The 115343-nt window shown below is 59.8% G+C and carries 98 protein-coding genes and 2 pseudogenes (2 of these 100 running past the window's edge); 45 read left to right on the top strand and 55 right to left on the bottom strand.

Going from position 1 to position 115343, the window contains the following annotated elements; genetic code table 11:
* The 9 genes from AB7M33_RS23875 to AB7M33_RS23835 all read right to left on the bottom strand — a co-directional run.
* Positions 1-57: the 5' end (the start) of a LysR family transcriptional regulator gene (locus AB7M33_RS23875; RefSeq protein ID WP_085272897.1), read on the bottom strand. The gene continues 795 nt to the left of window position 1, outside the view; only the first 57 of its 852 coding nucleotides appear in the window; its start codon is at positions 55-57; its stop codon lies beyond the left edge, outside the window.
* A 37-nt stretch (positions 58-94) separates the two neighbouring features.
* Positions 95-715, bottom strand: coding sequence for a TetR/AcrR family transcriptional regulator (locus AB7M33_RS23870; protein ID WP_265967649.1), 621 nt, complete (start codon positions 713-715; stop codon positions 95-97).
* A 2-nt stretch (positions 716-717) separates the two neighbouring features.
* On the bottom strand, positions 718-1542 hold the full coding sequence (locus tag AB7M33_RS23865; protein WP_454243794.1) for an HpcH/HpaI aldolase/citrate lyase family protein: 825 nt from the start codon (positions 1540-1542) through the stop codon (positions 718-720).
* The gene (locus tag AB7M33_RS23860; RefSeq protein WP_454243793.1) at positions 1539-2381 is read right to left on the bottom strand and encodes an FAS1-like dehydratase domain-containing protein; all 843 of its coding nucleotides are present in this window, start codon (positions 2379-2381) and stop codon (positions 1539-1541) included. The genes AB7M33_RS23865 and AB7M33_RS23860 overlap by 4 nt, the downstream gene beginning before the upstream one ends.
* A gap of 40 nt (positions 2382-2421) precedes the next feature.
* Positions 2422-3624 carry a CaiB/BaiF CoA transferase family protein gene (locus tag AB7M33_RS23855; RefSeq protein ID WP_027593334.1) on the bottom strand — a complete coding sequence of 401 codons (1203 nt, stop codon included), beginning with the start codon at positions 3622-3624 and terminating at the stop codon, positions 2422-2424.
* A gap of 63 nt (positions 3625-3687) precedes the next feature.
* Entirely contained in the window at positions 3688-4851 is a 1164-nt protein-coding gene (locus tag AB7M33_RS23850; RefSeq protein WP_274885283.1) for an acyl-CoA dehydrogenase family protein, read from the bottom strand.
* Between the two features lie 69 nt (positions 4852-4920).
* Positions 4921-5517, bottom strand: a complete 597-nt coding sequence (locus AB7M33_RS23845; RefSeq protein ID WP_085272893.1) for a thiamine pyrophosphate-dependent enzyme — start codon at positions 5515-5517, stop codon at positions 4921-4923.
* Positions 5505-6035: a thiamine pyrophosphate-binding protein gene (locus tag AB7M33_RS23840; RefSeq protein WP_027593331.1), complete on the bottom strand. Its 531-nt coding sequence runs from the start codon at positions 6033-6035 to the stop codon at positions 5505-5507. The genes AB7M33_RS23845 and AB7M33_RS23840 overlap by 13 nt, the downstream gene beginning before the upstream one ends.
* Positions 6036-6236: 201 nt before the next feature.
* Positions 6237-7604, bottom strand: a complete 1368-nt coding sequence (locus AB7M33_RS23835) for an MFS family transporter (RefSeq protein ID WP_099454219.1) — start codon at positions 7602-7604, stop codon at positions 6237-6239.
* Between the two features lie 190 nt (positions 7605-7794).
* Between AB7M33_RS23835 and AB7M33_RS23830 the strand changes: the two genes are divergently transcribed.
* Positions 7795-8718, top strand: coding sequence for a LysR family transcriptional regulator (locus AB7M33_RS23830; protein WP_027593329.1), 924 nt, complete (start codon positions 7795-7797; stop codon positions 8716-8718).
* On the opposite strand, the gene AB7M33_RS23825 is transcribed toward AB7M33_RS23830, so the two are convergent.
* Positions 8715-9914 carry an MFS transporter gene (locus AB7M33_RS23825; RefSeq protein ID WP_085272892.1) on the bottom strand — a complete coding sequence of 400 codons (1200 nt, stop codon included), beginning with the start codon at positions 9912-9914 and terminating at the stop codon, positions 8715-8717. The two genes, AB7M33_RS23830 and AB7M33_RS23825, sit on opposite strands and share 4 nt — an antisense overlap.
* A gap of 92 nt (positions 9915-10006) precedes the next feature.
* A complete protein-coding gene (locus AB7M33_RS23820) occupies positions 10007-10942 on the bottom strand; it encodes a LysR family transcriptional regulator (protein ID WP_454243792.1) in 936 nt (311 codons plus the stop codon).
* Between the two features lie 106 nt (positions 10943-11048).
* Here AB7M33_RS23820 and AB7M33_RS23815 point away from each other — a divergent pair, with 106 nt between their 5' ends.
* Positions 11049-11321 (top strand): PepSY domain-containing protein, encoded by a 273-nt coding sequence (locus tag AB7M33_RS23815; protein ID WP_027593326.1) that lies wholly within the window; start codon positions 11049-11051, stop codon positions 11319-11321.
* A 7-nt stretch (positions 11322-11328) separates the two neighbouring features.
* On the opposite strand, the gene AB7M33_RS23810 is transcribed toward AB7M33_RS23815, so the two are convergent.
* Positions 11329-12252 carry a LysR family transcriptional regulator gene (locus AB7M33_RS23810; RefSeq protein WP_454243791.1) on the bottom strand — a complete coding sequence of 308 codons (924 nt, stop codon included), beginning with the start codon at positions 12250-12252 and terminating at the stop codon, positions 11329-11331.
* A gap of 102 nt (positions 12253-12354) precedes the next feature.
* Here AB7M33_RS23810 and AB7M33_RS23805 point away from each other — a divergent pair, with 102 nt between their 5' ends.
* Positions 12355-13107, top strand: coding sequence for an SDR family NAD(P)-dependent oxidoreductase (locus AB7M33_RS23805; protein WP_454243790.1), 753 nt, complete (start codon positions 12355-12357; stop codon positions 13105-13107).
* Between the two features lie 50 nt (positions 13108-13157).
* On the opposite strand, the gene AB7M33_RS23800 is transcribed toward AB7M33_RS23805, so the two are convergent.
* The gene (locus AB7M33_RS23800) at positions 13158-15704 is read right to left on the bottom strand and encodes an HWE histidine kinase domain-containing protein (RefSeq protein ID WP_454243789.1); all 2547 of its coding nucleotides are present in this window, start codon (positions 15702-15704) and stop codon (positions 13158-13160) included.
* A 232-nt stretch (positions 15705-15936) separates the two neighbouring features.
* On the opposite strand from AB7M33_RS23800, the gene AB7M33_RS23795 reads away from it, so the two are divergent.
* Positions 15937-16881 carry a GlxA family transcriptional regulator gene (locus AB7M33_RS23795; RefSeq protein WP_238214006.1) on the top strand — a complete coding sequence of 315 codons (945 nt, stop codon included), beginning with the start codon at positions 15937-15939 and terminating at the stop codon, positions 16879-16881.
* A 43-nt stretch (positions 16882-16924) separates the two neighbouring features.
* Here AB7M33_RS23795 and AB7M33_RS23790 read toward each other — a convergent pair whose 3' ends face one another.
* The 5 genes from AB7M33_RS23790 to AB7M33_RS23770 all read right to left on the bottom strand — a co-directional run bounded on the left by AB7M33_RS23790 (position 16925) and on the right by AB7M33_RS23770 (position 23032).
* Positions 16925-18298 carry an amino acid permease gene (locus AB7M33_RS23790; protein WP_454243788.1) on the bottom strand — a complete coding sequence of 458 codons (1374 nt, stop codon included), beginning with the start codon at positions 18296-18298 and terminating at the stop codon, positions 16925-16927.
* 625 nt (positions 18299-18923) lie between these two features.
* Positions 18924-20312, bottom strand: a complete 1389-nt coding sequence (locus tag AB7M33_RS23785; RefSeq protein WP_454243787.1) for a tripartite tricarboxylate transporter permease — start codon at positions 20310-20312, stop codon at positions 18924-18926.
* Positions 20309-20785: a hypothetical protein gene (locus AB7M33_RS23780; RefSeq protein WP_454243786.1), complete on the bottom strand. Its 477-nt coding sequence runs from the start codon at positions 20783-20785 to the stop codon at positions 20309-20311. The genes AB7M33_RS23785 and AB7M33_RS23780 overlap by 4 nt, the downstream gene beginning before the upstream one ends.
* Positions 20786-20843: 58 nt before the next feature.
* Positions 20844-21746 (bottom strand): hydroxymethylglutaryl-CoA lyase, encoded by a 903-nt coding sequence (locus AB7M33_RS23775; RefSeq protein ID WP_265967636.1) that lies wholly within the window; start codon positions 21744-21746, stop codon positions 20844-20846.
* Entirely contained in the window at positions 21746-23032 is a 1287-nt protein-coding gene (locus AB7M33_RS23770) for a hydroxymethylglutaryl-CoA reductase, degradative (protein WP_454243785.1), read from the bottom strand. The genes AB7M33_RS23775 and AB7M33_RS23770 overlap by 1 nt, the downstream gene beginning before the upstream one ends.
* A 138-nt stretch (positions 23033-23170) precedes the next feature.
* Between AB7M33_RS23770 and AB7M33_RS23765 the strand changes: the two genes are divergently transcribed.
* The 3 genes and pseudogenes from AB7M33_RS23765 (at position 23171) to AB7M33_RS23755 (ending at position 25691) form a co-directional block, all read left to right on the top strand.
* Positions 23171-24550, top strand: coding sequence for an aminotransferase-like domain-containing protein (locus tag AB7M33_RS23765; protein WP_454243784.1), 1380 nt, complete (start codon positions 23171-23173; stop codon positions 24548-24550).
* Positions 24551-24635: 85 nt separating this feature from the next.
* A pseudogene (locus AB7M33_RS23760) lies at positions 24636-25059 on the top strand (PA0061/PA0062 family lipoprotein).
* A 14-nt stretch (positions 25060-25073) separates the two neighbouring features.
* Positions 25074-25691: a dTMP kinase gene (locus tag AB7M33_RS23755; RefSeq protein WP_454243783.1), complete on the top strand. Its 618-nt coding sequence runs from the start codon at positions 25074-25076 to the stop codon at positions 25689-25691.
* Positions 25692-25729: 38 nt separating this feature from the next.
* Here the strand turns inward: AB7M33_RS23755 and AB7M33_RS23750 are convergent, their stop codons facing one another.
* Positions 25730-26626 carry a LysR family transcriptional regulator gene (locus tag AB7M33_RS23750; RefSeq protein ID WP_420832896.1) on the bottom strand — a complete coding sequence of 299 codons (897 nt, stop codon included), beginning with the start codon at positions 26624-26626 and terminating at the stop codon, positions 25730-25732.
* Positions 26627-26763: 137 nt separating this feature from the next.
* Between AB7M33_RS23750 and AB7M33_RS23745 the strand changes: the two genes are divergently transcribed.
* Positions 26764-28104 (top strand): MFS transporter, encoded by a 1341-nt coding sequence (locus AB7M33_RS23745; protein ID WP_454243782.1) that lies wholly within the window; start codon positions 26764-26766, stop codon positions 28102-28104.
* Between the two features lie 167 nt (positions 28105-28271).
* On the top strand, positions 28272-29519 hold the full coding sequence (locus AB7M33_RS23740) for an OprD family porin (RefSeq protein WP_454243781.1): 1248 nt from the start codon (positions 28272-28274) through the stop codon (positions 29517-29519).
* Between the two features lie 42 nt (positions 29520-29561).
* Here the strand turns inward: AB7M33_RS23740 and AB7M33_RS23735 are convergent, their stop codons facing one another.
* From AB7M33_RS23735 to mdlC, 3 genes are read right to left on the bottom strand one after another with little or no spacing between them, the layout of a single operon-like run.
* Positions 29562-30641 carry an enolase C-terminal domain-like protein gene (locus tag AB7M33_RS23735; RefSeq protein WP_454243780.1) on the bottom strand — a complete coding sequence of 360 codons (1080 nt, stop codon included), beginning with the start codon at positions 30639-30641 and terminating at the stop codon, positions 29562-29564.
* The gene (locus AB7M33_RS23730) at positions 30638-31822 is read right to left on the bottom strand and encodes an alpha-hydroxy-acid oxidizing protein (protein ID WP_454243779.1); all 1185 of its coding nucleotides are present in this window, start codon (positions 31820-31822) and stop codon (positions 30638-30640) included. The genes AB7M33_RS23735 and AB7M33_RS23730 overlap by 4 nt, the downstream gene beginning before the upstream one ends.
* A 10-nt stretch (positions 31823-31832) precedes the next feature.
* Positions 31833-33419, bottom strand: a complete 1587-nt coding sequence (gene mdlC / locus AB7M33_RS23725; protein WP_454243778.1) for a benzoylformate decarboxylase — start codon at positions 33417-33419, stop codon at positions 31833-31835.
* Positions 33420-33568: 149 nt separating this feature from the next.
* Between mdlC and AB7M33_RS23720 the strand changes: the two genes are divergently transcribed.
* The 4 genes from AB7M33_RS23720 to AB7M33_RS23705 all read left to right on the top strand — a co-directional run bounded on the left by AB7M33_RS23720 (position 33569) and on the right by AB7M33_RS23705 (position 40389).
* Positions 33569-34270, top strand: a complete 702-nt coding sequence (locus AB7M33_RS23720) for a response regulator transcription factor (RefSeq protein ID WP_454243777.1) — start codon at positions 33569-33571, stop codon at positions 34268-34270.
* A gap of 100 nt (positions 34271-34370) precedes the next feature.
* Entirely contained in the window at positions 34371-35858 is a 1488-nt protein-coding gene (gene iaaH, locus AB7M33_RS23715; protein WP_454243776.1) for an indoleacetamide hydrolase, read from the top strand.
* Between the two features lie 8 nt (positions 35859-35866).
* A complete protein-coding gene (gene mdlD, locus AB7M33_RS23710) occupies positions 35867-37177 on the top strand; it encodes an NAD(P)-dependent benzaldehyde dehydrogenase MdlD (protein ID WP_454243775.1) in 1311 nt (436 codons plus the stop codon).
* 362 nt (positions 37178-37539) lie between these two features.
* The gene (locus AB7M33_RS23705; protein WP_454243774.1) at positions 37540-40389 is read left to right on the top strand and encodes an HD domain-containing phosphohydrolase; all 2850 of its coding nucleotides are present in this window, start codon (positions 37540-37542) and stop codon (positions 40387-40389) included.
* Positions 40390-40479: 90 nt separating this feature from the next.
* On the opposite strand, the gene AB7M33_RS23700 is transcribed toward AB7M33_RS23705, so the two are convergent.
* The 9 genes from AB7M33_RS23700 to AB7M33_RS23660 all read right to left on the bottom strand — a co-directional run bounded on the left by AB7M33_RS23700 (position 40480) and on the right by AB7M33_RS23660 (position 48736).
* Entirely contained in the window at positions 40480-40908 is a 429-nt protein-coding gene (locus AB7M33_RS23700) for an MrpH family fimbial adhesin (RefSeq protein WP_454244253.1), read from the bottom strand.
* Between the two features lie 417 nt (positions 40909-41325).
* Complete coding sequence (locus AB7M33_RS23695; RefSeq protein WP_454243773.1) at positions 41326-42372, bottom strand: fimbrial protein; 1047 nt, start codon at positions 42370-42372, stop codon at positions 41326-41328.
* A complete protein-coding gene (locus AB7M33_RS23690) occupies positions 42369-42851 on the bottom strand; it encodes a fimbrial protein (RefSeq protein ID WP_454243772.1) in 483 nt (160 codons plus the stop codon). Before AB7M33_RS23690 ends, AB7M33_RS23695 begins: the two co-directional genes overlap by 4 nt.
* Positions 42852-42861: 10 nt before the next feature.
* Positions 42862-43380, bottom strand: coding sequence for a fimbrial protein (locus tag AB7M33_RS23685; RefSeq protein ID WP_454243771.1), 519 nt, complete (start codon positions 43378-43380; stop codon positions 42862-42864).
* Positions 43381-43466: 86 nt separating this feature from the next.
* Positions 43467-44225, bottom strand: a complete 759-nt coding sequence (locus AB7M33_RS23680) for a fimbria/pilus periplasmic chaperone (protein ID WP_454243770.1) — start codon at positions 44223-44225, stop codon at positions 43467-43469.
* 22 nt (positions 44226-44247) lie between these two features.
* The gene (locus AB7M33_RS23675; protein ID WP_454243769.1) at positions 44248-46737 is read right to left on the bottom strand and encodes an outer membrane usher protein; all 2490 of its coding nucleotides are present in this window, start codon (positions 46735-46737) and stop codon (positions 44248-44250) included.
* A gap of 43 nt (positions 46738-46780) precedes the next feature.
* The gene (locus AB7M33_RS23670; RefSeq protein WP_454243768.1) at positions 46781-47308 is read right to left on the bottom strand and encodes a fimbrial protein; all 528 of its coding nucleotides are present in this window, start codon (positions 47306-47308) and stop codon (positions 46781-46783) included.
* 71 nt (positions 47309-47379) lie between these two features.
* Positions 47380-47934 (bottom strand): fimbrial protein, encoded by a 555-nt coding sequence (locus tag AB7M33_RS23665; protein ID WP_265967613.1) that lies wholly within the window; start codon positions 47932-47934, stop codon positions 47380-47382.
* 175 nt (positions 47935-48109) lie between these two features.
* Positions 48110-48736 (bottom strand): response regulator transcription factor, encoded by a 627-nt coding sequence (locus tag AB7M33_RS23660; protein ID WP_265967612.1) that lies wholly within the window; start codon positions 48734-48736, stop codon positions 48110-48112.
* A gap of 199 nt (positions 48737-48935) precedes the next feature.
* On the opposite strand from AB7M33_RS23660, the gene AB7M33_RS23655 reads away from it, so the two are divergent.
* Together AB7M33_RS23655 and AB7M33_RS23650 are read left to right on the top strand one after the other, a co-directional pair.
* A complete protein-coding gene (locus AB7M33_RS23655) occupies positions 48936-50120 on the top strand; it encodes an EAL domain-containing response regulator (RefSeq protein WP_454243767.1) in 1185 nt (394 codons plus the stop codon).
* Between the two features lie 96 nt (positions 50121-50216).
* The gene (locus tag AB7M33_RS23650) at positions 50217-53858 is read left to right on the top strand and encodes a transporter substrate-binding domain-containing protein (protein ID WP_454243766.1); all 3642 of its coding nucleotides are present in this window, start codon (positions 50217-50219) and stop codon (positions 53856-53858) included.
* An 82-nt stretch (positions 53859-53940) separates the two neighbouring features.
* Here AB7M33_RS23650 and AB7M33_RS23645 read toward each other — a convergent pair whose 3' ends face one another.
* On the bottom strand, positions 53941-54582 hold the full coding sequence (locus AB7M33_RS23645) for a 3-oxoacid CoA-transferase subunit B (RefSeq protein WP_027593312.1): 642 nt from the start codon (positions 54580-54582) through the stop codon (positions 53941-53943).
* Between the two features lie 8 nt (positions 54583-54590).
* Positions 54591-55286: a 3-oxoacid CoA-transferase subunit A gene (locus tag AB7M33_RS23640; protein WP_027593311.1), complete on the bottom strand. Its 696-nt coding sequence runs from the start codon at positions 55284-55286 to the stop codon at positions 54591-54593.
* A gap of 107 nt (positions 55287-55393) precedes the next feature.
* On the opposite strand from AB7M33_RS23640, the gene AB7M33_RS23635 reads away from it, so the two are divergent.
* Together AB7M33_RS23635 and AB7M33_RS23630 are read left to right on the top strand one after the other, a co-directional pair.
* Positions 55394-56095, top strand: a complete 702-nt coding sequence (locus tag AB7M33_RS23635; RefSeq protein ID WP_454244252.1) for a cation:dicarboxylate symporter family transporter — start codon at positions 55394-55396, stop codon at positions 56093-56095.
* 257 nt (positions 56096-56352) lie between these two features.
* A complete protein-coding gene (locus AB7M33_RS23630) occupies positions 56353-58422 on the top strand; it encodes a PAS domain-containing protein (RefSeq protein WP_454243765.1) in 2070 nt (689 codons plus the stop codon).
* A gap of 48 nt (positions 58423-58470) precedes the next feature.
* Here AB7M33_RS23630 and AB7M33_RS23625 read toward each other — a convergent pair.
* Positions 58471-59420 (bottom strand): annotated as a pseudogene (locus tag AB7M33_RS23625) (AraC family transcriptional regulator N-terminal domain-containing protein).
* 192 nt (positions 59421-59612) lie between these two features.
* On the opposite strand from AB7M33_RS23625, the gene AB7M33_RS23620 reads away from it, so the two are divergent.
* Together AB7M33_RS23620 and arfB are read left to right on the top strand one after the other, a co-directional pair.
* Positions 59613-60806, top strand: coding sequence for an MFS transporter (locus AB7M33_RS23620; protein WP_454243764.1), 1194 nt, complete (start codon positions 59613-59615; stop codon positions 60804-60806).
* Positions 60807-60833: 27 nt separating this feature from the next.
* The gene (arfB, locus tag AB7M33_RS23615; RefSeq protein WP_085272877.1) at positions 60834-61247 is read left to right on the top strand and encodes an alternative ribosome rescue aminoacyl-tRNA hydrolase ArfB; all 414 of its coding nucleotides are present in this window, start codon (positions 60834-60836) and stop codon (positions 61245-61247) included.
* A gap of 24 nt (positions 61248-61271) precedes the next feature.
* On the opposite strand, the gene AB7M33_RS23610 is transcribed toward arfB, so the two are convergent.
* From AB7M33_RS23610 to AB7M33_RS23600, 3 genes are read right to left on the bottom strand one after another with little or no spacing between them, the layout of a single operon-like run.
* Positions 61272-62582: an MFS transporter gene (locus AB7M33_RS23610; RefSeq protein ID WP_454243763.1), complete on the bottom strand. Its 1311-nt coding sequence runs from the start codon at positions 62580-62582 to the stop codon at positions 61272-61274.
* A gap of 37 nt (positions 62583-62619) precedes the next feature.
* Positions 62620-63399, bottom strand: coding sequence for an SDR family NAD(P)-dependent oxidoreductase (locus AB7M33_RS23605; RefSeq protein WP_412764916.1), 780 nt, complete (start codon positions 63397-63399; stop codon positions 62620-62622).
* Entirely contained in the window at positions 63396-64289 is an 894-nt protein-coding gene (locus AB7M33_RS23600; RefSeq protein WP_225935634.1) for a sugar phosphate isomerase/epimerase family protein, read from the bottom strand. The genes AB7M33_RS23605 and AB7M33_RS23600 overlap by 4 nt, the downstream gene beginning before the upstream one ends.
* Positions 64290-64414: 125 nt before the next feature.
* Here AB7M33_RS23600 and AB7M33_RS23595 point away from each other — a divergent pair, with 125 nt between their 5' ends.
* Positions 64415-65335, top strand: a complete 921-nt coding sequence (locus AB7M33_RS23595; protein ID WP_454243762.1) for a LysR substrate-binding domain-containing protein — start codon at positions 64415-64417, stop codon at positions 65333-65335.
* A gap of 108 nt (positions 65336-65443) precedes the next feature.
* Here AB7M33_RS23595 and AB7M33_RS23590 read toward each other — a convergent pair whose 3' ends face one another.
* Positions 65444-66520: a Rieske 2Fe-2S domain-containing protein gene (locus AB7M33_RS23590; protein WP_454243761.1), complete on the bottom strand. Its 1077-nt coding sequence runs from the start codon at positions 66518-66520 to the stop codon at positions 65444-65446.
* Positions 66521-66556: 36 nt separating this feature from the next.
* Positions 66557-67510, bottom strand: a complete 954-nt coding sequence (locus AB7M33_RS23585; protein WP_412764918.1) for a PDR/VanB family oxidoreductase — start codon at positions 67508-67510, stop codon at positions 66557-66559.
* A 285-nt stretch (positions 67511-67795) separates the two neighbouring features.
* Here AB7M33_RS23585 and AB7M33_RS23580 point away from each other — a divergent pair, with 285 nt between their 5' ends.
* From AB7M33_RS23580 to AB7M33_RS23525, 12 genes are all read left to right on the top strand, one after another.
* Positions 67796-68266: a MarR family winged helix-turn-helix transcriptional regulator gene (locus AB7M33_RS23580; RefSeq protein ID WP_099454190.1), complete on the top strand. Its 471-nt coding sequence runs from the start codon at positions 67796-67798 to the stop codon at positions 68264-68266.
* Positions 68267-68636: 370 nt separating this feature from the next.
* On the top strand, positions 68637-70316 hold the full coding sequence (locus AB7M33_RS23575) for a DUF1302 domain-containing protein (protein ID WP_412764919.1): 1680 nt from the start codon (positions 68637-68639) through the stop codon (positions 70314-70316).
* Positions 70317-70328: 12 nt separating this feature from the next.
* Entirely contained in the window at positions 70329-71693 is a 1365-nt protein-coding gene (locus AB7M33_RS23570; protein ID WP_454243760.1) for a DUF1329 domain-containing protein, read from the top strand.
* A gap of 58 nt (positions 71694-71751) precedes the next feature.
* The gene (locus AB7M33_RS23565; protein ID WP_454243759.1) at positions 71752-72840 is read left to right on the top strand and encodes a BNR domain-containing protein; all 1089 of its coding nucleotides are present in this window, start codon (positions 71752-71754) and stop codon (positions 72838-72840) included.
* Between the two features lie 4 nt (positions 72841-72844).
* On the top strand, positions 72845-75310 hold the full coding sequence (locus tag AB7M33_RS23560; RefSeq protein WP_454243758.1) for an efflux RND transporter permease subunit: 2466 nt from the start codon (positions 72845-72847) through the stop codon (positions 75308-75310).
* A gap of 112 nt (positions 75311-75422) precedes the next feature.
* Complete coding sequence (locus AB7M33_RS23555) at positions 75423-76628, top strand: MFS transporter (protein WP_454243757.1); 1206 nt, start codon at positions 75423-75425, stop codon at positions 76626-76628.
* A gap of 46 nt (positions 76629-76674) precedes the next feature.
* Positions 76675-77247 carry a cupin domain-containing protein gene (locus AB7M33_RS23550; RefSeq protein WP_454243756.1) on the top strand — a complete coding sequence of 191 codons (573 nt, stop codon included), beginning with the start codon at positions 76675-76677 and terminating at the stop codon, positions 77245-77247.
* On the top strand, positions 77244-78236 hold the full coding sequence (locus AB7M33_RS23545) for a fumarylacetoacetate hydrolase family protein (RefSeq protein WP_238214152.1): 993 nt from the start codon (positions 77244-77246) through the stop codon (positions 78234-78236). Before AB7M33_RS23550 ends, AB7M33_RS23545 begins: the two co-directional genes overlap by 4 nt.
* Entirely contained in the window at positions 78227-79207 is a 981-nt protein-coding gene (locus AB7M33_RS23540; RefSeq protein WP_454243755.1) for an NAD-dependent epimerase/dehydratase family protein, read from the top strand. The genes AB7M33_RS23545 and AB7M33_RS23540 overlap by 10 nt, the downstream gene beginning before the upstream one ends.
* An 11-nt stretch (positions 79208-79218) precedes the next feature.
* Positions 79219-80007 (top strand): cyclase family protein, encoded by a 789-nt coding sequence (locus AB7M33_RS23535; protein ID WP_027593289.1) that lies wholly within the window; start codon positions 79219-79221, stop codon positions 80005-80007.
* Between the two features lie 18 nt (positions 80008-80025).
* On the top strand, positions 80026-81663 hold the full coding sequence (locus AB7M33_RS23530) for an arylsulfatase (protein WP_099429317.1): 1638 nt from the start codon (positions 80026-80028) through the stop codon (positions 81661-81663).
* The gene (locus tag AB7M33_RS23525; RefSeq protein WP_454243754.1) at positions 81660-82667 is read left to right on the top strand and encodes a formylglycine-generating enzyme family protein; all 1008 of its coding nucleotides are present in this window, start codon (positions 81660-81662) and stop codon (positions 82665-82667) included. The genes AB7M33_RS23530 and AB7M33_RS23525 overlap by 4 nt, the downstream gene beginning before the upstream one ends.
* Positions 82668-82791: 124 nt before the next feature.
* Here AB7M33_RS23525 and AB7M33_RS23520 read toward each other — a convergent pair whose 3' ends face one another.
* From AB7M33_RS23520 to AB7M33_RS23510, 3 genes are all read right to left on the bottom strand, one after another.
* Positions 82792-83727, bottom strand: a complete 936-nt coding sequence (locus AB7M33_RS23520) for a VOC family protein (RefSeq protein ID WP_274885314.1) — start codon at positions 83725-83727, stop codon at positions 82792-82794.
* A gap of 22 nt (positions 83728-83749) precedes the next feature.
* The gene (locus AB7M33_RS23515; protein ID WP_027593286.1) at positions 83750-84907 is read right to left on the bottom strand and encodes an alpha/beta hydrolase family protein; all 1158 of its coding nucleotides are present in this window, start codon (positions 84905-84907) and stop codon (positions 83750-83752) included.
* 353 nt (positions 84908-85260) lie between these two features.
* Entirely contained in the window at positions 85261-86184 is a 924-nt protein-coding gene (locus tag AB7M33_RS23510) for a LysR family transcriptional regulator (protein ID WP_027593285.1), read from the bottom strand.
* A 218-nt stretch (positions 86185-86402) separates the two neighbouring features.
* Here AB7M33_RS23510 and AB7M33_RS23505 point away from each other — a divergent pair, with 218 nt between their 5' ends.
* The 8 genes from AB7M33_RS23505 to AB7M33_RS23470 all read left to right on the top strand — a co-directional run bounded on the left by AB7M33_RS23505 (position 86403) and on the right by AB7M33_RS23470 (position 97062).
* Positions 86403-87530, top strand: coding sequence for an FAD-dependent oxidoreductase (locus tag AB7M33_RS23505; RefSeq protein WP_454243753.1), 1128 nt, complete (start codon positions 86403-86405; stop codon positions 87528-87530).
* A gap of 64 nt (positions 87531-87594) precedes the next feature.
* Entirely contained in the window at positions 87595-87984 is a 390-nt protein-coding gene (locus tag AB7M33_RS23500) for a Rieske (2Fe-2S) protein (RefSeq protein WP_027593283.1), read from the top strand.
* Entirely contained in the window at positions 87966-88889 is a 924-nt protein-coding gene (locus AB7M33_RS23495; protein WP_454243752.1) for a LysR family transcriptional regulator, read from the top strand. The genes AB7M33_RS23500 and AB7M33_RS23495 overlap by 19 nt, the downstream gene beginning before the upstream one ends.
* A 108-nt stretch (positions 88890-88997) precedes the next feature.
* Positions 88998-90380, top strand: a complete 1383-nt coding sequence (locus AB7M33_RS23490; RefSeq protein ID WP_454243751.1) for an amidohydrolase family protein — start codon at positions 88998-89000, stop codon at positions 90378-90380.
* Positions 90373-90810 carry a GlcG/HbpS family heme-binding protein gene (locus tag AB7M33_RS23485; protein WP_454243750.1) on the top strand — a complete coding sequence of 146 codons (438 nt, stop codon included), beginning with the start codon at positions 90373-90375 and terminating at the stop codon, positions 90808-90810. Before AB7M33_RS23490 ends, AB7M33_RS23485 begins: the two co-directional genes overlap by 8 nt.
* 259 nt (positions 90811-91069) lie before the next feature.
* Positions 91070-91900: a hypothetical protein gene (locus AB7M33_RS23480; protein WP_454243749.1), complete on the top strand. Its 831-nt coding sequence runs from the start codon at positions 91070-91072 to the stop codon at positions 91898-91900.
* A gap of 117 nt (positions 91901-92017) precedes the next feature.
* Complete coding sequence (locus AB7M33_RS23475) at positions 92018-94000, top strand: ATP-binding protein (protein ID WP_454243748.1); 1983 nt, start codon at positions 92018-92020, stop codon at positions 93998-94000.
* Positions 94001-94341: 341 nt separating this feature from the next.
* On the top strand, positions 94342-97062 hold the full coding sequence (locus tag AB7M33_RS23470) for a hypothetical protein (protein WP_454243747.1): 2721 nt from the start codon (positions 94342-94344) through the stop codon (positions 97060-97062).
* Positions 97063-97454: 392 nt separating this feature from the next.
* Here AB7M33_RS23470 and AB7M33_RS23465 read toward each other — a convergent pair whose 3' ends face one another.
* The 4 genes from AB7M33_RS23465 to AB7M33_RS23450 all read right to left on the bottom strand — a co-directional run bounded on the left by AB7M33_RS23465 (position 97455) and on the right by AB7M33_RS23450 (position 101826).
* Positions 97455-98279 (bottom strand): hypothetical protein, encoded by an 825-nt coding sequence (locus AB7M33_RS23465; RefSeq protein WP_454243746.1) that lies wholly within the window; start codon positions 98277-98279, stop codon positions 97455-97457.
* A gap of 9 nt (positions 98280-98288) precedes the next feature.
* Positions 98289-98600: a hypothetical protein gene (locus AB7M33_RS23460; protein WP_454243745.1), complete on the bottom strand. Its 312-nt coding sequence runs from the start codon at positions 98598-98600 to the stop codon at positions 98289-98291.
* A 21-nt stretch (positions 98601-98621) separates the two neighbouring features.
* Entirely contained in the window at positions 98622-99557 is a 936-nt protein-coding gene (locus AB7M33_RS23455; protein ID WP_454243744.1) for a hypothetical protein, read from the bottom strand.
* A gap of 100 nt (positions 99558-99657) precedes the next feature.
* Positions 99658-101826 (bottom strand): KAP family P-loop NTPase fold protein, encoded by a 2169-nt coding sequence (locus AB7M33_RS23450; protein WP_454243743.1) that lies wholly within the window; start codon positions 101824-101826, stop codon positions 99658-99660.
* A 704-nt stretch (positions 101827-102530) separates the two neighbouring features.
* Here AB7M33_RS23450 and AB7M33_RS23445 point away from each other — a divergent pair.
* Complete coding sequence (locus AB7M33_RS23445; protein ID WP_454243742.1) at positions 102531-102965, top strand: hypothetical protein; 435 nt, start codon at positions 102531-102533, stop codon at positions 102963-102965.
* A gap of 185 nt (positions 102966-103150) precedes the next feature.
* Here AB7M33_RS23445 and AB7M33_RS23440 read toward each other — a convergent pair whose 3' ends face one another.
* Together AB7M33_RS23440 and AB7M33_RS23435 are read right to left on the bottom strand one after the other, a co-directional pair.
* Positions 103151-103855 (bottom strand): hypothetical protein, encoded by a 705-nt coding sequence (locus tag AB7M33_RS23440; RefSeq protein ID WP_454243741.1) that lies wholly within the window; start codon positions 103853-103855, stop codon positions 103151-103153.
* The gene (locus tag AB7M33_RS23435; RefSeq protein ID WP_454243740.1) at positions 103810-104109 is read right to left on the bottom strand and encodes a hypothetical protein; all 300 of its coding nucleotides are present in this window, start codon (positions 104107-104109) and stop codon (positions 103810-103812) included. The genes AB7M33_RS23440 and AB7M33_RS23435 overlap by 46 nt, the downstream gene beginning before the upstream one ends.
* A 586-nt stretch (positions 104110-104695) precedes the next feature.
* Here AB7M33_RS23435 and rfaD point away from each other — a divergent pair.
* On the top strand, positions 104696-105727 hold the full coding sequence (gene rfaD / locus AB7M33_RS23430) for an ADP-glyceromanno-heptose 6-epimerase (RefSeq protein WP_454243739.1): 1032 nt from the start codon (positions 104696-104698) through the stop codon (positions 105725-105727).
* An 82-nt stretch (positions 105728-105809) separates the two neighbouring features.
* Here the strand turns inward: rfaD and AB7M33_RS23425 are convergent, their stop codons facing one another.
* The 7 genes from AB7M33_RS23425 to paaY all read right to left on the bottom strand — a co-directional run bounded on the left by AB7M33_RS23425 (position 105810) and on the right by paaY (position 113064).
* Complete coding sequence (locus AB7M33_RS23425) at positions 105810-108200, bottom strand: TonB-dependent siderophore receptor (protein WP_454244251.1); 2391 nt, start codon at positions 108198-108200, stop codon at positions 105810-105812.
* 60 nt (positions 108201-108260) lie between these two features.
* Positions 108261-109019, bottom strand: a complete 759-nt coding sequence (locus AB7M33_RS23420; RefSeq protein ID WP_454243738.1) for a FecR family protein — start codon at positions 109017-109019, stop codon at positions 108261-108263.
* Between the two features lie 140 nt (positions 109020-109159).
* The gene (locus AB7M33_RS23415) at positions 109160-109681 is read right to left on the bottom strand and encodes an RNA polymerase sigma factor (protein WP_033694012.1); all 522 of its coding nucleotides are present in this window, start codon (positions 109679-109681) and stop codon (positions 109160-109162) included.
* An 88-nt stretch (positions 109682-109769) separates the two neighbouring features.
* Positions 109770-110984: a type II toxin-antitoxin system HipA family toxin gene (locus tag AB7M33_RS23410; protein ID WP_454243737.1), complete on the bottom strand. Its 1215-nt coding sequence runs from the start codon at positions 110982-110984 to the stop codon at positions 109770-109772.
* Positions 110984-111328, bottom strand: coding sequence for a transcriptional regulator (locus tag AB7M33_RS23405; protein WP_454243736.1), 345 nt, complete (start codon positions 111326-111328; stop codon positions 110984-110986). The genes AB7M33_RS23410 and AB7M33_RS23405 overlap by 1 nt, the downstream gene beginning before the upstream one ends.
* 135 nt (positions 111329-111463) lie before the next feature.
* The gene (gene paaX, locus AB7M33_RS23400) at positions 111464-112387 is read right to left on the bottom strand and encodes a phenylacetic acid degradation operon negative regulatory protein PaaX (RefSeq protein WP_186681513.1); all 924 of its coding nucleotides are present in this window, start codon (positions 112385-112387) and stop codon (positions 111464-111466) included.
* Positions 112388-112464: 77 nt separating this feature from the next.
* Positions 112465-113064, bottom strand: coding sequence for a phenylacetic acid degradation protein PaaY (gene paaY / locus AB7M33_RS23395; RefSeq protein ID WP_454243735.1), 600 nt, complete (start codon positions 113062-113064; stop codon positions 112465-112467).
* A 355-nt stretch (positions 113065-113419) separates the two neighbouring features.
* Here paaY and paaF point away from each other — a divergent pair, with 355 nt between their 5' ends.
* The 3 genes in view from paaF to paaH are tightly spaced (at most 35 nt apart) and all read left to right on the top strand, a layout consistent with a single transcriptional unit that may run on beyond the window.
* Positions 113420-114193 carry a 2,3-dehydroadipyl-CoA hydratase PaaF gene (gene paaF, locus AB7M33_RS23390; protein ID WP_027593250.1) on the top strand — a complete coding sequence of 258 codons (774 nt, stop codon included), beginning with the start codon at positions 113420-113422 and terminating at the stop codon, positions 114191-114193.
* A gap of 35 nt (positions 114194-114228) precedes the next feature.
* Positions 114229-115020, top strand: coding sequence for a 2-(1,2-epoxy-1,2-dihydrophenyl)acetyl-CoA isomerase PaaG (gene paaG / locus AB7M33_RS23385; protein ID WP_454243734.1), 792 nt, complete (start codon positions 114229-114231; stop codon positions 115018-115020).
* Between the two features lie 2 nt (positions 115021-115022).
* A protein-coding gene (gene paaH / locus AB7M33_RS23380; protein WP_454243733.1) for a 3-hydroxyacyl-CoA dehydrogenase PaaH crosses the window boundary here: on the top strand, positions 115023-115343 show its 5' end (the start). The gene runs 1197 nt beyond the window's last position; 321 of the gene's 1518 nt are visible here — the first part of the coding sequence; the start codon lies at positions 115023-115025; the stop codon falls past the right edge of the window.

Below are 115343 nucleotides of genomic sequence, written 5' to 3'. Positions count from 1 at the left end.
CAGCGAGCCGGCGCTGATAAATGCAGAAAAATGACGCAGGTCTTCCCAATCGAACATGACAGGCCTCTGGTGTGAGGCCCGATGATACGCGGTTTCAGGCGGCTCCCGTCAGCCGGGCGGCGCGTGCCGGTCGTTTCGCAGGCGGGCATGCTGACAGCAGCGCATGGCTCATCTGTATCACCCAGGCCTCGATTTTCGCGTCATCCACCGGCATTGGCCGACGGCGCATACCTTCGGCGGTGTCTATCAGGGCCAGAATCGCCTCGGCTGCGCTGGCGATATCCCCCACCGTGAAACGCCCCTGTTGCTGGCCGTGTTCGATGATCTGGCACAAAGGCGCTCGTGAACGATTGAGCGCCTGCTCCAGCCACCCTCGTTGGCCAGGCTCGACATGGCGTGATTCGTGGCGCAGCAACAACGCCTCAAAGGGGTGCGATGCCTGGCGCGCGAGTTGAAACCGCAGGTAGCCGCGCAGGTCGCGGGTGTAGGGCCCTCGGCGCCAGGCTTCGAGGCGCTGGGCGAGAATGTCCAGCAATACATCGAGCAGCAGGTCCTGTTTGCTCGCAACGTGGTGGTAAAGGCTGCCCGGCTGCAGGCCAGCCCGGGCCGCGAGCTGGCGCATGCTCATGGCGCCATAGCCGACTTCTGCCATCAAGCCCTGTGCCACAGTGAGCAGAGGGCTGGGGCAATGTTGCACGTGACGGGCGTCGGGCATGGCTATTCACCCTTGCCTGCGGCGTGCACAAGGGCACGGGCGCGCAGGATCACCGGCGCATCCACCATCTGCCCATCCAGGGTGAACACGCCGGCACCGCCTTCGGCCGCAGCCAACACGCGGTGCGCCCATTCCAATTCGTCGGGCGAAGGTTGCAGGGCGCGATGAATCACGCTGACCTGGCTGGGGTGAATGCACAAGGCCCCGCCAAAGCCCATGTCGCGAGCGAACTGTACGTGCCGCTGCAGGCCAGCGACGTCCTGAATGGCCGGGTGCACGCCATCGAGCGGCGGCGCAAGGCCGGCAGCGCGGCTGTGCAGCAAGACGGCATAGCGCGCATGCCCGAGCACCTGTTCGGCGGCTTCGCTGGCCGTGCGCAGGTTCAGGTCCTGGCCCAGGTCGAGGCTGCCAAAGGACAAGCGTTCGACGCCCTCACAGGCCGCCAGCAAGGGCAGGGCGACCAGCCCACGTGCGCTCTCGATAATTGGCCAGACCGGCTTGCCGGTAGCACGCGCACGCTGCACCTGCTCGACCGTTTCGGCCTTGGGCAGCAGGATGCCACTGACACCGGCGTGACGCTGGCACAGCGCAAGGTCAGCTGCGTGCGCCCAATGCTGCGGGGCGTTGACCCGCACCAGCACGCAGGCCTCGGGCTGCTCGGCCAGAAATGCCTGCAGGTTGTCCCGCGCCCGCGCCTTCGCCGCTTCTTCAACGGCGTCTTCCAAATCCACAATCACCCGATCAGCGCCGCTGGCCAGCGCCTTGGCGATACGTTCCGGGCGGCTGGCCGGGACAAACAGGGCAGAGCGCACGATGGCCTGGCTCATTGGCTGGCCTCCAGGCTGAATTCGACTTCTGCGGTTTGCGCCATGCCCGCTTCGGCGGTTGCCCAAAGCTGCGCCTTGCCGCGTTCGAGCAGGCGCCCACCCACCTCGAAGGTGTTCGGCGAAATCAACGGCCGCAAGCCGCGGAAGCTGAATCGGCGTATCTGGGCGGCGGGGTTGGCACGGGCAAAGGCGCGCAGATTGAGCGTGGCAATCAAGGGCCCGTGCACCACCAGCCCCGGGTAGCCTTCGGTTTCGGTGACATAGGGCCAGTCATAGTGGATACGATGGCCATTGAAGGTGACGGCCGAGTAGCGGAACAACAGGGTTGCGTCGGGCGTCACGGTCTCCTGCCAAGCGCCGGCGGGTGCCGGCTCGGTACCGCCAAGCTTGGGTGGGGTAGGCTCGCGGTAGACGATGTCCTGTTCTTCGATCAGCGCTTCATGGCCATCCTGGACATACACGTGCCTGACGGTGACAAACAGCAGCGACCCGGTGCGGCCGTGTTTTTCTTCGACGTTGAGAATCGTCGAGTGGCGTGCTACCTGCGCTTCCACCTGTAAAGGGCTGATGAAGGTCAGGCGGCTGCCGGCCCACATCCGGTTGCGGTTGTCTGCTGGCGGCAAGAAACCGCCGCGCGCGGGGTGGCCATCGGCGCCCAGCCCGGTGGCCTCGACGGGGTCCTGGAAGAACGCCCAGTGCCAGAGCAGGGGCAGGGGTTCTCCCGCCGAGGGTGCGGGCTCGCTGAGGGTCGCCGCGAGGCGCTTGACCAGGTTGTGGGTGATGCGATCGTGGCTGGTTTCGCTACGGCCAATCCAGCGGCTGAGGTCGTGTGTTGTCATTGTCGTGGTCCTCGATCATTTAACGCTGTGCCTGAAGGGGTCAGATGACCCCATCGCGGCGCAGTTCCTGTATACGTTCGGCAGACAGCCCAAGCTGGGCGAGGATGCATTCGCTGTGCTCCCCCAAGGCTGGCACTGGGTCCATGCGTGGGCGGTAGGCATTGCTGCTGGCCGGGGGCAGCAGGCTGGGTATGCTGCCGTTTGCCGTGGCTACCTGGCGCCAACGGTCGCGGGCTTGTAACTGCGGGTGCTGCCACACCCCCTGCATGTCGTTGACCCGTGCGTTGGCAATGCTGGCGCTATCAAGGCGCGCAACCACCGTGTCCAAGTCCAGGGCGGCGAACGCCTCGATGATCAGTGCACGCAAAGCCTCACGGTTGGCCACCCGCAGGTAGTTGGCAGAGAACCGCGCATCGTCGGCCAGCGCGGGTTGCAGCAGCACCTGCTCACAGAACAGGCGCCATTCGCGCTCGTTCTGCAAACCGAGCATCACAGTATTGCCATCGCCGGTGGGGAAGGGGCCGTACGGGTAGATGGTCGCGTGCGCCGCGCCGGCGCGTGGCGGCGGAGTCGCGCCTTCGTAGGCGTAGTACAGCGGGTAGTTCATCCACTCCACCAGGCTTTCCAGCATCGACACCTCCACATGGCTGCCTTCGCCGGTGCGGCCACGCAGCAGCAGGGCCGACAACACGCCGGTGTAGGCGTACATGCCGGCCGCGATGTCGGCAATCGAGTTGCCCGCCTTGGCCATCTGCTCGTCACCCGGGCCGCCGGTTACCGATAAAAAGCCGCCTTCGCTCTGAATCAGCAAGTCGTAGGCCTTTTTCTGTTCAAAAGGGCCGCCCGCGCCGTAGCCCGAAATGTCGCAGACGATCAGCGTGGGGAACCGCGCATGCAGCGCCTCGAACGACAGCCCCAGGCGCGCAGCGGCGCCCGGCGCCAGGTTTTGAACCAACACGTCGGCCTGCTCCAGAAGCTGGTCGAGAATGTCGCCGGCGATGTCCTGCTTAAGGTCCAGAGCAAGGCTTTCTTTCGAGCGGTTGGTCCAGACGAAGTGCGAAGCCAGGCCGTTGACCCGTTGGTCGTAGCCCCGCGCAAAGTCACCTACCCCCGGCCGTTCGACCTTGATCACGCGGGCGCCAAGGTCCGCCAGTTGGCGGGTGCAGAAGGGCGCAGCAATGGCATGTTCGAGGCTGATGACGGTGATGCCGTCTAGCGGGCGGATTGCCGTAGGCTGGCTCATGATGGTTATCCCTCTTGTCATGGCAGGGCCCCTTGGCGCCTTGGCGACCAGGGGCGGCATCGGTCAGAACGAGCGTGGCAGTTCCAGCAGGTGCTCGGCGACGTACGACAGGATCAGGTTGGTCGAGATCGGGGCCACCTGGTACAGGCGCGTCTCACGGAACTTGCGCTCGACGTCGTATTCGTTGGCAAAGCCGAAACCGCCGTGGGTTTGCAGGCAGGCGTTGGCGGCTTCCCAACTGGCCTTCGCCGCCAGGTACTTGGCCATATTGGCCGCGGCGCCGGCGTTCTTGCCGCTGTCGTATTCGGCACAGGCACGCCAGCGCATCAGGTCGGCGGCCTCGATCTCGATGTGCGCCTCGGCGATCGGGAACTGCACGCCTTGGTTCTGCCCAATCGGGCGGCCGAACACCACGCGGTCGCGGGCGTACTGGCTGGACTTTTCGATGAACCAGCGGCCATCGCCGATGCACTCGGCGGCGATCAGCGTGCGCTCGGCGTTGAGGCCGTCGAGGATGTAGCGGAAGCCTTTGCCTTCTTCGCCAATCAGGCTACTGGCAGGGATTTCCAGGTTGTCGAAGAACAGCTCGTTGGTCTCATGGTTGACCATGTTGGCGATCGGCTGCACGGTCAGGCCGTTGCCGATGGCTTCGCGCAGGTCGACGAGGAAAATCGACATGCCTTCGGATTTTTTCTTCACCTCTGCCAGCGGTGTGGTACGGGCCAGCAGGATCATCAGGTCGGAGTGCTGGATGCGCGAAATCCAGACCTTCTGGCCGTTGATGACGTACTTGTCGCCCTTGCGCACGGCCGTGGTCTTGATCTTGGTGGTGTCGGTGCCGGTGGTGGGCTCGGTGACCCCCATCGACTGCAGGCGCAGTTCGCCACTGGCGAGTTTTGGCAGGTAATAGCCTTTTTGTTCTTCGCTGCCGTTACGCAGCAGTGTGAACATGTTGTACATCTGGCCGTGAATGGTGCCGGAGTTACCCCCGCAACGGTTGACTTCCTCAAGAATCACCGAGGCCTCGGCCAGGCCCAGGCCGGAGCCACCGTACTCTTCCGGAATCATCGCCGAAAGCCAGCCCGCATCGGTCATGGCCTTGACGAAGGCCTCCGGAAAGCCCTTTTCTTCGTCGATCTTGCGCCAGTATTCGGCAGGGAAATCACCACACAGGGCGCGCACGCCCTCGCGGATGGCGTTGAGTGCTTCGTTGTCGTAGTCGCTCATTATTGTTCTCCAGGCGGCGCAGGCTGGCAGCCTTGTCGTGGCTCGGCTGCCAACCTGCGCCTGACACAGTCAAAGAGGCTGGAAGCCCAGGGCAGCGCGGAAGCGGTTCTTGATGTAGTGGCCGTCACGCGGCGGCAGCACGCGCGGTGGGTTCTCGGCCTTGATCTTGACGGTAGCCAGCTTCACACCTTCGCGGCTGGCGAAGCGTTCGCGCAGGTCATGCACGCCTTCCATGTCGCGAATCTCGCGGGTCCAGCTGAAGCCGCAGGTCTGGGCAACCTGGTCGAGCTTGATGCCGAAACCGGCGTGGCTGACCTGCATGCCGGTCTCGCCGAAGTGGCCGTTGTCCAGCACCACAATGGTCAAATTGGCAGGCTTCTGCAGGGCGACAGTCGCCAGCGCGCCGAAGCCCATCAGCAACTCGCCGTCACCAGTGATGACCACCACCGACTTGTCGGGTTGCGCGTTGGCCAGGCCCAGGCCTACGGTGATGGCGCTGCCCATGGCCGCCCAGAGGTAATAGTTGCCATCGTGGTCACCGGCAGCCATGACGTCGTAAGACGCCGAACCCAGGCCGGTCACGACCAGTACATCCTGGCGATCAGCGAGCAGGGTACGCACCACCTCACGGCGGCACAGCGTGTGGTTGGCGCTTACTTGACCCATTTCTTTTCTCCGATCAGGCGCTGGCCGAGCAGCAAGGCAGTGGCGGAATCACCATTGAAGGCCATGGTGGCGGCGCCATGCAGCAGTGGCGCGACGTCTTCTGGCACATCGGCACGCCAGGTCATGACCTTCATCAGTTGCAGCGAGGCCTCGGTGGCCTGGCCCATGGGGTTTTGCCAAGCGTTGAACTCGGCCCAGTCACCGCGCATGGTCACCACCATCAGCAGGGGGAAACCCGCGCAGTTCTGCAGGGCCAGGGTGTTGATGCAGTTACCGACGCCGCTGGACTGCATCAACAGTGCACCGCGTTCACCGCCTAGCCAGGCGCCGGCCAGATAACCAATGCCTTCTTCTTCGGTGGTGAGGACGACGGCCTTGATATCAGGGTCCTGGTACGACATGCGGATCGCGGCCGAATGGCCGGCGTCCGGAACGAACACGACATGCTTGACGTCGTGGGCCTTGAGGACGCGGAAAACGTCTTCTTGCCAGCTTTGTTCAGCTTCTTGCGATGACATGGTTGTCTCCAGTGCTGCTCTTGTTTTGCCTCATCATGCAGGCAAGGCGGGGTGCCGACGACTACCGTTTTTCTCTTTGAGATATGCCGGCGTGGCATAGCTCATGGAGTGGCCGGCCAAGCGAAACGAAGCGGCCCTGGTGGCTTTCTTGAGGAAGCCATCAGGGCCGCGCGGGTCAATAAAGGGGCAATGTTGGCGAGGTCAGGCCTTGGCGGTCTGCACCTTGCTGGCCGGCATGCCGGTATTCTCCTCGACCCTGCCATCGCCACTGATGTACCCATGCCGCGTCAGGTTGGGCATCAGCATCGATGCGATGAAGGTCACGCACAGGACGGCGGCCACGTAGAAAAAGAAGTAGTCCTCGACCCCTTCGGCCCTGAACGACAGCGCGACATATTCAGCCGTCCCGCCAAACGCCGCGTTACCGATGGCATACGGGAACCCGACCCCCAGCGCACGCACTGCGGGGGGGAACAATTCGGCTTTGACGATGCCTGCGATCGGGGTGTAGAGCGAGGCGATGACCAGCCCGCCGAAGACCAGCGCAAAGGCCATGAAGGGGTTGTGGGTATGCTTGATGGCGAACAGCAGCGGGATCACCAGCAACACGCCCAGGCTCGAGAACATCAGCATGTGCGTCCTGATCCCGAGCCGGTCAGCCATCAGGCCGAACAGCGGCTGGCAAAGCATGAAGCCAATCAGCGCCGAGGTCATGATGAAACTCACCGTGGCCGCGTCGAAGCCTGCCGATATCACCAGAAACTTCTGCATGTAGGTGGTGAAGGTATAGAAGTACAGCGACCCACCGATGGTAAAGGCGATCACCAGCCCGACGGCACGCTTGTGCTTGAACATGCCGCGCAACGACCCGGCACCCTCGCGGTGCATGTCCTTTTTCGAGGCGGTTTCGTGCATTGAGCGGCGCAGGTACACGACAACCACGGCGCTGATGGCGCCAATGAAAAACGGAATGCGCCAGCCCCATTCACGCAACTGCTCATCGCTGAGCGTCTGCTGCAGGATGACTACGGTGAACAGGGCCAGCAATTGCCCGGCGATGATCGTGAAGTACTGGAACGAGCCATAGAAACAACGCCGGCCTGGTGTCGCGATTTCGCTGATGTAGGTTGCGCCGGTGCCGTATTCGGCACCCACCGAGAGCCCCTGTATCAGCCGTGCAACGACTAGCATGATCGGTGCGGCGATACCTACCGTTTCATAGGTCGGCATCACCGCGATCAGCAGTGACCCGGCGCACATCATGAACACCGAGATGATCATCGAGACTTTGCGCCCACGGGTGTCGGCCAGCCAGCCGAAAATCCACCCACCCAGGGGCCGCATGAAGAAACCGACGGCGAACACACCCGCGGTGGCCAGCAACTGCGTGGTGGTATCGCCTTTGGGGAAGAACGACGCCGCGAAGTAGATTGCCGTATAGGCGTAGATGAAAAAGTCATACCACTCGACCAGGTTGCCGGAGCAGGCCCCCATGATCGCTCTGACACGATTGGGTTGGCGGGCGGGGGCATCTTCAACGAGGGTGGTGCTGGAGCGGGGAGTTGGCATGGTAGTCAGCCTCTGGTCTTATTCTTGTAGCGGGCGTCCGATCGGTGATCGACCCTGTTTTCACGCTACTCCAGAGTGGGCCCGCCAATAAGGGGACTAGCTGACTAACTGATATGCTGAAATTCTATAGCTGCTGACAGATGTGCTGTTTAGACTGCCAGTTACCTTCTGCCTCGACACGGGCCTGCCGATGGACGTCGTTCAACTCAAAACCCTGATCCATGTTGCCGAGCTTGGCAGCCTCAGCAAGGCGTCCGACCGGCTGCACATTGCACAGCCCGCCTTGAGCCGGCAGATCCGGCAATTGGAGAAGGAGCTTGGGGTCTACCTGTTCGAGCGCCATGGCCGCGGCATGATCATCACCGACGCCGGCAGCGAAGTGCTGCAGCACGCCACGCGGATCATGGATGAACTGGAGGCCATTCGCAGTTCGGTAGTGGGCGGGCATGCATCGTTTCGCGGGGCCGTGGCGATCGGCACCACACCGACCATCGCGGAGATCGTCACCGTGCCCCTGGTGACCCGGATCCGCGAAGCCCACCCGGACTTGTCGATCCGTTTCTCGTCGGCCTTCAGCGGTTACCTGGTGGACTGGATTCAGCGTGGCGAACTGGAGCTGGCGATCTCTTATGACCTGGAGCCGCTGCACACTTTGCGCATCGTGCCGGTAATGATGGAGAACCTGGTATTGGTCGGGCCGCCCAGCGCAGGCTTGGCGTGGGACAACCCGGTCAACTTCGCAACCCTGGCCCAGCAGCAGTTGGTGCTGCCCAGCCCGCGTCATGGCTTGCGCAAGATCATGGACCACTGCGCCGCGGACGTCGGCTTCAAGATTGCCGCCAATGTCGAGGCCGATTCGTTCGGGGCGATGATCGACCTGGTGCGTCATGGCTTCGGCTTGACCGCGCTGCCCTTGGCCTCGATCTACACCCACCTGCAGAATGGCACCTTGTGTGCAGCGCCACTGATCGAGCCGACTCCGATGCGCAAGCTGGTCATGGTGTCGCCTGCGGACAGGCATGTCAGCCCAGCCACGCGCTATGTGGGTGAAACCTTCGTCGAGCTTGCTTCAGAGCTGGTAGCGCAGGGCATCTGGGCGGGGCACATGCTTTAAGCGCTGGGTGCCTGACGCTGCAGCCGCGCCACGGCGGGCACACACAGCAACGCCAACAGCGCCACTCCTGCGGCCACATAGCCCAGCGTCGACACCCCGAATGTTGGGATGACCAGCCCACCCAACAGCGCGCCCAAGCCAATACCGGCATTGGCGGCAGACACGTTGGTGGTGCCAGCCAGAGCCTGAGAGTGCGCCACCGAATGCATCACGCGCACCTGGCAGATGGGGTAGAGCGCCGTATTGGCGATGCCCCACAGTGCCAGTGCGCCCCAGAGCGTTACAGGCGCAGCGGCCAGTGGGCTGAAGGCCGCCATACCCATCGCCAGCAACACAAGAAACAGCGCAGTGGCCTTGATCGGCGAATGCCTGACAGCTCGCCCCCCCAGCCAGTTGCCCAGCAAACCAATGGCACCGAAGCCCATCAGCCACCAGCCGACATCCGCAGTTGCAACACCTGCGGTACGCTCGAGCATGTCGGCCAGGTAGGTGTAGGCAATGAACATGGCGGTGAACACCATGATCGACAGCGCCACATTGGCGAGGAAGTTCGGTTCACGGAAGATCCGCGCCTGGTGGCGCAAGTCGACCCTGGGCAGGCGCGCAACCACTGGCATCCAGGTGAGCACGGCAAAGGCCATGGCCGCCGATGCAGCAGACAATATCCAGAAAGCGCCGCGCCAGCCTATGGCGTCAGCCGCCAACGTCCCTAATGGAATGCCCAGCAACAGCGCAGCTGAGATGCCGAGGTAGACCCGCGCGACGGCCTGCCCTTGGCGATCGGGGCTGACCATGCTGGCGGCCGTTTCGCTGGCTGTACCCCAAAAGACAGGCAGTGCCAGGGCGGGCAGGAAACGCGCCACTGCCAAGACCCCGATGTTTGGCGCAAGGGCCGCCAACGCATTGGACGCCGCGAACAAGGCGAGGATGGCTGCGAACAGCTTGCGCCTGTCCAGGTGGGCAAGTGCCGCCGTCAACGGCGGGCCCGCCAGCATGACGGTGAAGGCAAACAGCGTGATCAACTGCCCGGCAGTCGAAATCGAGACATCAAGGTCGCGTGCCAGCCCGGGCAGCAGGCCGACCATCAAGAACTCGGTAGTGACAATCAAAAAGGCGGAGGCGGCGAGGACCAAAGTCCCCAAGGTCGCGCGTCGGTCGGTCGCCAAGCCCACGGGTGGGCGTTCAACAGCAGTCATGCAGGCAGTTCCTCAATCAGGGGCTGCCATTGTATTGATTCTTAAAAAGCCTATTACGGGCAATATTTCAGATGGCACGCGAATTATATTCACTAATCGCAGGGCGCGAGGCGGTGGCCGTCTGTTCGCAGCGCGTTCAGCAGCACATCCAGCAACGCCCTGACGCGGGGGAGGGCCTCGCGTTTTTTGAGCCACACTACGTTCATCGGCAGCCCATCTGTTGCCAAGTGCGGCAACACTTCAATCAACGCGCCACTTTCCAGCTGTTGATTGACCAGCCAGGTGGGCACCTGAGTGACCCCCAAACCCTGCACGACTGCCTGTACCACCCCTTCGCCATCGCCGATGGCAAGCCGCGCCGGCATGAAGCGCCGCTCCATTTCACCCGGTTGCATACCGGTCATGTGCCAGGGGCTGCCCACCCCGTCGGGCTGCCCGTAAACCACACAGTCATGGGCTTGCAGGTCCGCCTCATCGAGCGGTGTGCCACGGACTTGCAAGTAGCCCGGTGAGGCACAGAAGATGAACCGTTGAGCACCGATGAACTGGTGCCCCAGGTCCTCCGGCCAAACGTCCGGGCCGCCGATACGTACCACGATATCGATACCCTGCTCGGTCGGGTTGACGAAGCTGTCGGTAAAGGACACGTGTGGCTGCAACTGGGGATGGCGTTTGAGGTAGTCGAGAATGACCGGCAAGACGTGCAGCCGCCCATACGCTGCGGGCAGGTCGATGCGCACCCGGCCCCGTGGCTCGAAGTAGTCTTCATGCAGGGCCAATTCCGATGCTTCGAGGTCGGCCAGCACGCGTGAGCAGGTCTTGTAGAACGTTTGCCCCGCATCGGTCAGGGCAAGCCGACGCGTCGTGCGCTCGAACAGGCGTAAGCCCAGGCGAGCTTCCAGCCGCGCGACACCTTTGCTGACAGCCGAGCTGGTCAGGTTCAGGCGCTGCGCCGCCGCGGCAAAACTGCCGAGGTCTGCCACGCAGACAAAAACGTCAATGCCCTTCAAACGTTCGGAGGAGTGCACCGTCAACCCTTTGTGTAATGAACGTGGCTGCAAGCGTAACGATGATTGAACCGAAACGACAGCGCCCAGGTCGCATCCTTTAACTCAGGCAAAAAGGATGTTGACGATGAAAACCATGACGCGCGTATTGACGGGGTTGGCACTGGTTGGCGCACTGGGCGCTAGTGCCGCGTGGGCTGACCAACCAGGTGCCGACTGGAAGGTGAACAAAGACCAGGCCGAGACGGTGCTTAAAGGCGCCGGCTACACCCAGATCACCAAGATCGAAGCAGATGACGGCCACTGGGAAGGCGAGGGCATCAAGGCCGATGGCAAACAGTACGAATTCCACGTTGACCCCCACTCCGGCAACATCACCAAGGATGAACTGGATAATTGAGCCACCGTCAGGTCACGTTTGGCGTCAGCCATTGTGACCCGGCCAGCCGCTCGATGAAAAAATCAGCCAAGGCCTGGACCTTTCTCGGCCGGCTTCGGGCTGAAGGTGTGACGAAATACAAGCCGCCTTGGGTCATGCTCCACGTTGGTAGCAGGTGCTCAAGGCGGCCGTCCGCCAAGTATTCGGAGGCGATGAAATCCGGTAATTCGGCGATCGCCAAGCCCTCCAGCAAGGGCGCCACCAACGCATCCGAATTGGTCACACGCAGGGGCCCCCGCGGCACGACGTCTTGTTCGGTGCCGTCACTGTGGGTGAACCGCCAAACCTGTCTGCGGGCGCGGTAGGCGTAGCTCATGCAGGCATGGTCAACCAGGTCGCGCGGGTGCTCAGGGCGTCCATGACGCGCAAGGTATGACGGCGCGGCTACCAGGTATTGCGTGACCGCACAGATACGTCTGGCCACCAAGGACGAATCCGGCAGTGCTGCAATGCGCAGTGCTGCATCGAACCCCTCGGCAACCAGATCGACTGTCGAATCTGACAAGTGAAGGTCGAGTTCCAACTGGGGGTACCTGGCCATCAACGCGGGCAGCAGCGGCGCTACCCAGCGCAAGCCGAATGACATAGGCACCGCCAGGCGCACCAAGCCCCGTGGCTGCACCGACATCTCCTGGGCGGCGCTTTCCATCTCTTCTGCCTGGCGGTACAACGCGCTGGCCTGTTCGACCATGCGCTGGCCGAACTCGGTGACGCAAAGCTGGCGTGACGTGCGATTGAACAGACGACCGCCCAAGCGTGCCTCCAGACGCGCCACCGCACGCGATACCGTCGGTACCGACACGCCCATGGCGCGCGCCGCCGCTGCGTAGGAACCTTCTTCCGCCACTTTGGCGAACATTGCCAGCCCTTCGAAATCGGGGATTCTTGCCATTTCAATTCTGCAATGATGAGTTTCAAATGATTCTATTTTGAAAATAACGGTGCGTCGATAAGCTTCTCCCACAGCCAATCACTACCCCTCGGGAGAAACACCATGAGCAACAAACTTGAAGGCAAGATCGCACTGGTAACCGGCGGCACCACCGGTATCGGCCTGGCCACCGCCAAACGTTTTGCAGAGGAGGGCGCCCATGTGTACATCACCGGCCGCCGCCAGAGCGAGCTGGACAAGGCCGTAGCGCTGGTCGGTAACGCCACCGGCATCGCCGTCGATTCGACCCGGCTTGACCAGTTGGACGCTCTGTATGCCCAAATCGGCCAGCAACAGGGGCGTCTGGATGTGCTGTTCGCCAACGCGGGTGGCGGCTCGATGCTCCCTTTGGGAGACATCACCGAAGCCCACTACGACGATACGTTCGACCGCAACGTCAAAGGTGTGCTGTTCACAGTGCAGAAAGCGTTGCCGTTGCTGGCGCCGAACGCCTCCATCATTCTTACGGGCTCTACCGCCGGTAGCTCCGGGACTGCGGCATTCAGCGTGTACTCGGCGTCCAAGGCCGCTGTTCGAGCATTCGCACGCAGCTGGATCCTCGACCTGAGGGACCGCGGGGTCAGGGTCAACACTCTCAGCCCAGGTGCCACGCGAACGCCAGGCCTGGTTGACCTGGCGGGCCCCGATGCAGAGCAACAGCAGGGGTTGCTCGACTACCTGGCCTCCCAGGTGCCACTGGGGCGTGTGGGTGAGCCTGTGGAAATCGCCAATGCCGCCGTCTTCCTGGCGAGCGATGACTCAAGTTTCGTCAATGGCGCCGAGCTGTTTGTCGATGGCGGTCAGGCTCAGATCTAGAGTGTGAGCCTGGGCAGGGTAGGCAGCGGACGATCGTGTGCTCCCGCTGCCTACTGGCCGCTGTCGATCAGGCTTTCCAGGTTCGACAGAATCGTCAGGGCATCGTAGGGCTTGCGCACAACAGGGACGTGCTTCAAATGCGCAGGAATGCTAATGCTGTCGCCATAGCCGGTGGCGAACAGGAACGGGATGTTTTTGCGCGTGAGTTCTTCGGCGACGGCAATCGACGTGCCCGTCCCCAGGTTGATATCCAGCACCGCGACATCCGGCCTGCGGCTGGCGAGCAGCTTCATCGTCTCGGCTTCGGAGCTTGCGGTAATCACGTCTTCGACCAGCGCATCGGCCAGAATCTGTTCGAGGCCTACTGCAATAACCAGCTGGTCCTCGAGAATCAGCACGCAGGATTTGACCAGGCCCGAGCCGCTGACATGAGGCGCAGCCGGTGGCGCCATTGGCGCAACGGCATCGACCGTTTCGACCTGGGTCAGGTGTTTGGCAGGGATCTTGAAATACCCCTGCAGCCCTTCTGGCCTGTATTCGAGCGTGCTGGTGCCGCCGAGGTCGAAGGGGATGCTGCGTTCGATCAGCACCGAACCGAAACCACTTCGGCTGGGTGGGCGAACCGTTGGCCCACCGCTTTCGCACCACGTGATGTCGCACGCCCCACTCACATCGACCTGCCAACTCACGGCCAGCTTGCCACCTGCCCGAGACAGCGCGCCGTACTTGGCGGCGTTGGTCGCCAGTTCGTGGAGCACCAAGGCCAGCACCGAGTAGGCGCGGGCATCAAGCAGCAGGCTGGGGCCGTTCAGCTCGATGACATCGGCCGAGGTGCGGTAGGGCGACAGCTCGGCGTCCAGAAGCGTGGAGAAGCGCCCACCGCCATCCCCTCGCACGACCTGGTCATGTGCAAGGGAAAGCGCCTGGATGCGACCCTTGAGCGTTGCCACGTAGCTGTTGAGGGTCTGATTTTCGGCGGTGGGGTGGGCCACCAGCGCACCGATCAGCGAAAGAATGTTCTTCACCCGGTGGTTGAGCTCTTCGTTGAGCATCCGTTGGCGGACGTCCGCCTTGGAGCGCTCGTCGGCCATGAGCTCACTGTTATGCAGCACCACCTCGACTATCGCGGCGCGGATGGCCTCGCCAAACTGGCGGTCTTGCTCGGACCAAGGCTGTGAGTGGTGGTGAACGGTCTGTTTCCACACCGCGAAGCTCTTGCGTGGCGTCAGGCGTTCACCTAACGGGCCGCTGTCGTAGGTTTTGTTGGGGTCGCCGGCCCAATCCAGGGTCTCGATCACCTCTTTGCGAAACAGCATCAGGTAATCCCGGGGCTGCTGAGACATCGGAATGACCAACACGCCCGAAACGTCGACGGCGTAATCCTGGGCAGGTGGGTGCGCCATCGAGAGGCAGTTCGAAGCCCAGGTACGGCCCTCGGCGACACCTTCGGCGAATCTCAACAAGCTGGGCAACGCCACGTTTGGCGGTGTCAGTGCCTCAGCGGTCCAGCGGCCTTGTAGCGACATGCCGATGCCGTCGCAGGGGATGAGCGCCTTGAAGTCCGTCATGCGAGCACGCAGCAGTTCCCCGAAGTCGGCGGTGCGGTGTGCATCACGCAGCAGGTTGTCGAGCACTTCGCGTGCGTAGGCGGCGGCCTCCAGGCTTTGTTTGGCGCGCAGGGTCTGGATATGCAGCGAGAAGAATTCGCCGAACATTTCTGCCGCGACGCGTTGGCCCATGGACAGCGTGCGGGGTGCGTAATGGTGGCAGGCAATCAGCCCCCAAAGCGCGCCGTCGACGATGATCGAAATGGACATCGAGGCGCCCACACCCATATTGCTCAGGTACTCGCAGTGAATGGGCGAGACGCTGCGCAGGTGTGCGTAGGACAGGTCGAGCGGCTCGCCATTCAGGTCCAGCACAGGCGTGATGGGCACGGTCTTGAACAGGGCATCGGAAATGATGCGGACCGGATTGCGCAGGTACAGGGCGCGCGCCTGCTGCGGAATGTCGGACGCGGGGAAGTACTGCCCCAAAAAGCTTTCCAGGCCGCTGCGCTTGGCCTCGGCAATCACCTTGCCAGCGCCGTCAACGCCAAGCTGGTAGATCATCACCCGGTCGTAACCCAGCAGTGCTCGCACACGTCGGGCGGTGTCGGCAAACAGCTTCTCGGAGCGGTCGATCTCGCGCAGTTGGGCGATGACGGTGCGGACCAGCTCCATCGGCTCGGCGATGCTTGCACCGCAGGGCTCGAACTCGAGGATGGCGGTGCCTTTGTAAATATGCGCGGCAATATCGAACGCCTGTCCGGACGGCAGGCTCACGGCAAACGACAGTGCCGGGCGAGTGCCCTCTTTGACCCGTGACAGTGCGTTGCGAAGGGTATGCGCAGACTCGGTGCCGATAATTGCTTCGAGGCGTTGACCGTTGATGTCCCCGGCAACGCCCAGCATGCCTGGGGTATTGGCCGAGTGACGCAGGACCACGCTTGCTGACGCATTGCAGGCCAACAGGCAACCATGCGGCTGGATGCTGCCCGGAATCTGGATGGGTTCGCGATCGCAGTTGGTCAGATTGACGGGAGGTTGCAAAGTCATAGGCGGCCCCTGCCGGTTTACCAGACACCGGCTGCCTGTATGACCGCCGAACAGTTTCAGGCAAACGAAGTGTTTACGGTCACATTCAGCGTTTGATTCTAGCGGGCGCGCTACGCTTCGTCATCAGGGGCGCCAGAGCGCCAGCGCAGGGCGGGGTTTTCGCGTCAGATTGCCCACGACTTGAATAACGCATAGAGTGCTGATTCAGGACATGGCGTTAAGGAGCACAGCAATGCATCGAGTCGGCTATCTGATCACGGAGGGCTTCCAGGTCATGTCCCTGGCAACGCAGACCGTGTTCGAGTTCGCCAACCTTGTGGCGGGCGAAGAGGTCTACAGGATTCAGAACTATTCAATCGGCGGGGGGACTGTGCGCTCTTCTTTAGGGATGCACATCGATACGCTGCCCTTGGGGGCGCCGGGCCTCGCTGACAGCTGGATGGTCACCGGAACACTCACCCCGTTGACGCCGCCTTCTGAAGACGTGCTGAAAAGCGTGCGGGGGTTTGTCGACGGCGCGCGTCGCACTGCTGGGTTGTGCACCGGTACATTCGTGCTCGCCCAAGCGGGTGTACTGGAGGGCCGTCGCGCCACCACGCACTGGGCCTACGCCAAAGCCTTGCAACGGATGCACCCGCAAATCAAGGTCGAGGACGACAGTATCTTCATCGTCGACGGCCCTGTGTGGACCTCGGCGGGGATGACCGCGGCGTTGGACATGGCGCTGGCGATGGTGGAAAAGGACTTGGGAGCTGAGCTTGCCCGTTCTATTGCGCACAAGTTGGTGATGCATCAACGCCGCTCTGGTGGCCAGTCGCAGCATTCGGAATTGCTGTCGCTGGCGCCCAAGTCAGACCGCATCCAGAGCGCGCTGGACTATGCGCGCAAGCACCTTAACCGCCCGCTCAGTGTTGAGGAACTGGCGGATGTGGTGCACCTGAGCCCCCGGCAATTCACCCGTGTGTTTACTGCGGAGACGGGGCAATCACCGGCCAAGGCGGTGGAAAGCCTGCGCCTGGAGGCCGCCCGGTTGATGATCGAGCAAAGCCGCCACAGCCTGGATACGGTGGCGAGGGAAACGGGGTTCAGGGATCGCCGCCATATGCGTGAGGTGTTCATGCGCGGCTTTGGTGTGCCGCCACAGGCCGTGCGCAGGGATGCACGGCGGGTTGTGTAGTGCCTGTCCCAGCCCTATGGGCTGGGATCAGGCTGACCATCAGCTACCTACATAGCCAACTCGTCTTCCCCGCCAGCCGATTACGCATCACCCAGTACGCCCCCAGCACAACCAGTGAGGTCACCGAGGTGAACCAGAACTGGAACCGCGAAGCCGGGTCGAACGCTTGGGTGATAATCACCGCCAGCAGTGCGAACAGCGCAACGATGTTGGCGTAAGGGAAGAACCATGCCCGGAACGCCGTAGGGTCGACCGCTTCATGCCGGGTTTTCCAGCGCATGGCGAAGTGGGCGACGATGATGAAGATCCACACGATCATCACGAACGTGCCGCTGCTCTTGGCCAGGGTCATGAACAGGTCGCCGCCGCTGACAAAGTGCACGGTCAGGATCAACAGGCAGATGCTCAGGCTCAGCAGCAGCGCATTGAGCGGTACCCCTTTGGACGTGGTGCGAGAGAACAGCTTCGGCGCATGCCCACGCTGGCTCAGCGAGAACAGCATGCGCGAGTTGGAGAACATGAAGGAGTTCATCACCGACATGAACGAGATGAACAACACGATCTTCATGGCCACTGCGGCGCCACTGAACCCAGCCAGGCTGAACAACGACACATACGGGGACGCCAGGTTCTCCGTGTCTGTCCACGGCAGGCAGAGGATCAGGATCGACACCGAACCGACATAGAACAACATCACCCGCAGAATGACGCTCTTGATGGCCCGGATGACGTTCTTGCGAGGGTTCTCTGATTCGCCGGCGGCAACGGCAGCGATTTCACTCCCGCCCAGCGAGAAGATCACCACCACCACACCCGCCATGACCGGCGACAGGCCATTGGGCATGAAACCATCGTGCGCGGTCAGGTTGACCCAGCCAGGGGAAGGGATGTTGCTGTGCAGGCCGAGCAGAATCGAGAGCCCCAGCACCATAAAGATCAGAATGGTGGCGACCTTCATCGCGGCCAGCCAGTACTCCACTTCAGCGAAAGATTTGACCGAGTAGGCGTTGCTCGCCATCAACGTCACCAGCATGATGAACGCGCCCGCCCAGATGGGCAGCCAAGGCAGAAAATCGTTGAGGATGGCGCCCAGCAGCACCGCCTCCAAGGTGATGGTCAGCATCGACTTGAGCCAGTACAGCCAGCCGACGGTAAACCCTGCCCATTCGCCGAGGTAGCTGTTGGCATAGGTTGAAAACGAGCCTGCATCCGGGTTGCGGCAGGCCATCTCGCCGAGCATGAACATCACCAGGGTGACCACAATGCCGCCGATAAAGTACGACAGGATCGCGGCAGGCCCTGCCGAGGCAATCAACTTGCCCGACCCCATGAACAGCCCCGCGCCGATCACCCCGCCCAGCGCAATCATGGTGATGTGCCGTTGTTTCAGGCTTTGCTTCAGACTGTTGGATTGCATTTCCTTGTCCTCTCTTATTATCTGGGAGGCGTCGGCAATGATGCTGCAGTGCAAGGTTTGCCACTGCAGACATTGTCGCCCCACCCACAGGCATCGTCGTGCGCCTGCGTCCACGCCCTGCAGCCTTTTATTCAGGCAATAGCTGTCAGGCTGGCCACCATGGGCAAAGCGGCCGTGCATCTCAAGCGAATTCTGCGCACAACATCCTGCGTTTTTTTCCTATGGGCGAAATGATGGGCAAGAATGGGTGCGATTTGTTGGTTGGGGAATTGGGTGAAATGGGTTGGGGAAATGGTGGAGGCCCGCGATCGCCTGCCTTGGGTTTTGAGGTTGGGCGTAGATCCAGCGCCGCCCGCGCGGCGCATCGCGAGCAACGCTCGCTCCTACGTTTGTTTCGGGCCAATTATTCCTGTGGCATAGGCGCGCGGGCCCTTGGCGACTGACACGATATCGAGTGGGACCAAGAAGGCGGTCGCGCGCAAACATCACAGGCCTGACTGGCCCGAAACAAACGTAGGAGCGAGCGTTGCTCGCGATGCGCCGCGCGGGCGGCGCTCGATCTGGTAGGCGCTGAATAGGTTGTGGCGAACACCCCTGCTGATCGTATGCGGCAAAACCGGCAGGCTTATACCCCCAACAGGGCAATCATCGCCGGCACGGTCAACACCGCGGTGTAGTACCCCATGAACTGCACGCCGATGTTGAAACCGAGAAAGCGTGAGAGAAAACCACCCAGCAGGCCAATGGTGACAATCACCAGCAACCCCAACAGGCCGCCTTCCCAGATACCAATCACCAGGATCAGGCCAACAAAGGTCGCGATCACCGCTTCGTGGCTGATCTTGCGCGACACATAGGCAGCAGCTCGGTGCGCGTAATTCATGGTGAAGGGGTAGGCGATCAGGATCGCGACCACCACCGCCAGCATGCCGTAGCCCAGAAACTCCCAGGTACTGAGCAACGAATGCAGGTTATGCACCTCACCGCTTGCGGCATCGACGCTGAAGCGGGGCGGGGCGTTGAACAGCGGTGCGGCAGGGCCGGCAGCGACCGGGCTCAGCGGCAGGCCGAAGGCGATTAGCGGAATCAAGGCTTCGGCCAGGTAAGTCGATTCGGTGACGCCGTTGCGCGCGGTGATGACCGTGGTCAGGCGATGGTAGACGTGCTTGACCCGTGAACCGACGGCCTCGCCCATGATTACGGTCATCGCCACCGGGCTGAACACGAACGTGGCGCTGGAGACAACGGCAGTGATCGCCGTCCACAGGGTTTGCTTGCTGTCCAGCACGCGCAGCGGATTGGGGAAGAACCCGCCCCAGCGCTTCACATCGGGCGACAACGAGAACGTGCGCACCTGCTGGCGGCGCATGCTGGCGCGTTCGGCGGGCGCGAGCAGGCAGAACAGCGCCGCAATCAACGGGCCGATAGCGATGCCGAGGAAGTAACTGACGCTGAGCTTGACGCCGTACTGCGCGGTCAGGCTTTGCAGGCCGACAATCACCATGACGAACGGGATCAAGGTCAGCACCGCTGCCAGGCGGCCCTTGGAGAACCAGGCGATGGCCACTGCCGCCAGCAGGAAGACCCAAGGCGCGGCCTGTTTGATCATGTCGCCGAACGGCGCCAGCATCACGGCGAACAGCACTGCCATTGGTACCGCGATCAACGCTGCGATTACAGCGCCGGAAATCATCTTGCGCAGGGCAATGTGCGGCACGCCCAGGTTGCGCAGGAAGTTGGCTTCGCGCATCAGTGGCGTTGCCATGGTATCGCCGGGGATACCCAACAGCGCGGTCGGTACCGCGTGGGTCATGTGCTTGGCCACGGCACCGGCCAGGAAGAACGTCAGCACACCGGCCGCCGGCACGCCCAGCAGCACCACCAGCAGGGTCAAGGGGGCGAGGGTAGTGGTTTCGTCGCTGCCGGAAATCAGGCCGATGCCGGCAAAGATCACCGCACCGAGGATGCCCATGCCCAGGGCTATGAGGAACTGATCCATCACCAAGGCGATCATGGCTGGCCTCCGTGAGCAGTGGCGGCCTGTACAGGGGCGGCAGCGGGGGCGCTCTGGTCGTTCTGCAGCGCAGGCAGGCCTTTTTCGTACTCGGCGAAAAGGTCGTACAGGTCCATTTCTTTCAGCTCTGCAAGGGTCGCCGCAGGCAAGTCGGCGAGGCTGCCCAGCGGGCCGAACTCGTTCTGCAATTCGACCAGGATCTTGGCCCGCCAGGCTGGGTCGGCCAGGTGCTCGACGACATTGCGCTTGGGCTTGAACAGCGCGGCACTGATGCCGCCACCGACCAGGCAGCCGACAATGCCGATCAGCATTGCGTAGGCCCGTGCCATTTGCGCCGAGGCCACCCAACCCACCAGCAGCTGTTGCGCGGTAAAGAACGCGCCGAGGCTGACCACGGCGCCAATGGCGATGGCGTAGACCAGGTGGCGACCGTCTACGGTGTCGCCCCAGACTTCGTACAGTTCGGACTTCATGAAGAATCTCCCACTGCCCTTGCGGGCTTTTATTGTTATGAACGTGAAGAGAGGACGTTTAAGCCATTGTGCGCTGGGCGAGCAGGGCGCGCGCTACCCTGGAGGCCGTTGGCCGGCCAAGCTGGGCACCGATGAACTCACCTGCTTCGATCACCGCATCCAGGTCGACACCGTGGCGCACGCCCAGGCCATCGAGCAGGTACAGCAGGTCCTCGGTGGCGACATTGCCGGTGGCACCTGGCGAATACGGGCAACCACCCAGGCCGCCCACCGAGCTGTCGAACACCCGCACACCCGCCTCCAACGCGGCATGGATATTGGCGATTGCCATGCCGTAGGTGTCATGAAAGTGCCCGGCCAGTGCGCTCACCGGTACGACCTGGCGGCAGGCCTGGATCAGTGCCCGGGTCGCCGCCGGTGTACCCGCGCCGATGGTGTCGCCCAGGCTGATCTCGTAACAGCCCATGCCGAACAGTGAGGCGCTGACCGCGGCCACGGCCTGCGGCTTGACCGGGCCGCTGAACGGGCACCCCATGACGCATGAAACATAACCGCGCACGCTAACACCGGCCTCGCGAGCGCGCACCAAGACCTGCTGGTATTGGCGCAGGCTTTGGTCTATCGAGCAGTTGAGGTTGCGCTGTGAGAATGCCTCGGAAGCCGCCGCAAACACGGCGACCTCGCGACAGCCCGCCGCTATGGCCGCTTCCAGCCCTCTGAGGTTGGGTACCAGTGCCGTCCAGGCCACACCTGGGCGCACCGGCAACGCCTTGAACACTTCATCGGAGCCGGCCATCTGCGGCACCCAGCGAGGCGAGACAAAGGCGCCGGCCTCCAAGGTTTGCAGCCCGGCGTCGGCCAACCGCTGCAGCAGTTGCACGCGAATCCGCGGCGAAAGCGTCAGCCTTTCATTCTGCAGGCCGTCCCGCGCGCCCACCTCGACCAGCCGTACCGCCTCCATTACTGCGCCCGCTTGTGCTTGAGCAGTTCTGCGGCTTTGTCAGCACGCACATCGCGGGCCTCGACCATCTGCTTGACCAGCCAGTTCAGCTCGTCGCCGCGGGCACCCGCCGACAGCGCAATGTTGCGCGCGTGCAAGGCCATATGGCCGCGCTGGATGCCTTCGGTCGACAGCGCCCGTAGCGCGCCGAGGTTCTGTGCAAGGCCGACGGCAACCGCGATTTCGGCCAGCTCCTGGGCGGTTCTAACCCCCAAGATGCGCAGTGACAGCTGCGCCAGGGGGTGCGTCTTGGTGGCGCCGCCGACCAGGCCGACCGGCATGGGCATCTCCAGGGTGCCGACCAGATGGCCCTGGCTGTCCTTCTCCCAGGTGGTCAGCGAACCGTAGTGCCCATTGCGGCATGCATAGGCATGGGCGCCGGCCTCGACCGCACGCCAGTCATTGCCGGTGGCGACGATCAACGGGTCGATGCCATTCATGATGCCCTTGTTGTGGGTGGCGGCGCGGTACGGGTCGACCACGGCAAAGTTGTAGGCATCGAGGATGCCTTCGATGACCTCTTCACCTGTGTAGGCGCCGGTACTTAGCAGTTCTGGGGCAATACGCACCTGCGCGCGGGCCAGGCGCAGGTCGGCCAGGTTGGAGAGGATACGCAGGCGGACCTTGCCGCCGGTAATTTCTTCCAGCAAGGGCGCCACGGCCTCGGCCATGGTGTTGACCGTGTTGGCGCCCATGGCATCGCGTACGTCGACGATCAGGTGGGCCACCAGCATCGGCCCGCGCGGGCTCTGGGCGAAGGTATGCACCTCGATGTCACGGCAACCGCCCCCCAGGCTGTTGAGCAGCTGGTCCTTGCGGTTGGCCAGTTCGATGATTTCGTCTTTGTGGCGCAACAGGCTCAAGCGTGCATTGAAGGGGTCGGCGACCTCGACGATCTGTACCTGGGCGCGCATCAGCGGCAGCGAACTCGACGTCTTGAAGCCGCCGGCCTCGCGTGCCAGCTTGGCCATGAACGACGCCGCAGCAACCACCGAGGGTTCTTCCACCACCAACGGCACGATCACGTCGCGGCCGTTGATCTGGAAGTTGCTGGCCACCGCGTAGGGCAGCTCGAAGGTGCCGATCACGTTCTCGATCATGCCGTCGGCGATGTCCAACGGCAACGCGCCGGCGTCTCGCAGCAGGGCGACGTCTGCCTGGGGCAGTTCGAGTGCGTCCTGCAAGTGGCTGAGGCGTTCAGCGGGTGACATGGCGCGGAACATGGGCAGGCGGGAGTCGATGCTCATGGGGAGGAGTCTCTTGCAGTTATTGTTGTGAGTTGGCGCCACCGTAGTCCGATCTGTCTGGTGAAAGAAGGTACAGTTTGGCCAGACAGTACCTAAGCTGTACCCTTTGTTCACACAAGGCATTCGGGACACCTGGCGATGGCGCGGCAGACACTCGCAGAGCAACTGGCAGCATCCTTGGCCGAGCAGATCGGCAATGGCACGTACCGCATTGGCGAGCGCCTGCCGTCACTGCGCGAGTGCATGCGTTTGTTCGGCCATTCGAAAAACACCGTGATCAATGCCTATGAGTCTCTGGCCTCGCAAGGCCTGGTCGAGGCGCGCCACGGGCAAGGTTTTTTCGTCAAGCAGGGCGCGCCACGCAGCCACGAGCCAGAGGAGCCACTGCCCTACACCCGGGCGATGGACACCATTTGGCTAATGCGTCAGCAGTTCGTCCGCGAGCCTGGCCATTCGCCATTGGGCGAGGGCTTCCCGCCGGTGGAGTGGTTGATGGACATGCGCCTGGACAAGTTCACCCGGCAAATCATGCGCACCGGCGTCACCACGCTGTTTCGTTATGGCAACCGCCTGGGCAACGCCAGCTTGCGTCAACACCTGGTGCAAAAGCTGGCCAGCTATGCAATCACCGCCAGCCCCAGGCAAATCGTCACCACCCACGGCGCCAACCATGCGCTGGACCTGATCATTCGCCGCTTCATCGCCCCAGGCGACAGCGTGTTGGTGGAAGACCCTGGCTACTACCCGCTGTTTGGCAAGCTGCAGTTGCAAGGCGCACGCATGCTCTCAGTACCTCGGCTGGCAGATGGGCCGGACATCGAGGTGCTGGAGCAGCACCTGCGCCTGCATAAACCCAAGCTGTTCTTCATTCAGTCTGTCGGCCACAACCCGACGGGGTCTGATATTTCACCCAGCAAGGCGCATCGGTTGGTGCAATTGGCTGAAGAACACAACTTCATGCTGGTGGACGATGATGCAATGGCCGATTTCAAACCGGCCGCGGCAATCAAGGTGTCGGCATTGGACCAATTGCAGCGCTCACTGTATGTCGGCAGCTTCTCCAAGTCGGTGTCTGCGGCCTTGAGAGTGGGCTTTATCGCCGGCAGCAAAGAGGTGATCGATGAACTGGGCGACCTGAAGATGCTGCTGCACACCAGCACCTCGGAGCTGTGCGAGCGCACGGTCGACGTCATCCTCACCGAAGGGCACTTCCTGCGCCACGTGATCCGCCTTCAAGAGCGTTTGAAAGCCGCTACCAGCGCGGGCTTGCAGATGCTCGACGGGATCGGCGCCGAGGTATTCGCGCGGCCCGAGCAAAGCCTGTACCTGTGGGCCAGGTTTGCCCATGTCGACGACGCCAGGGAGTTGACCCGGCAATTACTGCCCAAGGGCTTCATGATTGCCCCGGGGCATATCTTTGCGCCGGAGCAGGCGCAGGTTAACCCTTGGACGCGCTTGAACGTGGCCTATTTGAATGATGCGTTGCTCAAGGCGGTGTTGGGGCGTGAGGCAGGCTAGGGTGCCCTGTCAGCGCAGCCAACGGCGTAGCGCGTATTGCCGTAAACTGGCTATCAAGGGTTTACCTGTGCAGGAGGCCTTCATCATGCGCAGATTCATGCTGTTGCTCGCTATCACAGCAATCGCAGGTTGCCAGGCGCCCATGCCGGCCGCCAACCCGCAGATGGCCTGGGTCGATTTCTCGGTGCCGTTTCCCAACGACAGGGTGCTGATGGCCGAACGTCTCGACAATCAGCGCCTGCGCGACGGTCGCTTTTTCCAGGTAAGCCCTGGCAGCCATGAGCTGATTGTCCGTTTCGACTTCGAGGCCAGCGGTGGCTCAGGCATGAGCATGATGGGGGGCAGCACCGTTCGCGAATGCTACCTGACCCTCAACTACCCGCACTTCAAGGCGGGGCCAGCGCTACGTGCTGGAGGCACGCTCAATGGCCTTGACGCCGGAGGCGCGGTTGTACGATGCCCAGGGGCAGAAGGTTGCAGAGGTGAGCGAGTTCTATTGTCTTATGTGAGTGAAACCTGCCGTATGAATCGTCCGCTGTTCGTTTCTCTGGATGGGCCCAAAGGCACCGGCAAGACCACCTTGCTGGAGGCCATTACGAAAGTATTGAGGGCAGGCAACAACAAGGTAATCCGGCTTTGCGAGCGCAATAACGACCCCAACAGGGGTGAAACCATGGCCTTGGTCAACCAACTTGCCAGAAACCCCTGCCGGGAACTGGAATTGGGGGTTTGTGAGCGCTTGGCCGATAGCCGAAGCTGGATCTCACAGCATGTGCTGCCCAAGCAGCCGCCTGGCAGCATCATCCTGATCGATCGCTGGTACCCCTCCGATGCCGCGTTTCGGCGGACAGTGCCGTTTGCGGAGATTCTGCGGTTGAACATCGAGCGAAACGTGCGCGTGCCAGACCTGCATGTCGGCGTGGTCACCGACCCTGAGGTTTCATGGGCGAGGGCTGCGGCGCGCTCGCGTGGGTTGGGGAGCACGGTGATGTTCAACCTGGGGGAGCAGGTGGCCAGTACCGAGGCATTCGAGCGGGCGGTGGCGGAGCAGGGGTGGGTGTTGTGCCGGAATGAAAGGACGGTGGAAGAGGCGACGATGCAGGTGGTTTCGCAGATTTACAGGGTGCTGGGATGCCCGTAAAGCGGCATGGGTTGAAGATTTTGGAGCAGCGCTCACCTTCACAGGCATGAAATCGTATCTTTCAGGAATTGGCAGAACCAAAGCTGCGCTGTGCTATCACCACTGTGTTCATGCCAGTGCAGGCTGACTTCGAACCTTGGAACGGTAAATGGCAGTTCCAAGGTCTTGAGCCTGTTGCGCTCGATGTACATCTTCGCGACCCGCTCGGGCAGTGTCACCAACAGGTCACTGGTTGAAATGATTTCTGGCAGCACGCTGAAATGCGGGACCCGCAGGCTCACAGTGCGCTCGACGCCTGCTTCCCTCAAGCGATCTTCCACGAAATGGTGACCCGTCCCCGCGGATACCACTACATGCCGCTCCTCGAGAAACTGCTCCATGGACAGCGTGTCCCCCACGCGCGGATGGTCCAACCGGGCCATGCAAACGTACCGCTCCTCGAACATGAGTTCGCACTTCGCCTGAACCGGCAGGTAGCTTCGATTGCACACCGCAGCGTCGATTTTTCCGGTTTTAAGCCACTCATCCAACCGCTCGATCTCGATCTGGATGACTTCCAGCTCCACCAGCGGTGCTTTGGCCTGCAACCCACGCAGCACATGCGGAAGGAAAAACACCTCACCCAAGTCTGACAGGGCCAAACGGAATCGTCGCGTTGATTGGTCGGGCTCGAATTTCTTCGTGAGCGCTACTGCACGCTCGATGTCCGCAAGCGAGGGCCTGAACGAGCCATAGAGCTGAGACGCTAGAACGGTGGGTTGCATCCCATCCCGGGTGCGTTTGAACAGGGGGTCGCCCCATTGATCACGGAGCCGCCCTAGCGCATAGCTCACAGACGGCTGCGTGACATGCAGGCGTTCTGCCGCTCCGCTGACGCTGCCCGTTTCATAGATGGTGACAAAGACCCTGACGAGATTGAGATCGATCATATTCAAATAGAGGTGGCTTATTTTGTTTTCAAAAATATATCTATTTGATCTATCAGGCAACACTCCATAACGTGGCGCTTGGACGAAGCGTCGAGGTTTATCTGCCGATTCGATCCCTGAAAACAACAACAAGAGTACATGCCATGCAACGCATCAGTGCAGTCGGTATCCTCGATACCGCAAAGCTAAGCCGCTTTCATTTTCTCCTGGTTTTTTGGTGCTCCTTTATCATGCTGTTCGATGGCTACGACCTGGTCATCTACGGCTCTGTGCTGCCTCACCTGATGACAGAATGGAACCTGACGCCTTCGCAAGCGGGGATGCTGGGCTCTAGCTCTATGCTCGGGATGATGGTCGGCGCGGTGCTGCTAGGCACCACTGCTGATCGTTTAGGCCGGCGCCCCATCATCTTGTTCTGTGTCGCGCTCTTCAGCGTCGCGGCATTTGTGAACGCCTTTGCTGTCGATGCCGTCACCTTTGCGATCTGCCGTTTTCTGACCGGGGTAGGGCTGGGCGGTGTAGTGCCCAACCTGGTGACCATCTTGAAAGAAATGGCCCCCACCCAGTACCGCAATCGCCTGATCAACCTCATGCTCAGCTTCTTCGCAGTGGGCGGCCTACTGTCGGCGCTGGCGGGTATCTATTTGATTCCGATGATGGGTTGGCACTCCCCGTTCTACGTTGCCGGGCTGTCTTTGCTCTGCCTGCCACTGTTGTACAAGACGCTGCCCGAATCGGTTGCCTACCTTGTTCACAAAAACCGTCAAGAAGAGGTCGGGTTGCTTCTGCAGCGCATCAACCCCGCCCACCGTCACAGCAGTGGTATCCACTATGAAGTCGAGTCGGTCGCCAACACGGCAGGCACCTCGATGGCCTCGCTTTTCAGTGATGCTCGTGCTTTCGCAACGATGATGGTGTGGGTCGCGTTCGGCATGTGCATGCTGATGGTTTATGGGCTTAATACCTGGTTACCGAAACTGATGAACAGTGGCGGTTATCCGCTGGGTTCCAGCATTACATTCCTTTTGATCATGAACATTGGAGCGCTGATCGGGCAGCTCGCCAGTGGCTTTGTCGCTGACCGCTGGGGCTGCAAGCCGACGCTGCTGCTGTTCTTTGCAGTGTCCGCGATCTCGATCTCATTGTTGGGCATTCGTCCTGGGCCGATGACGTTGTATGCGCTGCTGCTGGTGGCCGGTGGCGCGACGGTTGGATGTTTGTCTGTCGTGCACACCCTCGCAGCGGATATCTACCCCGCCAATGCACGTTCGACCGGGGTGAGCATGGCCGCCGCCGTGGGCCGTTGCGGCGCGGTGGCAGGGCCTCTTCTTGGGGGCTACCTCTACAGCTTGAGCCTGCCATTCGAGCAGAACTTCCTGCTGTTCGGGCTGCCCGGTGTAGTGGCCGTGATCGCCGTGATGATGATCGCCCAACGGCACGCCAACCGGGTGTCGGTGGACACCCCACTGAAACAAAACGCTTAACACCTCCGTTTCACCCCGTTCTGGTTTAAAGCTCGCCTGCGAACGGGTTTTGGCGCGACGTTACCGTCGCGCCTTTTTATTCAACAACTTGCCCAGCGCTGTATTGACGGCTTGGGTGACTGCGCCCTGAAGAAATGCACACACAATAATAATTCGGAGTGGGTTAAATGAAGCAGATTGGTCGGATAGGCTGGGCTATGACGGGCTTGGCGTCAGTGTTTGCCGTGCCGGGTCATGCGGATGTGTTAAAGGACAGCCATCTCACCTTGGGGCTTCGTAATTTTTATTACGACCGGGATTTCAAACAAACCGATGCCCCCAAGTCCAGAGTGGGTAGTTGGAGCCAGGACTTCGACGCGCAATTCAAGTCTGGTTATTCAGAGGGCCCTGTACAGTTCGGGCTGGACGCCTATGGCCAGTATGCGTTCAGGCTCGATGGTGGTGGCGGGCGCGGGCCAGACACCGTACTCCCTTACGATGACAGCAAGGGGCGACCGGTGCAGGACTACGGCCGTGCAAGCCTGGCTGCAAAGATGAAGTTCTCGAACACGCAGGTACGTGTCGGGGAACATCGCCCGATGTTGCCAGTGGCGTATTACGACGACTCCCGCCAGCTCATCACCACCTATGAAGGTGCGACCGTCGAGTCCAAGGAGTGGGCGAAGCTCACCCTCAACGCGGGGCGTTTCTGGAAGACGGCGACCCGCGAGTCGTCTGATCGCGAAGATATCTACTTGTTTGGTGATACGCCCGCACAGAGCAGTGATGGGTTGAACTTCGCCGGTGCGCGCTACGATTTCACCCCCGCCTTCAATACCACCTACTACTTTGCGCAACTCGAGGATATTTACCAGCAGCATTATGCGGCTGCCGCGTACACCTGGGCGATGGGTGGTGGCTATACGCTGAAGTCTGATATTCGCTACTACAACACGCAGGATGAGGGTGCGAAGCGCTCAGGGGACTTGGACAACCGGTCTATCGGTTTCATGACGGCGCTGAACAAGGGCGGCCACACCTTTACTGCAGCCTACCAGCGTATGAGTGGTGATGACGCCTTCCCGTTGCTCAACGGCTATGCGCCTCAGCCGTTCCTGGTGAACTGGTCGACGATCGCGTTCTACAAGGCGCAGGAGCGCTCCTGGCAAGCACGCTACGACTACAACTTTGCGGCCATGGGCCTGCCGGGGTTGAAACTCATGACGCGTTACTTGCGCGGTACGCAAATCGACCGGGGGCCTGGGCTGTCGGATAACGTCGAAAGCGAGACCAACGTTGTCATGTCCTATGTCATTCAAAGTGGGCCACTGAGCGGCCTTGCATTTGAAGGCCGTAACATCAAGGTCAAAACGCGCTACGGCGCGGACTTTGATGAGAACCGTCTGATCACCAGCTACACCTGGACATTCTGGTAACCGGTAAAGGGCTCGCCTGCGCGAGCCCGATGCAGGTTTAGCTCACACCAGATATTGGGCAATCTGTTGTTCACGCCAGATGATGCCGGTACCCGGTAGATCCGGGATGACGGCATTACCGTTTGCAAAGGTGAGGGTAGGCTCGATGACGCTGCCGGCGAGATCCAGACGCTCCAACCAGTGCGCCGTCGGTGTCGCCGCCAGCAGGTGTGCACTGATTTCCTGGAACAGGTGGCTGGACATGGGGATGCTGAACTGTTGCGCCAGCGCGCTGGCGCGCAGCCAACCGGTTACGCCGCCGATCTTCATCACATCAGGCATGGCCAGCCGGCACGCACCCGCAGACAAGGCTTTGAACATTTCCTCTGGGCCAAGCCAGTTCTCGCCCATTTGCACGGGTACATCCAGAAGGTTCTGGATGCGCTGGTGCCCGGCATAATCATGCTGCAGCGTCGGCTCCTCGATCCAGGCGACGCCCTCAGCTTGCAACGCTTGGCTGCGCTTGATCGCCGCCGGCACATCCAGGCTCTGGTTGTAGTCCACCATGATGCCGAAGCCATCGCCGACGGCTTCGCGAATACTGCGCACCACTGCCAAGTCACCCTCGAGGGTGGCGTAACCGATTTTGGTCTTCACGGCACGGAAGCCCGCTTCTGCTGCAGTCACAGCCCTTTCAGTGGCGAGCTTCACACCATCCAGGCTGTGGCTGTCATAGCTCTGGATCGGGCGTGCGCTGGCGCCGAGCAATTGCACCAAAGGCATTTCATGGACTTTGCCCAATGCATCCCAGGCGGCCATGTCGATGCCCGCCGCCGCCATGCGGATCAAGCCGGTATAGCCTGCAAGGCAGAAACGTTTGGCCAGCATCGCTTCAAGGCTGACGGGCGCCAGGGGCTGGTTGACGATCAGTTGGGCCATGTCATCCAGAAGCTGCTTGAGGGATTTCAAGGCCACCGGTGTGTAAGCAAAGAGGTAGGCGTGGCCGACCACACCGGCATCGGTGCTGAGATCGATGAGTACCAGGGGCGCGGTTCCGACAGTGCCGACCGCCGTGTGCACCGGATAGGCGAGTGGGACGTTGACTGCCCGCGTGCGCAACTGGGTAATCAATACTTCGCTCATGCGAGAGTTCCTTTACCAAGGGTTCGATTGATCGAGGAGGCTTCGACGCCCCCGTCGTTGAGGAGATACGCCGGAGACAGCGAGGCGACATCGGGGCATCCGATCTGAGCGAGGGTGCGATCGATATCCGTTTTGATGAGGGCTAACACCTCTTTAACACCGGTCTCTCCGCGGGCGGCCAGCCCATAGAGCGTTGCCCGGCCAAGGAGTACCGCTTCGGCGCCGAGGGCGAGTGCCTTCACGATGTCTGAGCCTCGGCGGAAGCCGCTGTCGATAAGCACCGGCTTGCCGATCTTCGCTACCGAGTCGGCGAGCACCTCCATCGGCGAAATCGCGCAGTCCAATTGGCGACCCCCGTGGTTGGAGAGAATCACGCCATCGGCACCGTGCGCGATGCAGCGATCTGCGTCTTCGGCGCTGAGCAGGCCTTTGACGAGCAGTTTGTGTGGCCACAGGTCCCGTAGCCATTTCAATGCTCGCCAGTCAAAACTGGCATCCATCTGCCGACTCATCAGGGCAGCTTGCATCTCCAGGCTGGAGGCCTGGCTGCTAGCAAAATTCGCAAGCTGCGGCATGCCGTGTCGTAACAGATCGAATGACCAGCGTGGATGCAGGCAACCCTCGAGCATGACCTTGGGGGTGTAGCGCATGGGCATTTTGAAACGGTTATGCAGGTCGCGCTCCCGGTAGCCGTTGACCGCAACGTCCGTGGTCAGTACCAGCGTCGTGTAGCCAGCGTGCAGGGCCTTGAGCACCATTGCCTGAGCAATCTCCCTGTGGATCACGTAGAGCTGAAACCACAGCTCTCCATCACAATGACGGGCGAGGTCCTCGATCGAGAGGTTGGACGCCGTCGACAGCACGAAAGGGATCCCAGCGTGGGTTGCCGCTCTGGCCAGGGCGAGGTCACCCTGTGGCCATAGCGCGCCGTTCAAGCCGGTAGGCCCGATCAACAACGGCATCGATTGGCGCTTGCCCAGCACCTGCGCCTGGAGATTACGTTGGCTTACGTCCACCAAGCGCTTGGGCTTGAAGCGCCATTGCTGGAAGACGTCGCGGTTGTGTTTAACGCCGTATTCGTCTTCCGCTCCGCCTTCAAGATAGTCGTACACCATTTTGGGCAAGCGTTTTTGCGCCAGTTTTCGATAGTCCTCGACGCTGAACAGGTTTTGCTGACTCATCGTCCGACCCTCACTGCACAGGGCTGACGGTGCTGACTTCGATCAGTACAGGCCCTTTGGCGGCCAGCGCTTCCTGCAAGGCGCCTGTGAGCTGCTCCAGGTTTTCGGCCTTCAACGCGTGCACGCCGTAACCCTTCGCGAGTGCGCCAAAGTCGATGTTCGGAACGTCCAAGCCAGGGACATGCTCAGCTTCGAGTACGCCGGCAAACCATCGCAGGGCACCGTAGGTGCCGTTGTTCATGATCACGAAGATGGCTGGAATGTTGTACTGAGCGGCAGTCCACAACGCACTGATGCTGTAGTTGGCCGAACCATCGCCAATGACGGCAATGACTTGCCGATCCGGCTCAGCCAACTGAACACCGATTGCTGCTGGAAGGGCGAAACCCAGCCCGCCCGCGGCGCAAAAGTAGTAGCTGCCGGGGTGACGCATGTTCAAGCGCTGCCACATCTGAGCGGTGGTCGAGGTGGACTCGTTCAGGTAAATCGCATCTACCGGGGCCATCTCATTAAGCGTGTCGAACACGGTTTCAGGGCGGAGTCGCCCCGCGTCCTGGCTGAGCTTCTCAGGTTCAGGATTGGCGCATGGCATTGGGCGGTCGCTGTCGCTCACGAGAATGGCAAGCGCAGAGGCCATCGCGCCAATGTCGGCAACGATTGCATCACCCATCGGTGCACGCGCGGCTTCAAGCGGGTCACAGGTCACAGAAATCAACCGGGTGCCAGGTTTGAGGTATTGCCCTGGGTCGTATTGGTGGTAGCGGAATACCGGAGCGCCAAGCACCAACACCACGTCATGGCCTTCCAGCAGCTGAGAAATCGCTGCGATCCCGGCAGGCATGAGCCCCCGGAAACACGGGTGTCGGGTCGGGAAGGGGCAGCGCGGGGCGGACGGCGCCACCCATACCGGGGCTTTGAGGCGTTCGGCCAGTGTCACGCAGTGCGCATTCGCATTCGCTGCATCGACATCTGGGCCCAGGACGATCGCGGGGTTGGACGCGCTATCGAGGACTTCCACCAATGCTTCAAGGTCCTGGTCATTGAGCCTGACTGCCGAGCTGACGCTGCGATCGAACAGGTGATGGGACTGAGGGTCAGCGTCCTTGTCCCAGTCATCGTATGGCACAGACAGGTAGACAGGGCCGCGAGGCGCCATGCTCGCCATGTGGATGGCCCGGCTCATCGCATGCGGGACTTCTGCAGCGCTCGCGGGCTCGTAGCTCCATTTGACCAGCGGGCGCGGCAGGTTGGGGGCATCGACGTTGGTCAGAAGCGCTTCGACACCGATCATGGCGCGCGTTTGCTGGCCCGCCGTCACGATAAGGGGAGAGTGCGAGTTCCAGGCATTGCTGAGTGCGCCCATGGCGTTGCCGGTGCCGGCAGCTGAGTGCAGGTTGATGAACGCAGGCTTTCGCGTTGCCTGCGCGTAACCATCGGCAATCCCCACCACGCAGGCTTCCTGAAGCGCCAGGATGTATCGAAAGTCTTCCGGGAAATCTTTCAGAAACGGCAATTCATTCGAACCAGGGTTGCCGAAGACGGTGTCGATGCCCTGGCGGCGCAGAAGCTCATACGTGGTGCTATGTACCGAAGCCATGATGATTGTCTCTTACCAAATGATGAGAGCCACGATAGAATCGAGGCATAAATAGATCAAATAGATAGATTAAACATTTATCTATAGAGACGGATTATATTGCTGTGAGTGTGGTCTTGAGCCGCTGCGCAGCGTTTAGGGAGGTTTGCATGGCGACCTTGCTGCGAGGCATTAACGTAGATCGCGTTGCCGAACTCGTTTGGCTACTGGCTGAGTCACAGGGGCGGCCCGACATCCGGGCAAGGTCGCTTCAGGCAGTGGCGGCGCTTCTGGAGGCGGAGCATGTGGCATCGTTCGTATGGGATCAGCACGAGCATCGCTCCACCCAGCCCGTTGCTTTCAACATCGATGGGCACCACCTGCAGGCGTATGAGCAGCACTTCCATCGCGTGGATGTGGTGACCCCGGTGATGCGCAAGGTAAGGCAGGCTGCCCGCGTCGATTGCCACGTGCCACGTGCCACGCTTGTAGCCAGCGAGTTCTACAACGACTTCCTTCGGCCGGCGGACATGGAGCACGGTCTTAACGTGTTTTTCTTCGATGGCAACCAGGACGTGGCCGATTTGAGGATCTGGAGGGGGCGAGGGCGAGTGCCATTCAGTGAGCGAGAGGAGCAACTGCTTCTGACCCTTGAGCCGTACTTTCTCAAAGCATTTTGCACCGTACCCAAACAGCGTCAGGCCTTGTCGCTCAGAGAGGCTGAGGTAGTCAGGCTGGTGGCCGGAGGCGCCAGTGATAAAGAGGTCGCCCGAGCACTCGGCATCAGCTTTACCACGGTGCGTACTCATCTCAAGAACGCGATGGCCAAGCTTGACTGTCGGAACCGGACGCAGTTGGCCCGCTGTGTGTGAACCCGTGCTGGCAATCCTCAAATTTGAGGAGACCCTTTGTCGCAGGGCCACATTAACGTGTCTGGCGACAGCATCGTCAGCGCGGCCAAGAGAACAAGAAATGGATCAGCATGAAGGCAACACCGTGGAGCAGGCCAGTGAGTCGGGTACCCCTCAAAAGGCATTGTGGGAGCTGACACTCACCGAGGCGTCGGCACGTATTCGAGAGGGTAAGGTCAGCAGTCGCAAGCTGGTTGAGGCGTTTCTTGCTCGGATCGCCGATTACCCTCAGCTAAACGCTTTCATCAGCGTCGACCCCGCTGCCGCGCTGGATCAGGCGGATGCGTATGACCGATATCTGGGGGAGGGTGGAGTGCCGCTTCCGCTGGGCGGCCTGCCGATTGCCGTGAAAGACAGCATTCACGTAATCGGTTTTGCCAACACGGCCGGAACGCCCGCGCTGGCCAATTATTACCCCACGCGCAACGCCGACATTGTCGATGCCTTGCTCAAGGCAGGCGCCATTGTGGTTGGAAAGACCAACATGCACGAGTTGGCTTTCGGCACATCAGGCTACAACACCGCGTTCCACAGCCCAGGGGTCGTGGGCGTGCGCAACGCGTTTGACCCCACACGCATCGCCGGGGGCTCCTCTTCTGGCAGCGGTAGCGCTGTCGGCGCTCGCCTGGTGCCTGCGGCGCTGGGTACTGATACGGGGGGGTCTGTCAGGCAACCCAGCGCGCTGAATGGTTGCGTGGGGTTCCGGCCTACCGTGGGGCGCTATTCAACAGAGGGTGTCACACCTGTTTCACCGACGCGAGACACCCCCGGCCCCATGGCGCGCTCCGTTGAAGATGTCATCACTCTGGATACGATCATCACGGGGGCGCAGCCCATCGCTGCACCTGCAGCCTCGTCCATACGGCTGGGTGTGCTCAAAGAGTTCTGGGCGGATCTCAGTGAGCCTGTGCAGGCGCTCGCCCTCGCGGCGTTGAGCAAGCTGGAGCAGAGCGGTGTTCAGCTAGTGCGGCTGTCAGATCCTGAGATCTTTGCGTTGAACAGTGCTGTCAGCATGCCCTTGGCGCTGCACGAATGCAGGCCTGCACTGACCGATTACCTGTCGGTGAACGAGACCGGTGTGTCGTTCGACGGGCTGGTCGCTGCGATTAGCAGCCCGGATGTTCGAAGCATCTTCGAACAGCACATCGTGCCTGGTCAGCTGGGTAATGTGAACGGTCAGCCCGTGGACCTTGAGGGCGCTTATACGGCCGCCATCAAGCACAGCCGGCCCACGCTCATCGGGCGTTTCGACACCCTGTTCAAAGCGCATCAGCTAGATGCGCTTATCCACCCCACAACGCCAGATTTGGCCATCAAGAGTGAACCGGATGCGGCTCGCTTCGACGCGTTCGCACGCATGATCAGAAACGCCGACCCCGCCAGCAATGCCGGCATGCCCGGTATCAGTCTGCCCATCGGCCTCTCCGAGAAAGAGGGCCTGCCTGTAGGGATCGAGATCGATGGGCTGCCGGGTACTGACGCGCGCTTGCTGAGTATCGCGTTACTCATTGAAAGCATTGTTGAACCTGTAACCCCCTATCGAGAGTGATTCTGCCTATGAATTATCCATCTCCACCGATGATCGACGCGCTGTTTGCGGCTCAGAAGGCTTTTTTCGCCACACGGGCCACGGCTGATATCGGCGTGCGCAAGCAAGCGCTCGAAAAGCTGCGCGGCGCTGTAATCAACAACACAGAAGCGCTCTATACGGCACTTGCTGAAGACTTGGGGAAGACCCGGGAGGTCGTTGACCTGGCGGAAATCGGAGAGGTGTTGCACGAAATCGATTTTGCGCTGGCTAACCTCGATGCCTGGGCCGTCCCCGAGCGGGTACCTACGCCAGACATCATCGCGCCCTCCGAGTGCTACATCGTTCAGGAACCCTATGGTGTCACTTACATCATTGGCCCGTTCAACTATCCGGTTAACCTGACGCTGACCCCGCTGATCGGCGCGATCGTGGGTGGCAACACCTGCATGATCAAACCGTCCGAAACCACACCCGCCACCTCGATTGTCATCGAAAAAATCATTTCAGAGGCGTTTGCACCTGAGTACGTCACGGTGGTGCAGGGTGGCCGCGTCGAAAACTGCCACCTGCTGAGCCTGCCCTTCGACTTCATCTTCTTTACCGGCAGCCCCACTGTCGGCAAGGTCGTCATGAAGGCGGCGGCGGAGCACCTTACGCCGGTTGTCCTTGAACTCGGTGGCAAGTGCCCGTTGATTGTTCTGCCTGATGCCGATCTCGACCAAACTGTGGATCAGTTGATGTTCGGCAAATTCATCAACAGCGGCCAAACGTGCATCGCGCCTGATTACCTTTACGTCCACCGAAGCGTCAAAGAAGCACTGTTGCAGCGGTTGGTGGCGCGGGTGAAAAGTGAGCTTCCCCACGTCAATTCCACGGGCAAGATCGTGACGGCTCGCCAAGTGGAGCGTTTGGTCGCCTTGGTGGCGGAAACACGCGGCACGGTATTGGTCGGGGCCCAAGCCGAGGTGGACAAGCGCGTGTTTAGCGCGACCGTGGTGGATAGCGTGAAATGGGATGATCCGCTGATGGCCGAAGAGCTGTTCGGACCGATCCTGCCAGTGCTGGAGTTCGATGACATCAACGGGGCTGTCGACCTGATAAACAAACACCATCCCAAGCCCCTGGCGGTCTACGTTTTCAGTAAGGACGTTGTTCAGGCCAAGGGGGTCATCGACCGAATCCAATCGGGAGACGCACAGGTGAACGGGGTCATGCTGCATGCCTTTTCGCCCTATCTACCGTTTGGCGGTATCGGTGCGTCCGGGATGGGGGACTACCACGGGCACTACAGCTACCTGACCTTTACACACAAGAAGTCGGTGCGAATCGTGCCGTAACTTGCAGCGAAGCGCGCTTCGGCGCGCTTTGTCATATTCGTTGAACTCGCTGAGTGACCCTTAACGCGCGTGAGGCGATATCCATAGGAGTACAAATGTGCTCCATGCCCCGTTTTCTACCTATAACGTCAGACAGGGGCCAGGGTGCTACCCGGCCGGGTACGGTCTATGCTCGAACCGTGAATCACGCATTGCCCTTCTACAGCCAGCCTGTTCGTCCTGGCTGATTACACTGTTCGCATCGCCACACATGGAGTACCCGGGATGGGCTGCATGTTGATCGCTCGTGCTGCTCTGAAGCCAGGCGGCCTATGGCTTGCGCTTATTGCTACAGCGCCTTCGGGCGGCAGAGGGCCGCAGGCATGAGCAATCCAGGGCGCGGCTATTCCTTGCAATGGCTGGTGGCGCTGGCGATTGTGCTGGGCATGTCGCTGCTGGGCGCGGGCCTTGCCTGGCAGGGCTATCGCGGAATCCAGCAGACGCTGGTCGCCGCCGCCGGCGACACCGCTCGGCAGTTCGGCAAGACCATCGATGAACGCGCCCGGCGCTTGGTCGACCCCGTGCAGAGCAGCATCCGCCTGCTGGCCTTCAACCCGACGGCCAGCACCCTCGCGCAGCGCCTGGAGCGGTTACCGCAGCTGGTCGAAAGCCTCAACGCCAACAAGATGCTGAGCGCCGCTTATATGGGCTACCCCAATGGCGAGTTCTTGCTGGTGCGCAGGCTCAAGGACCCGCAACTGCTCCAGCGTTACGCCGCACCTGCAGGAACCGCGTTTCTGGTGCAGAGCGTCAGCAAGGGCGACGACGGCACGCTGCTGGGGGAGTGGCGGTTCTACGACCCGGCGCTGGCGCTACTCAAGTCCGAGGCCAAGCCGAATTACCGCTATGATCCCCGCGTACGCCCCTGGTTCGTCGAAGCATCCGGGCAATCCACCACTGTCTTTACCCACCCCTACGTGTTCTTCACCACCCGCGAGATCGGCATGACCATGGCCCAGCGCAGCGTCGACGGCGGCTCGGTGGTCGGCATGGACGTCTCGGTCGACGACCTGGCCAGCGAAACCCGCGACATGCGCATGACCGCAGGCACCGAGATCGCCGTGGTAGACGGGAAGGGCAGTGTGGTGGCGTACCCGGACCTGGCGCGGGTCATCGTGCATGAAGGGGAGGCCGTGCGCCTGTCCCGTATCACCGAGCTGGGCATCCCGAGCCTGGCACAGCTCTACGCGCACTTGCCCCAGGGCAGCCAGCCTGAAGCGTTCCAGGTGGACGGGGAAACCTGGTACGGCATGCTCGAGCAACTGACGACCCTGGCCGGGCAAGACTTGCAGGTGCTGATTGCCGTGCCGGCCCACGAACTGCTGGCCGACGCACGCAAGGTGCTGGTCGAGCAGCTGCTCTGGGCCGCAGTGCTGATGGGGGTGTTGCTGCCGCTCGGTGGCTTGCTGGGCCGGCGAATCGGCCGGCCGCTGCGCCTTCTGGCCGATCAGGTGCGTGGCCTGGCCAGCTTCGATTTCAGCCGTGAGGTGGGGGTTGAGTCGCAGGTGACCGAGGTGCGGGAGTTGAGCCGGGTGCTTGGTCGCATGTCCGGGACTATCCGCAACTTCCAGGCGATCACCCTGACGCTCAGCCGTGAAAGCCAGTTGGAACACATGCTCGACGGGGTGCTCACCCCACTGGTGGATGCTGCCGGGGCCAGCGCTGGCGCGGTGTACCTGTTCGATGCCGAGCGCGACGTGTTGCGCCTGGCCGCCGCCTGCCGAGGCGAGGGCTACCCAGAGGCGTTGCCGATTGGCGAGCACGCCCCTGATAAGCTGGCGAACGCCGTGACACAGGCCCTGGCACTACAGGGCCGCGGTCACGCGGTGGTGCTCAATGATCGTGGTCATGCGTTGCTCGGCATCCTGGTGCTGCAGCTGGCGAGTGAGCGGGCGCTTGATGGAATGGGTGAACCGTTCCGACGCTTTGTCGAGGAACTGTCCGGCGCTGCTGCCGTGGCAATCGAGACCCGTCAGCTGGTCGAGGACCAGCAGCGCCTGCTCGACGCCATGATCAAGCTGCTGGCCGATGCCATCGATGCCAAGAGTGCCTACACCGGAGGCCACTGCGAACGCGTGCCGCAACTGGCGCAGATGCTGTTGGACAAGGCCGTGGCGGCCGACAGCGGCCCCTACGCCGGTTTCACCATGAGCGAGGCCGAGCGTTATGAATTTCGTGTAGCGGCCTGGCTGCATGACTGCGGCAAGGTCACCAGCCCCGAATATGTGGTGGACAAGGCTACCAAGCTGGAGACCCTGTACAACCGCATCCATGAGGTGCGCATGCGCTTCGAGGTGCTCTGGCGCGACGCCGAGCTGGTGTACTGGCAAGGCGTGGCCAGCGGCGCGGATCGGCAGGTGCTGCAACGTACGCTTGAGCAGAGCAAGGTTGAACTGCAGGAGGCGTTCGCCTTCGTCGCCAAGGCCAATATTGGCGGCGAGTGCATGCAGGACGAAGACGTCGAGCGTTTGCGCCGCATCGGCGAGCGGCGCTGGCAGCGCCATTTTGACAACCGCCTGGGCATCTCCCGCGACGAAGAGGCGCGCTTTGCCGGTGCGCCGCCTGTGCAACTGCCGGTGGACGAACCGCTACTGGCCGACCGCAGCGAACACCGGGTGCCCTGGGGGCCGCGCAAACCACCGGTGACCAAAGGCGACCCGCGCAATGTCTGGGGTTTCGACATGCGCCTGCCGGCCAATGCCAGCGACCATGGCGAGCTGTACAACCTGTCGATCCGCCGCGGCACGCTGAACGACGAGGAGCGCTTCAAGATCAACGAACACATCGTGCAGACCATCATCATGCTCAGTTCGCTGCCGTTTCCGCGTCAGATGCGGCGTGTGCCCGATATCGCCGGCAACCATCATGAAAAAATGGACGGCAGCGGGTATCCGCGACGATTGGGCAAGGCAGACCTGGGCATCGCCGAACGGGTGATGGCGATCGCCGATATCTTCGAGGCACTGACGGCGGCGGATCGGCCGTACAAGGCGCCGAAGACCCTGTCCGAATCGGTGAAGATTCTGGTGTTCATGGCACGGGACAACCATGTGGATGGTGAACTGCTGCGCTTGTTCCTGAGCAGTGGCGTGTATCGGGAATATGGCGAGCGGTTCTTGCGGGCAGAGCAGATGGATGAGGTGGATGTAGGGTATTGGCTAGGGCAGATCTAGGGGGCGTTTTCAAAGACATTTTTCCGAGGGCGCAGTAGCGCTCAGCCTTTGAGGCTGGGCAATGGCGTTGAGTGGGGTTTTATAAAGCGCCTACGGTGGCGAAATGGTAATCACCGTGGAACCGGAGAACGCACCCGGAGCGACAGTCCCACGGGTGACCAGGGTCGATTCAATGTTCAGTGAGCGGGCCAGACCATTTGTAAGTGCCACGTTGATCCCTGTCGTGGCGTCCTCGCCATTGACTGTAATCTTCGAGTACAGGCTGTTGTCGGCTCTGAGGCGTACGCCATTAGTGTTTGTGCTGGAGGTGGCGACGGTGACGCTCGCCGGACCCCGACACTGCAGTCTGAGCGTTGTCGAAGCTTTCGCCCCGTCAAGTTTAGCGTCGGATAGCGTTCTATGGTTGATCCTAGTGTCGCCCGTGAAGTCACATTGCAGCGTCGGTGCTTTTACACGGGTGCAGGGGCCCCAAAGATTAACAGCTGAGCCAACGCTTGACGTTGTGTGCGCGTAGGTCATAGAAATACAGAGATTATCGCTGGCTGATTCTGCGGGTACCAGAATCGACGCAGTAAGCGGCATTTGGAACCCTCTGCTTTTGAGGTCAGATAGTAACTCTCCCATATTAGTGTCTTGGCTTGGGCGTGCGGGCACTGTCCACGAGGCGTAGGTTCCTGCGTGGTCAGCCATCCAGCTTTTACGGCTCGCTATTATCCCGATCGTACATCCCGTGACTTGGCTATTGGTCGTACCACAGATACTTCTGGCTAATGGTGAACCCCAATTGTCTACAACGAAGTGATACCGTACGCCGGCAGCTTCATAGGTGCTGCTGGTTGTAGTAATGGTTAAGGCGTGCGCGGGTATCGCTGTAAAGCACACTAATAAAGTGAGTGGCAAGTCGCGCACCGCAGTAGTGAAGAACTTTTCCATGGTTTACTCGTAGCTAAGTGAAAAGGTCAGGGATGCTTCAAAGTCACCTAGCCCCAGGGTGCGATTGGCTAGCACCTCGGGTGCTCCTCTCAGATAGGCATTGAAGTTGAGCACGTTGTAGCCGCTGGTCAGTTCGCCCATGGGGTGGTTCTTATTCAACGGTAGGGCAGCACCGTCCGTCGTCTCCAAACCCACCATCAGGCCTTGCACAGTGGCGCTTTGCAGCAGCAGCAACCCCGGAGGTTCGCTGCTTTCATTACCGCTGAAGGCGATGCTGACCATATGTTTGCCGACGTCCAAGTCGCAGTTTTTCAGGCGCAGCTCGATGGGCCGGCCCAGGGTTCTGCCATTGAGGTAAAGGTCTTTATCGATCACGCTTTTGAAGTCCAGTTTGATCAATCCATCTCTTTCATCCAGCACGCAAGGCTCGTTCACCAGCGTGCCGGAGAAGTACAGGTTGTCTTCTGCTGCCTGTACCGCTGGCAACCACAGGCTGGCGGTGACCCAGGCGGTCAGGGTAATGGCCCATTTGCCCATGGAACCTCCTAGTAGAGTTCGGCCATCAATAGCGCCGACGCGGTAAAGTCGGTGCTGGGTAACTCCGCGCCGGTAAGCTTCACCGCGCACGGCCTCCAGCATGGGTGGAGTCGATGCATTCACATCGATATCTCGGGGCTGGTTGGGAATCAGTGCCTTGCCGCCGAGCAGTACCTTGATGCCCAAGTCGGTTACCGAGGTCTTGAGCGCGGCAGGATCGAAATGGGCGTTATCTCCTTGGAGGGTCAAGCGCATGTGCCACGTGATGCCGGCAGCGGCTGCCCCCGGGCAATCGATCTGATAGGGAATCGCCTGACGGTAGCGTTCGCCATCGATGCGGTTGACGGCAATATTGCGCTCGAAGCGCACGTCGATACGTCCGCCCTTGTCGCTGACGGTGCAACCGGGCGGCGCCAGCAGGTTGCCGGTGAACTGCAGGTTGTCTGCGCCAACACACAGTAGGGGCAGGGTGGCAATCGACAGTAGTGCCAAGGTGCGGTGCAAGGTGTTCATCGATAATCCACCACCAGGGTTGCGCTGGCATTCAATTTGCCCGCTTGAACCTCACTGTTTTCGCGCTTGACCAGAACGGCTTGCAGCACCGGCTGTTTGCGGGTGTCGAAGTCAGCCCAGGTGTTGAGCGCAAGCGGCGCACCGTCTTTTTTCAGGGCGATGCCGAGGTTGTCGTAACCGCGTACCACCAACAGTTCAGGATCGAAAGCCGGGGTGCCGCGTACCTGAATACGTAACTCATTGGTTGCCGAGCGGCTGCAGTCGAGCGAGTAGTCCAGGGTGATGGTCTTGTACGTGCCATCGATGCCGGCGGTCTGCACATCGCCAAAGGGGCCAGTGATGGGCGCGTTTTTATTGATCACGCACGGGATCGCCGCATAGACGACGCCCTCGATCGTTACCACCATCTGCTCTTCAGCGTGGCTTATGGGTGCACAGCCCAACAGCATGGCCAGCAATACAGTACGTGCGACGGTCATTGCTGGGCCCTCAGTCATACGCCAGGTTCACATTGAGGCTGGCGCGGAAGGCGCCAGGGCGCAAAGGGGCCGCTGTGCGCTCAGGGCGAAGGTAGTACGTCAGTTGGTTGTCACCCGGTGAGACGAACCACGCCGGCGCGGTACGGCCCAGGCGTACATCGTTGCCCTGGACATCGAGCAGGCGCAGGCCAAAACCCTCGGCGCCGATCACCCTGATCAGTGCGGGCGTATCGGCATCGGCGACGGCGTTGAAGGCCAGCGCGGCCACCGGTTCGATGGCGCTCCAGACCAGAGTGCCTTGCTGCTCATCCTGGCGGCCGCCGTTGACGCGTACACAGCCTTGCAGTTTGAGATGCAGGGCTACAGGCGCACCCTGATCGCCAATGCGCAACAGGTGGGCAGTGCTCAAATCACCCACAGACAAGGTCTGATAGGCCGAGCTGGGGTCCAGGTAGCAGGCGCTTTCTAGCAAGGTACCGGTGACCTGGAACTCGGCCGTCTGCGCAAGGTTGCCGGCGGCATGAGTCAAGACACTGGCCGTACAGAGCCAGGCAGCAAGACAGATAGGGAGTCCAGGCTTCATGATTTGCCCTCACTGGAATAGGTCGTCGGGTGTCAGCGTTTGCTGGCTACGGGGCTGGCGCTACAGGTGTCTGCTGCGCAGCTGAACTGCAGTTGCGGGCGGCCGCCAAAGTCGTTGACGTAAGTCAGCACTGGCTTGTCGCCCAGCGCCTTGCTGCTTACGCCCAGGTCGAGCTGGCCCCTGGGGGCGATCATCAGGGGTTTGAAGTCGATCGCGCTGGCTGCCTTGAGGTTGGGTGTGGCATCGATCAGGGTGACGTAGTAGGGCGTCGGGTTGTTCACCTGATAGCGGCCGTTCTGGCGCGTCAGGGTCAGTTTTTCCTGCCAGGGGGCTTCGTTGACACCGGCCCTTGGGGCGATCGCCGCCGGTCGATAGAACAGCTTCACCCGCGTTTGCAGGGCAATTTGCAAGGTGTTGGGCTGATCGCTGCGTGGCGGAATCTCGCGCAGGTTGAAGTAGAACAACGATTCGCGGTCCTGGGGCAGCAGGCCCAGTTCAGGCAGGCCTTGGATTTTTACCTGGCTGTTACCCCCGGCTTCCAGGCGCTGGATGGGGGGCACCACCACCAGAGGGCTGGTGATTTTCTCGGCCTGTTCGTTCTCGATCCACGCTTGTGCCAGGTAGGGCAATTGGGTGTTCTGATTGCTGACGCTGAGGCTGACCGATTTTTCGCCGCCGGTAAAAATGACGCGTGTACGGTCCAGCGACACTGCCGCCAGGCTGGTTTGCGCCGCGCAGGTGCCCAACAGCGCGAGCAGGGTCAGGGTGTTGCGTTTCAAGCAGGTGTTCATAGATGTACCTATTGCAGATAGATTAAGCGGCAGAGTCGTCCGCGTCGCTGACGGGCTGGCACAGCAGCTCCAGTTGCCGTTCAGGCGATACCACCGGGTCGGGCAGGGTGAAATGGCAGCGTGCGCTGCCGTCCCAATGCAGCGACATGGTTTCGCCCGGCTTCATGCCGCTCAGGTAAGTCGATCCTTCTTCGCCCACAATGCCGGTCTCCTGGCCGCGGCTGTTGCGTGCGCTGGCGCCAAAGGGCGGCGCGCGGTGATTGGCCATGCGAATCATGACCATGGCCTTGTGGCCGGCGATGACATCGAAACGGCGGTAGCCAATTGCGCCTTCGGTCAGGGTTGCCTGGGTAATTGACTGGGTGGCTTCGACATCGTCGGCCAAGTCGTCCAGCACGATGCTGGCCTGATTGCGGTAGTAGCTGTTGACGTCGGTCACCACCGCCTTGCCGAAACGGTTGGTGCGGGTTATGCCGCCGTTGCCGCGCACCGGTACGTCGGCAACCCCCTGGGTATCGACCAGCAGCCGCGTGCCGCCCATGATGTTGCTGCGATGCAGGGCCGCACCTTCGCCGGTCAGCGTGGCGCCGCCTTGCAGGGACAGCCCGGCCGAGCTGTACTCACCGGCCTGGTAGCTGGCGCTGGCCACTAGCTGAGCCGCATCCCCGTCATGGGACAGAAAACCGCTGGCCATTTCGCCGCTGGAAGACTTACCCGCGCTGAGCATGTAGTGGTTGCGTGCATCGATACGGTCGTAATAGCTCAGGCTATGGGCGGTGTCGCCGCGGTTGACCGACGAGCTGTAGCTGAACGAGCCGGTGCTGTCCCAGGGGATGTTGACCGACAGGTAGGCCCCGTCATCGGAGGTGCCGTTGCCCTTGTTCTGGTAAGCCGTCAGCGACAGGCTGAGGTTCTTCAAGCCACCGACATCGAAATAGCGCGACAACGACAGGCTATAGCGGTCACTCGCCTGGCTGTTCCAGTAAGTCTGGTGGTTGTAGTTGAAGTACACGCTGAGCGCCGAATCGCGAAATTGCTTGCTCACTGTGGCGGTGTACAGCTCCTTGCTCTGGTTCAACGGCCGGCTGCTCCGCCGGGTCTCGATGAATTCGTTCATGCTCATGTAGTTCTCTTCAGAGAACCGGTAGCCGGCAAAGGTGATCTGGCTGTCGTACTCGTCGAAGCGCTTGGAATAGCTGGCACGGTAGGACTTGCCGCTGAGTGTGTCGCGCTCCGCAAGCGTGGCCCGCGATTGGGTGACGTCGAACGAGAGCGCCCCGAATGCCATCAGGTCACGGCCCACACCCACGGCGAGCGATCCATAATCCTTGGCGCCGAGGCTGCCGCCATACAGCGACCAGCCGTTGCTCACACCCCAGGAAAACTCACCCGTGGCGAACGCGGGGCCATCAAGCTGATGTTCCCAGTCAGACGGCTTGCCGGTGGCCAACTTGTAGCGCACCGTGCCTGGGCGAGTCAGATAGGGGATGCTGGCGGTGTCCATCTGGAACTCCTGAACGCTGCCATCCTGTTCTTCGACGCGCACGTCCAGCTGGCCAGAGACCGCATCGTTGAGGTCCTGAATGCGAAACGCCCCTGGTGGCACCTGAGTGTCATAGAGCACACGGCCTTGCTGGCGAATAACTACGCGCGCGTTGGTGCGGGCCACACCGCTGACCTCCGGGGCATAACCCCGGAGGTTGGGGGGTAGCATGTTGTCGTTGCTGCTGAGATTGACGCCGGTGTAGCGAAAACTGCCGAACAGGTTGGAGTTCAGGTAGTCTTCGCCGACGATCAGGTTCGAGCGCAGCGAGGGCACGGCGCGTAGCGCATAGAAGCGGCTCCAGGCGAACTGATTTTGTGACGGCTGGTCGTCACTGCGTTGCATCTGGGTCTGCCAGTCGCCACGCAAGCGCCAGGCGCCCAGGTTGAGCCCGGCGGTTCCGTTGCCGCTTAGGGTGTCGCTGCGGCCTTTGCCGTGCGTACGCTCGGTGGTCTGAGCGTTCAAGTTGTAATCGAACAGCACCCCGGAAATACCTTCGTCCCAGCGCGACGGTGGGTCCCAGTTCGGTGCGGTGTATTCCAGCTGATCCTGGGGAATGCTCACGTACAGCGCCGAAGTGCCCAAGTTGCCACGGGCCTGCAGGCCGCGAACGCTGGCCAGGTCCAGACAGGCGCCACCGTGCCACCAGATCAGGGACTTGATAACCTGCTCTTTCAAGCCCAGCTCATTGACCAACGCCGGCGAAAGACAGGCGACGCTGCTTTTCGGATCGTCTTCGGCCGGGAGATAGTCGACGGCAAACTCCGTCAATGTATCGCGGTTCACGTGCACCATCAGGCTGTATTGGCCGGGCATGATGAAGTTGGCCGAAGCAAACACCCCAAGATCAAGGTTTTCGCGATCCTTGAGGTCCAGTACATCGGTGTTGAATTGGAATTCTTCGGCTGCACTTGCCCACGCCGCGATACAGCACAACGCCGTGGTAGCCAATACCTTACGGTGATCCACGTGACTAAATCCTTGAGCGGAAACTGCGCTAATGCAGTGCAGTTCAGAAGTGCTGAATGTTCAGCTTGAGGGTGGCGTGATAATCGCCTGCTTCCAGTGCATGTCCGCTACCGACGAGCGTCAAAGAATAATTGAGCAGCAACTGGTCGGCAGATATAGGGCTGTGCTCGAGTAACATGCCGGGCGATACCAACTTGCCTTGGTCATCTTTTATTTGCAGCGCAATACCTTTTGCGACGCCCTCAATGGCGAAGTATTTACCATACGCTTGGCCGTCGAATGTCAGCCTGAAACGCTGGGACGTATCAGTATCGTTAGATTTTTCCGATGCAATACAGTCGGTAACATAGACGGTCAAGAACTGCTGCGAAGACGGATCACCGTTGAGCAATCCATTCAGTGCCATGGGTTTGAACGCAACTGTCTGACGGTCGCTTCCCACACGGATGGAGCAGGCGCTGTCGACGATGCTCCCGGCCATTTGTACTCGCCCCTTGAGTGCATCAGCCGCGCAGACGGGTGGGCCAAGGGGTAAAAGGACCAGTAGCAGCAGTGTGGTTGAGCGAATCATCTAAACCTCCGCAAGCTTCCCCGCAGCACGCAGTGAGCGCGTACTGCGGGGCACTTCAGTGACGAATGACGTTACTGATAAGCGAGGGTGAAGTTGGCGAATGTCTCGAAGTTGCCTGGTACGATTTCGGCCGCGGTGGCTGCGCCGCCACCCTGTGCGGCAACCATGTCACCCTGCAGGTAGGCTTGGAATTCCAGGTAGGTGTCGCCATTGGACAGCGTCTGCGCAGGCGAAGCGTCGCCCAGCTTGATCAGCTCGCCGGTGTGGCTGGCGATGGCCAGGCTGGCGCCTTGGGCAGTCCCTTTGATTGCCAGCAGGTCTGGGTTGGAAGCAGGCGAACCGGTGAAGGTTGCAGTGGCCGACTTGAGGGCGCCCAGTTCACAGCCGCGCAGTTCGATCTTGAAGGTTTTCGGGCTGGATTTACCGCCGTTTTTCAGGGAAACGTTGGAGATTTCATCCATCGGGACAGTTTGGTAGGCCGAGTCTTGAGCGATGGAGCACGGTGCATCGATAATCGCGCCCTTGAAGGTAATGACACCGTGGCCCTCATCCTTGGCAAAACTGACTGCCGAAGTGGCTGCCAAGGTCGCCGCCATAATTGCGCCAGCCAACGTACTAACTTTCATGTACTACTCCTAGTTTTACATTGAAGTGATTGAAGAAGACTCAATCGAACACTCTCGCTGCTCGGGTATCTGTGTACCGTTGAGCTGGAGTAAGCCTAGGGGCGGGGAGGGAAGAAGTGAGTAGGACGTTGCCGACGAAGGCGTAGGAAAATTCCTACACGCCTTTAAAGACCGTTCACGGCGTCAATGCATTGCGCTTGGCAAACTCAGCCAGGTCAACCAGCGACGCAGCGCCCAGCTTTTGTAGCAGCCGTGTTTTGTAGGTGCTCACGGTTTTATTGCTCAGAAACAGCATGTCGCCAATCTGTTTGTTGGAGTAGCCCTGCGCCAAGTATTGCAAGACCGTCACTTCCCGGTCGGTCAGTGAACGAATCTGCTCCAACTCCGAAAGTTGCTCTGCAGGGTTGACACTGTCAAACGTCAGCGAAGGAAAGAACGTATAGCCGGCATCCACCGATTTGATCGCGGTGATCAAGCTGCCCAAGTCTTCTTCCTTGTTGACGAAACCGCGCGCACCTAACTGAATACAGCGTCGGCATACCGAATCGGCGGGCTGCGAAGTCAGGATGAGTACCTTGCTACGTACATTCAGCATTTTGATCTTGGAAATAACGGTAAACCCGTCCAATTTGGGAATACCAATATCGAGAATGACCACCTGCGGGTTGAGTTCGCGTACAAGCTGAACCGCATCCAGGCCATTGTCCGCTTCGCCCACCACACGCATGCCGTGCTTTTCCAGCAGCACCCGGACGGCAAGTCGAATGACTGGATGATCGTCAACTATCAGAACGCTGTGCATAGTGTGATTTTACCTTGAGAACGCGCTTGTTACAGAACGGTATCGATTAGCCACTAACAGGTTAACACCATTGGCTGTGTAGGACAGAGCTGTAGTTGCTTAGGAAATTTCCGATGGATGAGAGGAAATTTCCCATGGAGGTGTTGGCGGTGCGCCTCGCAGACTGTGCTTCCTTCAATGGCGTGCGTGTAGACCTGCGATGCAAGACTTGACTGTTCTGGTGCTGGAGGATGAACCCTTTCAACGCCTGGTCACCGTGACAGCACTGCAAAAAGTGTTGCCGGGGCCCATTCTGCAAGCGGCGGACGGCCATGAGGCCGTGGCTGTGCTGTCCAACTGCGACGCAGTGGACATTGTGCTGTGTGATTTGAAAATGGCCGGCATGGACGGCCTGGCGTTTCTTCGCCAAGCCAGTTGCAGCGGCAAGATTGGTGCAGTGGTGCTCTGCAGCGAGCTGGACCCGGCGCTGCGGCAGGCCACGGTCGCCATGATCCAGTGCCTGGGCCTGACTTTTTTAGGCGATCTGGGCAAGCCATTCAACCTGGACGGTTTCAGCCAGGTGGTCAAACGCTACCGGGAACATTGCAGCGCCGTCCCCAGGTTGTTATCGCCTGCCGAGCTCCCGACCCTGGGTGACGTGCAACAGGGCCTGGACAATGGTGAGTTCGAGGCGTACTACCAACCCAAAGTTACCCTCCAAGGCCAGTCACTGGTTGGCGCAGAAGTGCTTGCACGCTGGACCCACCCTCAGTGGGGTGTGCTGGCGCCCGCTCATTTTTTACCGGTGATGGAAGAGCACAACCTGATCAACCGCCTGTTCTGGCAGCTGTTCGAGCAGGGCCTTGCCTTTCAGCGAAGGCTGGCAGCCCAGGGGCAGGGGATCAACCTGGCGTTCAACCTGCACCCGGCACAGTTGGCCTGTGCCGCGCTGACCGAGCGCATCACCTTGCTGATCAGGCGTTCGCAAGTGCCTGCGGCCAGCGTGATGTTTGAAATCACCGAGTCTGGCCTGATCAGTGCACCCGCCAGAAGCCTGGAGAACCTCGTGCGGCTGCGGATGCTCGGCTGTGGTTTGGCGATGGACGATTTTGGTGCCGGATATTCTTCGCTGGATCGGCTCAGCGATCTGCCATTCAGTGAGATCAAGCTTGACCGGGCGTTCGTGCGCAAGATGCAAAACCAGCCCAAAAGCGCTGCGATCATCAGCTGCTCGGTGGCGCTGGCTCAGGCGTTAGGTATCTCGCTGGTCATCGAAGGTGTAGAGACCGTCGAGCAACAGGCCCGGCTGATTGAGTTGGGCGCCACCCTTGCTCAGGGTTTTCTGTTTGCCCGGCCGATGCCGGAAAGTCACTTTATCGACTTCTGCACGCAGCAGAAGTTGTGAGCCTGGCCTGCATGAACGAGCGACTGTTCCGGCTTTGAACTATTATTGCGCCGCTCCTGGCGGCGATCCCCAGGCATTTTCGGTTGTTTATCTCGTATGCTTCTACGTTCCCTCTGCCTTTCCATCGGCCTGCTGTTGAGCAGTGCGCCGCTGCTGGCCGCCTCCTTACCGCTGGCCCCGCAGGTGCTGGCTAGCCAACTGCGTATCGACCGTCACGACATGGCGATTTCGACCGAGGACTGGCATTGGCTGCGGCACAAGGCCGAGCTCAAGGTTGGCGTGTCTGCAACCGAAGCCGCGCCGTTTTCGGTCAACGCCCAAGACAACCTGTACGAGGGCATCAGCGCCGACGCAACCGCATTGGTCGCGCAGCTGTTGGGTTTGCAGGTGAAAGTCGTGCCCTTTGCCAGTGAGCAGGACGCGCTCAAAGCAGTGCAGGCCGGTAGCGTCGACGTGATCAGTATGCATGGCAGCACTGCGCCGCGGCCGGACCTGCTACTGAGCATTCCTTACGCCCAGGACCGGCTGGCGGTGTTCAAGCGCAGTGCCGAACCCCGGCATTCCCCGGTCGACCTTGCCGGCTTGCGTGTAGCGATTACCCACGAACACAGCGCTGAGCTCAAGCAACACTACCCGAGGGCGGATTTCCGGGTGTACGCCGACCACGATAAGGCGATTGCCGCTGCTGCGTTCGGGCAGGCCGATGTTTATCTGGACGACCTGTACAGCGCCTACTACCTGATCAATCGTTCATTTTATAACTTCGTCCGTTTCGAGCGGTTTTCCGACGTACGCGGAGGCGACTACAGCTATGCCCTGCAGGTCGACAACACGCGTTTGCAGCGGCTGCTCAATGTGGCCCTTACCTCCATCGGCGAAGCTCAGTTGCGCAATTTGGCCAAGCGATGGGTAGGCAATAGTTACATCCCCAGTGACGCGCCGATCGACCTCACCGTAGAGCAGGCACGCTGGATCCAGCGGCATCCGGTGATACGCCTGGTGATCAATGATGACCTGGCGCCCGGCGCGTATTTTGATGCGAGCGGGGTGTTTTCCGGCGGGATCGCCGATATCCTCGAAGTGGTCACCCTCAGTACCGGCCTGCATTTTGAAGTGGTTTCACGCAGTGGCGGCTTCCCGCAGATCATCGACGCCGTGCAAAAGGGCAAGGCAGACCTGGCGTTGATGACGGCAAGTTCCGAGCGCGAAGAGTACCTGCGCTTTTCCCGGCCACTGCTCAACAGCCCGTTTGTGTTGCTGAGCAGCACTGATCAACAAGGCAAGCTGGGCAACCTGGTCGACAAGCGTGTTGCGGTGCCCACAGGCCATGTGGCCATCGAGCAACTGCGCAAGCGTTACCCCGAAGCCCGTGTGGTGGAGGCGGGGGGCTCGCTGGACTCGATGAACCTGCTCTACGAGGGCGAAGCCGATGCCGCCATGGTGTCGTTGCCTGCGGCGCGCTATTACATCGAGCGTTTGTTTCGCGACAAACTGGCCATCAACGAGATACTCGATGTTGGCCCGGCGACGGTCAATTTCGCCATGCGCCGCAGTGATGTGGAGCTGCAGTCGATCATCGACACTGTCTTGCAGAGCATTGCACCGGACGAGCTCAATGCGATTTCCAACCGCTGGCGTTCGCCACCGGGTATGAGCGGTCAGACCTGGGTCGATTATGAGCGCCTGATCACTGAAATTGTCGCCGCTGCAGCGCTGTTGCTGTTGCTTTCGCTGGTATGGGTGTTTTACCTGCGCAGGCAGATCAAGGCCCGGCTCAAGGCCGAGCGGATGCTCAACGATCAGTTGCAGTTTGTCGAAACCCTGACCGACTGCATGCCGCCGCCGCTTTACGTCCGTGATACCAAGGGGCGGATGCTGTCGTGCAACCGTAGCTACCTCAAAAGCGTTGGCCTGAGTGCCGAAGCGGTGCTGAATAAAACCGTCCGTCAATTACCTAAGGAGAACTTCGAGAGCCTCCCGGACTTTCACCGCAACTACTTTCAGGCCATGCGCGAAGGGCGGACGATTGAGTCGGTACATGCCGTGCAGCTCCAGGGCAGGGAGGCGTGGATCAACCATTGGGTGCAACCCTTCCAGGACTCCAAAGGTGAAATCAAGGGCGTGATCTGTGGTTGGCTGGACATCACAGAACACCGCCAGCTGGTAGCGCAGCTGCAAGAAGCGAAGGCGCTTTCAGACGACGCCAGCCGCGCCAAGACCAGCTTCCTGGCCACCATGAGTCATGAAATCCGCACGCCCATGAACGCCGTGATCGGCATCCTTGAGCTTGCGCTCAAACGCGCCGAAAGCCAGCCGATCGACCGTGCCAGCATTGAAATCGCTCACACCTCGGCCAAGAGCCTGTTGGAGCTGATCGGCGATATCCTCGACATCGCCCGCATCGAGTCGGGGCGCCTAAGCCTGTCGCCCAAGCGTGCAAACTTGCGTGAGCTGGTTGAATCGGTAGCCAGGGTGTTCGAGGGGCTGGCCAGGCAAAAACGCCTGAACCTGATCCTCGACATTGATTCGAGCATCAACTGCGATGTGCTGGTCGATGCACTTCGCTTCAAGCAGATCCTCTCCAACCTGATCAGCAATGCCATCAAGTTCACCGAAGAAGGCTCGATCAAGGTCAGTATTGCCGGGCTGCAAGTCAATGCCAGCCTGCTCAATGTCCACCTCAGCGTCGAAGACACCGGCGTGGGCATCAGCCTGGCCGATCAGCAGCGCCTGTTCACGCCCTTTGTCCAGGCGCAACGCAATGTGCAACAGACTGAAGGGACCGGCCTGGGCCTGGTGATCTGTCGGTCGTTGTGCGAAATGATGGGGGGCAGGGTGGTGCTGACCAGCACCCTGGGGCGCGGCACCCGGGTGGATGTCGAAATGCGCCTGCAGGTCCTTGAGTACATCGCCACGCGGCACGTACCTGGGCTGATCCCGGCAAGGCCTCGGCAGCGATTGCAAGTGCTGATAGTGGATGATCATCGGATCAACCGCCAGGTGCTGCACGAGCAACTTAATTTTCTAGGCCATGACGTCAGTGAGGCTGAAAATGGCCAGGTGGCTTACGAGCGTTGGCGTGATCAGCCCTTCGATATCATCATCACCGACTGCCATATGCCGGTGATGAGCGGCGTCGACCTTGCTCGGGCGATCCGTAAGGCGGAACAGGCGCGAGGCGGGGAGGCGTCGGTGATCATCGGCCTGACAGCCGATGCCCAGCCCGAAGAGATCGAATTGTGTATTCAAGCCGGCATGAACGAGTGCCTGATCAAGCCGCTGGGGTTGGATGACCTCGATGCGCGCCTGCTGGCACTTGGGCCAGAGGCGGCATTCGATACTGTTGTGCTAGAGCATTGCCCGCCAGCGCCACTGCTTGCACCCACTGAGTCGAAAAAGCTGCTTGATCTCGGGCCGTTGGAGCTGTTGATTAGCAGTGAGCCGGTGAAGTTTCGCCAGATACTGGACGAACTGATCCATAACAATCGTAAAGACTGCAAGACCTTGCACACCTTGCTAGGTGAACGGGATACCGACCGGTTGCGAGAGTACGCGCATCGAATCAAAGGTGCCGCGAGGGTGGTCAAGGGGGAGCAATTAGTCGAATGCTGTCAGCGCTTAGAGGTTGTGTGCGCGGACCCGCAGGTGACTTTCGGGCAGATGGCGGACGCCGTAGGCAAGATTGAAACTGCTATCGATGAACTGGAACAGGCGCTGTTGGCGTTTCAGACGTCCTGACGGCCCAAGCAGATCCGCCTTGGCGGCGATGCGACCTTTTAGGCCCATTCGCCGGCAGGCGGATACCTAAGCTTTGCGCGGGTTACTTGATCAGCGGTACGCCACTGAGCTTCTGCAACTCGTCGAAGTCGATGTCGGCGCAGATCTCGACCACTTTCAGCCCGTCGGACGTCACGTCCAGCACGGCCAGGTCGGTGTAGATGCGGCTGACGCACCCAATGCCAGTCAGCGGATAGGTGCACTCGGGCACGATCTTGCTTTCGCCGGACTTGGTCAGGTGGTCCATCATCACGAACACCTGGCGGGCGCCGGTGGCCAGGTCCATCGCGCCGCCTACGGCCGGGATCGAGCCTTCGGCGCCGGTGTGCCAGTTGGCCAGGTCACCTTTGGCCGACACTTGGAAGGCGCCCAGTACGGCGATGTCCAGGTGGCCGCCACGCATCATCGAGAACGAGTCGGCGTGGTGGAAGAAGGCACCCCCGGTGAGCAGGGTCACGTGCTGCTTGCCGGCGTTGATCAGGTCATCGTCTTCTTCGCCCGGCGCGGGGCTTGGGCCCATGCCCAGCAGGCCGTTCTCGCTGTGCAGGAACACTTCCTTGTCGCCCAGGTAGTTGGCCACCATGGTCGGTGCGCCGATGCCCAGGTTGACGTAGGCGCCTTCCTGAATGTCTGCGGCCACGCGCTGGGCCATCTCGGTGCGGGAGAGCTTTTTGGTGATGGTCATGGCAGGCCTCAGACAGCGTTGGCGATCGAAGAAGCGGCAGCGCCGGTGACGGCGACCACGCGCTGGACGAAGATACCCGGGGTGATGATGTGTTCCGGGTCCAGTTCACCGAGTTCGACAATCTGGTCGACCTGGGCAATGGCGGTTTTAGCGGCCATGGCCATGATCGGGCCGAAGTTGCGAGCGGCCTTGCGGTAAACCAGGTTGCCCCAACGGTCACCCTTGTGCGCCTTGATCAGCGCGAAGTCAGCGTGCAGCGGCATTTCCAGGACGTACTGGCGGCCGTCGATCTCACGGGTTTCTTTGCCTTCGGCCAGGAGGGTGCCGTAGCCGGTCGGCGAGAAGAACGCACCGATGCCCGAGCCCGCGGCGCGGATACGCTCGGCCAGGTTGCCTTGTGGTACCACTTCGAGTTCGATCTTGCCGGCCCGGAACAGTTCGTCGAAGACATAGGAGTCGGACTGGCGCGGGAACGAGCAGACCACCTTGCGCACGCTGCCCGCCTTGAGCAGCGCGGCCAGGCCGACCTCACCGTTGCCGGCGTTGTTGCTGATGATGGTCAGGTCGCGGGTACCGGTTGCGATCAGAGCATCAATCAGCTCAGACGGCATACCGGCAGTGCCGAAGCCACCGACCATGATGGTCGAACCGTCGGTGATGCCTTCCACCGCGCTGGCGATGGACTCAAACGTTTTATTGATCAAAGCGAGCTCCTGGTTTTTCCTGGAGTAGGGATTGTCGACCTGGCCGGCGCGCTTCGAAGCGACTGGGCCAGTCAGCGCCTAGGAAATGTTTGCTGACTGCCGATAGCGTGCCGCAAGATTGGGCACAAGTAGAGAGATGGGAGCGGATTTTGTGCGATTATCGAACTGTTGTGCGGTGTGCGGGTATTGTTGATGGGCATCTCAGCCCAGGTTTTTCTTTGAATCGTGCGGGCGTCATTGCGCAAATTACAGGTCGTTTTCTCTACCCGCGAGATACTCGAACAGCTTGGCCGCCTCAGGCGATAGCTGGGTCTCACCTGCAACCCCTACATACAGCGTTCGCATGGTCCGTTCGCTACTGCTGCGTCAGTCAAGCGCTGCCGCGACTCATGACCAAGCTTGAGAAGCTTGGCTGCGAGAAGTCCACGGTGGGCCTGGTGGTGCCGTCAGGCTATTGCTTCAACCTGGACGGTAGCTGCATCAACATGACGGTGCTGGCCATCTTTATCGCCCAAGCCCTGGATATCGATGTATCGCTCTATCACCAGATAACGCTGCTGCTCATCCTGCTGCTGACTTCCAAGGGTGCAGCGAGCGTGACCGGGGGCGCGTTTATCACGCTGGCTGCGACGCTTGGCTCCATCGACGTCATTCCCGCTGCCGGCCTGGTGTTGGTGCTGGGCGTCTACCGGTTCATCTTTGAAGGCGGTGCACTGATCAATGTGATTGGTAACGGTGTCGCCGCACTGTTTGTGGCTCGCTGGGAAGGTGTTCTCGATCAAGAACAACTCAAACGCGAGCTGGGCTAGGTTTACGTGCTGGCCTTCCTGATGCCTGCCACGCACAGGTAGCGGGCGTGCTGGCGCGTGACTTTTGAGGTATGAGGCAAGCATGCCTCAGCCGTTCCGGTGTAAGCGCTAAATGAGATATTCCGCGTAGAGTACAAATGTACTCCGCGCGAGTGCGCTTCCAAAAGGCGAAGCGCTGTGCTCGCTATCGCTCGGCATCACGCTTTAGAATCGCCTCCAGTGGAAAGTCGCTCATAAGCGTAAGAAAGAGGCAATTTATGGATCGCGAAGGCGCCGGCTCTTCAGGAGACTTGGATGCTCCCGCATCACCCCATCAGGAGTCCGCGTTTCCGACGAGCGTTTTGGAGCGCCTGCAGTTGGCGCTCGATGCTGGCGCGATCGTTGGAACGTGGGTGTGGAACATCCTTGATAACCAAGTGACTGCGGATGAGCGATTCTCGCGATCTTTTGGACTTCCAGCAGATAAATGCATGGCGGGTATCCCGATTGAGGAAGCCTTCGCCTCTATTCATCCTGACGATCGTGAACGTGTCTCTGCCGATATCGAAGAGGCGATGACCCGCGGGGGGGCCTACCGGTGTGAATACCGCGTCAGACAGCATGATGGCAACTACCGTTGGATTGAGGCTAATGGTAGAGCTGAGCTTGACGATGAAGGTCGCGCTGTTCGGTTCCCTGGCGTTCTCATGGACATTGAGTCACGCCGCTCAGCAGAGGCTGAGCGCGACAGGATGTCAGCGTTGCTTCGTACCTTCACTGCTGCTGTTCCGGGTGTTGTCTACGCAAAAGATTTAGCGGGGCGGCTGATCGTTGCCAACGATGGTGTCACCCAACTGGTTGGCAAGCCACCGGAGCTCTACCTGGGCAAAACCGACTTGGAGTTTTTGGAAGACAAAGCCCAGGCACGCCAGATAATGGAAACCGATCGGCACATCATGCAGGGCGGGCAGGCCGTTCAGATCGAAGAGCGTGTCGACATGCCGGATGGCACAGCCACCTACTGGCTTTCGGTCAAAGCGCCACTGTGCGATGAAGCAGGCGAGGTCATGGGGCTGATCGGCTCATCCATTGATGTAACTGCGCGAAGAAATGCCGAGGCGGAGCTGCTTGAGCTCAACCGCACCTTGGAAGCGAGGGTTGAAGAAGCTGTGGCCGAGCGAGAAGCGGCGCAAGCAGCGCTGCGTCAATCGCAAAAAATGGAAGCGGTCGGTCAATTGACCGGAGGCATCGCACACGACTTCAACAATCTGCTGGCGGGCATCACGGGGAGCCTTGATTTGATCAAGCTCCGCTTGAAGCAGGGACGCATAGCTGATGTAGAGCGCTACCTGACAGTGGCCCACGGTGCGGCGCATAGGGCGGCCTCACTCACTCACCGGCTGCTAGCGTTCTCTCGCCGCCAGACACTGATGCCTGTTCATACCAATGTGAACACGCTCATCAGCGATATGGAGGAGCTAATAAGTCGGACAGTAGGGCCAGCCATTCAACTCAAGGTGGAGCTCCATGCGGCATCGAGTACCTGCCTGGTAGACCCGGCCCAAGTGGAGAACGCGCTGCTGAACTTGTGCATCAACGCGCGTGACGCGTTGAAAGGCGGAGGGTCAATCGCCATCAAGACCTACAACGAGGAGCTGGTGCAAGGGGCCGAGCTGGATCCGGAATTGGAGCCTGGAACCTACTTCACAATCTGTGTCGCCGACGACGGTCTCGGCATGAGTACCGAAACGCTCACTCGAGTATTTGAGCCGTTCTTCACGACCAAACCCGTAGGGGCGGGCACCGGGCTTGGGCTGTCCATGATTTATGGCTTTGCCAAACAATCGGGCGGGCAGGTCAGGATCGAGTCGGAAGAGGGGCGAGGAACCCGGGTATTCCTTCAATTACCCAGCCTTGCAGCCAGCGTCGAAGCTGCACCTCGCGCAGAGTCCTTGCCTGAATCGCCAATGGCCTTGCCAGGCGAGACGGTACTGGTCGTCGATGATGAGCCCTCCGTCCGCATGTTTGTGAGTGAAGCGCTGGGGAACTGCGGCTATATCGTCATTGAGGCCGCCGACAGTCTAGCGGGCCTTCAATTACTGCGTTCGGATACCCGCATCGATTTGCTGGTGACCGACATTGGCCTACCAGGAGGCATTGACGGCAGGCAGATGGCCGATGCCGGCCGCTGTACTCGGTCGGGGCTTCCGGTCTTGTTCATGACGGGGTATGCGCAGCCGCACGTTTTGGACAATGCCCAGCTAGAGCCCAACACGGCTGTGCTGACGAAACCGTTCACGCTTGAAGCGTTGACGTTGAACGTTAATGCTTTGCTCAAGGGTTGCTAATCGGTACTTGTAGTATCGCAGCTTGGGCGGCTTATCCAGCGTCGAGGGTCACGCCACGATTGGTGTGGAGGTAGCTGTTCTCTCCGCACTTTGGCGCAGTTCTGCGATATCACGTTTGGGCGGCATGCCGAACTGGCGCCCGTACTCTCGGCTGAACTGCGAGGGGCTCTCGTAGCCGACCTTGAAGGCAGCGGTGGCAGCATCCAGGTCTTCGTTGAGCATCAACCGTTTCGCCTCGTTCAACCTCAGCCATTTCTGGTACTGCAGCGGGCTCATGGCGGTGAGCTGACGGAAATGCTGATGGAAGGTGGAGAGCCCCATCTGCACCTGGGAGGCCAGCTCGTCCACTCGCAAAGGCGCGGCGTAGTTCAGCTTCATCCAATCGATGGCTTTGGCAATTCGATGGCCCTTGCTGCCTACGGAAGCGATATAGCGCAGCAGAGGGGCCTGGTTACTCAACAGCAAACGATAGTGGATCTCTCGTTGAATCAGGGGCCAGAGCACCGGTATCGCATCCGGCTCCTCTAGCAGCTGAATCAGACGGGCGAAGCTCTCCAACAATTTCGGGCTCAGTTCACCCACGCCAGCGCTGGTATGGAAGGACTGACCGTTCACAGGAAGACGACCATCGTGCGCGATCAGCTCCGCCAGCGTGCGCAGGTCGAGCTTGAATACCAGGCCGAGACAGGGCGCTGCATCGCTGGCCATCGTTACCGCTGAGTTGGCGGGTATGTTCAGCGAGGTGACCAGGAAGCGAGTCGTATCGTAGGGGAACACGTCGCTGCCGATGACCATTTCCTTGGCGCCCTGCACGACCAGCACGATGCTCGGCTCGACGATGCAGGTGATCGGGGGGGGGCTGGGGCGTTACGTCGGTAGACGCTCAGGTCTGCAATGCTTGTCGCGAAATCGCCCGCAGTGGGCGCGTGCGCGCCGATAACCCTGCACAGCGTGGCCATTGGGTTCGTGCTTGAAGGCGTTAATGCGTTGGTGGCCATGGCGTGGGTTCCGATCATCGTATGGCAAAACATTACTTTCATGTCACTTCACCTGTCCATGTCCGGTGAGCAGGGGCTGGACATTTAGGCAAGAAAACTACCCGTTTGCTCTACTGGTGTGCTGGTTTAAGCGAGGAATATTGGCGGCAGTTGAGGCCCGTGCACTTTGAAATTGATACAACGAGAACCGCTATGAACAGCCCAGCAATACCCCTTCAACACTCAAGCCGTCACGTCTGGGGCGCTGTCCTGGCGATGTCACTATGTGCTTTTGCCCTGGTGGCTTCAGAGTTCCTGCCGGTGAGCTTGCTCACGCCGATCGCGTCCGATTTGTCACTGACTGAAGGCCAAGCCGGGCAGGCCATTTCCATCTCGGGTTTCTTTGCTGTCATCACCAGCCTGTTGCTGGCAGCCGTGACCCAGGGGATCGACCGCAAGCCGGTGCTGTTGGCCACTACTGCGCTCATGCTGGTTTCCGGCACGATGGTGGCGTTTGCCCCGAACTACCTGACATTGATGGTAGGGCGCGCCGTGCTTGGGATTGCCATTGGCGGTTACTGGTCGATGTCCACTGCAGTGATGATGCGCATCGCGCCAGTGGCACTTATTGCGCGGGCTATTGCCGTGATGCAGGGCGGTACTGCGTTGGCCACGGCAATCGCGGCGCCCGTTGGGAGCTACCTGGGCGGCTTGATTGGCTGGAGAGGGGCGTTCTTTTGCGTCGTGCCGTTGGCTGCATTGGCGTTGATCTGGCAGGCCTTCACGCTGCCGGCTATGCCGAGCCAGCGCACTCAGGTATCGGCCTTCGGCCCCCTGCGCTTGCTGGGGGACTGGAAGATCGCCCTTGGCATGAGTGCAGTAGCATTCCTCTTCATGGGACAGTTCACACTCTTCACGTATCTGCGGCCTTTCCTGGAGAAGGTCACGCTTGTCGACCTGCCCACGCTCTCGCTCCTGCTGTTGGTCATTGGTGTCACAGGTCTGCTAGGCACCCTGTTGGTGGGCGCGCTTGTTAACCGAAACCTGAACAGGATTTTGGTGGGAATACCGCTGATCATGAGCGCTATCGCATTCGCCGTGATCGCATTGGGTACCTGGGTGGTTCCAGTCGCGTTTTTGCTCGGCCTTTGGGGGCTGATCGCCACGTGTGCGCCCGTGGGGTGGTTCACCTGGTTGGCCAAGGCGCTGCCGCACAATGCAGAAGCCGGTGGTGGCTTGATGGTTGCGGTGATTCAGTTGGCGATCACAGCTGGTGCCACAGTGGGCGGTTTGCTGTACGACGGGGCCGGTTACCGGGCTACCTTTATGGCCAGTGGCGTATTCTTGCTCATCGCAGCCACGCTGAGTGTTATCACAAACGCTATGGGAGATCGGCGCAGGCGGTGATAATGGGGGCAACTACAAGGGCCAGTCATGCTAACCATCTCCAATAACGTGCATCTGCCGGATGCCGAAATCGAACTGACATACATCCGCGCGCAAGGCGCGGGTGGGCAGAATGTCAACAAGGTGTCCAGCGCTGTGCACCTGCGCTTCGACATACGTGCCTCATCGTTGCCCGAGTTCTACAAGGAGCGGCTGCTGGCGCTGCGTGACAGCCGCATCACCGGTGACGGCGTGTTGATCATCAAGGGCCAGCAGTATCGCACCCAGGAGCAGAACCGTGCTGACGCACTGGCGCGTCTTGCCGAGTTGATCATCAGTGCCGGCAAGACCGAGAAGAAACGCCGCCCCACCAAGCCGACCCTCGGCTCGAAGACCCGCCGCCTCGAAGGAAAAGCCAGGCGGAGTACGGTCAAGGCGGGTCGGGGTAGGGTGGACTTCTAGTGCGAGTAGGCCAGCACCTCTGGGTCAATGCTGTGATTGCGCCTGCAGGTTGTGAGTTGGAGCCGAAGCGGCGAGGGCAGCAGGCCTGGATGACAGGGCTGCGATTGCCGCTATCAAGGCGAGGCCACCAATGAAGCACGCGACCGGGACCCAATCGCTACCGTTGGACATGAGTGCGTAGCACAGGCTAGGTGAGAAACCGGCAACGATGAAGCTCAGCTGGGTGGCTAAGCCGACACCGGTATAGCGCACACGGATGCTGAACATCTCTGCATAGAACGAAGGCCACAGGGCATTAGGGGCGCTGTAAAGCAAAGATTTGAGTACAACAGTGCTGAAGATGATCAGACCAATGCTTCCAGTGGTGATTGACCACAGGAAGAAGAATACCCCTGCACTGCAAGCGAATGCGCCCACCATGAAGATTGTCTTGCGCCCAATTCGGTCACCCAGCAGCCCGAACAAGGGCTGACACACCAACGCTACCGCCTGACTGGCTGCAATCGCAGTCAGCATTGAGGGCCGATCGATCCCTTGGTTATTGGTTGCCCAGGAGAGGCCAAATATCATCACAAGGGAGGAAACCGAACAGATCAATGCGCAGCAAAATACAGTAAAGAATGCGCGACGTTCGTTGCGCATGAGGTCGACGACAGGCGGAAGGTCACTGGCAGGTTTGCTTGCTTTGAACTCGGGACTTTCTTCAACGCCGCGACGGATAATCCACGTGATCACGACCATTACTGCGCTGAGCAAGAACGGAATGCGCCATCCCCAGCTCAGAAGCTGCTCTTCACTCAACATGGAGAGCGGGATGAACACTGAGGTGGCGAGGATCGACCCCATGGAGGCGCCATTGATCAACCAGCTTGTGTAGAACCCTTTACTTTTACCCGGAGCATGCTCCATGGTCAGCAAGCTGGCCCCCACCTGTTCTCCACCTGCAGAAAACCCTTGAAGCAAACGGCATAAAACCAACAGCGCTGGTGCCCACGCACCCACTGTCGCGTAAGTTGGCAGAAGGCCGATGGTGAACGTAGCGAGACCCATCAGCAGCAGCGTCATCATCAATACTTGCTTTCGGCCCCACTTGTCGCCCAGGTGACCGCAAACCAATGCGCCGATTGGGCGCGCTATGTAGCCAACGCCGAAGGTGGCAAGCGCAGCAAGCGTACCCGCCATAGGATCATTGGAGGGGAAGAAGAGGGTGCTAAAAACCAAGGCTGCGGCAGAGCCGTAAATGAAGAAGTCGTAGTACTCGACGACGCTACCCAGGAAGCTGCCGAATGCAGCTCTGCGGGCCATGCGCCGGTGGTTTGTGGCATCTGAATGCATGGTGACACCTTTCTTGTAATTGTTTTTTCAAGAGAACTCAGCGGCTGCCAAATGGTGCCAGCTGGCTACCGCCGCAGACATGAATGACTTCGGCGGTTACGAATCCGGCGTCCCCAGAAGCCAAATAAGAAGTAGTTCCAGCAATATCCTCTGGCGTGGCCAGACGCTTCAGTGGTGTATTGCTGATAGACCCCTGCGCCATTCGCTCAAAGCTCTCTGCATCACGTCCATCCAGTGTGAATGCGGAGGGTAAGAGGCCTGGCGCAATGGCATTCACGGTGACGTTGTAGTCGGCTAATTCTCGAGCCATCGATCGTGTCAGGCCCACCAAGCCAGCCTTGCACGCCACATAGGCAGGAGGGCCGCCCGCTACCCAGCATCGCGACACCATGTTGATTACTCGACCACTTGCTTGTCGCTGCCAGTAAGGGGCGACGTGCTGGCAAATCAACGCCGGAGCGCGGAGGTTTACAGCCATCATGTGATCCCACTTCGCGACGTCGAAGTCGTAGATAGAACCTCGGTGGTTAACGGCAGCGTTGTTGACCACAACGTCGATGCGACCAAACTGCTGACCCACCTGCTCGACCATTTCACGGATCGACGCGGGGATGCCTAGATCAGCCTGGACTGCAACGGCACATTGGTCGGGCGCCAGTTGAAGCTGTTTCAAGAAGCCCTGAGTCGCTTCCAAGTCGATATCAACGGCCGCAATGTGCATTCCATCTTTGGCTAAGCGAATGCAGATTGCCCGCCCCAGTTCTCCAGCGGCGCCGGTGACGAGTGCAACGCGGCGATTTTCATGTGTTGTATTCATGGGCACGGTACCTCAGGGCTTGTTTCGCAAGCGACGGTGGTCATATTCATGTAGCGACGCACAAGATCCCGGTTCCGGGACAGCTTCGATACGTCGGTGTGGCTCGAGTCAAAATCCTCAATTGAGATCCAGTCGTCGAAACCGTTTTTTCGGAGCGTTTTCAGCATGGATTGAAGCGGTAGCACCCCCTCATCCGGCGGGCACCATTCCCAGCGCCAGCCCTCGCCAGGGGCCTGCGGAACGTACGCCACATTTTTAACTTGCACGTGAGCGAGGTAATCGCCCATCAGATCCAGCGACAGCTGCACGTCCTCTCGCCCCTCAATTGCGAGGTTGCCAAGGTCGTAAATGATGCCCAGCTGCTGCGCCGGGTAGTGCTCAGCGATTCGCATCGCAAGCGAAGGGCTAGAGCAGATGGTTCGTTGGTGGACTTCAAGCGCGAGCTGAATACCTGCTTTTTCGGCGAGCGGGACAATGTCATCGAGGAAGCGGCGCATAGTCGAATAGCCGGCGGCATAACGCTGATTCTCGTAGCCAGGGCCCCAGAGTCGAAGTCGGGCTTGACCTGCTTGAGCGGCCAGGTCGATGAGGAGACGCGCATTTTCAATGTCCCCGACAGCCAGGTAAGGGCTTAGCCCAAAAATCTCGAGGCCGTGCGACTGGCAGTGACGGTAAATGCGATCAATAGCCTGATGAGTGGGAGGCACGGTACAGCGGTTATTGCTTCGCGCGTCCCATGGGCGCCCAGCATCCAGGTTATCGACATTTGCCACCCGCCATTCCACACCTTGGTAGCCTTCCCGCGCTAAGTGCTCGACAAGGTGTTCGGGGGAAAGCGTAGGCAGCGAAGCGCTGGAGACGCCTAAACGCGGCGTTTTTTGTTGTGTCATATACAGCACCTTAATCACACCCCGAGGTGGTGGGGTGGCTGGATGCTAAATCAAACAGCTGGTTCATTAAATTGATATAAAAGCCACCTTTGGTTAACCTGTGGGTTGATAAACAGAGGTGTTGAATGAAGCCATCACCCATCAGTCTTCGTCATTTCAGGGTGTTCCTCGCAGTCGTTAGCTCTGGCAGCCTTGTGACGGCTGCCAAGCTTCTTCACATCACGCTGTCGGCGGTATCCAAAAGCATCAAGGAGCTTGAGCAGGAACTGGACGCCCAGTTGCTGGTGCGTGGGCGAAAAGGGGTACAACTGACGCAAGCGGGCGAGGCGTTCAGCAAGCATGCCACTCAGACCATGGCCAACTTCCGGCTGGCCATGGAGGAAGTGAAAGATGTGCCCCAAGCACCTCAGGTTTTGAAAGTGGGTGCGTTACCGACTGCTGCTGGTTACATGCTTGCACCTGTCGTAGAGCAGATGCGGCAACGATATCCCCATATTCAGGTGCAGGTCGCTTCCGGTATTTACGATTACCTGGTGGGCAAGCTGAGAACGCGTGAACTCGACTTGATCGTGGGCCGCTTGATCGGACGGGACATGGTAGGTGTGGTGTTTGAAGCACTCTACGAAGAGGATCTGGTGCTTGTGGTACGCAGTGGCCACCCATTGACCCGGCAGCGTCATCTTGGTTTGGAAGATCTGCGCCCCTACACGCTCGTCGTTTCGCCGCACGGGACCTTGGTGCGCATCAGCGTCGACAATTTTCTGTTATCCAAGGGCGGGGTTGAGGGATTTCAAATACAGGAATCTCTGAGCGAGACATTCTCGCGAGTGTATGTGCAAGATTTCGATGGGGTGTGGTTTGTTCAGCGGGGGGTGGTCGATCTGGATATACGCATGGGGTTAGTTCAGCAATTGCCGTTCAGCAGCACACTGCTTCGTGCTCCGATAGGATTGACGTCTCCGACAGACCGGCCATTATCAGAGGCGGCCACCGTTTTTGCCGAGCTACTGAGGCAATGGTGTGCTCAAGTGCAACCCCAAAACTGAGTGACTGGATGGGCCTCAATATCGACTGACCTGCAGCAGGTGGTGATGGGGGACGATCCCGGTCGCCCCCGTAGCCTGATACCCGCACGATATAAATGCACTGGGCATTCAGCGGGTGGCGTGACAAAGCCTTTCTATGATCCGGCGGGCCCTGTTGGCACCGACGTCAACATGAATATCAATCATCTGCCGTTCACCGAATCGACACAGGTTCTTGTATTGAGATTCGATAACAACTTTGTCCTCATCAAATGTCATTATGGTTTGCTCAACTACTTTCGCTTTGACTTCTTCGTGATTGCTTTCCGGGTTGGTGGCGATGGTCCAGAAGTAATGGCTAGTGGTTTCGGTTTCCGGGGTCACGCCGTGGAAGCCGCGCATGTGGAAGCCGCCCCGCTGCGGATTGTCCAGGGGCTCGGTTCCGGCATCTACAGCGCCGGTCCAAATACGCAAGTGGCTGATATGAAACTCAATTTCCTGCCAGCGATCGACAGTGCCCTTGAATGGGTAGGCGGCGACATAGGTCGGAGGCGGGACGGAGTCAGGCATGTGTCGAACAACGCGAACCGAATGGTCGTCGCTTTCTACCGTCATCTGGGCATTCATGTGAACGCTGGCGTTGCCGCCAATGGTGCGTAGGTGGACATAGCCCAAATGGCTCAGATCCATCAAGTTGTCGTGTATGAGCTGATAGGGCGCGTCGTAGTGATACACGTCACCCTCAAAAAGATAATGCCCATTCGTGTGAACATCGTAGGCAGGAGGTTCATCGATAGGCTCTGGGTGTTCGGGGCTGCCAAACCAGATCCAAACGATCTGGTCTTTTTCAACCACGTGAAAGGCTGCCACTTTTGCTTTGCTAGGTATTTTTTCCTGGCCGGGGACCTCAATGCATTTACCGGCTTCATTGAACAAGAGACCGTGATAGCCGCAGCGAAGTCCGCTGGCTTCAAGTGTTCCATCAGACAGCGGTAGTGCCCTGTGACAGCATCGGTCTTCGAGTGCCGCCACCTTGCCATCCGCGGTGCGGAACATCACGACTGATGTGTTCAGCAAGGTTCGGCCCAAGGGACGATCCTTGAGTTCCCAGCCCAACGCAGCCACATACCATTGATTGAGCGGGAATGTGGAAGGCTTGGCGGGTGCAATATCCTGGGCGAGTGACTGAAGGGGAGAGGCAGTCATAGGAGTCTCCGTTGCAGTGAATGTGTTGGTTAGAGATCAGAGGTCAAGTACGAGTCGAGGTGACTTTGCCCGGGAGCAGCACGGCGTGAAGCAATCATTCCTGGCGTGTTCATCGGCGGTCATGAATTGATCCCTGTGATCCGGGATACCCTCCAGCACGCGTGTCACGCATGTCCCACACACGCCTTGTTCGCAGGATGTTTGAACTTCAATTCCAGCGTCGTCCAACACCTCGAATACGCTGCGGTCGACTGGAATTTCAAAGGTTCTACCGCTCCTGGCGAGCACTACCTCGAAGGGCGTGTTCGAACCCTGGTCACTGATCTGGCCCGCAAAGAACTCCCGATGCATGCGCGCTTGCGGCCAGCCGGCAGCCTCGCCGGTTTCCAGAATGTGGTTCATGAAGCCGGTGGGGCCGCACACATACAGATGGCAACCTTGATCGACCCTATCGAGAATGGCGGCGGCATTCAGTTTTTGCTGCTGCACGCCGCTGTCATCATGGAAAGTGATGCGGTCCGCGAACGGCGCATGAGCAAGTGCGTTAACGAATGCTGCACGGTCGCTGGAGCGGAAGCAGTAATGAAGCTCGAACTCCAGGCTGCGATGCGAAAGCTCATAAGCCATGGCCAGGATTGGGGTAATACCAATGCCCCCGGCAAACAGCAGGTGGCGCTTTGCGCGGTGGTCGAGCTGGAACAGATTGCGTGGCGCACTGATCGTCAGCGTTTGACCTTGCTCTACAGCTGAGTGCATTGCCTGCGAGCCACCGCGGGAGCTAGGCTCCCTCAGAACACTGATGAGATAGCGATTACGCTCTCGTGGATCATTGCACAGCGAGTACTGGCGAATGAACCCGCCTGGTACATGAACGTCGATGTGGGCACCGGCTTCAAATGGCGGAAGTGATCCGCCATCCAAGGGGCTCAATTCAAAGCTGCAAACACCTTCTGCTTCGATTGCCTTGCGGCTGACGTTGACTTCAAACATGACTCATCCCTCCACATTCAAGTGGCTATTGAAAAATCACAGGTAAAAGATCGACCGGGAGGAGGTCAGCCTGGCGCGAATGGCGGCAGCTCTGGCTTGCAGCCAGGGACGCGGGAAGTGACTCGGTGACGGGTGTTCATGGCACTACCTGATAATTATTTTTGTGAGGTGCTGTGACGGCATATCATGCTGGGCTGGCCCCAGCTATCGGTTGAGTAAATCCTCGGATCAATTGGTTGCGGTGTCAACTAATTTTCTTCAAGGCCAATTTAAGGTGTGCTCTCGATGTCCTCAGCCCCCCAGCTAGACCTCGCCCGCTATGTGCCCGCGCTGCTGAATTTTCTGTCGAACAAACTCTCCTCAGGGGCTTCGCAGTGCTATCGAAAACACTTCGGGATTGGCGTTGTGGAGTGGAGGATGCTGTCCATGCTGGCAGTGGAAAGCGGGATAACGGCGAATCGTATCTGCCAGGTGATCGGCCTCGACAAAAGTGCTGTTAGCCGCTCTCTACAGGCGCTGGAGGTGGCAGGGCGAGTTCGTACGGAAGTAGATCCTGCTGACGGAAGGCGCTACACCGTTTCGCTTACCGAGAGCGGTGTGCAGTTGTACAACCGGGTCTTGATGGTTGCGCTTGAACGAGAGCGTCGCTTGCTGAGTGGCCTCTCGTCAGCCGAAGTCGATACCTTGATTAACTTGCTTGGACGCTTGAACAGCCAGGTCTCTCACGTCAACGACTACGATCCAGAGAACCCCTGAGCGTGATGACCATGATCTTCATCCGTTCGACGACCAAGCTGCACCTGAGATAACACTACCGGCTACCGGCGCCCCTTCCGGTATCAACCTTCCAGGCTGCCTTCGCACCTTTGCGCGGGCATACCCCCCCCTCGGACCATCGCAACCGCACTATTCAATGCTTGGCCACAAGTATCGCGATTGCCGATAGGTCACATCCCAACAAGCGATTAGTCAGAGCCCTGCACTGAGGTCAACCTGTCCCCGTCGTCTGGTCTATCCCGCCAGCTGACTTCACCTCGGCAGGTCGATCGCATCGATCCCGTTCGCCTCGTCCGGCCGTGGTGGAAAAGAAAATTGCCAACAAAAACAATAAAAGAGGGTTCGTTCGATGGCTATTCGCTCCATCGCCGCAGCGCGGCGTGCGCCTTTCACTCTGACGCTCGCCACTGCCTTGGTCTGCGGTCTTCCATGTGCCCAGGCGTTTGAAGTGCAGACCGACAACCCTGACCTCAGTCTGCGGTGGGACAACACGCTCAAGTACAGCTCTGCCTGGCGCCTGAAGGACCAAAGCAGCAAGCTCAGCAGCGGCTCGGTGGCGTTGAACCAGGACGATGGCGACCGCAACTTTGACAAGGGCCTGATCTCCAACCGCCTGGATGTACTCTCTGAACTGGACATTGGCTACCGCGAATACGGCGCGCGAATCAGTGGCGCGGGCTGGTTCGATACCGAATACCAGAAAGACAACGACAACAATGACCCGACGCGGGCCAACCAGCGTTCGGTTGCCTACGACGAATTCACCGACGATACCCGCCACTTGCACGGCGGCGACGGCGAGCTACTGGATGCCTTTGTCTACTGGAACGGTGATCTGGCCGACCGCGCGCTCTCGGTACGTCTGGGCCGCCACGGGCTGATCTGGGGTGAAAGCCTGTTCTTCGGCGCCAACGGTATCGCTGGCGGTATGGCACCGGTAGACGTGGTCAAGGCAGTGTCGGTACCCAACACCCAGTTCAAGGAAATCACCCGGCCGGTCAGCCAGCTGTCGACCACCTATCAACTGACCGATGCATTGTCAGTCGGCGCTTACTACCAGTTCGAATGGGAAGAAACCCGTTTGCCGGGGGCTGGCAGCTATTTTTCGGTGAGCGACACCATTGGCGAAGGTAACGAGCGACTGATTGTCGGCGCACCGTTCCCGCCATTTCTGGGCGGCAACCCCGGCAGCCCGGCAGCCTTTTTCCACGGCAACGACAAAGAAGCCAAGAGCTCGGGGCAGGGCGGCCTGCAGTTGCGCTACACCGCCGACACCGTTGAGTACGGCCTTTACGCCATCCAGTACCACGACAAATCCCCCAAGCTGTACTTGAAGCCAAGCGCTACCGGACCGAACTTCGCCACTGGCCAGATCGGCGAATACTACTGGGTCTATCCCGAAGAGATCCGTGCACTGGGCGCAAGCTTTGCCACCACGCTGAATGAGTACAGCTTCGCCGGTGAAGCCTCCATGCGCTGGAATATGCCGCTGGTTTCCAACGGCCAGACCGTTACGCCGGGCATGATTGCCGACAATGACGACCATCCGCTTTATGCCGTGGGCCGCACGGCGCACCTGAACCTCAACATGCTGGCGTCGCTGGGCCCCTCGTTCATCGCCAATGAGGCAAGCCTGGTCGGCGAAATCGCTTGGAACCGCTTGCTCAGTGTCACCAAGAACCGTGCTGCGCTTGACCCGAGCGCTACCGACGACGGCGTTGGCATCAAGCTGGTGTACAGCCCGACATATCGGCAGATTTTCCCTGGCATCGACCTCAGTGTGCCAGTGGGCGTCAGCTATTTCCCCATGGGCAAATCGGCGGTGATCAGCAGCTTCGGCCCGGACCGCGGTGGCGATTTCAACATCGGCCTGAGTGCCACCTACCTGGACCGAGTCACCTTCGGCCTGACCTACACCCACTACTACGGCCCAGAGGACACCAACCTCAACGCCGCCAGCCAGTTTACGTTCAAACAATCACTGAAAGACCGGGACTACCTGGCCTTCTCGGTCAAAACAACATTCTGAGGGGACGCGTGCATGAACATTCCTTTCTCACTCAAGCACTTTTGTGTGGCCCTGCTCGGCGCTGCCGCGCTCAGTTTGCAACCCGTGCAAGCCGCTGGCCCGGATGATCTGGGCAAGCAACTGACGCCGCTGGGCGCTGAGCGCGCCGGTAACGCCGACGGCAGCATTCCGGCCTGGGACGGCGGCTACACCAAGGTGGACCCCGCGTTCAAAGAGGGTGGCAAGCGCGGCGATCCGTTTGCCGCTGACAAACCGCTGTTCAGCATCACTAGCAAGAACATGGACCAGTACGCGGCCAAACTCAGCGATGGCACCAAAGCCATGTTCAAGCGTTACCCGGACACCTATCGCATCGACGTTTATCCAACCCGGCGCAGCGCTGCAGCTCCGCAATGGGTGTACGACAACACCCTGAACAATGCCAAGCACGCCAAGCTGGTGCAAAGCAGTGCAGGCCTTGTGCCCGAAGGTGCCTACGGCGGTATTCCGTTCCCGATCCCGAAAGACGGCACAGAGGCGATGTGGAACCACATCCTCAACTGGCGCGGCACGTCACTGGCGATGGATTTCCGGCATTACCTGATCACCGCCGATGGTGCTCAAGTGCTCACCACTGACGGCAAAGCGGTGCAGGAGATGCCGTATTACTACAAGGATGGTAACGCCGCCAGCTTCGACGGTGACTATTGGCTGTTCCGCCTGCTCAACGTTGGCCCGCCATTGCGGGCAGGCGAACAAATCATGGGACGTACCAACCTCAATGGCGACAAGTCTGAGGCCCACGTCTACCTGACCGGCCAACGACGAGTGCGCAAGCTGCCCAACGCCTGCTGCGACACCCCTACGCCGGCGACTGCAGGCGTGATGTCGTTCGATGAGCTGAGTGTGTTCCAAGGTCGGCTGGACCGCTTCAACTGGAAGTTGGTGGGCAAGCAAGAGATGTACATCCCCTACAACACCAACAAGGTCCAGGCTGCCGGCAAGCCTGAAGACCTGTTCGACAAACATCACCTGAACCCCGACCAAGTGCGCTGGGAGCTCCATCGTGTGTGGGTGGTAGACGCAAAACTTGCACCCGGCAAGCGTCACCAGTTGCCCAAAGGGCGGTACTACCTCGACGAGGACACATGGCAAGCCATGCTCGGTGATCGCTGGGACGCCAATGGCCAGTTGGCCAAGACCCTGTGGTCGCTGCCTGCGGTGATGCCAGACCTACCGGCGGTGGCCCAGTTGTCTTCGGGCTTCTACGACCTGGTGTCCGGTGCCTGGTTCATCCAGAACGTTTACACCGGCAAAGCTCAGCAGTACGCCTCGGTCGAACGTTACAAACCTGCTGAATTCTCACCTGCCGCAATGGCCGGGCGCGGCGTGCGCTGACGATGTTCAGGGGAGGGTGCATAGCGCCTTCCCCTCCTGCGACAGAATCGAGGTAGATATGAACACACTGCGTCAGTTGAGTGGCCTGTTGTTGGCCCTCCTTATGCCTTTTGCGCCTTATTGCCTGGCTCAAGGGCTGGTGGTCGGCGACGTACTACAGAGCCCGGCGGCCAAGGTTGCCAACCCTCAGCGCGGGGTTTTCACTGCCCTGGCCTTGGCGGGCCAGCGCCTGGTGGCGGTAGGTGAACGCGGTCTGATCCTGCTATCCGATGACAACGGCGAGCATTGGCGTCAAGCCAGCGTGCCGGTGTCGGTGGGGCTCACCGCAGTGCAGTTTGCCGATGCCAATGTCGGCTGGGCCGTGGGCCATGGCGGTGTGGTACTGGGGACCGGCGACGGTGGCGAAAGCTGGCGACTTCAGCTCGATGGCCTGCGTGCAGCGCAGCTTGAATTGCAGGCAGCGCAAAGCGCGCTGTCGACCCAGGCGGATGACGAAGTGGCGCAAGTACGCGTTCAAACCGCCGAACGCCTGCTTGCTGAAGGGCCCGACAAACCACTCCTGGCGCTGTCAGCCCGTGACACCAAGCATGTGCTGGTGGTCGGTGCCTACGGCCTGGCTTTGCGCAGCGACGACGGCGGCGCTAGCTGGCATTCAGCGATGGGCCAGATCGATAACCCAATGGGCCTGCACCTGTATGCCGTGGCGTACCAAGGTAATGACTTGGTGCTGGCCGGCGAGCAGGGCTACTTAGCGCGGGCGCTGGACGGTGAACACTTCGAACAGATAAGCAGCCCCTATGCCGGCACGCTGTTCACCTTGGCAACGCGCGGCGACGGTGCACTGCTCATTGGCGGGCTCAAAGGCCACGCGTTTGTCCTGGCGCCCGGTGCCGAGCGCGCCGAAGCGTTGCCGACCCTGGCGCCGGTGTCCTTCAGTGATGCCCGTGTTCTAAACGATGGTCGCGTGTTACTAGCCAATCAAGCGGGCGGATTGTTTGCAAGCGCTCCCTCGGGATTCACCCCGGTCTCCGAATCATTGCGCAAACCGGTCTCAGGCATCGTCCAGGCTGCCGATGGCAGCCTCGTTGCCGCGGGGTTCTCCGGGCTTTCGCGCCTGCCACAGCCCACCGTTTCCGCTTCGGAGTGAGTCAATGAATTCCGCTCGCCAAACCCTGTCATCCGCGTCCGATAACTTCGATCCTCGCTCTGGATCGCTGATCGAACGCGCACTGTTCAATCACCGCCATTGGGTGCTGTTGCTGTGCTTGCTGACCACCGTGCTGCTCGGCTGGCAGTCGGGCCGTTTGGAGCTCAATGCCAGCTTCGAGAAGATGATCCCCACCGGGCACCCCTACATCGCCAACTACCTGGACAACCAGAAGGAGTTGTCCGGCATCGGCAATGCGGTGCGTATCGCCGTCACCAACCGCCACGGTGATATCTACGACGCCGATTACCTGCGTACCCTGCAGGCGCTGAGCGACCAGATCTACCTGTTGCCGGGTGTTGACCGCGCCTACATGAAGTCGCTATGGACGCCTGCCACCCGTTGGGTTTCGGTGACCGAAGAGGGCCTGGACGGCGGCCCGGTGATTCCTGATGAATACGATGGCAGCCCGTCATCGCTGGGCGAACTGCGGCGCAACGTGCAATTGTCCAACGAGATCGGTCAATTGGTAGCCTTCGACCAGCGCTCCAGCATCATCTACGTGCCGCTGATGGCGCGCACACCCGATGGCAAGCCGTTGGACTACCGGGTGTTGTCCGATCAGTTGGAGACCCTGCGGGCGAAGTACCAGAGCGACAGCGTCGATATCCACATCACCGGTTTCGCCAAGAAAGTCGGTGACCTGATCGAAGGCCTGGAGCAGATCCTGCTGTTCTTCGCTGTTGCCATTCTGATCACCACGGTGGTGCTCTACGGCTACACGCGTTGTGTGCGCAGTACCTTGCTGGTGGTGTTCTGCTCGCTGGTGGCGGTGGTCTGGCAGCTTGGCCTGCTGCCCCTACTGGGCTACGAACTGGACCCCTATTCGGTGCTGGTGCCGTTCCTGGTGTTCGCCATTGGCATGAGCCACGGCGCGCAGAAAATGAACGGCATCATGCAGGACATCGGTCGCGGTATGCACCGCGTGGTGGCTGCGCGTTTCACCTTCCGCCGACTGTTCCTCGCAGGCCTCACTGCGCTGCTGTGCGATGCCGTGGGCTTTGCCGTTTTGATGCTTATCCAGATCCAGGTGATCCAGGACCTGGCGATCATCGCCAGCATCGGTGTGGCCGTGCTGATCTTCACCAACCTGATCCTGCTACCGGTGCTGCTCTCCTATGTCGGCGTCAGTCCTCGCGCTGCTGCGTTGAGCCTTAGAAGCGAGCGGGCCGAGGAGGGGGGCCAGGTGCGTCATGCATTCTGGCGCTTCCTTGACCTGTTCACCCGCAAGCCCTGGGCCGCCGTCTGCGTGGTTGTCAGCCTGGTGATGGCAGTGCTCGGCTTTCTGGTCAGCCTGAACTTGGCCATCGGCGATCTTGACGCCGGGGCCCCGGAGTTGCGCGCTGACTCGCGCTACAACCTGGACGATGCCTTCATGACCCGCAGTTACGGGGCCAGCAGCGATCTTTTCGCGATCATGGTGCGTACACCAAACAGCGCCTGTGCACGCTACGACATCCTGCGCAAGGTCGATGAGTTGGACTGGCAACTGCGCAGCCTGCCGGGCGTGGACTCGACCAACTCGCTGGCGCTGCTCAACCGTCGGATGCTGGTAGGTCTCTCCGAAGGCAGCCCAAAGTGGTACGAACTGCAGAACAACCAGGCGATGCTCAACATGATCACCGCCAGCGCGCCGCGCGGCCTGTACAACGAGTCGTGCAACTTGCTCACGCTCTATGTCTACCTCTCCGACCACAAGGCGCAAACGCTGACCCGGCTGGTGGAGCACGTCGAAGCCTTCGCCGCTGCCAACGACACCGACGAAGTCAAATTCCAGTTGGCTGCCGGTAACGCCGGGATCGAGGCCGCTACCAACATCGTGGTCAAGGAAGCCAATCGCGAGATGCTGTTCTGGGTCTACGGCGCGGTGATCTTGCTGTGTCTGATCACCTTCCGCTCCTGGCGCGCCACCCTCTGTGCGGTGATTCCGCTGATGCTTACCTCCATTCTCTGCGAGGCGTTGATGGTCTGGCTGGGCATCGGCGTCAAGGTCGCCACCTTGCCGGTGATCGCCTTGGGCGTGGGCATTGGCGTCGACTACGCGCTGTATGTGATGAGCATCATTCTTGGCCACCTGCGCCAGGGCGCCAGCCTTTCCGAAGCCTATTACCGCGCGCTGGTCTCCACCGGCAAGGTGGTGATGCTCACTGGCGTGACCCTGGCCATCGGCGTCGGCACCTGGATCTTCTCGCCCATCAAGTTCCAGGCCGACATGGGCGTGCTATTGGCCTTCATGTTCGTCTGGAACATGGTCGGCGCACTGCTGCTGTTGCCAGCGCTCGCCTATTTCCTGCTACCAGCGACCCGCCGCAGCGATGCAGTCGTCGGCGCCGAGCCAGTCGCCGATATGCAGCCCGGCAAGGCAGCCGCCACTGGTCGCCCGTTGTTGCTGGATACCGCCACCCGCTGACCTTCGCCCCAACAACAAGAGCACATGGGTATGACACCACTGATCGAGACTTTGCAAACCCTCTGGCTCGCACTGCCGCGCGTCCTACAGACGGCCATGGAGGCGCACTGCAATGAGCACTGATCGCCAGGCGGGTTTGCCGCAATCCTTGTTGCTACTGTTTGGCAGCTGTTTGCCGGTGCTGGGCGCGGTGCTGCTGGCACCTGTACTGCCGCGCATGCAGGCGCATTTTGCCGATACACCCGGCGCCGAAGTGCTGGTGCCTATCAGCCTGACCATTCCGGCGTTAGTGATCGCGCTGCTGGCGCCGTTTGCCGGTGTCATCGCCGACCGTCTGGGGCGCAAGCCGCTGTTGCTGGCCTCGATGATGCTTTACAGCCTCTGCGGGCTGCTGCCGCTGTGGCTTGAGTCGCTGCTGGGTATCGTCATCAGCCGTGCAGGCCTGGGCCTGGCGGAGGCTGGCATCATGACCTGCTGCACGACGCTGATGGGTGACTACTACCAGGGCGGGCGGCGCGAGCGCCTGTTCGCCCTGCAGATGGTCGCCACTTCGCTTTCGGCGGCAGTGTTCATCGCCTTGGGCGGCGCACTTGGGCAAAACGACTGGCGTCTGCCTTTCGTGCTGTACGGCGCCGGCCTGTTGCTCCTGCCTCTGATGGCAATGCTGCTCTGGGAGCCGAAGGTCGCTGAAACCGCGGCGTTGTCTGGCAAGGCTGAAGACTTCCCGTGGCGCAGGCTCTTGCCGTTGTACCTGCTCACCGTACTGGCGGGCATCAGCCTATTCATCGTGCCGGTGCAAGCTGGCTTCCTGCTCACCCTGCTGCACGTCGATTCGCCCCAGCAGATCGGCATGACCATGGGCGCCAACCAGCTCGGCGTGCTGGCCGGTGCACTGAGCTTCCGCCTGCTCAACGGCCAGCGCCGGCAACATCTGCTGCTGCTGGCTTTCGCCACAGCCGGGGGCGGTGGGCTGCTGATGGCCACCACCGACAACCCAGCGCTGGTGGTGGTTGCGGTGCTGATCAATGGCCTGGGCATCGGATTGATGCTGCCGACCCTGATCACCGGGGTGATGAGGCAGGTCGATTTCATCCAGCGCGGCCGCGCCACCGGAGGCTTCACCGCAGCCCTATTTGCCGGCGAGTTCATCAGCCCCCTGGTGGTGCTGGGCCTCAATGGCGGCGTGGTCGCCCAATTGCCTGGCGCCCTGACCGTGGTGGCTGTCGCCCAGTTGCTGCTGGCGCTCGCCTGCGTGGTGCTGGCGAAGTGTTTCCGTTCGCGCGGCGCTGGCGCTACCACCACGCCTGATCACATCTAGAGGTAGCCATGCCCCTCGTGACGGCAATTGATTGAAAGGAGTTTTCATGCAAGCACTTCCCCCATTCCAGCGCGTGGTCACCGGCCACGACAACGAGGGCCGCGCCGTGGTCACCCTGGCAGGCCCTACGCCCAACAACTTCCCGCTCAAGGCGGTGCCCGGCACCCTGTTCTATGAGGTCTGGAACAGCAGCGTCAGCCCGGCGCTGCTGGACAATGGCGCAGACCCAACCGACAAGCCCCTGCAGCTTTCCCCCGGCGCCCAGGGCAGTGTTATCCGTGTGGTGGATATCCCGCCGGACAGCGTGCAGAACCAAGTTAGCGCCGAGGAGGCCGCCGCGGCCTTCGCCGAGATCGGCCAAGCCCATGCAGGCACTGGCAAGGCCGACTCCAGGCACAAGCTCATGCACCGCACCGAAACCCTCGACTACGGCCTCGTCACCGAGGGTGAGGTGTGGCTGGTGCTCGACGGCGAGGAAGTCCACCTCAAACGCGGCGACATCGTGGTCCAGCGCGGCACCAACCATGCCTGGAGCAACCGCACCGAGAACATGGCGCGGATGGTCTTCATCCTGCTTGACGGCCGCTACGCCCCCGAACTCAAGGAGATGCTGCAATGAAGCTTGCCACACTCGACGACGGCAGCCGCGACGGCCGCCTGCTACTGGTTTCCTGTGACTTGAGCCGTGCGGTGGACGCCGCCGATATCGCCCCCACGTTGCAAGCGGCCGTGGATGACTGGCCGAACGTGGAGGCCGACTTGCGCGGCCGCTATGATGCCCTTAACAAAGGTGAACTCGCCGGTGCCTTCGACTTCGAACCCAACCGCGTGATGGCGCCGCTGCCGCGTGCATGGCAATGGCTGGACGGCTCTTGCTTCCTCAGCCACGGCGAGCTGATGCAGCGCGCGTTCAACCTTGCGCCCATCGAAGGCGTAGAGTCCACGCCGCTGATGTACCAGGGCGCCGGTGACGACTTCCTTGGCCCGCAGCAAGACATTGCACTGCCCAGCGAGGCCCACGGCATCGACTTCGAAGGCGAGTTCGCTGTGCTGGTGGACGAGGTGCCCATGGGCTGCACGGCCGAACAGGCACTGAAGCATATTCGCCTGGTACTGCAGGTCAACGACGTCAGCCTGCGGGCGTTGGCACCACGGGAGATGAAGACCGGCTTCGGCTTCGTTCAGGCCAAATCCTCCTCCAGCTTCGCCCCGGTGGCCGTTACCCCAGACGAGTTGGGAGGTGCCTGGCGCGACGGTCGCGTGCACCTGCCGCTGAACGTGGAGTGGAACGGCCAGTGGTTTGGCCACCCGCATGGCGGCGCCATGCACTTCGGCTTCCACCAGTTGATCGCCCATGCCGCACTGACCCGTCGCCTTGGCGCCGGCAGCGTGATTGGCTCTGGCACCGTTTCCAATGCCGACCGCAGCGTGGGGTCGGCGTGTATTTCCGAGTGCCGCGCCATTGAAATGATCGAACACGGTGCGCCGCGCACCGGCTTCCTGCAATTCGGTCACCGCATTCGCATGGAGGCGCGCAACACGGATGGTTCGCCGTTGTTCGGTGCCATCGACCAGCAGGTAGTCCAGGCAGCCCCGCCATGCGCGTGATGATTACCGGAGCTGCCGGTTTCCTTGGACGCTTGCTGGTGCAACGACTGCTGGACAAGGGCCAACTGCGCGGCCAGCCGTTGGAAGCGCTGGTGTTACTGGATCAGCAACTGGAGGGTTTTCCTTCCGACCCGCGCCTGCGCTTGCTCGCCGGCAGCATCGCAGAACCGACCCTGTTACGCCGCGCCCTGGCCGATGGCGTGGATGTCGTGTTCCATCTGGTGAGCGTCCCCGGCGGCGCAGCCGAGGAGCACTATGCATTGGGCCGGCAGGTGAATCTGCTGGCGACCCTGGAACTGCTCGACCAGTTGCGCAACGCTGCGCGGCCACCGGTGCTGGTCTACGCCAGCAGCGTGGCCGTGTACGGTGCGCAACTACCGGCACGCATGGACGAGCAGTGGATGCCGCGTCCGGCGCTGTCTTATGGCGCGCACAAGGTCATGGTGGAAACCCAGCTCAATGACCTCGCCCGCCGTGGCGAGGTAGATGGCCGCGCATTGCGGCTACCGGGCATCGTCGCAAGGCCCCGCGAGCCGAATGGCTTGCGTTCGGCCTTCATGAGCGACCTGATGCACGCCCTTGCCGCGGGAGAAAACTATTGCTGCCCGGTATCGCCGAATGCCACCGCCTGGTGGATGTCGGCGCGTTGCTGCGTCGACAACCTGCTGCATGCCGCCGAACTGCAAAACCCCGGCCCTCAGCGGGTGTGGCAGTTGCCAGTGCTGCACCTGGCCATGGACCAAGTGGTCGAGGCTCTGGCCGAGGCTTTCGGCGACGACCGTCGGGCCTTGGTGAGCTACCAGCCGAATGCGGACCTGGAGGCGTTGTTCGGCCGCTATCCGCCTTTGCGTACCCCGCAATCGCGAGCCCTGGGATTTCATCACGATGGCTCTGCCCAAACCCTGGTGCGTAACGCCCTTAGCCTGAGCCAACGCCCGCGCCATGCGCGCGCGTCATTACAAACCCTTTGAGACCTGCTGCCATGACCCTTGCCCGTAAACGCCGCCTCGTCGATCTCTCGGTAACACTGGACAACAACCCCTACACCGACCCGCCGCCGCTGCTGCCCAAGATCGACTACATGGACCACCAGCAGGGTTGGCCAGAAATGGCCGCGATGTTCCCTGGTCTGTCCCTGGACCAGATGCCGGGGCACGAGTCGTGGGCAGCAGAGCGCCTATCGATCACCACCCACAGCGGCACCCACATGGATGCGCCTTGGCACTACGCCTCTACCACCGACGGCGGCAAGCCGGCGTTCGGTATCGATGAACTGCCGCTGGAGTGGTGCCTGCAAGCGGGAGTGAAGCTGGACTTTCGCCACCTGCCCGATGGCCATGTGGTGACTGGCGCCGAGGTGCACGCTGAGCTTTCGCGTATCGGCCATGAGCTGCAACCGCTGGACATCGTGCTGGTGAACACCCGTGCCGGCAGCCTGTTCGGCGAGCCGGGGTATCTGGAAGCAGGCGTCGGCATGGGCCGTGAAGCCACCCTCTACCTGCTGGAGCGCGGCGTGCGAGTCGTGGGTACCGACGCTTGGAGCTGGGACGCACCCTTCAAGTACACCCGCGAACGCTTCGCCGAGAGTGGCGATGCGTCGATCATCTGGGAAGGCCACAAGGCTGGGCGCGACATCGGCTACGGCCAGATGGAGAAACTGGCCAACCTTGATAGCCTGCCGGCCAGCGGCTTTTTGGTGTCTTGCTTCCCTTACAAGATCAAGCATGCCTCGGCCGGCTTCGTCCGCGCCGTGGCCATCTTCGAAGAATAAGAACAGGAGCAACTCCCCATGCGATTACGCATACTGTTGGCGGCCTTAGCGTGCCTTGCGCCAGTGCTCGCCGATGCGGCCGAGCGCCCCAATATATTGCTGATCGTGGCCGATGACCTGGGCTACTCCGACCTCGGCGCTTTCGGTGGTGAAATCGCCACACCGAGCCTCGATCACCTGGCGGCCAGTGGCCTGCAACTGACCAGCATGTACGCTGCGCCGACCTGTTCGCCGACCCGATCCATGCTTATGTCCGGCACCGACAACCACCTGGCCGGGCTGGGTACCATGGCCGAAGGGATGCAGCCATTCCAGCGAGGCAAGCCAGGCTATGAGGGCTACCTCAACCAACAGGCGCACTCCATCGCCGGCCTGTTGCGCGATGGTGGTTACCGTACCGCCATGGTCGGCAAGTGGCACTTGGGCCTGGCCCCGGAGCAGGGCCCGGACCGTCGTGGCTTCGAGCAGTCTTTCACCCTGCTTGAAGGGGGTGGGGTGCACTTCAAGCCCGCCCCTGGCTCGACCGCGAAGATCGAACAACTCTCTTACCGCGAGAATGGCAAGCCAGTGGAGCTTCCGGATGACTTCTATTCCACGGACTTCTATACCGACAAGTTGCTGGCGTACCTGAAGGCGGGGCAGGGCAGTGGCAAACCCTTCTTCGCGTATGCGGCTTACACCTCGCCACACTGGCCGTTGCAAGCACCGCAGGCTTACCTGGATAAATACCGCGGTCGCTACGACGGCGGCTACGACGCGGTTCGCCAGGCGCGAATCGAGCGCATGAAAGAAAAAGGCCTGCTGCCTGCCGACTTCCAGAGCGCCGCGCCGCTCCCGGTTACCCCGCAGTTGCCTGGCTGGGACCAACTGGACCCCCAGCGCAAGCGCATCGAGGCGCGCAAGATGGAGATCTACGCCGCGATGGTGGACAACCTCGACCACAACGTCGGTCGCCTGCTGGAATACCTGCAGACCAGCGGCCAGATGGACAACACCTTGATCGTTTTCATGTCCGACAACGGCCCCGCTGGCGAACGCCACGAGCAGTACTACCCCGCCGGTCCGAATACCGACAACCGCCTGGAGAATCTCGGCCGACGCGGGTCGCAGATCGACTACGGGCTGCGCTGGGCAGAGGTGAGCGCGGCGCCACTGCGGCTGTTCAAGGGCAGCACCGCCGAAGGCGGTATCAGCGTGCCGGCCATCGTACAATTGCCGGCCAGCCTGCGTCGCCAGGGGCTGGAGCGTGGCGTGGCACGGGTGGATGACCTAGCGCCGACCTTCCTCGCCCTGGCGGGTCTGCCGGACCCGGGTGACCAGTACCAAGGCCAGCCTAAGCATCCCATCACCGGCCGCTCCATGCTGCCGATGCTCGAAGGCAAAGGCCGGGCTGAGCCGGTAATGGCCGGTGAGCTGTTTGGCAGCCGCTATTACCGCGAAGGTAACCTGAAACTCCTTGGCCTGGTGCCCTGGAGCATGCCGGGCCAGCCCCAGCCACCGTTGCGTTGGCAGTTGTTCGACTTGTCGCACGATCGCGGCGAGCAGCACGACCTCTCCGCCAGCCAGCCGGAAACGACGCAACGCTTGCAGCAGGCCTGGCAGGACTACGCCCGCCGTGTCGGAGTGGTCGCACCGCCTCTGGCCAAGGCCCCATGAGGCGCCAGCTCTTCGTCGTCGGTTGCTTGAGTGTGCTGGCCCTGGCGACGGTAGCTGCGCGGCCGCCCACCAGCCTGCCCTTGGGCAATGTCGCCGGCTGCGAGGCCTACGGTGGCTTGCCGGCGGGTTGGGGCAACGACCCGCTGGCCGGGATGGTCCGCGTCAGCGGCGGGCGCTTCACCCCCGGCACTGATGGGGGCTACCCGGATGAGCGACCGTTCGCCCCAGTGCACGTCGGCGACTTCTGGATCGATCGCACCGAAGTTACCCGCGCGCAGTTCGGCGCCTTTGTCGAGGCTACCCATTACATCACCGAGGCTGAGCGCTCCGGTGGCGCCGCGTTGTTCCACGTACCGCTGGACACGGCCAGCGACGGGTCGGCGTTGCCTTGGTGGCGTTACGTAAGGGGTGCTGACTGGCGCCACCCATCGGGCCCGGACGGGCCGTTGGCCAACCTAGACCAATACCCAGTGACCTTGGTCACCCTGGCGGACGCCCAGGCCTACGCACAGTGGCGCGGCAACGACCTTCCCAGCGAGGCCGAATGGGAATATGCAGCGCGCGGCGTTGACCCCTCGCAACGTCTCGTCGAGGAACCACGCGACAGCAACGGCCAGCCCGCCGCATATTACTGGCAGGGCGTGTTCCCCGTGCATGACGCAGCCGAGGACGGTTTCGCTGGCGTTGCCCCAGTGGGCTGTTTTGCCACCAACGCCGCTGGGCTGTTCGACATGATCGGCAACGTTTGGGAATGGACGGCAGATGCCCAATGGGGGCCGCTGATCAGTCACGCCAATGGCGATCCGAGCCAATTGCGTAGCGCGCTTGCACGGTCGCGTCCCCAGGTCATCAAGGGTGGCTCCTACCTTTGCGCCGCGTCCTATTGCGCCCGCTATCGCACGGCGGCACGTGAGCGCCAGGATGCGGACCTGGCGACCTCTCATGTGGGCTTTCGCACCATTCGCCGTATCCCGCCAACAACCTTGACCCACTCGGAGTGGTAGGGTAGTAGAAGCAGTCTGAATGACCCCTCGCCAACCGGTTTGCCGGGAAACGAAGAGCGGGTCGCCCCAGGGTATAGGGGGCGACCCGCTCACGGCGTGTCAGCGTTCGTGGAGCCACCCACCCTCAATGTTTGGGGGGCGGGCCGCCAGGGGCCCATTTTTCCTGGTAGTGGAAGAGGAAGTACTGCGAGTTGTCGGCACCGGGCGCAGCAACCCGCGCGGTCCAGCGCTCGTCATGCAGGTCCATGTCGGCGTCGTATTCCACGTGGCAGCCCATGGGGCTGTTAAAGTACCAGAACCAGTTGGACCCTAGCTGGTGACGCCCTGGCCCCCAGAACGACTCATAGCCTTTCTCGACGAAGCGGGTACCGGCAATCATCACCTCGGTTGGGCCACCCATGTGAAAGGTAAAGTGTTCGATACCTTTCATGAACGGCGGCGTCTGGATCAGGAACAGGGTGTGGTGGTCCTGGGTGCCAGCCGGGCGCAGGAAGGGGCCGGTGTCGACGAAGCGGTCGGTGCAGACGAAGCCCAGGCGGGTGTAGAACGCTTCTGCCTTGGCCTGGTCAGGCACGAAATAGACCACATGCGACAGGCTGCGTGGCAAAGCCGGCATGTCGTCGCTGGCGCCTAGCGAGTTGATGGCGCGGCCCAGCTGTGCGCCGGGGGCGTTGCTTATTTCGCCGGGCATCGCCAACGGGCGGCGCAGGGTGATGCGAAAACCCAGGGCGAAGCCCATGTCGTCCACCACGCGTAAAACGCCGTCCTCCCCACGCACAACGGTGCGGTCCTTGGAAAGTTCGGCCTCGATGGCCTGCAGGGTGGCTTCGTCGGCTACGCCGTAAACGGTTTCGCGCAGGGTGTTCGCAGTCTCCATGGCCTTGGGCAGGCGTGGGTCGTCGCGGTGGCGAATTTCAATGCCTGTGCCGTCCAGGGCCTCAAGGTAGCCGCCGGCTTCGTCCAGCTTGCCCGGCTTCAAACCGTAGTCGGTGAGGTATTGCACGCAGGCGTCGACGTTGTCGACGCCGAACACAAGGTAATCAGGTCCGATGATCTTCATGGTCGGTTTCTCTTCTTGTCTATCAGGCGGTACGACCACCGAGGTTTTCGGCGACCCAGTCGGCGATGTACTGGCCGGCGTTAATGGAGTTATCGAAGCTGGAGTGCTGCACACCGCCTTCGCGCGGGGTGAAGATCTTCAGTTCGCGCTTGGGGCTATTGACCAGTTGTTCGTAGGTGCGGTGGGCCCATTTGAGCGGGATCTGTGAGTCCTGCTCGCCATGGGTGACCAGGAACGGCACCTTGATCCGCTCCACCACGCCGTCCAGGTGGACGTTTTCGGCGATGGTCATGAATTCGTCGATGTTTTTGCCGCCCCAGACCCAGCGCACGTGCTCCCAGTAATGCGGCACCGGGAAGCTGCCTTCGCGTTCCAGGCGGCGCTTTTGCACGTCGCGCCAGTCGTGGTTGGCGCCCCACACCACGCCACAGGCAAAGCGCGGCTCGAAAGCCACCACACGCGGGCAGTAGTAGCCGCCCAGCGACACGCCTTCGCAGCCGATGCGCTTGGGGTCCACATCCGCACGGGTTTCCAGCCAGTCGAACACGCGGCTGCCCCAATGCTCGGCGTCATAACGGGCTTTCAGGTCGTGCAGGCGCAGCGCTTCGCCGGTGCCCGGCTGGTCGATCACTAGCGATGACACGCCCCGCTTGGCGAGCCAGGCCGGTAGGCCAACCCGGTATTTCATTTCTTTCGTGGAATCCAGGCCGTTGAGTTGCAGCAGTAGAGGCGCCGGCCCCTGTACGCCTTCGGCACGGATGAATAGCCCGGAAATGACTTTGCCCTCATAGGGGATCTCGACCCGCTCGCAGTTCTCGCCGGAGAGCGCGATGCCGCGGGCGAAGGTGTCGAGGAAGCGTTGGTAAAGCTCCATGCGACCTGGGGCGCCGTGAGCTTGCAGGCGTTCACCTGTGAGGTAGTAGGTTGCGGCACGGTTGTACTTTTCGCCGGCCGAAAGCAGGCGGCCTTTCTCTTCGTCCTCGCGGGCCAGGTCGCAGAGTTTGTCGGCCGTCTTCGACCAGGCTTCTCGAAAGGCGCGGGTTCCGTCGGCGTCAGGTTGCTTGGCGGCTTCCTGAAGCGGTTCGCACATTTCGACGATTTCACCGATGCGCGCGCCCATCTCGATAGCGAGGTTTACCGAGAGGTTCCAAACGTAGTTGGTGGGGAAATAGCGGAACATATTGTTGTTTTTCCTTCTTCTGGTCCTGGCCGCCATCGACCCTGCATAGCGAGGGCTATCGCCCGAGGCGCTGTTCGCAGATCGGCAGGGCTCAAGTCGGGCAACCCGGTGTGAACGCTCCCGCATCAAGCAGTGGCGCGGGCGTCGGCCGCCCCTTGGGGCAGCTTGCGCAAGCTCGCATGGGCCAAAGGATTGGACAAATCGCTTGTTCGGATGCCAGCTATCGGATTGTGAGATACCTGGCGTGCCGCCGTGATGGCAGGCATGGCGAACGCTGAGGGCACGCATCGCCAGTATCGATTGGTTGGCGCATCCGGGATGGTTCCGTAGCCGGACCCCGGATGCCGAGGGGCTCAAGCGGTAACGGCAGACTCTGGGCGGCTGACCATCTCCGTCAGCTTTTCGCGCAGCCAGCGCAGCATGGGGTCACGGTCCAGGCTGCGGTGCCAACTCATGTATTCCTGCATGGCCGGCAGCTCCACCGGCGGCGGCAGGATGCGCAGCGGCAGGTTGCGTGCATAAAGCCGTGCCAGGCGGCTGTGCATGGTGGCGATGCGTTGGGTCCCAATGACCAGTTGCGCCAAGGTATTGAAGTCGTGGGTGATGACTTCCACGCGGCGTTTGCAGCCGTACTGGCTCATGAACCACTCCTCTATGCCGGGCGTACGGCTGCGCCCGAAGGCGACGCCGACATGCCCCAGCTCAAGGTAGCGTTCCAGTGTCAGGCGCTCGCCGATGCTGTGGTTCTCGGCGCACACCACGCAGACGTGCTGTTCGTCGAACAAGAGCTGTGAGGGGTGCTCCTTAACGATGAAGTGCTCTGGCGCGATCATCAGGTCCACTTCGCCGCGCATGAGCATTTCCATGGCGGTCTGGCCGGGGCTGATGAGTTCGAAGGTGATGTTCGGGGCTTCGTGGTTGATCTCGCGAATCGCCTCGGCGAACAGCACGCTGATCAGGTAGTCCGAGGCCATGATGCGGAAGTGACGTTTACTCTCGGAGATGTCGTGCACTGGTTTGGCGGTGATGGAGGTCTGGATTTTCAGCAGTACGTCGCGAACCGGTAATGCCAGTTCCTTTGCCAGTGGGGTGGGCATCATCTTGCGGCCCACCTGCACTAGCAGGTCATCTTCGAAGTAGGTCCGCAGGCGTCCGAGCACACCGCTGGTGGCCGATTGGGTCATGTGCAGGCGGGCGGCGGCACGGGTGATGTTCTGCTCTTCGAGCAGTACATCCAGCGCCACCAGGAGGTTCAAATCCAGGTGTTTAAAGCGCATCACGGGCATCTCTTGTTGTATTTATTTTCGCGATACCCTGCATCCCGACTAACGATTAGTCAAATTGTTCCTGCCTTCCTAGCCTGTGCTCCTAGGGCCTCTCTGTTGTCGTGCTATCCAGCCGCGCTGGCGTGGTCCCGGTCAAAACACTGTTAATGCTCGGGTTGTCACGCTCGCGATCGACCCTGCGCTCCCACAACAAGAACAAGGATTCATCCATGAGCAGCGATATCAGCAAGGTACTCGTAGTCGGCGGCGGGATTGGTGGCCTCTGCGCGGCCATCGCATTGCGCCGCCAGGGCATCGCGGTGGACCTGGTGGAAATCAAGTCCGAGTGGACCGTCTATGGTGTCGGCATCATTCAGCAGAGCAACGTGGTGCGAGAGATGGCCCGCCTCGGCGTGCTCGAAGGCTACCTCGAAGCGGCCTATGCCTTCGAGGATGTTGGCATCTACGATCTGCAGGGCAATGCCCTGGTACGCATCCCAGGCCAGCGCCTGGCCGGCCCGGAGTATCCCGCCAACGTCGGTATCTCGCGCCTGTCTCTGCACCAGGTGCTGAGCACCACTGCGATCGACCTTGGCACCCAGGTACGCCTTGGCTTGTCGGTAGAATCCTTCCAACAAGACGCGGCCGGCGTGGATGTGAGCTTCACCGATGGCAGCGCTGCTCGCTACGACTTGGTTGTGGGGGCCGACGGCGTTTATTCGAAGATTCGCGGCATGCTCTTTGGCGACACCTACAAGCCGCGTTTCACTGGGCAGGCCGTGTGGCGCTACAACTTTCCTCGACATCCTTCCATTGATCATCTGGCGAGCTATGTCGGTGCTGAGGGCAACGCCGGCCTGGTACCGCTGTCCGACGACCTGATGTACATGTTCTCCACCTCCCACGAGCCGGGTAACCCCCGCTATGAGCCGGCACAGTTGGCCGAACTGATGCGTGACCGCCTCAGTAAGATCGCAGGCCTAGTGGGCGAGCTGCGCGAGCAGATTACCGACAGCAGCCAGGTGGTCTACAAACCCATGGAAGTGGTGTTCGTCAACGAACCTTGGTTCAAAGGCCGTGTGCTGCTGATTGGCGACGCGGCTCATGCAACCACGCCGCATCTGGGGCAGGGCGCCGGGATGGCAATCGAGGACGCACTGGTTCTGAGCCTGGAGCTGTGCGGCAGCGGCTCGGTGGAGGAGCGGCTTGAGCGTTTCATGACGCGCCGCTTTGAGCGCTGCAAGTACATCAGCGAGAACTCGATCACGGCCGGGGAGAGGGAAATGGCCCGTGACGCGACGTTCGATCGCATCGGACTGACCAAGGCGATGCTCAAGCTGACCGCCGAACCGATCTGAAACTGCTAGCCGTGGCGGCTATTCCGGTGTTTACACGTTCACCCCCTGAGTTATCGAGGTCTCTGTGTCCCAGGATTTGACATTGCTTTGCCGCGACGACCAGTTGCAGGAAGGCCTTGCACGTGGGTTCGACCCCTGGGCCCAGGGGCGTGACACCGTGCTTGCGTTGCGCTGGCGTGGCCAGGTGCGTGTCTATCGAAACCTGTGTCCGCACCTGGACGTGGCCATGCAGTATCGCAAGGATCGCTTTATGTCTGGCGATGGCCGGCACATTGTCTGCTTTGCTCATGGCGCGCTGTTTCAGCCCGACAACGGCTTCTGCGTGCTCGGCCCCTGTCAGGGCCAGTCGCTGCAAGCACTGATGGTAAAGGTCGACGTTTCGGGAAACGTATGGCTGGAGGAGGGTGGCCCTCGGGCAAACGATGAGGCTATTGCGTGCGCTTCCATGGACTAGACCTGAACCTGCTGGTGGTGCTGGACGCTTTGTTTGTCGAGCAGCACGTCACGCGCGCCGCGGTGCGCCTGCACCTGACCCAGTCAGCGGTCAGCGCGGCCCTGGGTCGCCTGCGGGAGCATTTTAACGATCCGCTGTTTGTCCTCGTGGGCGGCGCCATGCTGCCCACGGCGCTGATGCAGTCACTGCACCCACGTATCGACCAGGTACTGGAAAACGCGCGGGGCATTGCCTTCGCCAATGCAAGCTTCGACCCGGGGGCGGCGCGCCGCAAGTTCCGCATCATTGCGTCGGATTATGTGATCGCGGTGCTCATGCCGGCGCTGATGCGACGGTTGGCCAGCCTTGCGCCCCAGGTCGATTTGCAACTTCTAACGCTGGTGCCGCTGCGCGGTGCCGAGCCGGGCAGCCTGGTGGATGAGGCCCTGGAGCACCGGCACTGCGACCTGGTGATCCTGCCGCTTGCCCATGGCTCGGCGCGTCATCCGCAACAACCGTTGTTCGAAGACAGCTTCAGCGTCATTGCCTGCAGGGATAACTGCGCCCTGATGGACGGCCTCACGCTGGAGCATTACTTGGCAGCGCCACATGTGGTCCGCGAGACCGGCGCAGGCGCCCAGGGCAGCATGGAAGCGGAATTTATCGCAAGCCAGGGGCTGACGCGGCGGGTGGCTGTGGCTGTGGACCAGTTTGCGTTGATACCGGAATTCATCGTTGGCGGCCCCTGCCTATCGACCCTGCACAGTCGCCTGGCGCACCTCTACGCGCAGCGCTTTCCTCTGCGCCTGCTGCCACCACCACTCGCCATTCCCGCCACTCTGCAGGTCGTGCAATGGCACGCCTACCAGGACAGTGACCCGGCGCTGGTCTGGCTGCGCCAGTTGTTGGCGGAGGTGGCGGGCTGACCACGACGGCTATCAATTTCTGTCATGGCCGGCCAGCAGCAAACTTCACTTCCTCAGGCATTGGCTGCCCAATACCGTATTGGCACGACAACAACAGGACAGACCGCCATGCCCAGACGCCACGTTCACTGCCAAACCCTCTTTACTGGCCTTGAGGACCAGGCTCGCCACGACCAGGTGCTGATCATCGAAAAGGGTGTGTTCACCCATGTCGGCCCTCGTCAGACCGCTCCGCAGCCATTGCCTGGCGAACGCGTGATTGACACTGGCGGACACTTCGTCATGCCCGGCCTGGTGGATGTCCACACCCATCTAGTGTTCGGCAACGCCAAGAGCGAGGAAGACATCGACCTGCACGTCTCGCCGGAATTTCGCGCCCTGCGCGGTCTGTTTTTTACCCAGCATGTATTGGCCGCCGGCTACACCTCGGTGGTGGTGCCGGGTGACGCCGGGCATTGCAGCATTGCCGTACGCAACGCTATCAATGCCGGTATGTTCAGTGGCCCTCGCATCGCCGCCAGCAGCAATGTAATCGCCAACCGGCAGAGCCTGAACGATTGGTTCCCCAGTTGGGTCGGTACGCCTGAGTATTTCTCTGGCCGCCTGTGCGCTACCCGCGACGAGCAGATTGCGGAAATCCGTCGCCAGGCCAAGGACGGCGTGGACCTGATCAAGATCGCTATGGACGGCCCGCACATGCGCCCCAACGGGGAACATATCGCTGCGTTCACTCAGGACGAGACCCGCGCCATGGTCGAGGAGATCCACCGCCTTGGAAAAAAGGTCGCCGTGCATGCCTATGGCCGCGAAGCGGTGCTGTATGCGGCGAAGGCGGGGGTGGACGTAATCTTCCACGGTTTTTTCCTGGACGATGCCTGCATCGAGGCAATACTCGAATCGGGTAGTCACCTCGCTCCGACCTTCACCATGCTCGCCAACAACGTCGAATTTGCCGAGGATTACGAGCCTTCGACCCGCTGTGGTTACGCTGCGATGCAGCGCCGTGTGATCGAGGTGGGTTGTCGCAACTTGCGCCGCGCCCGGGAAGCCGGTGTGCCGTTCATGACCGGCAGTGACAGCGGTTTCGCCATCACTCCCTACGGTGAATGGCACGCCCGTGAAATCGAGATTTTTGTCGACTGGTTGGGTTTCAGCCCTGCCCAGGCATTGCGCGCGGCAACCTCGGTTGCCGCGCGGATGATGCCCGTGTCGCAGCAGGTGGGTGCCATCGAGGTGGGCCGTCGCGCCGACTTCATCTGTGTTGATGGCTCCCCCCTGCAGAACGTCTCGATTCTTCAGGAGCGCGAGCGCATACGTGACGTGTACCTCGGCGGTCATCGCGTGGAGGCCCAGGTACCGGGCTACGATCCCTACAAGGTCAGTGACTTCAACACGGTGAAATGGGCCGAACTTCACACCCGGCAACGGGCCGTGGAAATGGGCAAGCGCAGCGCACCTGAACCTGAGCAAGAGGTAGGCCGGCATGAATAAGCTCACCCTGGAACTGGCGTCGCAGATGGTCGACACTGCGCTGGCAGAGGGCCGGCGGTTAGCCTTGCAGCCACTTTGTGTTGCGGTACTGGATGCCGGCGGTCACCTGCTGGCGCTCAAACGCGACGAGCGCGCCAGCCTGCTGCGACCGCAAATCGCGTTGGGCAAGGCCGCATCAGTGCTGGGCATGGGCTTTGGCGGCCGCGAACTTGCCCGTCGTGCTGCCGCGCTTCCTGCCTTCTTCAATGCATTGAGTGCCCTGGCCGGCGGCAATATGGTTCCGGTGCCCGGCGGGGTGCTGGTGCGTAACAGGGCAGGGGAAGTGATCGGCGCTATCGGTATCAGCGGTGACAGCTCCGACAACGATGAACGCTGTGCCATTGCCGGTGTGCTGGGGGCAAACTTGATGCCCGACAGTGGGGCATGTTGATAGGAAAAAAGCCACTTTTGCCACTGCGGCTTGGGTGGCTTTTCTCATTTCATGCGCTTATTTGGTGCGCGCAGTTTCGGATATCTGAAAAAGTTTCACTCTGAGCTTAATACTATGCCAGCTATGACTCTCGATCAGCGGCTTTCCATAGCTTACTGTGGTGCCAAGCTCAGGCGCTTTGTCACGGGTGACTACTGCGCAGCTACTCGAAGATCCGCATCTATACCGCTTGGTTGTGCAATGACGTCAGGAGTTGTGCTTGGATATCCCAGTTCCGTTTAATTTCGTCGCAAAGGCTGCAGGCTGGATATGGCAGCGAGTTACCAAGGCTTTGCTGTACAAAACCTATGCCGCGTCCCATAAAAAATGGGCTATACGCCACCGCCTGGGCGCACGGTGGGAACCCTTGGGAAAACATTTGGAGTACTCAGTACGCCTTGCGATGCTTGCAGATCCGGAACCACGGATCTCCCGTCTAGCACTCCGCTCTACTGGGGAGAGCCTTGCTAACGTTGACTTGTATTTTGAGGCGATCGGCGCAGGCATTCGCTATCAGGAAAAAGTATCGGTATGCGACGTAGACCAACGTCCCATTGTCTGGAACCTCACAAATATCCCCGTTCAGGCATTCGTGGGCGGTGAGGAGTACGGCATTGCATTTTCGGTCGAGGAGATCCAGCTGCGACAGTGTGTGATCCAGCAATCAACGGGTACTGTGTTACCTGCTCAGGATTCCGTACAGTCCTACATGACCCAGAGCTGGCTCCTGAACGATGAGTGGAGATTCCGTTGGGGAAAACGGTGGAATTGCAATGCGATCAAATTTGCCAAAAGCGAAATCGCACTTTACTGGCGCTTCAGATTCGGCCTACCTGAGTACCGGGTTTACTCACCCTCTGCTCACCTAAAACGGAAAGTCAGCATCCGCCCTGCATTGCAAGCCTTTGGTCAGCTAATGGCCATGCCATTCTTTGTGACGGCGCAATTCTGGCTGGCAATCTGGTCTGGGCTCTGGGTGATGGACGTAGATGACAGGCTCAGCTTCCGCTGGAATAGCAACAAGACAGAGAGCGAGCCACAGGACGGGTGAGTTTGCATCAAAACGGAAACCGTTCGGATTCAGCAAATTAAGCCATTCAGGTAGGATTGCTGACATTTGCTCCGATCTGGCAATTGGCCAGTGAGCACCTATCCATGGAGGGAATCGATGACCGATCAAAACCGGCACCTCTCACTGTTTGAGGAGGACTATCTTCTCCGTGAGCTGGGCCCCGTCGCGCATGTGCCGCAGGTGGCTCTCACGGAGCTTGTAGCTAATGCGTGGGATGCTGGCGCGAGCAAGGTGGACTTGATTTTACCCACTGAGCCGGGTGGCACCCTGACAGTGGTTGATGACGGCCACGGTATGTCAGCTCAGCAATTCAGCAAGCGCTGGATGACGCTACGGTACAATCGCCTCAAGCATCAGAGCTTCAAGGTTGAATTCCCAAAGGGCAAAAGCGCCAAATTCAGGAAAGCGTACGGCCGCAATGGTGTTGGCCGGCACGGTCTTCTGTGCTTCGGAGATCAGTACCAGGTAGAAACCTGGCGCGACGGCAAGCTGAGTACCTTCATCGTGGGCACTGAGTCCGGCCCAAGTCCTTTCGTGGTGCGCTCGGAGGAGTTCGCTGAGCGAGAAGGTTCGGGGACGCGGCTATCCGTGTCGGTAACCCGCAAGTTGCCGGACGTGAAAGAGATCATCACGGTTCTTGCTGCACGTTTCATCCATGACCCAGGATTTCAGATTCGAGTCAATGGCACCCCTTTGACCCTGGCAAAACTTGAGCAGCATGCTCGTACCCACAATCTGGATCTGAGTGATGGGCGCACCGCAAAAGTCATCGTCATTGACTCCACGCAACAGAACCATTCTTCTATCCACCAAGGCGTGGCGTTTTGGGTGGAGCACCGACTCGTAGGCAATCCTTCCTGGGTTATCGGCCAGGTCGCGAACTTCGATGGACGCACACGGTTCGCCAAGCGCTACAAGGTCATCGTAGACACCCAAGGCTTTGAAGGGCATGTGATTCAAGACTGGACAGGGTTTCAGTCAACACCTGCTGTCGAGGAGCTGTATAAGGCTGCTGCAGAATGCATTGGCAAGGTGGCGGATGAGCTGGCGGCCGAGGTTGTTGAAGCCACCTCAGAGGATGCTCTGGTACAAAACCGATCAGAGCTCAAATCGCTGGGGCATGGCGCTCAACTCGAAGTCACAGAGTTCACGAAAGCTATAGCGCAGGCCCATCCAATGGTCTCTCCGGAGTTCCTGGCTACAGCGGTGAAAGCCGTGATCAACCTGGAGAGATCCAAGAGCGGGGCATCCTTGCTTCAAAAGTTGGCCAACCTGCCTGCGACGGACATCGAGGGTTTGGACTCGCTCCTAGCGGACTGGTCAGTCAAAGACGCACTACGCGTGCTCGACGAAATTGATGGCCGGCTGAGTGTTATTGAAGCTATCACTAGGCTTGCTGATGATCCTGAGACGGATGAACTCCACACACTGCATCCGCTCATTCTGCGATCTCGCTGGTTGTTCGGGCCGGAGTTTGAGTCGATGGAGTACTGCTCGAACATGACGTTGAAAAGCGTGGCGAAGCAGCTCTGGGGGGATGGCGACGCCTCGTTCATCAACGAACGAAAACGGCCTGACATCGTGGTGCTGCCAGATCGATCTACTGCCCAACTGGTGGGTATTGAACAGTTCGATCCCCAGGACGCGACAGTCGCCCAGATGCAGAACATCCTGCTGATCGAGCTCAAAAAAGGGGGCTTCAAACTCAATCGAAAGGAAGTCAACCAGGCCGATGGGTATGTTCAGGACATCGCCGCATCGGGCTACGTCAACGGCTCTCCGTTCATCACTGCTTGGGTAGTTGGCCAGTCGATCGCTGCGGGGGTGAGTACGTCCAAAACAGTGGGTGATGAATCTCGTAATTATGGTCAAGTGAGGGCCACCACTTATGGGGCCTTGGTGAGTACAGCGAACCTTCGCCTGATGCGCTTACGGAAAACCTTGGAAGACAGGTACGGTAATCTTTCTACTGACACGCTGCTGGCCAAGGTGCTAGCGACTCAGGAGCAGGGCAATCTCGACCTGGTTGCATCCAGGTCCGCTAAAGCAGCGGAGGAGGCAATCAAGGAAGCTGTTTGATAAGCAGCAGAGACCTTAAGTCACGGCCTGCAATTCCCTCATCCCTGCTGGGGAGTATCGTCGAGGGGGGCGATAGAGGAGCGGGGAGCACCTCTACTCAGCAGCCGATCCACCGCAGCCCAGCCCACTCCTCATTATGATGTGGCGCGTTAACATAACCATTCAAACGGCTAGCGTAGGGATGATCGAGTCTAGTGTTCCTCAGGTAGGCCGGATAGCATTTCATCGGTGGCGGCGGGAACGCTCCGGGCTGACCTCGCCAACTGTAATGACTCGTGCTGAAGTGTTGTGTCAACGCTCAGCACGTCCGCTCTGGGTGATTTTTGAGGATGATGGGTAAGATGGATCCCTACAAGCGTGCTCATTATGTCAGCAGGCTTTCAAGTGAAATCCGCGCTATAGGCCAAACCTTCGAGGTCTTCGGGGGGCTATTGCTGAATCTGGCGCTGAATGTGCCGGTCAATACGCAAGGAATCAATTCCAGAGGCTTTCCCGTTGCAGGTGTGGTTGATGGAGTTTCATCAGATGGCTTCTACGCTGCTGAGTACTCCGCTCTAGAGAAGTACTTCTCGCCACCCATGGTCAAAGCACAGTCGGACGTGCGTCATGCACTGGCTAAAGCCCCGCATGCCAGAGAAATCTACCTGCTCGCTGGCGCCAACAAAGCACCCCAAATCTCTCAGTCATTTGAAAGCAGTGTGCTAGGCTGGCCTGAGATGGCTGGCCGCTCCCTCAAGGTGTTAGGGGCGGCAGAGATCGCCGCGGTGATCATCGATCACGCCCTGGACAATGAGGAGGCCGTACTCAGGCTAAGCCATTACCTTCCCTCTCTAGCGAGGCTCTCCGAAGAAGAAGCAGCGCAGGCGCTGGTGCCTCAGCCAGACCCACACCGCATTCCCAGGCCAGAGATCGACGACTTGCTTGATCACCTCTTTGAGGCCTGCAAGTGCGTGGTTTTAGCTGGCTTGGGAGGCAGTGGTAAATCCGATGCCGCTGCAGCTTATGCGTACCGCAACAAGCACCACTACCAAACCGTGCTCTGGCTTTCTGGAGCCGATATCGGAAGGGTTGAAGATCTCCAAGCTGTATCCATCACACGGATGGGAGAGGTGCGCAACGTAGCTGGCCTGCTAAAAAGTCGCCCATGCTTGGTCATCATTGATGATGCAAACGATGCGCTTGATCCAGAACCCCTTTCATCATTGTGCGGCCCCGATTCCCGCGTGCTGCTGACACGCAGAGCAGTTACAGCCAGTGCTCACGAAATTCCCCTGATGTCCGAATCGGATGCGCATCAATTGCTGACGCGCGGGGTGACAGACTGTTCACCACGGACATGGGACAAGATATGGCAGTCTGTGGGGGGGCATCCCCTTACCATCAGCCTGCTCAACGCGGCGGTTTGTGAGGGGGCGACCTGGGCTGAGATCGAGCTGGATTGCCAAATGCCAGGCGCGCTCGAATCAGACGGTCATGCCCTGGCAGAGCGGCTTCTCGGTCGGTTACGCGGTGCCACTGAACTGGGGCTTGCGATCTTTGAGTGGGCGGGCGTTCCTCAAGTAGACGCCAAGCTCGTGATGGCGCTTTCCGCGCCCGGGCAGGTAAGGACATTGCGAAAGTATGGCCTTACTGCTCCGAGTAGGCCGGGGCTCTTGAGGCTGCACGATATTGTCTACGCGAGCCTCGCTGGTCAGCACTGGTGGACACAGTCCAATCGACAGCTGATCACCAACAAGTTCGACGACTACATGAGTGCTGCGGCACTGCGCACCGATCTTGCGTTTTGGTCAGCAGCACTCAGCCTACGCATCAAGATTGAGCGACTGGTTGAGGAGGGCGACTGCCGACCCGCTTTCATCTACTCCATGCTCTCTACATGGGAATCTTCGAAGGTGCGACCAGAGTTGCTGGGCAATCCGTTGCAGGATGCAGAGCTACTGAGCAAAGGCGCCAAGCAACCTTCACCTATAGCAACGATGGCGTTGATGGAAACGGTCGAGAAGCTCTATCTTCACGACAAGAGCACTTCGCTGAGCCATGCGAAACAGATGCTTGATCAAAGGTTCGAGGTCTTTGACAAGCTGGCCATTGCGAAAGGGCTGACCATCAAGCAGCAATCAGAAATCCAGCACCACAAGGCAAAAGCCTTGGTACGACTGAGCCGCGTGGCTGAGGCACTGGCCATTTTCGACGAAGTGAGAGCAGGGCCTCATCCTCTGCCGGAAACTGAAATACAGATCATGCGCCTGCTCAAAAATGGTGATGTAGCTGATCAGGAGCGTGCAGCCGATATCGCCAAGAAGATTTTGACTGATGCAGCCGCCAGTGAATTGGTCTCACATTCAGTATTTTTTGCAGCGGTTGAGCTGGCTACCTGGCTGCGCCGGTCTGACTTGATCATGCCGCATGAGTCTCTCATCACACGGATGCTCGTTGAGACCGCAGAACTGGGGATCTCCCAGGCTCTTCAGACGATGTCTTCCGTATGCAGATTCCTCTCTAAAGAAGCTCCAGAGTTTTTAACCCGCCTGGTTACAGCAATTCCTGCTCACGTAATCGATGATCTACCACTTCCGGGGGACAGATTTGCCTGGGCCGATACGCTGTTTGAGGCATCACGCATCGGGGGCGCATCTGCGGAATCACAGAGAGCAGAATCTCTACGTCTCTTTGAGTCACTCCCGCCTAACAGCTTTCACAGCCAACGCCACGCTGAACTGCTGCTTCTGATGCAAAGACCTGAAGAAGCCAAGGATTTGCTGATACTACGTCCCGACCTAGATACTAACCCCTTTGCACAGCGGCTCATGGCGCTCGCCGAATATCAACTAGGGAGTTCTGATGCTGCTTTAGAATGGATTAACCGAGCATTCAGTAATCTGAAACCTAACCAATCGAAGTACCGCTACGAATTCCACGAGCATCGTTTCGACATTCTGGCCAGTATTCCCGGTGCGCTTGCGTTGCCCGACCTGGAGGCAGCGATCGAGTCATGTGCCGCCGGGAAGGAGCTTGAGCGCTTGAACAATCGTTTGGCCGAGTACCTGGAGAACGTCGGTTAATTACCGCCGCCCCCGCGCACCGTACCAATGAACCTTGGCTTGTCTGAACTCAACAGCCCTTGAGACCCTAATCTCAGAATAAGCCAACGGCTTCGGTACGCCATTTCGATCAGCCGTTCTCAAAAACGGCCATTTCCGAGTTTCTCGGCGACCGGATGATCCTCTGCAATCTGCCAGGCCGCGTGCAGCGGGGAGGGAAGGCTCAGGAACCCATCGACCTCTGCCATCGTAACGAGATCACGGGTTTGCGGCTGCTCAGCCGGTGGTGAGGTCAGCCGTTGAGAGTCAAGCTCCCTGATAATCCGACATTTTGTGGGCGCAGCCAATTACGGTTGCCGACGATGGGTGGGAGCTCATCCAATGCACACGGCTATCCCTTCTCGCAAACCCAGTCATTTCAACCCTGCATTGACCGGAGCATTAACAGAAAGGCACTCGCTCCCGGATTGTCGGTATCCCGTTTCGCACATCCAACCATCGCCGGTGTAATTGATCACAGCGTTTTGGGGCGGTTGAACCGCAACACAACTACCTCCAGATCGACTGTAGCCCCGCTCGCACATCCAACCATCGCCGGTGTAATTGATCACGGCGTTCTGGGGCGGATGAACCTCAACACAACCACCACCAGATCGACTGTAGCCCCGCTCGCACATCCAACCATCGCCCGAGTAATTGATAGTGGCATTCTCGGGCGGACGTACCTCAATACACGTGCTACCTGACTTGCTGTAGCCTCGTCTGCAGATCCAGCCGGCGCCATAGCTATTGGGTACGGCATTTATCGGCACGGCTACCTTAGGCGCCAATGATTCACGCTTCGGTACATTTCCGGTCTTCGGAACATATTCAGCATCAGGGACGTGTCCGGACTGCGGCACATATTCGGGTGTACTGGACGGTGCCGAGGTGTACCCACCATGGCTCGGTGAGGTGAGCGTCCCCACTTTGCCGGTATACGGATTCACGTTCCCCAACGTGCTCCAATTGTTGTAGAAGTTTCCATCGGGCGTCGAGCGATGATGAGGTGCGACATAGGTTCCATCCTTGCGGGTATAACCCCTTACGCTTACATCCCTCGCGTACGTAAAATCGGTGAAAAGATTCATTGCCAGTAATGTCAATCCGACAATGGTACGGAACGATCTAAGCATAAAAATCTCTTTCCACAGCAGATATTTTAAAAAACCATGGCTGCTTGTTGGCCAGTCCGGCACTTAGGATGACTATCGATCGTAGGTGTTCCCACCGGTGCTGATCTTGTAGATGGTCTCGGAGTAGGGCAGACGCGCAATGATGGTGGTAGCGTTCACTACAGCTCCCATCGTCATGCCACGGCAAAGCAGGTTGACGTAGCCCTGGATACGAACGCACATCGCATCAGCGCTATCGATGAAATTCGTCTTGTTGAGGCGAAGCATGATGACTGTCCGCCCTTCGGGTACCGCTCCAATAGGCGGTACTGCGAATATAGTGATCTGGGTGTAAACGACCAAACAGAGCAGGGCGATGCCCGCTGCAATAAAAGCCTTCTTCATATAGAGCGTCCTATCTCAGTATCAATCAATGCGCTTAACGATCCCGAACCGGCCTTCTTTGAAATCACTAGCCCGGAGCACAGCGGGAGCAGCTTGGTCACAGCTGTAGGTCGCGTAGCTCACCGGCGGTCTTCCGAATCGATCCGAGCTACGGTCAGCGCAACCTGAGGAGGAGGCTACGATGTACAGCGGCTTAGTGATTGCCTCGTTCGGGACTTGGAGCCCCATAGAGAAACGGATGCTTGCTCTGTGAGCAAAGTCGTTCGCGTCGTCGTGATAGTTTCCCAGGAAGGTCGCATAGCTGCTCCAGCTAACGAACTCAAAGCCCATGACACCAAGCCGCTTAAGCTCACCACCGTTTGATGCGTAAACGATCAGAGGGGCCAGGCGGGGATCTTTGCTCTTGGACGAGTAGGTCACCTTCGCAGTGATGTACCGAGAGCCGCGCTCAGCTGATCGGTACTCATACTCGTCACCGTGGTCGTTGAAGCTCCATTGGCCGGCCACTTGAGCAGACTGAAGCGAGACGGCGCTGTCGTCCGCGGTGAACGAGCCTTTGACCGGGATCGCTTTCATCCCAAGGGCTGCCAGTCGGCGCTCTTCTTGTTCCTTAGCTTCGCGATCCTTGACCATTTTTTGCAAAAGACCATTTCCGATCGCGGCTTCAGCGGAGTCGGCGTAGCGGGAGGTTAACGATGCCAAGGCTGCTTTCGCGGTTGTCTCGTCCCCGGCATCCACAGCTTTTCTTACCTGGGCTAAGAACTTTACCGGTGTCTCTTTGAGAGTCTTATTTTCCTGTTCGAGCTGGGTGATCCTGGTTTTCGCAGCTGCAATCTGTGCTTGCAGAGAACTAACATCTCCACGAAGACTTTCCGCCTGCTTTCTGTAAGCTTCGCCGCCATCTCCACATCCCACAAGGGAAAGAGCCATACAAGAAACCAACAAACCATTCCTCACGAAACACTCCTTGGACATCCCTCGCATCAGAAATGGCAATTTAACATCATTCCGCAACCGCCCGAAACGAAATGGTATCTTAGAGAGGAACGCCAGCTAATCATCTGCTTGCGTCGGTACCGTCCACACCATAAAGGGGCTTGCCGTCAAGCACCGATTGCCATGCTGCGCGTGCCGGATAGGTCAGTGATTGATCCGAGAGTCGCTTCGAAGCGTGCTTTCGCAGAGTCTTCAGTGGGCAAAATGCTTTGGTGACATCCTGATCACTTGGCAAGCCGTAGGCCTGGCCTTTGCTCGAATCCCAGCTGTTGCGTAGGAAGTGGAGAGCGAATTGATCAAGAGACTCTTCGGACGCCTCCACGATACGGAAGATTTTCCTGCATGCTTGAGAATCAAGGCGCGCAAGTGTCCAGAGAACGCGACTTGGAAGGTTGGCCTCAAACAATCGCTTCTCCTCTGTCGCATTCAGCACGTTTTGAGCAAAGGCTTGTATCACAGCGTTCTTGTTGTCCTGCTCAAGCAAAAGATCGCTGTCGTACCTCCTTTGATTCGGTACGTAGCTCACTCGAAGTAACTCGGCTGCGCAGCTCAGTGCGTATGGGTCAACGGCCACTTGGGTGTAGATTACTGAAGCGCTCTTATAGTTAGAGGAAGCTGTGAGCAGCTTTATCTGTCGCAAGGCGAGGTCGTCAGGGCTCATTCCAAAGACACCATCACGGTGTCTTCCACGCTCCACAAAAACAGAAGAATCAACAAGCCGAGCGAGCGATACACAAACGCTTGAAATATCTTCGAGTTGATCGCTCGGCAGAGAGGAACCGATTTGGCCGAGCATGTCCATAAATTCATGGCACACGTCAGGAGTTAAAGCAGCAACTATTTGCTGCCGCTGGGCGGGATTTTCTAGATACTGCCGAGCCGTCTTGATGCTCACATCACCATCTGTTATGCCCAACTGCAGCGCGACGAGTAGCCGTGAAGGATCTGAAATCACTCCATCAGTGTACTTACCGGCGCCCATTGAGAAGCCTTCTTCTGCCGCTGCCACCTCGGGAAACAGGAAATGAACGACTTTACGAATTGCGTCAGCGCGTCCGTGTGCATAAGCAGTTGTTCGCTCAGATGAGCCGTCAGCGACAAGCTTTGTAGAATCACCAGGCCCAATCTCACTTGGCAGACGGCCCACGAACAGCTGTGGCTTAGCCCTCAAAAGGTCATACACCTGCGGGGCTTTCACCGACAATGCTGCTAGCCCAAGGATGTCAGCAAACACAATCTCGCCCCGTAGAAGGGGCTCAATCATTCGCACAGCATTGAATACCCGAGCAAGATCACGGGGCTGCTCCAACAAGTCGCGTAATCCTAGTTGATACAGGAAGCCCAACCGCTTGGTTTGCCCCTCGAAGTACGTTTGGATCGCCTTCGGATCAAGACTCCCGACAGCCGAGTCAAACAGCTTTGCTCGGGCGCTCAAGGATAGGTTTGGCAGCGGCATCCTGACTTGAACGATCTTGTCCAGGTACGAGCTCGATTGAGGAACCTTAACGCTTGAGAGAGCTGCAGTAACGTACGCGGAATCCCAAGCCACGACATATCCGACCCTTGGCAGTCCCCCGACTGCTTTGATGATTCTGATCATCTCAAATACTTCAGCAGGGAAAAGACGGTCGACATCATCGATGAAAACTATGACAGGGCGATCAAAGCTCCTAAGCGCAGCCTCGACCCGCTCCTTTTGCTCCTCAAGGTCAGGCGATTTGTACTCTGCAACGGCTTCACTGGCATCGCCTGCAGCATCCATCACCGACTTAACCAAGGACGCCCACGGCTCCACGCCTGGTATGAGTTTTAGGACATCAAAAACCTTTGAGTAAGCTTTGAGCTCCTTGGCTACCTTCCGGCCATCCTTGCTGTGATCGCTCAATTTAACGGCCTTAGCTATGCTGGCGAGAAACTGGCGGAGCAGGGCATCCTTGTCGCCAACCAGCCAGGGGTTGAAATGCACAATCACTGGCTGACGCTTCTCGTCCTCACGGTTGAGCAGGGCCTGAATCATCGCGAGAACTGAGCTTTTTCCGCTTCCCCATGGGCCTTCGATTGACAACACGAAGCCCGACGTCGAAGGCACTTTACGAAGCGAGGAGGTAGCGATTTCAGCAAACCCGACACGGGATAGCTGATCGGTGTCGATAGCAGATTCGGGGAGGAGAGGGGTGTCGAAGTCAATTCCGTCAATATGCGAGGCCACTGCTGCGGGCTGCTTGCCCATATTTGCTCCTTCAGGACAGGTGCGAAGTCAAATGGCCAGCATAGTGTATTTGGGAAGCAGTCGAAAGTGGAGCAAAGCATACTACCTAGTGTTCAGTCCGCCTAAGGTTAGACTCTAGACTTTGGCGTGTGCTGCGGGCTGCTCCGAAGTTCACAGGCGAGGGCCTTGCCGCAGGATATTTCGAGTCTATGGAACCTTCGGGCTCGAAGAGACCGGCTGAAATCTCATGTCCGATGCAGAGTTCATCATTCTCCACCATAAGTTAGGCGAATGCCGTGCCGCCGACGTCTGCGAGCTTCCGGGTGAGGTTTTACCCAGGTGCATCGCGGCGCTTGAGGAATGTCTTCAAACTCAGGTGCTCCCAAACGTAGACGCTTACCTTGAGCAGTATGGATTAAACGCAGTAATTGCAACTTTGGCAACCGACCCGCCACATGGCTTGCACCTAAAGGCAGATTGGAGTTCGAGGTTTAAGCTGAGCCCTGACCAACGTTTTTCATTTCATGAACCAGTCTGGGAAGCGCGTCGTTCATGGCATGTGCATGCCGAGGTTTCATTGCATAGCATTGCAGCTAGCGCCGGACTTCAGAAAATTAATGTGCTGCTCAGTCATGCAAAAGCGGGGCGCTCTGGATTGATCTTGACTGGAGTCAAACCAGTCGGAAATATCACCGCAACTCTTGATACAACAAGGTTGGATCAGCTTGTTCGAAAAGATGACGGATCAATTGTTCGATCCTTGGGTAACTGTTGTCGTTCATGCCCCCTCTGGAACTATCCTTGGAAGTGCTATCTCATTGGCTAACGATCCAGGTCAAGTAGAGATCGACGCTTTAACCGATGCGCTTGGTAAGAATCAAGATGAAAATGGAACCAATATGTACGATGTCATCAAACTTGATATCGATAGTCACATTATTTCTGCGCGGTTTAGGCAAATAATCTCAGGCGCGGGAATTCAAATAACTCACCACTCCAATCGCCGTAATTTTAAAATGGGCATGAGAGTAGAAGTCATTTTCCAAAAGCTCTGTAAATTAATGGCTGCGAAGCAGCCGAACCCCCTCGAGCTGGAACCTATTTCGAATTTAAACATAATGACGGAAACAGAATTCAAGCAGCGCCTCAAAAAATACTAAAGCCTCACATCACCTTGATCGCACAGGATATATAAAGCTACGAAGCATAGAAAAGAGGAGGGCGCAAGCCTTCCTTTTTCATGCTGGATTTAAGATTTCTTCAGTTCTAGTTATTAGATGAGCTCAGAGCAGGCTCAGATAGCCCTCGGATACGCACGCACACATCAACGGACGGATAGCAGCTCCTAATGAGAAGAAGGCTTGCGAGAAACTAACTTAACGGATAAGCCACGAATTTTCTCCGAGGCATTAGAGATCTCAGGGTCATCCGAGCCAGCCGCACTGTCTGCCAAAGTGTCTCTGATGGAAAAAAGTATACGTCTGAGTGATGGAGAGTTGTGATGGCTCGTATCATTTTTTTTCGGGAATATTGGGATCGATGGAAGAGGATGGAGTGGATCAATATTCAGGTAATGCAGGTAGCGATCAAAAATTTTATCAAAATGGGGTGACAGCGGCAGCCACCCATTATTCGCTGAGTGAAGCTCAGTCCAACGTCCGTCCGATCTACGATGGAACTGGTCGAGATTTCCGGGCGTTCTGGAATTTCCCATGATGCTCCATAGCTGGCGTCCTGAGTACCTAACCATGATCAGGTACATTTCAATTATTCGAAACTCATGCACGTCCATAAAATTCGGAAGCGCATTCAACACCCACGCCAGCTCAGAATCTGTCAAAAATCCGATCGCTTTGGACTGCCTGAAAGTGAGGCCAGGAAGGGTCTGAGCGGCAACGTTCTCGCGCGTGGCAGACCTAGTCTCAAGATAAAAATCCAAAAACTTCTTCGCGCAGCGAGTCTCTCGCGTCCAGACGCTTTGCTCGATTTCACCCTCATCACCAATTAATCTGCAATCGTGAAATGGCCGCCAACGGGATTTATTGACCATTGATCGAATTCGAAGCCGGCTTGCGGCACAAAGCGCGCCGGTCTGCTTGTCATAGTCCAATCCTTTGGCGGGTTGACTACAAATTTTACGTAGTTCTCAAAGTCTTTGCGCCGCCAGTCAACGAGTGACAGACCATGGGCAAAACTCCAGTTGAGCATTTTTTCCAGCCCAGTGATGCAAATCATATATTGAAGGTAAGGATTTTCTGCGCCCCAATTATGAGCAGACCAGTTGACAAACTCATCGACGAACAAGATGTTCGTGAACGGCTTTGCTGCAGGTTCGACCTGGGCTAACCGATCAACCACAGCGATATTAGTAGGAAAGGCTCGAAGCTGACTTGGCCTCCAATACACGTATGGAGGGAAAATCGGGAATGGGATGAACGGCCGAGTCATAAAAGAACCAAGTGGCTAGGATGAGTGATAGCTCGTTTAACTTTTAGCACAGAGCTACAGCATTGCCATGGCGATTGTCAGGGTTGAAAGGTGTTGAGGGTCTAGTGAGCCAACCGTAGGTTAAGGAGGGAGCCATGCGGAGATATAGCATTATGAATCCAAGCGAAGCTATTGATTTTCTGGGAAACGGGGGATTGTGGGGATTTGGCCGGAGGTATGTGAGATTGGACAACATGAGCACTTTCTCAAAATACGTTATTTAACATAATATGCATTATGCGCACACTCGTATAAACCCACACGCCCGTGGTTACCCAGATTCAAAACCAGTACCACGCCAGCAACCCACCCAACCATCCCATCCCATCCTTTGACCCTGGTTAACATCCCTGCAGATTCCCTCCACTAAAATCCGATCTCCGCACCCTTATGGGGATCTGGCATGACCATCATCGTAACCGGCGCCGCGGGATTCATCGGTAGCAACCTCGTACAGGCGCTCAACCAACGCAACCAAACCGAGATCATCGCCGTCGACGACCTGACCGCGGGCGACAAATTCCGCAACCTGGCTGACAGTGACATCGCTGACTACCTGGACAAGGATGACTTCCTGGACCGGTTTCGGCGCGGACAATTTGGCAACGTACGCGCGGTGCTGCACCAAGGCGCATGTTCCAGTACCGTCGAAGCCGACGGCCGTTTCATGATGGACAACAATTATCGCTACAGCCGGGACTTGCTGGAGATTGCCCAGGCGCAACAGGTTCCGTTCCTGTACGCCTCATCGGCAGCAGTCTACGGTGCTGGCCAGGACTTTCGTGAACAGCGCGATTGTGAGCGCCCGTTGAACGTCTACGGCTATTCCAAATTCCTGTTCGATCAGCATGTGCGCCGGCAGTTGTCAGCTTCGCGCAGTCAGGTCGTTGGATTGCGCTATTTCAACGTTTACGGGCCCCATGAGCAGCATAAAGGCGCGATGGCATCGGTGGCCCTGCACTGTTTCAACCAGTACCAGGCCCGCGGCAAAGTCAGCCTGTTCGGCAGCTACGGCGGCTACCCCAGCGGTAGCCATTTGCGTGATTTTGTCTCGGTGGATGATGTGGTCAGGGTCAATTTATTCTTCCTTGATCACCCGCAACTAAGCGGCATTTTCAATGTAGGTAGCGGACGCGCCCAGTCGTTCAATGATGTTGCGCTGGCAGTGATCAACCGATTACGTAAATACCAAGGCCACCCCCCATTGTCCCTGGAGATAGCCTTGCTGGAAGGCATACTGGAATACAGTGAATTTCCTGAACATTTGCGCGGCAAGTACCAGTGTTACACCTGTGCAGACCTGGAGCGCTTGCGGGCTGTGGGCTACAAGACGGCAACATTGACGGTCGAACAAGGTGTAAGTCTGTATTGTGATTGGCTGCAAGGCCTGCAAAGCCCGCCGCCTGCTCCTTTCAGGCAAGCGACGGCAGCTTGATGTTCGCAACTTCGTGACATAACTACGCTAAATATTCATTTAGTGTAGTTATGTTTAAACCAGCCTAAAGAGGCCCTACCGATCACCACTGGTGGGTATAACTCGCCGTCAAAACGGTGCCTGGCGCAGGCAAATGGCTGGTGTTGTTACTGTTGCGCATCAGTTGACTGTACAGCGGATAGTAATAACGATTGAACAAGTTCTGGACGCCCACGCTGATCTGATCATGCTCACTCAGCTGGTATTGGCTGATGATATCCACCGTGGTGTAGCCATCTACCCTGCGTCTGCCAAAGCTTTCGACACCTTTGAGGCGGTAATCCTCAGCACCGAAGTAAGTCGCCTGCACGCGATGGCTCCAATCCTCGTCTGGCTTGTATTGAAGATACGCTGTCAGTTTCACAGGTGGAATGCGATAGCCTGTCATGTCTTGCCAATCGCCACCGTCTGGTTGCTCGCGCCCTTTCATCCAAGTGAAGCTCCCCCCTGCCCCCCAATGCTCGTCGCTGGTCAACCAGTCAGCGCTGCCTTCAACGCCATAGATGCGCTCCTGAGTGCGGGTCAGGATCAGGCCATTGTTGAAGCTCTGAACATCACCCAGTTTTGATGTGGTGTAGAAAACAGCCAGCGACGCCAGGGTCTCCTCGCCCAGCACGCCGCGCCAACCGAGTTCGTAGTTATTGGTCTTGACCGGCTCCAGGTTGGACGAGCCAATATCGAAACCACGGCGTGCGTTACGCAGCTGCACGCCAATGTCAGGTAACTGGAAGCCTTGGCTGAAGGCGGCATAAACCGCCTGGCCGCTGACGGGCGAGTAAGTCAGGCTGATATTGGACAGCAATGCATCGTAATGCACTGTGCCGCCTTCCACCGTGGCGGGGTTGGCGGCGCTTGATTCAGACAGCGGAATGAAGTCCCCGTATTCGGCGGTGGCATATTCATAACGGATGCCGCCTTCCATGGACCACTGCTCGTTGAAACGGTGCTGTAACTGTGTAAACGCACCTACGCTGCGTGACGTCAGGTCAGGCATGTAGCTCAACTTGCCGATTTTATTGAATATCGTTCCGCCGCTCGCATCAAACGCTTGCGGGTCGAAGATATCGATCGGCATGTCGCTGCGTTCCTGATTGAAGTCGCCGCCCCACAACAGTTCGGTATCTGACCCGCCTATCGGGGTTCGCAAGGTAATGCGACTACCAACGACTTCGCTGTTCTGCATGACTTGATCGACATTGCGCCCACGTGTGGCAACGCCACGGGCATCGAAGGGCGTGAATCGGGTGAAATAGTCGCGGTAGTAAAGCTGGGCATTGAATGTTCCCCCGAGCACTTCCGAGTGACCGTATTCAAGGTTCACCAAGGTGTTCTTGATCTGGTTCTGTTCGTCGAGGGACAACCCGGACAACGGTTGTGCGGGTACGGAACCAGGCGGCAATCGGCTGACCGCTGGGTCGGCGGTATAGTCACTGTTTTGCTCGGCGTTGTAATGGCTGAGGGACAGCTGAATACGTTGCAGCTCGTCGATGCGCCAACCCAATTTCCCGCCAATGTTGTAGGTGTTGGAATCGAACAGGTCACCTTGGCTAGGCTCGGGCGCAATGCGGTGCCCTTTGGCATCGTAAGAGGCGCCGATATGGCGTGCGCCGAAATCGAACGCGTAATCCAGTGCACCCTGGGCGCCGGCAACATGATGCTGCAACTGCCCTCCCAGCCCATCGCTGTCCACTTGGCTCAAGGGAGAAACGCCCGTTAGCGTGGTCTCGGCCATTTGCTCGCCGCCAGCGGGCCGCGTGGTGATGGAGATGATCCCTCCCGTCGCACCGGCGCCGTAGATAGCGCTACTGCCGCGAATCACTTCGATGCGCTCGATCAATGCCGGGTCGATATTGGCCAAGTTCCGCGATGAGTCACGATTGGTGTTCAGCGGCACGCCGTCGACCAGGACCAGCATCGTACGGCCGCGCAGCGTTTGCCCGTAATCGGTGATGGTACGGCTGGAGTCGGCCATCCCAGGGATGCTCTTGGCCAGCAGCGTCGCCAGCCCATCAGAGCCCTGGCGCAGTTGCTTCAGTTGTTCGCGTTCGATCACATTGACCTGACGTGCCTGCGGTACTACACCGCTGGAAAGCCGAGAGGACGTGATCTCCGTGCCTGCCAGTTCAATGGAGCTGGCGGTCGTAGACGGCGCATTACCTGACGCTGCTTCGTTTGATGGTAAAACGATGAAAGTCCGCTCATCCCGCGGCTGGACGACCAGCCCACTCTGCTCGAGCACCTGGCCCAGCGCCTGCTCCACTGTGTAACGCCCGTGCAGCGCCGGCGCCTGCTTGCCCGCAGTCAGCTCGCTGGAAAACAGCACTTGAGCACCTGTTTGGCGTGCCACTGCATTCAGCGAGCTTTCCAGCGTTGATCCAGGAATATTGAAATCGACAACCACCATGGTTTGCGCGAACGACCACTGGCTGGCCATCAAGGTGCTGGTCAAAATCGAAACGTGCCAAGGTGTACGCAGGAAGAGCTGACTCACTTGTTATTCTCCAGGAGATGAGGTGCAGAGAGTTAGCCGCTTCGCGACGGCCCCAACCCTACCTCGTAGGAGAATTATTTTTTCCGCTTGGGGCTGAATGCGTACGACCCCGCCTTCCCTGCTCAGCTTCACCGGGAGGATCTCCGGCAGTAACGCCAACAGCGTTTCGACGCTGTCGCTGCTGAAAACACCTGAAAGCGGCAATTTGCCGACATCAGGGTCCGTCAGTTCGATCGGCTGGGCGTAATACCGTTGCAGTGCAGCAACCACCTCAGCCAGTGGCGTACCGGCGAAAACCCAGCGGCTTTCTTGCCAGGCGCTAGCGTCTTCGGCATTGCCTTTGACCACCTCACCGGGGATGCCCTGTTGCACGAGCACCTGCTGCCCAGGCATGAGCAGCGAGGTACGGTCCGCCGCGCGCCCTGTGACTGCCACCTTGCCTTGCGCAACGGTAACCCGCACGTCACCCGCGTACATGTTGACGTTGAATCGGGTGCCGACCACGCGTATGTCGGCGTTGCCTGCATCGACCAAGAACGGCCGATATTGCATGGGCGAAATGTCGAATAAGGCCTGGCCACGCACCAGTGCAACTTGCCGGGTGCGCAAATGCCAGCTGACGCGTACCTCAGTGCCCCCGTCCAGCTTGATTATGCTGCCATCAGCCAGCTGTACCGCCTGGCGTTGTCCCACCTGCGTGACAAAGTGTTCATTGCGGTACGCAGGATCCTTCCAGGCCACACCTGCGGCCAGGGCCAGCAATACAAGCGGGAGTACCTTGCTGCCTTTGCGGGGCTTTTGTGCAGGTGGCGAGCTGGGTAAAGGGAAGCGCTGCTTCAAGGTCTCGCGACACGCGGCCAGCGCGTCATCGACTGCAGCATCGTCTTTGTTTCGTGAACGGCTCACTGCGCCACCTCGGATTGCAGATGTTCACGGCAAGCGATCATACCGACGCGCAGATGCTTTTCTACGGTTTTCAGCGAGATCCCCAGGCGCTGCGCGACTTCAGCCTGGGGGACCTCATGCAGCTTGTGCATGATGAACACGGCCTGGCAACGCGGTGGCAATCGGGAAATAGCCGCAATCAGCCTGTCCAGTGTCTTCGCCGCGTCGACATGGCGCTCCTGAGGCGCTGCGCTGCAGGCGACGTCGGGCAGTTCTGCCACGGCGACGATCAAGCTGCTGCGCCGACGCTCGCGGCGGCAATGCGAGATGGCGTTGTCGTGGGCGATCTTGCGTAACAGCGCCAGGGGCTTGCGCACCCCTTCTTTCTCGTCATCCTCCAGCAACTGAACGCACAGGTCGTGAACGACTTCACGTGCGAACACTCGCTCACCGAAGCGTCGGCGCACATGATCGACCAGGTCGTCGTAGTGACGGACCAAGGTGGCGAGCAAGGATGGCTTTGGAGGATCTGCCTGCACGGTAGCGATAACAGAGAGGAAATGAGATGCAAGTATAAATGGGAATGCATGTCATTTGAAAGCAGTGTCACCCGCCTCCGCCTACTTCTTAACTGAGCATGCGAACCGAGCTCACCGCATCAACCGCCATGTCCAGGTCGCTGCCGGTAAGCACCTGCGCGTAATACGCCTTCAGTTCGTCCTCCCACCCCGCCACCTCCACCAGCAGATGCTCTGCATGCTCCCGCGTCAGGGCAAAGTGCGCGTGATGGCTGAGCATATTCGCGCGGCTAATCTGGCTGCCTTCCCGGCCAACTGCCATGGCCAAGGTCTGTGCGGGGCCTTCTTCAAGCATGGGCAGCACGTCGTACATGGGCGACAGGCGCCACCTGCCGTCAACCCAGATCACCGCATGGTTGCGTGGATGGTCGTCGGAGTTGCCCACCAGGGCGTTGTAGCACATGCGCTTGAACAGCGCCTGCAGGTCGGTATCGGGCACACCCCGGCGGCGCATTTCATCGGCCACAGCGGCATAGCGCCAATCGCGATGGTGCGCGCCGTTCCACTCCGAATCCAGCAAGGTCAGCGCGCTAAGCATCGGGATACGTCGGGCACCTTGTGCAATGGGCGTGCGGTCGAAGCGTTCGATCAACAACGTCGAAGGGGTTTCAGCATGCAGGGCGGTCTTGGCTACGTTCAAGCCCTTCCCCGCAGCGAATGTCATGCAGGCATATTCGATCGAGGGCAGGTCGTAATGGTCGAAGCGATCACGCGGCTTGGCCAGAATCAGCATGCCGTTATCCTGCAGCGTACGTTTTGGCCGTGCACCACCCAGGGCCGAGCGCTGTTGGCGCACGTTGAGGGTGGCCACCGATTCAGCGTCGAGCTGGCCGTCGTACACCGCTTCACACGCAGCGACGAACTTGGCCAGGCCTTTCAAGGTCGGTACTGCGCCATCGCCTAAGCCGGGTGCAGGGGTTGTTGCGCCGCCTGCCATCAGGTTGCCAACGCGGTCGTTGTTGGGTGACTTGAGCAGGAAGTCGAGGGGGCCGAGTTCTTGGCCGTACGCCCGATGCAGCAGCCGCTCGCCCCAGCCATCGGGCATGGCGTCATTGATGAAACCGGGTATGCCGCGGTTCTTGACGATGCCGGTGTAGGCCTCGGCGCGTAACGGGTAATTGATCGGGTCGGGGACCCAGCCGCCGCGCGCGACGTGGTCAGGTGCATAAAGAAACTCCCCAAGCTTGCCTTTGAGGGTCAGCCGGCCAAGGGTGATGACTTCACCTGTCTCGGGGTGCTCCATATAGATGTAGGCACGGGACATCAGAACTCCTCAGGCTTGGGTTTGGCCAGCCGTACGCGGCGGGATGCCAGGCTCTGGTGGGCATCATCGTCATCACTGAACCGGGTGATCTGGGAGGTTTGCTCTATGCCTTCCAGCGAGGCGAAAACGGTTTCGCTGATACCCAGGCGCCACAACACCAGCATGAATGAACGCAGGTCGACGAGCGCCGAGCCGCCTTCGATCTTGCGAAGGGTATGCGCGGAGACGCCAATGGCAGCGGTAAGGTCCGCTTGGCGCAGGCCGAGTGCCAGGCGCCGTGCCTTGACCAAAAGGCCGATTTTACTGAGGGTATCGGCGCAAGCGACTGGAAAATAAGTCGTCATAAGGCTCGCCATGGTTAATGTTAACTGAGTTAAGGTTAACCATAGCACACTTAAAGATTTTATAAGAAACGCATAATACTCATCTTGGTAAGCATTATCTTGGATAAGGTTAACCAAGGTTAACCTTAATGATCGCTATGCAAGACCACCAAAGCGCTTGTAGAAGCTTTCATTCACGTCAGGCAGTGGGCCGTCAGCCGTTTCGAGCGCACTGTTCAACCACTCTTCAGCCTTGGCAAACACTAGCCGATACAGGTTGCGACACAGCTGCCGTGCTGCCCTGCCCTCCCAATCACCTGGCAGCAACTCATCAGGCAGTTGCGGGTCGCGCAGCAGCAGCCGACGGTACTCGTGAATCAGTAGCGTGCGTGCCAGGAAGCAATCCTGCGCATCGAGCTGCGGCTGCTCTTTAAGGCCCTGCCACAGCGGCCTGAATAACTGGATGAATTCACTGTACTGCTGCCCCAGCTCGTCGATACGCCAACTCTCGCGCACTTGCGCGCGCATGGCCTTGGAAGCAAGCACTTCCTGGGTGTGCGTTTCAAACACGATGCTGTCATCACTGGCCTCCAGCTCGCGCAGGGTTGCGGCCAAGTCCGCGCGGTCAGCACGGGGGCAGCCCATCACGTTGGGCGCCATCACCCCGAAGCCCTGCCATTCCAGCTCCTCACGCAGGGTTTTGCGCTTGCCGGCTTCCAGTTGTGACAGCAGCACCAGGGTCCAGGCGCCATCCCATGCGGGTTGGCTGGGGCTGTAGACACGCTTGAACGCTTTTTCGAAGCGCCGACGGCCAGTGCCCGTCAGGCTGTAATAGCTGCGTCGGCCAACTTTTTCGGCGGTCAGCCAACCTTCCTTGGTCAAGCGGAAGATCGAGGTGCGGATCAGCCGTTCGTTGATGCCGATCGGCTCCAGCAGGTTGATCAGGCTGCCCAACCACACCGTGCCACCATGCGGTTCGATAGCGTCGCCGTACAGGGTGATGATCAGCGAGCTGGCGCGGATCGGCGTCTGTTCCTGAAAACGAGTGATCAGGTTGTTCAGTGGGGCAAGTGTGCTCATGGAGGAACTGTGCGCGGGGAAAGCACCGACTATACCTGCGCGGCGGGTTGCCTGGCCATTGCGTGACGCGGACAGGCTCATGCCGGCGCCTTGCCTTTGGGCCGGATGCCGGAGTCACCCATGCTCGGGCGACCCTGCTCGGCTTCGGTCAGCGGTGGGCATTCGACCAGCGCGGTCATGCAGCGCTGCGTCAGGTGCTGATACTCCGCCGTGCCGCGCTGCTTCCAGGCCAGCTCCTGGTCGGTCAGCGGGCGCTTGACCTGTGCCGGGCTACCCACCACCAGGCTTTGTTCGGCGCATTCGAACCCCGCCTTGACGAAGGCCGTGGCAGCAACGATGCAGCGCGGGGCTACATGGGCACCATCCATTACCACGGCATTCATGCCTACCAGGGCATCTTCGCCCACGCGGCACCCGTGCAGCACCGCGCCGTGGCCGACATGCCCATTGCGTTCTATGACCGTGTCGCCCCCCGGAAAGCCATGCATCACGCAGGTGTCCTGCAGGTTGGCGCCCTCCTCCAGCACGATGCGGCCGAAGTCGCCCCTAAGTGAGGCCAGCGGGCCGACGTAGCAACGCGGGCCAACGATGACATCGCCAATCAGCACTGCGCTCGGGTGCACATAGGCAGTTGGATGAACCACGGGGGTCAGGCCGTCTAGCCGGTAGCAAGGCATGGCAAAGCTCCTGAAATGATTTGAAATGTGACGAATCCTTGTATCACAAAAATGTTGCGCGTCAATTGTGCGAATGCCTGTATCGCTTTGTTGCCAGCCTTATTTGCATCCTGTTTTTGCAGAAAAAGCCCTATTTATCTGCGGATTAATCGTTAAATCACTTTTTTGAATAGCTCATCTTTCGCGCAGAAATCACCACAAAGAGATACGTTAAACTCTTTTTGATGTTGCTTTTGTGTATCGCATAAGGCATATACTGTCCGCACCTGAACGTGGTGCAGCCCACGTCCCTGCAAACAATTCCAAGAAATGCCGGCCAATCGATGTGCCGTGCGAGCAGCCAGAGGAACCCGATATGCCTCGTTATCTCGATGCGCAAGCGCCGGAGCACGGCGTCCGGCTCATCACCCTGCAACGGCCAGAAGCGCTGAATGCTCTGTGCACAGCGTTGCTGGCCGAGCTGGCCAGCGAGCTGGATGCCGCCGAGCGTGATGATCAGACCCATGCCGTGGTGATTACCGGCAGCCGCAAGGCGTTCGCCGCCGGCGCCGACATTGGCGAGATGGCCGAGCGCGACCTGGTCGGCATACTCAATGACCCTCGCGTTGCGTGTTGGCAACGGATAGCCGCGTTTTCCAAGCCGCTGATCGCCGCCGTTAACGGCTACGCCCTGGGCGGCGGTTGCGAGCTGATGATGTGCGCCGACATCGTCATTGCGGGCAGCGACGCGCGTTTCGGCCAGCCGGAGATCAACCTCGGCATCATCCCCGGCGCTGGCGGCACCCAGCGCCTGCTGCGCGCGGTCGGCAAGCCGCTGGCCATGCACATGGTGTTGACCGGTGAAGCCATCAGCGCCCAGCACGCCTTGCAAGCCGGCCTGATCAGCGAAATCACCCAGCCGGAACTCGCCGTGGAGCGGGCCGTGCAAGTGGCCCGCATTATCGCGGCCAAGGCGCCGCTGGCAGTGCGCCTGGCCAAGGAAGCCTTGCTCAAGGCCGGCGATACCGACCTTGCCAGTGGCCTGCGCTTCGAGCGCCACGCGTTCACCCTGCTCGCCGGCACCGCCGACCGCAATGAGGGTATTCGCGCCTTCCAGGAAAAACGCCAGGCCCGGTTCAAAGGCTGCTGAGCACCTCCCCATTCGACTGACCAAGCGAGTCTGCCATGACGTTCGAACACATCCTGTTTTCCATCGAGGACGGCGTTGCCCTCCTGTCGCTGAACCGCCCGGAGCAGCTGAACAGTTTCAACACGCCCATGCACCTGGAAGTGCGCGAAGCCTTGAAGCAAGTACGCCAGAGCAAAGATGCACGGGTGTTGCTGTTGACCGGCGAAGGCCGCGGCTTCTGTGCAGGCCAGGACCTGTCTGATCGCAATGTCGCGCCAGGGGCCGACATGCCGGACCTGGGTGAGTCCATCGATAGGTTCTACAACCCGCTGGTGCGCACCCTGCGCGATTTGCCGCTGCCGGTCATCTGCGCCGTCAACGGCGTGGCTGCAGGCGCCGGAGCCAATATTCCGCTGGCCTGTGACCTGGTGCTGGCTGCCCGTTCGGCCAGCTTCATCCAGGCCTTCTGCAAGATCGGCCTGGTGCCGGATTCTGGCGGCACCTGGCTGCTGCCTCGGCTAGTCGGCATGGCGCGGGCCAAGGCGTTGGCGATGCTGGGCGAACGCCTTACGGCCGAACAGGCCCAGCAATGGGGGTTGATCCATCGCGTGGTCGACGATGCCGCGTTGCGCGACGAGGCCCTCACCCTCGCCCGCCACCTCGCTACGCAGCCCACTTACGGCCTGGCCCTGATCAAACGCAGCCTGAATGCCAGTTTCGATAACGGGTTTGACCAGCAACTGGAACTGGAGCGCGACCTGCAGCGCCTGGCTGGCCGTAGCGAGGACTACCGCGAAGGCGTAAGCGCTTTCATGAACAAGCGCACGCCTGCGTTCAAGGGGCGTTGAGCATGAGCGCACTCGACCGCAACACCCAAGTGGCCGTGATCGGTGCAGGCGCCATGGGCGCAGGTATCGCCCAAGTGGCCGCGCAAGCCGGCCACCCGGTCAAACTCTACGACAACCGCCCCGGCGCCGCCGCTCAGGCAGTGGCGGGCATCGATCGTCAGCTCGCCCGCTTGGTAGAAAAAGGCAAGCTGCCTGCGGGCGAGCGCGAAGCGATCGTCGCCCGCCTGTGCCCAGCCGACACCCTCGACACGCTGGCCGATGCCCGCCTGGTGATCGAAGCCATCGTAGAAAACCTGTCAGTGAAGCAGGCCTTGTTGCACGAG

This window comes from Pseudomonas sp. Y3 TE3536 (assembly GCF_053629175.1).
The sequence above is the reverse complement of the archived record's forward strand: the minus strand, read 5'-3'. Positions and strand labels throughout refer to the sequence as shown.

Excerpts from the sequence above, each read along its gene's own strand:
- AB7M33_RS23425 (WP_454244251.1), bottom strand. The coding sequence starts at position 108,200 with ATGGCCAGCCAGTGGTCGTTCGCGCAAACCATGGTGGTTGTCGATTTC.
- AB7M33_RS23790 (WP_454243788.1), bottom strand. The coding sequence starts at position 18,298 with ATGCAATCCAACAGTCTGAAGCAAAGCCTGAAACAACGGCACATCACC.
- AB7M33_RS23485 (WP_454243750.1), top strand. The coding sequence starts at position 90,373 with ATGAATAAGCTCACCCTGGAACTGGCGTCGCAGATGGTCGACACTGCG.
- AB7M33_RS23595 (WP_454243762.1), top strand. The coding sequence starts at position 64,415 with ATGAAGCCATCACCCATCAGTCTTCGTCATTTCAGGGTGTTCCTCGCA.
- AB7M33_RS23825 (WP_085272892.1), bottom strand. The coding sequence starts at position 9,914 with ATGACTGCTGTTGAACGCCCACCCGTGGGCTTGGCGACCGACCGACGC.
- AB7M33_RS23610 (WP_454243763.1), bottom strand. The coding sequence starts at position 62,582 with ATGCATTCAGATGCCACAAACCACCGGCGCATGGCCCGCAGAGCTGCA.
- AB7M33_RS23770 (WP_454243785.1), bottom strand. The coding sequence starts at position 23,032 with ATGAGCATCGACTCCCGCCTGCCCATGTTCCGCGCCATGTCACCCGCT.
- AB7M33_RS23855 (WP_027593334.1), bottom strand. The coding sequence starts at position 3,624 with ATGAGCCAGCCTACGGCAATCCGCCCGCTAGACGGCATCACCGTCATC.
- AB7M33_RS23540 (WP_454243755.1), top strand. The coding sequence starts at position 78,227 with ATGCGCGTGATGATTACCGGAGCTGCCGGTTTCCTTGGACGCTTGCTG.
- AB7M33_RS23535 (WP_027593289.1), top strand. The coding sequence starts at position 79,219 with ATGACCCTTGCCCGTAAACGCCGCCTCGTCGATCTCTCGGTAACACTG.
- AB7M33_RS23550 (WP_454243756.1), top strand. The coding sequence starts at position 76,675 with ATGCAAGCACTTCCCCCATTCCAGCGCGTGGTCACCGGCCACGACAAC.
- AB7M33_RS23870 (WP_265967649.1), bottom strand. The coding sequence starts at position 715 with ATGCCCGACGCCCGTCACGTGCAACATTGCCCCAGCCCTCTGCTCACT.
- AB7M33_RS23835 (WP_099454219.1), bottom strand. The coding sequence starts at position 7,604 with ATGCCAACTCCCCGCTCCAGCACCACCCTCGTTGAAGATGCCCCCGCC.
- AB7M33_RS23690 (WP_454243772.1), bottom strand. The coding sequence starts at position 42,851 with ATGACCGTCGCACGTACTGTATTGCTGGCCATGCTGTTGGGCTGTGCA.
- AB7M33_RS23695 (WP_454243773.1), bottom strand. The coding sequence starts at position 42,372 with ATGAACACCTTGCACCGCACCTTGGCACTACTGTCGATTGCCACCCTG.
- AB7M33_RS23680 (WP_454243770.1), bottom strand. The coding sequence starts at position 44,225 with ATGAACACCTGCTTGAAACGCAACACCCTGACCCTGCTCGCGCTGTTG.
- AB7M33_RS23795 (WP_238214006.1), top strand. The coding sequence starts at position 15,937 with ATGCATCGAGTCGGCTATCTGATCACGGAGGGCTTCCAGGTCATGTCC.
- AB7M33_RS23590 (WP_454243761.1), bottom strand. The coding sequence starts at position 66,520 with ATGACTGCCTCTCCCCTTCAGTCACTCGCCCAGGATATTGCACCCGCC.
- AB7M33_RS23475 (WP_454243748.1), top strand. The coding sequence starts at position 92,018 with ATGACCGATCAAAACCGGCACCTCTCACTGTTTGAGGAGGACTATCTT.
- AB7M33_RS23670 (WP_454243768.1), bottom strand. The coding sequence starts at position 47,308 with ATGATTCGCTCAACCACACTGCTGCTACTGGTCCTTTTACCCCTTGGC.
- AB7M33_RS23410 (WP_454243737.1), bottom strand. The coding sequence starts at position 110,984 with ATGTCCCGTGCCTACATCTATATGGAGCACCCCGAGACAGGTGAAGTC.
- AB7M33_RS23775 (WP_265967636.1), bottom strand. The coding sequence starts at position 21,746 with ATGGAGGCGGTACGGCTGGTCGAGGTGGGCGCGCGGGACGGCCTGCAG.
- AB7M33_RS23520 (WP_274885314.1), bottom strand. The coding sequence starts at position 83,727 with ATGAAGATCATCGGACCTGATTACCTTGTGTTCGGCGTCGACAACGTC.
- AB7M33_RS23510 (WP_027593285.1), bottom strand. The coding sequence starts at position 86,184 with ATGCGCTTTAAACACCTGGATTTGAACCTCCTGGTGGCGCTGGATGTA.
- AB7M33_RS23845 (WP_085272893.1), bottom strand. The coding sequence starts at position 5,517 with ATGGGTCAAGTAAGCGCCAACCACACGCTGTGCCGCCGTGAGGTGGTG.
- AB7M33_RS23580 (WP_099454190.1), top strand. The coding sequence starts at position 67,796 with ATGTCCTCAGCCCCCCAGCTAGACCTCGCCCGCTATGTGCCCGCGCTG.
- AB7M33_RS23545 (WP_238214152.1), top strand. The coding sequence starts at position 77,244 with ATGAAGCTTGCCACACTCGACGACGGCAGCCGCGACGGCCGCCTGCTA.
- AB7M33_RS23755 (WP_454243783.1), top strand. The coding sequence starts at position 25,074 with ATGAATCGTCCGCTGTTCGTTTCTCTGGATGGGCCCAAAGGCACCGGC.
- paaY (WP_454243735.1), bottom strand. The coding sequence starts at position 113,064 with ATGCCTTGCTACCGGCTAGACGGCCTGACCCCCGTGGTTCATCCAACT.
- AB7M33_RS23630 (WP_454243765.1), top strand. The coding sequence starts at position 56,353 with ATGGATCGCGAAGGCGCCGGCTCTTCAGGAGACTTGGATGCTCCCGCA.
- AB7M33_RS23805 (WP_454243790.1), top strand. The coding sequence starts at position 12,355 with ATGAGCAACAAACTTGAAGGCAAGATCGCACTGGTAACCGGCGGCACC.
- AB7M33_RS23645 (WP_027593312.1), bottom strand. The coding sequence starts at position 54,582 with ATGACCATCACCAAAAAGCTCTCCCGCACCGAGATGGCCCAGCGCGTG.
- AB7M33_RS23620 (WP_454243764.1), top strand. The coding sequence starts at position 59,613 with ATGAACAGCCCAGCAATACCCCTTCAACACTCAAGCCGTCACGTCTGG.
- AB7M33_RS23565 (WP_454243759.1), top strand. The coding sequence starts at position 71,752 with ATGAACACACTGCGTCAGTTGAGTGGCCTGTTGTTGGCCCTCCTTATG.
- paaX (WP_186681513.1), bottom strand. The coding sequence starts at position 112,387 with ATGAGCACACTTGCCCCACTGAACAACCTGATCACTCGTTTTCAGGAA.
- AB7M33_RS23735 (WP_454243780.1), bottom strand. The coding sequence starts at position 30,641 with ATGAGCGAAGTATTGATTACCCAGTTGCGCACGCGGGCAGTCAACGTC.
- AB7M33_RS23780 (WP_454243786.1), bottom strand. The coding sequence starts at position 20,785 with ATGAAGTCCGAACTGTACGAAGTCTGGGGCGACACCGTAGACGGTCGC.
- mdlD (WP_454243775.1), top strand. The coding sequence starts at position 35,867 with ATGAATTATCCATCTCCACCGATGATCGACGCGCTGTTTGCGGCTCAG.
- iaaH (WP_454243776.1), top strand. The coding sequence starts at position 34,371 with ATGGATCAGCATGAAGGCAACACCGTGGAGCAGGCCAGTGAGTCGGGT.
- AB7M33_RS23665 (WP_265967613.1), bottom strand. The coding sequence starts at position 47,934 with ATGAAAGTTAGTACGTTGGCTGGCGCAATTATGGCGGCGACCTTGGCA.
- AB7M33_RS23570 (WP_454243760.1), top strand. The coding sequence starts at position 70,329 with ATGAACATTCCTTTCTCACTCAAGCACTTTTGTGTGGCCCTGCTCGGC.
- AB7M33_RS23720 (WP_454243777.1), top strand. The coding sequence starts at position 33,569 with ATGGCGACCTTGCTGCGAGGCATTAACGTAGATCGCGTTGCCGAACTC.
- AB7M33_RS23490 (WP_454243751.1), top strand. The coding sequence starts at position 88,998 with ATGCCCAGACGCCACGTTCACTGCCAAACCCTCTTTACTGGCCTTGAG.
- AB7M33_RS23810 (WP_454243791.1), bottom strand. The coding sequence starts at position 12,252 with ATGGCAAGAATCCCCGATTTCGAAGGGCTGGCAATGTTCGCCAAAGTG.
- paaG (WP_454243734.1), top strand. The coding sequence starts at position 114,229 with ATGACGTTCGAACACATCCTGTTTTCCATCGAGGACGGCGTTGCCCTC.
- mdlC (WP_454243778.1), bottom strand. The coding sequence starts at position 33,419 with ATGGCTTCGGTACATAGCACCACGTATGAGCTTCTGCGCCGCCAGGGC.
- AB7M33_RS23440 (WP_454243741.1), bottom strand. The coding sequence starts at position 103,855 with ATGGTCAATAAATCCCGTTGGCGGCCATTTCACGATTGCAGATTAATT.
- AB7M33_RS23515 (WP_027593286.1), bottom strand. The coding sequence starts at position 84,907 with ATGTTCCGCTATTTCCCCACCAACTACGTTTGGAACCTCTCGGTAAAC.
- AB7M33_RS23840 (WP_027593331.1), bottom strand. The coding sequence starts at position 6,035 with ATGTCATCGCAAGAAGCTGAACAAAGCTGGCAAGAAGACGTTTTCCGC.
- arfB (WP_085272877.1), top strand. The coding sequence starts at position 60,834 with ATGCTAACCATCTCCAATAACGTGCATCTGCCGGATGCCGAAATCGAA.
- AB7M33_RS23745 (WP_454243782.1), top strand. The coding sequence starts at position 26,764 with ATGCAACGCATCAGTGCAGTCGGTATCCTCGATACCGCAAAGCTAAGC.
- rfaD (WP_454243739.1), top strand. The coding sequence starts at position 104,696 with ATGACCATCATCGTAACCGGCGCCGCGGGATTCATCGGTAGCAACCTC.
- AB7M33_RS23555 (WP_454243757.1), top strand. The coding sequence starts at position 75,423 with ATGAGCACTGATCGCCAGGCGGGTTTGCCGCAATCCTTGTTGCTACTG.
- AB7M33_RS23865 (WP_454243794.1), bottom strand. The coding sequence starts at position 1,542 with ATGAGCCAGGCCATCGTGCGCTCTGCCCTGTTTGTCCCGGCCAGCCGC.
- AB7M33_RS23585 (WP_412764918.1), bottom strand. The coding sequence starts at position 67,510 with ATGTTTGAAGTCAACGTCAGCCGCAAGGCAATCGAAGCAGAAGGTGTT.
- AB7M33_RS23450 (WP_454243743.1), bottom strand. The coding sequence starts at position 101,826 with ATGGGCAAGCAGCCCGCAGCAGTGGCCTCGCATATTGACGGAATTGAC.
- AB7M33_RS23700 (WP_454244253.1), bottom strand. The coding sequence starts at position 40,908 with ATGACCTACGCGCACACAACGTCAAGCGTTGGCTCAGCTGTTAATCTT.
- AB7M33_RS23575 (WP_412764919.1), top strand. The coding sequence starts at position 68,637 with ATGGCTATTCGCTCCATCGCCGCAGCGCGGCGTGCGCCTTTCACTCTG.
- paaF (WP_027593250.1), top strand. The coding sequence starts at position 113,420 with ATGCCTCGTTATCTCGATGCGCAAGCGCCGGAGCACGGCGTCCGGCTC.
- AB7M33_RS23730 (WP_454243779.1), bottom strand. The coding sequence starts at position 31,822 with ATGAGTCAGCAAAACCTGTTCAGCGTCGAGGACTATCGAAAACTGGCG.
- AB7M33_RS23800 (WP_454243789.1), bottom strand. The coding sequence starts at position 15,704 with ATGACTTTGCAACCTCCCGTCAATCTGACCAACTGCGATCGCGAACCC.
- AB7M33_RS23740 (WP_454243781.1), top strand. The coding sequence starts at position 28,272 with ATGAAGCAGATTGGTCGGATAGGCTGGGCTATGACGGGCTTGGCGTCA.
- AB7M33_RS23655 (WP_454243767.1), top strand. The coding sequence starts at position 48,936 with ATGCAAGACTTGACTGTTCTGGTGCTGGAGGATGAACCCTTTCAACGC.
- AB7M33_RS23850 (WP_274885283.1), bottom strand. The coding sequence starts at position 4,851 with ATGAGCGACTACGACAACGAAGCACTCAACGCCATCCGCGAGGGCGTG.
- AB7M33_RS23525 (WP_454243754.1), top strand. The coding sequence starts at position 81,660 with ATGAGGCGCCAGCTCTTCGTCGTCGGTTGCTTGAGTGTGCTGGCCCTG.
- AB7M33_RS23650 (WP_454243766.1), top strand. The coding sequence starts at position 50,217 with ATGCTTCTACGTTCCCTCTGCCTTTCCATCGGCCTGCTGTTGAGCAGT.
- AB7M33_RS23815 (WP_027593326.1), top strand. The coding sequence starts at position 11,049 with ATGAAAACCATGACGCGCGTATTGACGGGGTTGGCACTGGTTGGCGCA.
- AB7M33_RS23705 (WP_454243774.1), top strand. The coding sequence starts at position 37,540 with ATGAGCAATCCAGGGCGCGGCTATTCCTTGCAATGGCTGGTGGCGCTG.
- AB7M33_RS23660 (WP_265967612.1), bottom strand. The coding sequence starts at position 48,736 with ATGCACAGCGTTCTGATAGTTGACGATCATCCAGTCATTCGACTTGCC.
- AB7M33_RS23765 (WP_454243784.1), top strand. The coding sequence starts at position 23,171 with ATGGCGCGGCAGACACTCGCAGAGCAACTGGCAGCATCCTTGGCCGAG.
- AB7M33_RS23600 (WP_225935634.1), bottom strand. The coding sequence starts at position 64,289 with ATGACACAACAAAAAACGCCGCGTTTAGGCGTCTCCAGCGCTTCGCTG.
- AB7M33_RS23830 (WP_027593329.1), top strand. The coding sequence starts at position 7,795 with ATGGACGTCGTTCAACTCAAAACCCTGATCCATGTTGCCGAGCTTGGC.
- AB7M33_RS23605 (WP_412764916.1), bottom strand. The coding sequence starts at position 63,399 with ATGAATACAACACATGAAAATCGCCGCGTTGCACTCGTCACCGGCGCC.
- AB7M33_RS23405 (WP_454243736.1), bottom strand. The coding sequence starts at position 111,328 with ATGACGACTTATTTTCCAGTCGCTTGCGCCGATACCCTCAGTAAAATC.
- AB7M33_RS23470 (WP_454243747.1), top strand. The coding sequence starts at position 94,342 with ATGGATCCCTACAAGCGTGCTCATTATGTCAGCAGGCTTTCAAGTGAA.
- AB7M33_RS23530 (WP_099429317.1), top strand. The coding sequence starts at position 80,026 with ATGCGATTACGCATACTGTTGGCGGCCTTAGCGTGCCTTGCGCCAGTG.
- AB7M33_RS23785 (WP_454243787.1), bottom strand. The coding sequence starts at position 20,312 with ATGATCGCCTTGGTGATGGATCAGTTCCTCATAGCCCTGGGCATGGGC.
- AB7M33_RS23860 (WP_454243793.1), bottom strand. The coding sequence starts at position 2,381 with ATGACAACACACGACCTCAGCCGCTGGATTGGCCGTAGCGAAACCAGC.
- AB7M33_RS23560 (WP_454243758.1), top strand. The coding sequence starts at position 72,845 with ATGAATTCCGCTCGCCAAACCCTGTCATCCGCGTCCGATAACTTCGAT.
- AB7M33_RS23460 (WP_454243745.1), bottom strand. The coding sequence starts at position 98,600 with ATGAAGAAGGCTTTTATTGCAGCGGGCATCGCCCTGCTCTGTTTGGTC.
- AB7M33_RS23505 (WP_454243753.1), top strand. The coding sequence starts at position 86,403 with ATGAGCAGCGATATCAGCAAGGTACTCGTAGTCGGCGGCGGGATTGGT.